This window comes from Streptomyces sp. NPDC104202 (assembly GCF_055584185.1).
The window spans coordinates 1-114058 of the sequence record NZ_JBVJMN010000012.1; the positions used below are offsets into that span (position 1 = coordinate 1).

Consider the following 114058-nt stretch of genomic DNA (forward strand, 5'->3'; position numbering starts at 1 on the left):
CCCCCCCCCCCCCCCCCCCCCCCCCCCCCCCCCCCCCCCCCCCCCCCCCCCCCCCCCCCCCCCCCCCCCCCCCCCCCCCCCCCCCCCCCCGACGCGCTCCCGCCGGGTCAGCCGGCCGGGGTGAGGGCGACGAGCTCGTCGACGGTGCGGGCCACGGTGCCGAAGAGGTCGGTGACCGTCGTGAGGGCGGCGGCCTGGAGGGCGTCGGACGGCAGGACGCCGCCGTCGGGGGCGGCCAGCGGGCGGGTGGCGGTGGCCTCGGCGACCACGGTGGGACGGTAGCCGCGGTGGAAGGCGCCCTGGGCGGTGAAGAGGACGCACATGTGCGTCATGAAGCCGGCGATGACGAGGTCGCCGTCGGCACCGAGGCCCTGGAGGGTCTCGTGGAGGTCGGTGGCGTGGAAGGCGTCGGGGAACTGCTTGACGACCACCTTCTCCCCCTCGACCGGGGCGACCTCGTCGCTGATGGCCCCGATGTCGGCCCGGATGTCGTAGGGGGTGCCCTCTCCCCCGTCGTTGACGACGTGCACGACGGGCGTCCCGGCGGCGCGGGCGGCCGCGAGCAGCCTGGCGCCCGCGGCGAGCGCCTCCTCGGCCCCGTCGAGGCGCATGACGCCGGAGCGGTAGGTGTTCTGGAAGTCGACCATGATCAGGGCCGATCCGGCCAGGCGCGGGAGGTCCTGGGGAAGGCCGATCACCTCGCGCAGGGTGGCGGAGGCGGTCGTGGTGGGGGCGGTCGAGGCGGTGGTGGTCACGGGGTTCCCTTTCGGCGGGTGGAGGCGAGGGGTGTTACACACGCTAACACATCTCGTAATCGATGATTACGAGAGAACGGGTGCGGCGCTCCCTTCGCGGCGAACCCCCAGGTCCGGGCTGTTAGCGCTGTTATCGTGGGGCCATGTCGACGGCCCGAGAACGCATCCTGGAAGCCACCGGAGAGCTGCTCGCCACCAAGGACGCCCTGGCCATCTCGACCCGCGCCATCTGCGACCGCGCCAAGGTCGGCATGCCCGAGATCTACCGCCAGTTCGGCGACAAGCAGGGGCTGCTCACGGCCGTGGCCGACGTCGGCTTCGAGCGCTTCCTCGCCGACAAGCGGCGCAACCCGCTCACCGACGATCCGGTGGCGGACCTCCGCACCGCCTGGGACAGCCACGTCGCGTTCGCGCTGCGCAACCCCCACCTCTACCGGCTGATGTTCACTCCGACGGGTGACGCCAAGCCGCGCGCGATCGACGAGGCCCGGGCGATCCTCCTCCAGGCCGTCGAGCGCTGCCGCGACGCCGGACGTCTGCGCACGGCCCCCGAACTCGCCGGCCAGACGATCCTCTCCGCCAACGTGGGCGTGTGCATGATGGCGCTCTCCTTCCCCGACCCGTTCGGGGATCCCGCCATCTCGTGGTCGGTGCGCGACGCTGTCATCGGCAAGGTCACCGGCGACGAGCGGGAGGACGCGCGGATCGGCACCGCGACCGTCCTCGCCCAGGCGCTCGTCGGCACCCTCACCGGCACCTCGCCCGCCGACGGCGCGGCCCTCGGCCGCCTCACGGACGCGCTGCGCCCGCCGGTCCGCCCGGACCCGCGGGCCTGACCCCGCCACCGACGGCACGAAGGGCCTCCCGGGAATCCCGGGAGGCCCTTCGTGGACGGGCCCGGCGCGCGGCCGGCCCGCCTCAGTAGGTCGTGGGCACGTAGCTGTAGCAGAAGCCCTTGCCGGCCCCGCCGCCGCTCCAGTCCGGGTCGCCCTCGAACATCAGCATGTCGCCGGTCCGCGGGCCCACGATGCCGTCGGCGGACAGGGAGCCGCCCGTGCCCTGCTGCACCTGGATCACGGCCTGACGGGTCTTCGGGCCCCAGATCCCGTCCTCGACGACCTTGGCGACACCCCAGTAGCGGCCGCGGTCGATCGCGTAGTTGATCAGGTGCTGCACGCACCGGACGGCGTTGGTGCCGTTCGGGTAGCCGTTGCCGATGTACGACGCGCCGGTCGACGCGCTCGCGCTGCCGCCCGTCACGGTCCCGGTGAGCAGGGCGGCGGCGGCCGCGACGAGGGCGGCCTGCGACGTGAGCTTCTTGAACAAGGCAGGTTCTCCTGGAGAGGTGGACGGAAGTGGTGCGGCCACCACTCTCCGCCGCCCCGGACCAGGGGTGCGACGGCTCCGCCGGGATGGGACGTCCCATCCCGCGGACACCCCCTCCGACCTGCGCGGAGGGACGCGTCCCAGGGTCATCCGGGGACGCGTGAGCCGACCCGCGGGAGGCTCCGGAGCCGAGCCGCCGGGGACGGCGGGGTCAGGTCTGGTTGACCGGGAGGACGTCGGGCGACAGCGCGCCGGCGCGGGCGGCGGCCGAGGTCATGCGGCGCCGGTGGTGGCGGCGGCAGAGGACCTCGTAACCGATCTCCTCCGAGGGCCGGTTGACGTCGCCGACCACGACCTGTTCGCCCTCGACGACCATCTCGCCGCCCACCGTGCGGGCGTTGTGCGTGGCGCGCGCGCCGCACCAGCAGAGGGCCTCGACCTGGAGCTGTTCGATCCGGTCCGCCAGCTCGATGAGCCGCTGCGAACCGGGGAAGAGCTTGGTCCGGAAGTCCGTGGTGATGCCGAACGCGAAGACGTCCATTCCCAGGTCGTCGACGATCCGGGCGAGCTGGTCGATCTGGTCCGGGGCGAGGAACTGCGCCTCGTCCACGATCACGTAGTCCGCCTTGCCGCCCTGGGAGAGCTGCCCGACGAGGTAGGCGTAGAGGTCCATGCCCTCGCCGGCCTCGACCGCCTCCGTCACCAGGCCGAGGCGGGAGGAGAGCTTGCCCTCGCCCGCCCGGTCGTCACGGGTGAAGATCACGCCCTGGAGCCCGCGGGCCGACCGGTTGTGGCCGATCTGGAGGGCCAGGGTGCTCTTCCCGCAATCCATCGTTCCGGAGAAGAAGACCAGCTCGGGCATGACGGGTCGGGGACCTTTCAGGTCGTGGGGGGTGAGGGGCGGGTAGGGGTGGCGGGGGGTCAGGAACGGACTTCGAGCAGCGGGACGAGCTGCTCCGCGGGGGTCATCGACCCGTGCATCCCGGCCATCGCGGACTCGTGGGGCTCGTTGACGGAGGCGGTGATCGCGACGTCGTCGTGGGCCGCGGCGACGACGTCGCCGATGCGCCCGTGGACGCGCGCGTCGATCTCGTCCCCGAACCAGCCGAGGGCGATGGCCTCGTCGCGGCCCGCGACCCAGAACTGCTCGCCGACGACCTCGCGCCAGCAGGTCAGGACGTCCGCCTCGGCGCCGGGCACCGCGTAGACGTGCCGCGCGCGGCCTTCGCCGCCGAGCAGGGCGACGCCGGCGCGCAGCTCCCAGTCCTCGTCGAAGTCGATGCGGTGCCGGTCGTCGAACGGGATGTCGACCATGCCGTGGTCCGCCGTGACGTACAGCGTCGAGCGGGGCGGCAGCTGCTCGGCGAGCCGCTGCACCAGCCGGTCGACGAACATCAGCTGGCCGCGCCAGGCGTCGGAGTCGATGCCGAAGCGGTGGCCCGCGCCGTCGAGTTCGCTGTAGTACGTGTACACCAGCGAACGGTCGCCGGCGGCGAGCTGCTCGGCGGCGAAGTCCACGCGCTCCTCGCCGGAGAGCCGCCCGTGGAACGTTCCGCCGCTGAGCGCGACCTTGGTCAGCGGGGTCTGCTCGAAGATCGGGGAGGAGACCTGGGCGGTGTGGATCCCGGCGTCGTGCGCGAGCTGGAAGACCGTCGGGTACGGCTGCCAGACGTGCGGCGGGGTCCACGGCTTCCAGCGCAGCTGGTTCATCAGCGCGCCGGTGTCGGGGTCGCGCACCGTGTAGCCGGGCAGGCCGTGCGTGCCGGGGTAGCGCCCGGTGCCGACCGAGGCCAGCGAGGTCGCGGTGGTGGCGGGGAACCCGGCGGTGATCGGGCGGCCCGTGCCGCCGCGCGAGGAGCCGAGCAGCGAGGTCAGGTAGGGCGCCTCGTCCGGGTGGGACCTGATCTGCTCCCAGCCGAGGCCGTCGATCAGGAAGACGCAGTTCCGGTCGGCCGGCGCCAGCTCCGCGATCCGCGGGGCGAAACCGGGCACGCCTTGGCCGGCGACGAGCGTCGGCAGCAGGTCGCCGAGCGAGCCGGAGGTGTACTCGGGCACCGGCGCGCTCGCGGGGGCGAGCGGGACCGGGTCGTCGGGCCAGCCGTGGGTCATGCCGGCGGGCTGCGCCATCAGCGGGTGGGCGCGGCGGTCGCCGCGATGGCTTCGGAGAGGGCCTGGGCGAAGGCGAGCGTCTGCCGGACGGTGTCCGGTCCGTCGCCGGCCTCGCTCACCCGCAGGCTCAGGTCGTCGGCGGTGGCGTTGCCCGTGTAGCCGTGGTCGGCGTCGCAGTTGGAGTCGCCGCAGGCGGCGGGCTCCAGGTCGATGCGGGAGACCGCGCCCCAGCCGATGGTGAGGACGACCTCGCGGGGCAGCGTGCCCGGCGTGTACGACTCCGGGTTGGCGACCACCCGGCTGACGACGACCGACGAGATCCGGTCGAGCTTCACGGACTCGGTGGACGTCGTGGCGTAGGGCGTCGGGGAGCTGGTGTCCGCGGCCTGCTCGTCGGTGTGGCTGACGATGAAGCGGTGCGGGGTCAGGACGAGGACGGTGACGTGGCGCCGGACCTCGTTCGCGTCGAACGTGGTCTCCTGGTGGACCACGTAGGACGCGACGGCCTCGCCGCCGACGGCGGCCTCCACCGCCTCGGCCACGAGTGCCGGGTAGTAGCCGCTGCGCTCGATCGCCGCGCGCAGCCCCTGGGTCGTCGTCCCGCTCTTTGCCATGGACTCCATCCTACGGGGCCGTGGGCCCCCTCCGGCCCCGTCAGTAACGGGGCAGGCTGCGCGGACCGAGGTCGGTCCGGGGCGCCGGAGGGGCCAGCCGGACGGTGGCGCCGAGGACGGAGAGCCCGCGCGGGGCGACCACCACCGGCTCCAGGGAGACGGCGACCACCTCGGGATGGTCGTCGACGAGCCGTGAGACCCGCAGCAGCAGCTCTTCGAGGGCCGGGGTGTCGACGGGTGCGGAGCCGCGCCAGCCGAAGAGCAGCGGCGCGGTCCTCAGCGAGCGGACGAGGTCGGCGACGTCCCGGTCGGTGGCCGGGACCAGCCGGTGGGCCGTGTCGCCGAGCAGTTCGGAGGGTGCGCCCGCGAGGCCGAAGGAGAGGACGGCGCCGACGGCGGGGTCGATCGCGGAGCGCACGACGGTGTCGACGCCCCGGGGCACCATCGCCTGGACGACGGGCTGGAGCTCCTCCGGCTTACCGAGGACCTCGGTGAGTTCGGCGTACGCGGTGCGGAGCTGTTCCTCGGAGGCGAGGTCCAGGCGGACGCCGCCGAGGTCGGGCCGGTGGCGCAGGTGCGGCGCCGTCGTCTTGAGGGCGACGGGGTAGCCGAGGCGCGCGGCGGCCGCGACGGCGGCGTCGGGGGTGGGCGCCGGCAGGGTCGGACGGACGGCGACGCCGTACCGCGCGAGCAGCTCCCCGGCCTCGTCGGTGCCGAGGGTCACACCCCGGGAGTCGGCGTCGTCGGCGTCCCTGTCGCCGAGCACGCGCGCGATGAGGGCGGCGGCGCCCGCCTCGTCGATGTCCTCGTACTCGGGAACCCGTCCGGGGTCGGCCGCCTGACGCCGCCACTGGCCGTACCGCACCGCCTCGGCCAGCGCCCGCACCGCCCGCTCGGCGGCGGGATAGGCGGGGATGGCGGCGGGCGCCGCGGGGGCCGGGGGCGCCTCCTCCGCTCCGGCGGGCCGAGCCGCACGGGTGGCGGCGTCGGCGCCGGCGGGCGGGGCCGTGTGAGGCACGTCGCCTCCGGGGCGCGCGGTGGAGGGGGCGGCGACGCCGGCCTCGGGGCGGGACCCGGTCGGGGTGTCCGCCGCGGCCGGGTCCGGCCGGCGGACGGCGGCGGGGGTCGTGCCGTCGCGGCCGGGAGGGGCGGGGCGCGTGCTCGTGGCGACCGCGAGGGCCTCGGCGAGCCCGCCCATCTCGACGTGGACCACGACGACGGGCTTGGTGGGCGCGGGGGCCGAGGCGACGGCCTCGCGGAGGGCGGCGGCGAGGACCTCGCCGTCGCCGAACTCGGTGGCGCCGTTCTCGCCGACCCAGGGGATCGCGGTGACGACGACCGCGTCGGACGTCTCGTCGGCGAGCGCCGCCGCCAGGGCGTCGCGGAAGTCCGCCGGCACCGCGCCCGTCGTGAGGTCGAGCGGGCGCAGCGGCCGCAGCCCCTCGGTCAGGCAGGCGTCGTAGGTGAGGAGGCCGAGCGACTCGGAGTTGCCGAGGATCGCGACGCGGGGCCCTGCGGGCAGCGGCTGGGCGGCGAGCAGGAGGCCGGCGTCGACGAGTTCGGTGACGGTGTCGACGCGGATGACGCCGGCCTGGCGAAGCAGCGCGGAGACGGTGGCGTGCGGGATGCGGGTGACCGGGACCCGGTGGCCGGGTGGGGCGCTGCCGCTGTGCCGGGCTCCCTTGACGACCACGACCGGCTTGACGGCGGCGGTGCGGCGGGCGAGCCGGGTGAACTTGCGGGGGTTGCCGATCGACTCCAGGTAGAGGAGGACGACGTCGGTTCCGGGGTCGTCGTACCAGTGCTGGAGGAAGTCGTTGCCCGAGACGTCGGCGCGGTTGCCGGCCGAGATGAAGGAGGAGAGGCCCGCGCCGCGGCGGTGGAGCCCGGCGAGGAGGGCGATGCCGATGGCGCCCGACTGCGTGAAGAGCCCGATGCGGCCGGCGGCCGGCATCTGGGGGGCGAGCGAGGCGTTGAGCCGGACGTCGGCGGCGGTGTTGATGATCCCGAAGGCGTTCGGGCCGATGATGCGCATCCCGTACGAGCGGGCCTGCCGGACGAGCCGGCGCTGGCGCTCCCGGCCCTCGGCCCCGCTCTCCGCGTATCCGGCGGAGAGGACGACGACGCCGCGGACGCCGTGCTCGCCGCAGTCGGCGACGGCCTCGGGGACGCGTTCGGCGGGGACGGCGACGATCGCCAGGTCCACCGGTTCCCCGATGGCGCCGACGGACGGGTGGGCGGGGACGCCGTCGAGCTCGGCGGGGCCGTCGGTGAGCGCGGCGTTCACCGCGTACACGCGGCCGCCGAAGCCGGCGCCGACCAGGTTGCGGAGGACGGTCCTGCCGACGCCGCCGGGGGCCCGTCCGGCGCCGACCACGGCGACGGAGCGGGGGTCGAGGAGCCGCTGGACGGAGCGCGCCTCCGCGCGCTGTTCCCGGGCGCGCTGGACGGCGAGGGAGCGGTCGGTGGGTTCGAGGTCGAGGTGGAGCCGTACGGAGCCGTCCTCGAAGCTGCGCTTCTGGGTGTAGCCGGCGTCCGTGAAGACCTTGATCATCTTGTTGTTGGCGGGGAGCACCTCGGCGGCGAAGCGCCGGATGTCCCGCTCGCGCGCCACGGCCGCGATGTGTTCGAGGAGGGCGGAGGCGACGCCGCGGCCCTGGTGGGCGTCCTGGACGAGGAAGGCGACCTCGGCCTCGTCGGCGGGGCGGGAGGCGGGCATCCCCCGGTCGTCGATGCGGTCGTAGCGGACGGTGGCGATGAACTCGCCGCCCACGGTCGCCGCGAGCCCCACCCGGTCCACGAAGTCGTGGTGGGTGAAGCGGTGGACGTCCTTGGCCGACAGGCGGGGGTAGGGGGCGAAGAAGCGGTAGTACTTCGACTCGTCCGAGACCTGCTCGTAGAAGCTGACGAGCCGCTCGGCGTCGTCGGCGGTGATGGGTCTGATGCGGGCGGTGCCGCCGTCGCGGAGGACCACGTCCGCTTCCCAGTGGTCGGGGTAGGCGTGCTCCGGCCGGGCCGGTCGTTCCGTCGCTTCCGACTGCTCCGACGCGCTGTGCATGGGGTCAGCCTACGGCCGCGACACCGGCGTGGCACCGCTCGCGCGGCGGGGGTGTGCCGTGCAAGGTAGGGAGGGCCGAAAGGCGGTCCGGTCCGGGCCGAAGGTCGGCGCGAGCACCACGCAGCACATGAGAGACTGGTCTAGACAACCCGCTTGAGACCCGAAGGGCAACACCATGGCTGAGCGCCGCGTCAACGTCGGCTGGGCCGAGGGCCTGCACGCCCGCCCCGCGTCCATCTTCGTCCGTGCCGCCACGGCGTCCGGCGTCCCGGTGACCATCGCCAAGGCCGACGGCTCCCCGGTGAACGCCGCGTCCATGCTCGCCGTGCTCGGCCTGGGCGCGCAGGGCGGCGAGGAGATCGTCCTGGCCTCCGACGCCGACGGCGCCGAGGTCGCGCTGGACCGTCTCGCGAAGCTGGTGGCCGAGGGCCTCGACGAGCTCCCCGAGACCGTCTGAGCCGCTTTCCCGCGGAATCCCGACCGGATTCCGCCCACGCAGAGCCGTGACCGCAGAAACAAAGGCGGTCACGGCTTTCGCTTTCCCGGGAGCCTTTATTTCGGGCAGCACGAACAGCGCCCGCCGAATTACTCTTCTTTGTATACGGCCACTGCGTTAATTCCGGACGCTCGCCGTGTTGACGACATGTTGCGAAACCCTCACACGGCCGCGCTCCCGTGTTTTCAGACGATGCAGCGGCAGGGTGCGCTCCGCGTGCAGCGCGGTCAGCGCCCTGGCCCGCTCGGCGTCGCCGCGCGCCACCGCGTCGACGATCGCGCCGTGCTCGGACCAGACCTCGACCGGCTGGGCGGGCTGGTCCACCGTGTACATCCAGGCGATCTTGTGGCGCAGCTGGGTGAGCAGCGCCGTCAGGGCCGGGCTGCCCGATGCCTGCGCGAGGGTCTCGTGGAACCAGCCCCCGAGCGAGCGCAGGTCCTCGCCCTGGCCGCGCCGGGCCCGCTCCTGGCCCAGCCTGACCAGGCCCCGCAACACTTGGGGGGGGGGGGGGGGGGGGGGTGGGCCCCCCCCCCCCCCCCCCAGCGGTTCCAGCAGCGACCGCATGTCGAGGAGGTCGGCCGCCTCCTGGTCCGTCGGCTCGGCGACGTGCGCGCCCGCGTGCCGGCGGGTGAGGACGAAGCCCTCGGACTCCAGGGTGCGCAGGGCCTCGCGGACCGGGACGCGGGAGACCCCGTACCGGCGGGCGAGCTGTTCCTCGGTCAGCCGACTGCCCCGCTCGTAGACACCGGAGACGATGTCGTCCCGGATCGCCGTGCATACCGACTGCGCGGGAATGCGCATGTCCGACCTCCGCCTTGGTCCGCGCGAGACAATTCGAGCGGCGCCTGTTCTGCGCCTGATCTTCGACTCTATTGCAGCGCGCCGGAATTTCCGATGCCCCGACGGAATTCTTGGCGAATGGACACCGCCACGGGCAGCGAAAAGCCCCGGCTCAGTACGAGCCGGGGCTTTTGCGACGCGCTGCGCGGGCGGTGCGGGTCAGACCGCGACGCCGCGGGCGCGGAGGTACGCGATCGGGTTGATGTCGGAGCCGTAGTCCGCGCCCGTGCGCGCCTCGAAGTGGAGGTGCGGGCCGGTGGAGTTGCCGGTCGAGCCGGAGACGCCGATCGGCTGGCCGGGCTCGACGGTCTGGCCGACGTGGACCCCGACGGAGGAGAGGTGCCCGTACTGGGTGAACGTGCCGTCGTTCATCTTGATGACGATGTTGTTGCCGTACGCGCCGCCCCAGCCGGCCTCGACGACGGTGCCGGAGCCGACGGAGACGACCTGCGTGCCGTAGGCCGCGTGGAAGTCGACGCCGGAGTGGCTGCCGGAGGACCAGAGCGAACCGCCGGTCTGGTAGCCGGTGGAGATGTAGGAGCCGGCGACGGGGAGCTGGAAGGAGGCCAGGCGGCGGCGCTCGGCCTCGCGGGCGGCGCGCTCACGCTCCAGCCGGATCTCCTTGGCGCGGGCCTCGGCCTTGCGCTTCGCCTCGGCCTTGGCCTTGGCCTGGGCGATGACCTCGACGGCCTCCCGCTCCTGGGCGGCGGCCTGGGCGTTGAGCCGGTCCACGAGGGAGTCCTCGGTGATCACCTGGGTGAGGCCGGTGTCCTCGGGGGAGCGGTTGTCCGTGTCGGCGGCGAGCGCCGGGGAGGCGAGGGTTCCGATGACGCCGGTGGTGGCGAGGGTCGCGACGCCTGCGATGCCCACGCCGCGGCGTGCCATCCGGCTCGGACCACGATGCTTCCCGGTGGCACGGGTGAACGCCATGAAGTGGCTGGTCCTTTCCTTCCTTCTCGCCTACCGGGTTAGCTGACGGGTTCGGAGCAGGAAGGTCTCCTACGGGCCCCTCCGTACGGGACGAAGGCGTCCGATTCACCCCAGGGACGTGTGGGTCCCCGGCTCCCCAGGCTCGCGCCTGACGGGGACTCGGCGATGACTGTCCGATGCCGCGGCTGCGGCACGTGCAACTGACGGACAGCCGCACCGACGCTATGCGGATCGTCTTTCAATCACCAACCGGACAGGCATTTTGTAAGACATGCCACAGGTCAAACGATCACCGGTGCTCCCAATACGGACAAACGGGAAGACCCCGACGAACCTGCCGTCGGGGTCCTCCCGTTGCCTCACGAGGGCCGGAATCAGCCCGTCACGACGGTCACTTCGCCGATGCCGAGCTCCCGCACCGGCTCCGCGATCTGCGCCGCGTCGCCCACCAGCACCGTCACGAGCCGGTCCACGGGGAAGGCGCTGACGACGGCCGCGGTCGCCTCGACCGTGCCCGTCTCCGCCAGCCGCGCGTACAACTGGGCCTGGTAGTCGTCCGGGAGGTGCTGCTCGACCTGGTCGGCGAGCGTCCCGGCGACGGAGGCGGCCGTCTCGTACTTCAGCGGCGCGACGCCCACCAGGTTCTGCACGGCGGTCTCCCGCTCCGCGTCCGTCAGCCCCTCGGCGGCGAGGGTGCGCAGCACCTGCCACAGGTCGGCGAGGGCCGGACCGGTGTTGGGGGTGTCGACGGAGCCGCTGATGGCGAGCATCGAGGCGCCGTCGCCCGCGGCGTTCGAGCGGAGCACCTGGCCGAAGGCCCGCACGCCGTACGTGTAGCCCTTCTCCTCGCGCAGGACCCGGTCGAGCCGCGAGGTGAGGGTGCCGCCGAGGCAGTACGAGCCGAGGACCTGGGCCGGCCAGACGCGGTCGTGCCGGTCGGGACCGACGCGGCCGGTGAGCAGCTGGGTCTGGACGGCGCCGGGACGGTCCACGATGACGACCCGTCCGGTGTCGTCGGCGGTGATCGGCGGCATCGGGAGCGGCTCGGCCGGCTCGCCGGTCCAGGCGCCCAGCGTGTCCGCGAGGACCTTGTCGAGGTCGACGCCGGTCAGGTCGCCGACGACGACCGCGGTGGCCGTGGCGGGCCGCACGTACGCCTCGAAGAAGGCGCGCACGGCGGCCGCGTCGATCGCGGCGACGGTCTCCTCGGTGCCCTGGCGGGGCCGGGACATCCGGGAGGCGGCCGGGAAGAGCTCCTTGGAGAGCTGCTTGGCGGCGCGGCGGCCCGGGTTGGCCGTCTCGTGCGGGATCTCGTCGAGCCGGTTGCGCACCAGGCGCTCGACCTCGGTCTCCAGGAACGCCGGGGCGATCAGGGCCTCGGCCAGCAGCCCCAGGGCCTTGGGCAGCCGGGAGGCGGGCACCTCCAGGGAGACCCGGACGCCCGGGTGGTCGGCGTGCGCGTCGAGCGTGGCGCCGCAGCGCTCCAGCTCGGCCGCGAACTCCTCCGCGCTGTGCTGGTCGGTGCCCTCCGAGAGCGCCCGCGCCATGATGGTGGCCACGCCGTCGAGACCGGCGGGCTCGGCGTCCAGCGGGGCCGGCAGGAAGATCTCCACCGCCACGACCTGCTGGCCGGGGCGGTGACTGGTCAGCAGCGTCAGGCCGTTGTCCAGGGTCGTCCGGTCCGGGGCGGGGAAGGCCCAGGGCCTGGCGACACCCGGCGCCGGCTGCGGGTGGAAGTCCATGCTGGTCAAAGACACGGCAGCGTCGGTCACTGGTCCGCTCCCTCTTCCTCGTCGCTGTCGCTCTCGTCGGCGGCCACCGGCTCGTAGACCAGGACCGCGCGGTTGTCCGGGCGCAGCTTGGCCGCGGCGACCGCCTGCACCTCCTCGGCGGTGACGGCCAGGACCCGGTCCACGGCCGTCAGGGCGAGCTGCGGGTCGCCGAACAGCACGGCGAACCGGCACAGTTCGTCGGCACGGCCCGCCACGGTGCCCAGCCGGTCCAGCCACTCGCGCTCCAACTGGGCCTGCGCGCGCTCCATCTCCTCGGGCGTCGGGCCCTCGGCCGCGAACCGCGCGAGCTCCTCATCGACGGCCGCCTCGATCTGCGGGACCTCGACGCCACCGGAGGTCTTCACGTCCAGCCAGCCCAGCGAGGGCGCGCCGGCCAGGCGCAGCAGGCCGAAGCCGGCGGCGACGGCCGTGCGGTCGCGGCGGACCAGCCGGTTGTGCAGGCGGGAGGACTCGCCGCCGCCCAGGACCGTCAGCGCCAGGTCGGCGGCGTCGCACTCGCGCGTGCCGTCGTGCGGCAGCCGGTAGGCGGCCATCAGCGCGCGGGCCGGGACCTCCTCCTCGACGACCTCGCGCAGCTGCTCGCCGATGACGTCCGGGAGGGAGCCGTCGCGCGGCGGCCGCTTGCCGTCGTGCTGCGGGATGGAGCCGAAGTACTTCTCGATCCAGGCGAGGGTCTGCTCCGGGTCGATGTCGCCGACGACGGACAGCACCGCGTTGTTCGGGGCGTAGTACGTGCGGAAGAAGTTCCGCGCGTCCTCCAGCGTCGCCGCGTCCAGGTCGGCCATGGAGCCGATCGGCGTGTGGTGGTAGGGGTGACCCTCCGGGTAGGCCAGCGCCGTGAGCTTCTCGAAGGCCGTGCCGTAGGGCACGTTGTCGTACCGCTGGCGGCGCTCGTTCTTGACGACGTCCCGCTGGTTCTCCATGGACTCGTCGTCCAGGGCGGCCAGCAGGGAGCCCATGCGGTCGGCCTCCAGCCAGAGCGCGAGCTCCAGCTGGTGGGTGGGCATGGTCTCGAAGTAGTTGGTGCGCTCGAAGCTCGTCGTGCCGTTGAGCGAACCGCCCGCGCCCTGCACCAGCTCGAAGTGACCGTTCCCGTGGACCTGCTTCGAGCCCTGGAACATCAGGTGCTCGAAGAGGTGGGCGAGGCCCGTGCGGCCCTCGACCTCGTGGCGCGAGCCGACGTCGTACCAGAGGCAGACCGCCGCGACCGGGGTCAGGTGGTCCTCCGACAGCACCACACGCAGGCCGTTCGCCAACCGGTGCTCGGTCGCTGTCAGGCCGCCGGAGCCGGCCTCGGCCGTGGCCGTGTGACCCATGGGCATGTACGTCCCTTCGATCGCGATGTGAAAAAGTCCTGCCACTGTATGCAAGCGCGCCGACACCTGGCGAAGTTCCCGCCCGGTCCTGATGTCCCTCTTCCGGGTCGCGGTCGGCGTTGTCGGTGGCACGGTCCACAATGGTCCGCGTCAGATCAACCTTGTTGGTGAAGGAGCCGCAGCCGCGATGGCCCGCCGCAGCACGAAGACACCGCCGCCGGACGACGCGTTCGAGGAGCGAATCCTCGACATCGACGTCGTCGACGAGATGCAGGGCTCCTTCCTCGAGTACGCGTACTCGGTGATCTACTCGCGCGCGCTCCCGGACGCCCGCGACGGGATGAAGCCCGTCCAGCGCCGCATCGTCTACCAGATGGGCGAGATGGGGCTGCGCCCCGACCGCGGCTTCGTGAAGTGCGCCCGCGTCGTCGGCGAGGTGATGGGCAAGCTCCACCCGCACGGCGACGCGTCGATCTACGACGCCATGGTCCGCATGGCGCAGCCGTTCTCCATGCGGCTCCCGCTGGTCGACGGCCACGGCAACTTCGGTTCCCTCGGCAACGACGACCCGCCGGCCGCCATGCGGTACACCGAGTCGCGGATGGCCCCGGCCGCGCTGCTCATGACCGAGTCCATCGACGAGGACACGGTCGACTTCGCGCCGAACTACGACGGGCAGGAGCAGGAGCCGGTCGCGCTCCCCGCCGCCTACCCGAACCTCCTGGTCAACGGCGCGTCCGGCATCGCGGTCGGCATGGCGACCAACATGCCGCCGCACAACCTCGGCGAGGTCATCGCGGCCGCCCGGCACCTGATCCGCCACCCGAGCGCCGACCTCGAGACCCTCATGCGGTTCGTGCCCGGCCCCGACCTGCCCACCGGCGGCCGGATCGTCGGCCTCTCCGGCATCAAGGACGCCTACGAGTCGGGCCGCGGCTCCTTCAAGATCCGCGCCACGGCGACCGTGGAGACGGTGACGGCCCGCCGCAAGGGCATCGTCGTGACCGAGCTGCCCTTCACGGTCGGTCCCGAGAAGGTCATCTCCAAGATCAAGGACCTGGTCGGTTCCAAGAAGCTCCAGGGCATCGCGGACGTCAAGGACCTCACCGACCGCAGCCACGGCCTGCGCCTCGTCATCGAGGTCAAGAACGGCTTCGTGCCCGAGGCCGTCCTGGAGCAGCTCTACAAGCTGACGCCGATGGAGGAGTCCTTCGGCATCAACAACGTGGCACTGGTCGACGGCCAGCCGCTCACCCTCGGCCTCAAGGAGCTCCTGGAGGTCTACCTCGACCACCGCTTCGAGGTCGTCCGGCGCCGCTCCGAGTTCCGCCGCACCAAGAAGAGCGACCGCCTCCACCTGGTGCTCGGCCTGCTCGTCGCGCTGCTCGACATCGACGAGGTCATCCGCCTCATCCGGGAGAGCGACAACTCCGCGCAGGCCAAGGAGCGCCTGATGGAGCGCTTCTCGCTGAGCGAGATCCAGACGCAGTACATCCTGGACACCCCGCTGCGCCGCCTCACCCGCTTCGACCGGCTGGAGCTGGAGACCGAGCGCGACCGGCTCAACGGCGAGATCGACGAGCTGACCGGCATCCTCGACTCCGACGCCGAGCTGCGCAAGCTCGTCTCGGCGGAGCTGGCCGCGGTCGCCAAGAAGTTCGCCACCGACCGCCGCACGGTCCTGCTGGAGTCCGCCGGCGCGCCCGTCGCGGCGGTGTCGCTCCAGGTCGCGGACGACCCCTGCCGGGTCCTGCTCTCCTCGACCGGCCTCCTCGCGCGCACGGCGAGGGCCGAGCTGCCCCCGGTCGACCCGGAGGGCGCCCGGGCCAAGCACGACGTCATCCTCTCCGCGGTGGCGGCCACCCAGCGCGGTGACGTCGGTGCGGTGACCTCGGCCGGCCGGCTGCTGCGGATCGCGGTGATCGACCTGCCGCAGCTCCCGGACACCGCGAGCGCCCCGAACCTGGCGGGCGGCGCGCCGCTCTCGGAGTTCCTGTCCCTGGAAGCCGACGAGACGGTGGTCTGCCTGACCACGCTCGACGAGTCCTCCCCCGGCCTCGCCCTCGGCACGCTCCAGGGCGTGGTGAAGCGCGTGGTGCCGGACTACCCGGCGAACAAGGACGAGCTGGAGGTCATCACCCTCAAGGACGGTGACCGGATCGTCGGCGCGACCGAACTGCGCACCGGCGAGGAGGACCTGGTCTTCATCACCTCCGACGCCCAGCTGCTGCGCTACCAGGCCGCGCAGGTCCGGCCCCAGGGCCGCCCCGCGGGCGGCATGGCCGGCATCAAGCTGACCGCCGGCGCCGAGGTGCTCTCCTTCACCGCGGTCGACCCGGCGGCGGACGCCGTCGTCTTCACCGTCGCGGGCTCCACGGGCACCCTGGACGATTCTGCGGCCACCTCGGCGAAGCTGACCCCCTTCGACCAGTACCCGCGCAAGGGCCGCGCCACCGGCGGCGTCCGCTGCCAGCGCTTCCTGAAGGGCGAGGACGTCCTGATCCTGGCCTGGGCGGGCGCCACCCCGGCACGCGCCGCCCAGAAGTCCGGCGCCCCGGTCACCCTGCCCGCACCGGACCCCCGCCGCGACGGCTCCGGCACCCCCCTCCCCCAGCCGGTCGACGTGGTGGCGAGCCCGGTCTCCTGACCGGACCGACGACGGGAAGAGACCCCGCGCGCAGGCCAACAGCCTGTCGCACGGGGTCTCTTCCCGTTCGGACGAAGCGAAGGCCCCGGGTCTCTCCGGACCTCCTCGAACGGGGTCTCCGTCTCGCAGGACCGGCGGACGGGCTTCCCGGCTGCCGGGTAGCCTCGGCCCGGTGACCGGCCGGGGGGCTGCTCCGGCACGTCTGACGCCCGAGTGAAGGATGGCCGCGTTGACGGACGAAGCATTCAGCATCGACAAGCGCCCGCTCCGTGATCTGCTCCGGCAGGTCGCGGAGGGCAGAGCGCAGCTCCCCGAGTTCCAGCGGGGCTGGGTGTGGCCCCATCCGAACATCACCGCGCTGCTCGCTTCCGTCTCGCAGGGGTTTCCGGTCGGCACGGTCATGACCCTGCAGTCCGGCGGGGACGTCCGGTTCAAGCACCGGCCGATCGAGGGGGCGGAGCCGCCCCCGGGCACCGAGCCGGAGACCCTCGTCCTCGACGGCCAGCAGCGTCTCACCTCGCTCTTCCAGTCGATCAAACTGGGGAAGCCGGTGGTGACCCAGGACCTGCGCAAGCACCGGGTGACCGGCTGGTTCTACGCCGACATGCGCGCGGTCCTGGACGGACAGACCGACCGCGAGGACGCGATCCGCTTCCTGCCGGAGGACAAGCTCGTGAAGACCTTCCGCGGCGAGGTGCTCCACGACTACTCGACCCGCGAGAAGGAGTACGAGGCCCACCTCTTCCCGCTGAACGCCGTCCTCGACCCGTACGACTGGCGGACGGGCTTCGAGGGGTACTGGTGGGACCGCGACAAGGAGAGCCTCCGTGTCTGGCGGCGGTTCGAGGAGGTCTTCGTCAGGAACTTCGACCGCTATCAGGTGCCCGTCATCTCCCTCGGCAAGAACACGGCGCGTCAGGCCGTCTGCCAGGTCTTCGAGAACGTCAACACCGGTGGCGTCTCCCTCACCGTCTTCGAGCTCCTCACCGCCACCTTCGCGGCGGACGAGTTCGACCTGCGGCGGCACTGGGAGGAGGAGGTCAAGGCGGCCTGGCAGGCGCCGGAGTACCGGATCATCAAGGACGCGTCGAACACCGACTTCCTCCAGTCGGTCACGCTGCTCGCCACGGCCGCCCGGCGTGACGAGGCCGTGGCACGCGGGGTGGCGGAGGATCGGCTCCCACGCATCGGCTGCAAGCGCAAGGACATGCTGGAGCTGCGCCTCGACGAGTACCGGCGCTTCGCGCCCCTGGTCGTCCAGGGGTTCAAGCGCGCGGCGAAGTTCCTGCACCAGCAGTTCGTCTTCGACACCAGGTTCCTGCCGTACGGCACCCAGCTCATCCCGCTCGCGGCGATCCTGGCGCTCGCGGGCGAGGACGCACAGAGCGCCGGGGCCCAGCACAAGCTCGCCCGCTGGTACTGGTGCGGGGTCTTCGGAGAGCTGTACGGCGGCTCGACCGAGACCCGGTTCAGCCACGACCTGCCGGACGTCGTCGGCTGGATCAGGGGCACCTCGGGCGAACCCCGCACGATCGAGGCCGCGGAGTTCGCGCCCAGCCGGCTCCTGACGCTGCGGACCCGCAACAGCGCCGCGTACAAGGGCATCTACGCCCTGCTGCTCAAGGCCGGCGCCATGGACTGGCGCACCGGCGAGAAGGCGGAGATCACCGGCTACTTCGACGAGTCGATCGACATCCACCACATCTTCCCGAAGGTGTGGTGCGAGGAGGCCGGCAAGGACCCCGGGCACTACAACTCCATCGTCAACAAGACCCCCCTGACCGCCCGTACCAACCGGATCATCGGAGGCAACGCCCCCTCCGACTACCTGGTCAAGCTCGCCAAGAGCGCGGAGTCGACGCCGGAGGTGGTCCACGGGCACATCCGGTCCCACCTCGTCACGCCGGAGCTGATGGCGCTCGACGACTTCCACGCCTTCTTCGCCGCCCGGAAGGCCGCTCTGCTCGCGCGGGTCGCCTCGGAAATGGGAAAAGTCATCGTGGACGACGGCACGGACGGCTCCGACCACGACGCGCTGGGTGCCGGGGAACTCGCGGACGCCCCCTGAGCCTCGTCGCGCTCGCGGCGGTCCGGTCAGGCGGGTTCCTCCTCCGTCCCCGGCACGTACCGCAGGACGCCCCACATCCCGGTCTCGTCGGGGGCGTCGTGCGGGCCGTCCACCTCGCAGGAGGCCAGTTCCTTGCGGAGGCCGGCCGCGTCGACGCCGGAGCCGATGAGGACGAGCTGGGTGAGCCGCTCCTCGCCCTCGGGCCAGGGCTCGGGGTAGAAGCGCAGGAAGCGGCCGACCGCGTGGACGGCGTAGCGGTTCGCCGGGTCGGCGGGCCCGAAGTCGACGAAGCCCTTGATGCGGTAGAGACCCTCGGGGCGGGCGTCGAGGAAGGCCATCAGCCGACGGGGGTGGAGCGGGGTGGCGGCGGTCAGGGACACGGTCTCGTACGACGCGTGGGGGTGGGCCCGCGGGTCGCCGCCGTCCTCCTCGCCGTAGAGGATGTCCTCGATCGACATCTGGCCCTCGATCTCCCCCTCGGGGACCACCCGGTCGAAGAGCAGCTCCGGGTCGATCCGCCCGTGCGCGGCGTCGACGATCACGGCCTTCCCGGCGAGCCCTCCCACCGCCTCGTGGACGGCGAGCAGCTCGGCCCCGGAGACGCGGTCGGTCTTGTTCACGACCACGAGGTCGGCGATCGTCAGGTGCCGGTCGGTCTCGGGGTGCCGTGCGCGGGTCGCGGAGAACTCGGCCGCGTCGACGACCTGGACGAGCCCGCCGTACACGATCCGCTCGTTCTCGCTGGCGAGGACCATCCGCACCAGCTCCTGGGGCTCGGCGAGCCCGCTCGCCTCGATCACGATCACGTCGAGGCGCGACTCGGGCCGGGTGAGGACCTCCAGGTACTCGTCGAGCTCGCTCGCGTCGACGGCGCAGCACAGGCAGCCGTTGCCGAGGGAGACGGTGGAGCCGACCTGCCCGGCGATTCTCATCGCGTCGATGCCGATGTCGCCGAAGTCGTTCACCATGACCCCGATACGGGTCCCCCGGGAGCTGCGCAGCAGATGGTTGAGCAGCGTGGTCTTCCCGGCGCCGAGAAACCCGGCCAGGACGACGACGGGGATCTGCTGCGTGGTCAAGGGAGGTGCCTCCGGTTCCTTCGGGTCCCACGGCCGTGGGGTTCTCCAGAATAGGTTTCCGCACGGACACCGGGTGCCGACGCCATTTCCGGTCGGGGTGCGTGGCGCCGTACCTTTTCCGGCATGCAGCCCGCACAGACCAGCCCTCCGCGCCCCGCGGCGCGCCGTCGGCGGTTCGGCTGGCCGCAGCGGGTGTTCTCGCAGGTCCTGCTGATGCAGCTGGCCATCGCGGCCGGAGTGACCGTCCTCGCGACGGGGCTCTTCCTGGCCCCGCTCAGCGCCCAGCTCGACGACCAGGCCATGCGGCAGGCCCTGGCCATCGCCGACACCACGGCCTCGCCGCGCGTCGCCCGCGACCTCACCGGGAGCGCGCCCTCCGCCCGGGGGCCGGTCCAGACGGAGGCCGAACGGATCCGGGTCGCGACGGGCGCCGAGTACGTCGTGGTCATGGACACCCGCGGGGTGCGCTGGTCGCACACCGACCCCTCCCGGATCGGCGGGCGCGTCTCCACGGACCCGAGCGACGTGCTCGCCGGACGCGAGGTGATGGAGATCGACGACGGCACCCTGGGCCGCTCGGCACGCGGCAAGGTGCCGCTGCGGGACGCGGACGGGCGGATCGTCGGCGCGGTGTCGGTCGGCATCGCGTACGACGGCGTCCGGGACCGGCTCCTCGCCGCGATCCCCGGGCTCCTCGCCTACGCCGGCGGCGCGCTCGCCGCGGGGGCACTGGCCGCGTACCTGATCTCCCGGCGCCTCCAGCGCCAGACCCACGACCTGGCCTTCTCCGACATCTCCGCGCTCCTCGCCGAGCGCGAGGCGATGCTGCACGGCATCCGCGAGGGCGTGGTGGCCCTGGACCGCAACGGCTCCGTACGGCTGCTGAACGACGAGGCCCAGCGGCTCCTCGGCCTCGGTCCGGAGGCCGCGGGCAGGCCGCTGGACGAGGTCCTCGGCGCGGGCCGCACGGCGGACGTCCTCGCGGGCCGGGTCTCCGGCGACGACCTGGTCACCGTCCGCGGGCACCGGGTGCTGATCGCCAACCGGATGCCGACGGACGACGGCGGCGCCGTCGCGACCCTGCGCGACCGCACCGAGCTGGAACACCTCGGGCGCGAGCTGGACTCGACCCGCGGCCTCATCGACGCCCTCCGCGCGCAGGACCACGAACACGCCAACCGGCTGCACACCCTCCTGGGCCTGCTGGAACTGGAGATGCACGAGGAGGCCGTCGCGTTCGTCACCGAGGTCGTCGGCGTACACCGGGCCACCGCCGAGCAGGTCACGGAGAAGATCCACGACCCGCTCCTCGCCGCCCTCCTCGTCGGCAAGGCCACCGTCGCCGCCGAGCGCGGGGTCTCGCTCCGCCTCGCGCCCGACTCGCTGCTCCCGGACCGGCTCGTCGACCCGCGGGAGCTGGTCACCGTGGTCGGCAACCTGGTCGACAACGCCCTCGACGCCGTCGCCGGCACCGCCGGCGCCCGGGTCGGCGTCAGCTTCGTGGCCGAGGGGCCCACGGTCGTCCTGCGGGTCGCGGACAGCGGGCCGGGCGTCCCCCCGGACCGCCGCGAATTGATCTTCACCGAGGGCTGGACCACGAAGGCCCTCCCCGCGCACGGCAGGCGGGGGCTGGGGCTCGCCCTGGTCCGGCGGCTCGCCGAACGCCGGGGCGGCACCGCCCGGGTGACCGACGGGCCCGACGGCGGCGCCGCGTTCACGGTCGTCCTCCCCGACGCCCTGGCCGAGGAGCCGGAGCGCGCCGCGCCCCTCCCGGGCCCCGCCGCGCCCCTCGCGTCCGGGCTCCCGGTCGCCGGACGCACGGGGCCGGAGACGGCGGAGGACGTCCGATGATCGACGTGCTCGTGGTCGACGACGATGTCCGGGTCGCGCGGATCAACGCCGCGTACGTCGCCAAGATGCCGGACTTCCGGGTCGTCGCCACCGCCCACTCCAGCGCCGAGGCCCTGGCCGCCCTGGACGGACACGCCGTGGACCTGGTCCTCCTGGACCACTACCTGCCCGACGAGAACGGCCTCGCCGCCGTCCGCGAACTACGCGCACGCGGCCACCAGTGCGACGTGATCATGGTGACGGCAGCCCGCGACGTGGCGACCGTGCAGGCCGCGATGCGCCACGGAGCCCTGCAGTACCTGGTGAAGCCGTTCAACTTCGCCGGACTGCGCGCCAAGCTGGAGGCGTACGCGACCCTCCGCCGCGCCCTGGAGGGCGGCGGGGAGGCCGAGCAGGCCGAGGTGGACCGGATCTTCGGCGTCCTCTCGGCCGGCGCCGTCGCCCCGGACCTGCCCAAGGGCCACTCCCCCACCACGGCCGAGCTGGTCCGGCAGGTCCTGCTCGCCGCCGACGGACCGCTCTCCGCCCAGGAGATCGCCGAGCGGTCCGGCGTCAGCCGCCAGACCGCACAGCGCTACCTCAAGCTCCTCGAACGCACCGGCCGCGTCCGCCTCTCCCTCCGGTACGGGGAGACCGGCCGCCCCGAGCACCGGTACGCCTGGACCTCCTCGCACCCCGCACCCTGAGGGACCGACCGGAGGCCCCCACTCTGAGGCCCTTGCCCAGCCGGACGTCGGACGCTGGGGGCCTGGAAGCCCGGAGCCGGGCTTCCAGGGGCCTCGGCCCCGCGTCAGACGGCTCCGGCGCCGGTGAGGGCCCGGACCTCCGTCTCGGCGTGCCGGGCCTCGTCGGGCGGCTCCGACGAGGTCACCGTGCCGATCCAGCCCGCGAGGAAGCCGAGCGGGATGGAGACCACACCCGGGTTCTGCAGCGGGAACAGATGGAAGTCGACGGCGGGGAAGAGCGCCTCCGGGCTGCCGGAGACGACGGGCGAGAACACGACGAGCAGCACCGCGGGGACCAGGCCGCCGTACACCGACCAGACCGCGCCCCGGGTGGTGAACCGCCGCCAGAAGAGCGAGAACAGCAGCACCGGCAGGTTGGCGGAGGCCGCGACCGCGAAGGCCAGGCCGACGAGGAAGGCGACGTTCAGGTCCCGGGCCAGCAGCCCGAGTCCGATCGCCACGGCGCCGATCACCGCGGCGGCCACCCGGGCGACGGCCACCTCGCTGTACGGCTTCGCGTGCCGGCGGCGCAGCGAGCTGTACAGGTCGTGGGCCACGGACGCCGAGGAGGCCAGGGTGATGCCGGCGACCACGGCGAGAATGGTCGCGAAGGCGACGGCGGCGACGATGGCGAAGAGCACCGTGCCACCCGTGGAGCCCGCTCCGCCGCCGAGGTCGAGGGCGAGCAGCGGCACGGCCGTGTTCCCCGACGCGTTGGAGGCGCGGACCGTCTCCGGCCCGATCAGGGCGGCCGCGCCGAAGCCGAGCACGATGGTCATCAGGTAGAAGCTGCCGATGAGACCGATCGACCAGACGACGGAGCGCCGGGCGGCCCGGGCGGTCGGGACCGTGTAGAAGCGCGACAGGATGTGCGGCAGTCCGGCGGTACCCAGGACGAGCGCGAGGCCGAGGCTGATGAAGTCGAGCCGGGAGGTCCAGTCGCCGCCGTAGCGCAGGCCCGGGGCGAGGAAGTCCATGCCGTGGCCGCTGCGGTGGGCAGCCGTGGCGAGCAGGCTGTTCACGTCTCCGTGGAAGCGGAAGAGGACGAGGACGGTCAGTGCGACGGTCCCCGACATGAGCAGCACCGCCTTGACGATCTGGATCCAGGTGGTGGCCCGCATGCCGCCGAGCGACACGTAGACCACCATCAGGGCCCCGACGCCGATCACCGTCCAGGAGCGGGCCGCCTCGCCGGTGCCGCCGAGCAGCAGCGCGACCAGGCTCCCGGCGCCGACCATCTGCGCCACGAGGTACAGCACGGAGACCGCCACCGAGGAGGTGCCGGCGGCGATCCGCACCGGCCGCTCGGCCATCCGCGCGGCGACCACGTCGGCCAGCGTGAACCGTCCGCAGTTGCGGACCAGTTCGGCGACCAGGAGCAGCACGACCAGCCAGGCGACGAGGAATCCGACGGAGTACAGCATGCCGTCGTAGCCGTAGAGCGCGATCAGCCCGGAGATGCCCAGGAAGGAGGCCGCGGACATGTAGTCGCCGGCGATCGCGAAGCCGTTCTCCAGGGGGGAGAACAGCCGGCCCCCGGCGTAGAACTCCTCGGCCGAACCGTGCCGGTTCCGGCTCACCCAGGTCGTGATCCCCAGCGTGACCGCGACGAAGGCGCTGAAGAGCAGGAGGGCCAGGGTCTGGTGGTCTCCGGTCACGACTGCACCGCCCCTCGGGTCATCTCCTGGGTGTCCCAGCGCAGTTCCAGCGCCGCCCTGTCCCTGCGCAGCCGCGCGTGCCGCGCGTAGGCCCAGGTCAGCAGGAAGGTGGTGAGGAACTGTCCGAGCCCCGCGACCATCGCCACGTTCACCGCGCCCGCGACGGGCCGGGCCATCAGCCCGGGCGCCGCGGTCGCCGCCACCACATAGGCGAGGTACCAGAGCAGGAACGCGAGAGCGGCCGGGAAGACGAACCGGCGGTACCGGCTGCGCACTTCCTGGAAGGCCGGGCTCCGCTGCACCTCCAGATAGATCTCCGCCGCGCTGGGGACTCGCTGCCGCGGCACCGTGTCGGCGGGACCGCCACCGGACAGCCCGGCCGGCTCCGTGCGCTCACCCCCGTCGGTACCGGTCGCCTCGTACCAGGGGTCGCCGACCGGCATCGCCGACGCGTCGCGCCCCTCCTGCTCGTCCACCTGCTCCACCGGTAACTCTCCTTGTCAGCGAACCTTTTCGGCCGCGTGCCCAAGGATGGACAGAGCGGGAACATCCCGGACTCTTCTCCCCCCTCACTTCACCCCATCAGGTGACTCTGCCTCCTGGCGCCCTGACCAGACCGTGCTGATATGCGTATCGCACGGCCTGGGCCCGGTCGCGTACGCCGGTCTTGGCGAAGAGATTGTTGATGTGCGTCTTCACCGTCGCCGTGGAGATCCGCAGCCGCCCGGCGATCTCCTGGTTGGACAGTCCGCCGGCGACGAGGACGAGCACCTCGGTCTCCCGATCCGTCAGCCCGGCGGCCTCCGGAGCCGTGGAGGCCGCCCCGTCGCCCCACCCCGCGGAACCTCCCGAGGCCCCCGGACTCCCGGAGCCGCCGGAGCCGCCCGAGACACCCCGGCCGCCGGGCGGAAACCGGTCGCGCGACTCGTCACCGGGCCCACCACCGTCGGCCGTCGCACCGCCGCGTCCGTCCGCTCCTGCCTCCTGCCGCTCCATCAGCTGCTCCAGCAGGCGCCGCTGCACGGAGGGCGACAGTCCGGCCCGTCCGTCGACGACGTCCCGCACGGCCCGTGCGATGTCCTCCCCGCCGGCGTCCTTGGTCAGGTATCCGCGCGCTCCGGCCCGCAGCGCCGGGAAGAGCGAGTCGTCGTCGGCGTAGGTCGTGAGCACGACGACCTCGGTCCTGGGAAACCGCTCGCGGATGCGTCGGGTGGCCTCGACACCGTCGCAGCGGGGCATCCGCAGGTCCATCAGCACCACGTCGGGCTCATGGATCCCGGTCAGCGTGATCGCCTCCTCGCCGTCCCGGGCCGATCCGACCACCTCGATCCCGGGCAGCAGCCCCAGCAGCATCACGATCCCCTCGCGCACGATGGCCTGGTCGTCGGCGACGACCACCCTGAGCACCCGTCGTTCCCCGGCTCCGGCCGAGCCCTCCGGGCCGCTCACGCCGGCACCCGCAGGCGCACGGTGAACCCCGGACCCTCCGGCCCCGCGTCCAGGCTCCCCCCGAGCAGTTCGGCCCGCTCCCGCATCCCGAGCAGCCCGTACCCGGAGCCGGAGGTGCCGAGTTCCCCACCGGACCGCGCGCCCGGCCCGGTGGCGCCCTCCGCTCCGGGCGGCCCGGAATCGCATATCTCCAGGGAGACCTCGTCCGTCCCGTAGGCGAACCGGATGCGCGTCCGGGCTCCGGGGGCGTGCTTGCGCACGTTGGTCAGGGCTTCCTGGGCGACCCGCCGCACCGCCTGGGACGCCTCGGCGGGCAGGTCCCGGCGCCGGCCGGTCACGGCGACCTCGGCCCGGTCCTCCCTCGCCAGTTCCCTCAGGTAGTCCTCGACGGGCGCCATGTCCCCGCGGAGCGCGGAGAGGGCGTGCCGGGTCTCGGCGAGCCCTTCCCTGGCCATGGAGCGGGCCGAGGTGACGAGCTTGAGGATCTCCGCCCGGTCGGCGCCCGCCTCGATCTTGAGCCGGGCGACCTCCAGGTGCACCATCTGGGCGGAGAGGCTGTGGGCGAGGACGTCGTGTATCTCGCGGGCGATCCTGGCGCGCTCGGCCAGCGCCGCCGAGGCGGCCTCGGCCTCTCTGGCCAGGCGCTCCTGGGCGAGGAGCTGGAACCCCGCACCACGGGCCTCGGCGTCCAGCCGGAGCGAGTACCCCGCGAGCAGGACGGCCGCGGTGGTGATGGCCGCCCCGAGGACGCCCGTCTCGTCGGCCTCGACGAAACCGGGCACCAGCACGGCCACCGTGGCGAGTCCCAGGGGGAGCGGCAGCCGCTGCATCGCCATGACGCAGACGACGATCCACATCACGGTCGCCGCTGCCGCCGCCCCGACGGCGTACCCCCCGAGGCCGCACAGCGCCATCGCCCCGAGGAGCCCCAGCGAGGCGGCCGTCCGGTGGTCGAGGGTCGTGTGGTGGAACGCCAGGGCGGCAGCCACGCAGAGCCCGAATCCGAGCGGGGGCACCACCGCGTACCCGCCGTCGAAGGCCCCCGACGTGTAGCACCCGGTCAGCACCCAGACGCTCAGGCCCGCGATCATGGTGTAGTCGAGGACCATGCGCCCCCGGGGCACCCCGACCCGCGTGAGCGCCTCACGCGAGGGCCAGGTGCGCCAGGCACCGACGCCTCCCGCACCGCTCTCCGTACGCCCCGGGTCGCGCTTTCCGTCCATGACCGTCCCCTCCGTCGTCTCGATGCTAGGGAGAGCCGACGGCCGTGTGATCGGTCCGTGGGTGGAGTCGTCGGACTCCACCCACGGGTGGAGCGATCAGGCGTCGATGCGCGAGCGGTCGAGCGTGGCCGCCGAGCCGGTGATGAACTCCTTGCGGGGCGCCACGTCGTTGCCCATGAGGAGGTCGAAGACCCCCTCCGCCGCGTCCAGGTCGCCGATGTTGATCCGGCGCAGGGTGCGGTGGCGCGGGTCCATCGTGGTCTCCGCGAGCTGGTCGGCGTCCATCTCGCCCAGACCCTTGTAGCGCTGGATGGAGTCCTTGTAGCGGACCCCCTTGCGCTGGAACTCCAGCAGCGTCTGGCGCAGCTCGTTGTCCGAGTACGTGTAGACGTACTTGTCCTGGCCCCGCTTGGGCTGGACGAGCTCGATCCGGTGCAGCGGCGGCACCGCGGCGAAGACCCGTCCGGCCTCCACCATGGGCCGCATGTAGCGCTGGAAGAGCGTGAGCAGCAGGCAGCGGATGTGGGCGCCGTCGACGTCGGCGTCGACGAGGAGGACGATCTTCCCGTACCGGGCGGCGTCGATGTCGAAGGTGCGGCCCGAGCCCGCCCCTATGACCTGGATGATCGCCCCGCACTCGGCGTTCTTCAGCATGTCCGAGACGGACGACTTCTGGACGTTGAGGATCTTGCCGCGGATCGGCAGAAGCGCCTGGAACTCGCTGTTCCGGGCGAGCTTGGCCGTGCCGAGGGCGGAGTCGCCCTCGACGATGAAGAGCTCGCTGCGCTCCACGTCGTCGCTGCGGCAGTCGGCCAGCTTCGCGGGCAGCGAGGAGGACTCCAGCGCGGTCTTCCTGCGCTGGGCCTCCTTGTGCTGGCGGGCCGCGATGCGGGTGCGGGCCGCAGCGACCGCCTTCTCCAGGACGGCGCGGGCCTGGGCCTTGTCGTCGCGCCGGGTGGAGGTGAGGAAGGTCTTGAGCTCCTTGGCGACCACGTTCGCCACGATGCGGCGGGCGGCGGACGTGCCGAGGACCTCCTTCGTCTGCCCCTCGAACTGCGGCTCGGCGAGGCGGACCGTGACGACGGCCGTGAGCCCCTCCAGGGCGTCGTCCTTGACGATGTCGTCCTCGGCGACGCGCAGCATCTTGGTCGAGCGCAGCACCTCGTTCACCGTCTTGGTGACGGCCGTCTCGAAGCCCGAGACGTGGGTGCCGCCCTTGGGGGTGGCGATGATGTTGACGAAGGACTTGACCGCGGTCTCGTAGCCCGTGCCCCAGCGCAGGGCGACGTCGACGGCGAGCTCGCGGGTGACCTCGGTCGGGGTCATGTGGCCCCGCTCGTCGAGGACCGGGACGGTCTCCTTGAAGGTGCCCTGGCCGGTGAGCCGCTGGATGTCGCAGACGGCCTTGTCCTGGGCGAGGTACTCGCAGAACTCGCTGATGCCGCCGTCGAAGCGGAAGGTCTCCTCGCTCTTGCCGACGCCCGCGAGGTCCCGCTCGTCGCGGACGACGATGGTCAGGCCGGGCACGAGGAAGGCGGTCTGGCGGGCACGCTGGTGCAGCGTCTCCAGGGAGAGCCTGGCGTCCTTGAGGAAGATCTGGCGGTCCGCCCAGTAGCGGACGCGGGTGCCCGTGCGGGCCTTGGGGACGCGCTTGCCCTTCTGCAGGCCGTTGCCCGGGTCGAAGGGGCTGTCGGGGCCCTGCTCGGTGAAGATGCCCGGCACGCCGCGGCGGAAGCTGATCGAGTGCGTGGCGCTGTTGCGGTCGACCTCGACGTCGAGGCGGGCCGACAGGGCGTTGACCACGGAGGCGCCGACGCCGTGCAGACCGCCGGAGGCGGCGTAGGACCCGCCTCCGAACTTTCCGCCGGCGTGCAGCTTGGTCATGACGACCTCGACGCCGGACAGGCCGGTCTTCGGCTCGACGTCGACGGGGATGCCGCGGCCGTTGTCACGGACCTCGACGGAGCCGTCGTCGTGGAGGATGACCTCGATGTGGTCGCAGTAGCCCCCGAGGGCCTCGTCGACCGAGTTGTCGATGATCTCCCAGATGCAGTGCATCAGGCCGCGGCTGTCGGTGGACCCGATGTACATACCGGGGCGCTTGCGAACCGCTTCGAGCCCTTCCAGTACGAGCAGGTGCCGCGCGGTGTAGTTGGAAGCGTCACGGTCTGCGGTCAGCAGCGCACTGGACGGCACGGACGATTCGGCGGTCACGCGGTTCGCTCCTCGCTGAATTTGAAATGTGGCCCCGTGGGGTAAGGCCCGGCGTCGGTCACCGGTTCAGAGGGTACCGATGCCTGGTAGAGCCGTTGTCACGCCACCCACCCGGATTCCTCATGCTAGTCCAGAGTCGCATGGATGTTCGATCCCTCGATGGGGTGACGCGAACATCACGTTCCCTTCCAGGCATGAACCATTTAGGCTCCGGGCACGTCCTCATGAACAACCGGCAACCACGCCGGGAGGACTGACCCACACAAGCAACGCGAAATCCGTAGAGCAACGCAATACGGCTCATTCGCCGCCAACCGGCAGCAGACAGCCACCTTGGGAAGAAGTTTCAAGGAAAAGCCACGAGCGGGAACGTTTCCGGCCTGGTTGGATGTTGACCCTGGTACGACAGCTCGTCGAGCTAGAGAAGAGGCGACGTGACTACTGTTCTGACCCCCGCGAGCCCCCTGACGGCCGCTGACCGTTGCGACCGCTGCGGCGCCCAGGCCTACCTGCGCGTCGTTCTGACCAGCGGAGGTGACTTGCTCTTCTGCGCCCACCACGGACGCAAGTTCGAGCCGGAACTCAAGAAGATCGCCGTTGAGATACAGGATGAGACGGACCGGCTCACGGACGTGCCGGCTCGCACGATGGGCGAAGACCACGCCTGACGCCATCCACGACGAGCTCAGGGCCGGTCGCTGACCCCGACCGGACGACGGGCGGCCACACCCGCACAAGGGGGGTGGCCGCCCGTTCTCGCACCCGCGCCCGCCAGCCCGGCACCCCCGGGCGGGGCGCGGGGCCGGAGGAAGCTCCCTGGGCCCGCCGCTCGGGCCTCCGGTCAGAAGTTCTCCGGCAGGACCGCTCCGACCCGGGTGTATACGCCGGGGTTCTCCGCCTGGCCGCAGCCGCTGCCCCAGGACACCAGTCCGACGAGCAGCCCCTTGGCCACGAGGGGGCCTCCACTGTCGCCCTGGCACGCGTCGCGGCCGCCCCGAGGGTCACCGGCGCACAGCATGGAGTCACCGCGGTAGCGGACGCCGAAGCCCGCCGGGTAGGCCCGCTCGCAGGACGTGTCGGGGAGCACCTGGACGCGCGCCGTCCGCAGCGTCGTGGCGTAGCTCCCGTTGCCCGTCGTGTCTCCCCAGCCGTAGACGTCCGCCTCGGTCCCCGGCGCGTACGCGGGATCCCCGGTCCGCGCGACGCCGATCACGTACGACTGCGGCAGCGGACTCGCCAGGGTCAGCACCGCGAGGTCCCCCGAGTTCGCGGTCGGGTCGTAGTCGGGGTTGACCCACGTGTCCGAGATCCGGACCTCCTGCCCGCCCTGGCCCCGCAACACGGCGCGGCCGGCGATCACGGAGAAGTCGCGCACCTCCCACGGCTCGCCGCCGAGCACCTCGCGGCCCAGGCAGTGGGCCGCCGTGAGCACCTTGGTCGGGGCGACGACCACGCCCCCGCAGAACTGGCCCGCTCGCGTACCCCCGAACCGGTCACGGCTCGACAGCGCCACCACCCAGGGCGCCTCCGTGATCTGAGCCGGACTGCCGCCCACCACGACGCTGTCGGCCGCCACGGGGGCGGCGGTGACGGCCTGCCCCGCGGCCACGGTGGCCAGGCCCAGGACGCCCGTCAACGCTCGGGCGAAGGAACCACGCATGGAGTCTCCTGACTCTCCGGTGATATCGGTTCACCCAGCGTCCAGCACAGCTCTCCGCCCTGCACGCGCACGAACCCGGAAGGGCCCGGCTCCCCTCGGGGAAACCGGGCCCTTCCGTGTACTGCTCTGTGCCTCGTGAGGATCAGTCGAGGTAGTCGCGCAGCACCTGCGAGCGCGACGGGTGGCGGAGCTTCGACATCGTCTTCGACTCGATCTGACGGATCCGCTCGCGCGTCACGCCGTAGACCTTGCCGATCTCGTCCAGCGTCTTCGGCTGGCCGTCGGTGAGGCCGAAGCGCATCGAGACGACACCCGCCTCGCGCTCGGAGAGCGTGTCGAGGACGGAGTGCAGCTGCTCCTGGAGGAGCGTGAAGCTCACCGCGTCGGCCGGGACGACCGCCTCGGAGTCCTCGATCAGGTCGCCGAACTCGCTGTCGCCGTCCTCACCCAGCGGGGTGTGGAGGGAGATCGGCTCACGGCCGTACTTCTGGACCTCGATGACCTTCTCGGGGGTCATGTCGAGTTCCTTGGCCAGCTCCTCCGGAGTGGGCTCGCGGCCCAGGTCCTGGAGCATCTGGCGCTGGACGCGGGCCAGCTTGTTGATGACCTCGACCATGTGCACGGGGATGCGGATGGTGCGGGCCTGGTCGGCCATGGCGCGGGTGATCGCCTGACGGATCCACCAGGTGGCGTACGTGGAGAACTTGTAGCCCTTGGTGTAGTCGAACTTCTCGACCGCGCGGATCAGACCCAGGTTGCCTTCCTGGATCAGGTCCAGGAAGAGCATGCCGCGGCCGGTGTAGCGCTTGGCCAGCGAGACCACCAGACGGAGGTTGGCCTCCAGGAGGTGGTTCTTGGCGCGGCGGCCGTCCTCGGCGATGATCTCCAGCTCGCGCTTGAGCTTGGGGGCGAGCTTGTCCGAGTTGGCGAGCTTGTCCTCGGCGAACAGGCCGGCCTCGATGCGCTTGGCGAGCTCGACCTCCTGCTCCGCGTTGAGCAGCGGGACCTTGCCGATCTGCTTGAGGTAGTCCTTGACCGGGTCGGCGGTGGCGCCGGCGACGGCCACCTGCTGTGCCGGAGCGTCGTCCTCGTCCTCGTCGGACAGGACGAAGCCCTTGCTCTCGCCCTCGGTCTCCTCTTCCTCGCCCTTGCCGGGGGCGACGTCCTCGAGGAGCTCCTCGCCCTCGGCGAGCTCGTCGGAGTCCTTCTTGGACGCGGTCTTCTTGGCCGCCGTCTTCTTGGCGACGGTCTTCTTGGCCACCGTCTTCTTGGCGGCGGTCTTCTTCGCCGCCGCCTTCGGGGCGGATCCGGCCTCGTCGGCCGGGTCGGTGCCCTCGGCCGAGGCGGCCGAGGCGGCCGAGACGGTGGTCTTCGTCACGGTCGTCCTGGCGGTGACGGTCTTGGTGGCGGTGCGCTTGGCCGGGCTCTTCGCAGCGACGCTCTTGCGGGCGCGCTTCGGCGACTCCGCTGCACTGACCATCAGCGTCACACCCTCTTCCTCGAGGATCTGATTGAGGCTGCGCAGAACATTCTTCCACTGGGTTGGCGGAATCTGGTCAGCCTCGAAGGCCCGACGCACGTCATCGCCGGCGATCTGCCCATCAGCCTTTCCCCGCTCGATGAGCGCCATCACAGACTCGGACTCGGCGATCTCCGGCGGGAGCGTACGGGATGTGCTGGCCGACACGAACAACCTCTCGGAACGATGGAAACGGCTTCCGGCCCCGCTCTGGATCGAGCTGGAGCCGACGACCGTCGACGGGGAATGTGCCGACGGCGCGGGTTGGGCCGGGGAACTGGACAGCGCCTCCGTCGGCTGCTGTATTCCTTCCTCGACCGTCACCTCTTAGGTCATCGCACGGCTCGGAGGAGTGTTACGCCCAATCTTCGTGGCCCGAGTCACACCTCATTTGCGGCGAAACACGCAGAGTGGTCGATCAGTGCACATTCGTACCGCCGGAACCCTGGCGCCGCCCGGGGAACCCGTGCGGGCTCCCGGGTGGCGCTCGGACCCGGCGGCACGCGTCGCGTGCGCCTCCGCGCTCCCGGCCACGGCCCGCGGATCAGTGTTCGCGGGGGGCGGGAACGCCGCTCACCTCGTGGTGGACGGTCAGCAGCTGCCGCATGGCCGTCTCCGCGCCGTGGGCGTCCCCCGTGGCCAGTGCGTCCACGATACGGGCGTGGTGCGCGAGGCAGGCCTCGCTCGGCCGGTCACAGCCCGTGACGGGACCGCCGGAGACCTGGAGCGCGGCGGAAACGATGCCAGCGAGGTGCTCCAGCATGCGGTTCCCGGCGAGCTGGATCAGCAGGGAGTGGAACTCGGTGTCGGCGCGGGAGAAGGTGATGCCGTCCCCCTGCGCGAACGCGTGGCCCATGATCTCGACCATGTCGGCGAGACGCTGCTGGACGTCCTCGCGGCCGTGCCCGGCGGCGAGGCGGGCGGCCAGGGGCTCGATCGTCCAGCGCAGCTCGTTCAGCTCGCGGCGCTGGTCGTCGCGCTGCGGGCCGAAGGCGCGCCACTCGATGATGTCGGGGTCGAGGAGGTTCCAGTCGCTGACGGGCCGCACCCGGGTGCCGACGTTCGGGCGGGCGCTGACGAGTCCCTTGGCCTCCAGCACGCGCAGCGACTCCCGGACGACGGTCCGCGAGACCTCGAACCGCTGACCGATCTCCTCGGGGACGAGCGGACGGTCGGCGCCGAGATCGCCGGAGACGATCATCTGACCGAGCTGCTGGACGAGCTGGCCGTGCAGCCCGCGCCCCCGGTTTCCGGCAGTCCTGCGACCCACCCGGCCCAGATCGGTGTCCACCCCCTCCCAGGAGGGCGGACCCACGCGGCCGGCGGCGGGCGCCTCCGCGTACGGGTAGCGGTCGAGATCGCCCGGGGCGCCGAGAGCGGAGTCGACGGGGCGGGCGGCGGTCATCATGGTGTGCGCAAGGGTACTCACGCATCCTTTGTCGGCGTTGCCCTCGTGACCCTTGAGGTCTTTGGTGAAAAGCACACGAAAGGGTGATCGGCACCCCCTACACAATTGACGATTATTCGGACATATTGCGCATATTTCAAGGAAGTTGACGGCGAAACGGAATCTTTTGATCCGCAAGCGGTCACCAACGAGCCCGTCGGCGAAGGCCCGTGAACACATAGGCGCAGAGCAACCCCGTCAACGTGAGCGTGAGCGCCACCCCAGCGGGCTGCCCGAGGACCCGCAGGCTCCCCGCCAGCAGGTGCTCCACCTCGGGGGACCAGTGGGGTCCGGCGAACTCTCTCAGCCGCGCGGGGAGTCCGGCGGCGGAGCGCACGTTCGGCCCCGTGAGTACCGTCTGCAGCAGCGGGACGAAGGCCACCGGTACGGCGAGCACCGCGGCGACCCCGGCCGCCGCCGCCCGGAACACCCCGGCGCCGAGCAGGCCGGCCCATGCGCATCCGACCAGCAGACCCAGCCAACTCGCCGACAATGTGGGCCAGTTCCTCGGTACGGGAATCAACTCGCCGCCGTAGAAGAGCCTCAGAACCGCCAGGTCGGCCAGCGCGACGAGCGCGCCGAGAGCGAGGGCCACGGTCGCCGCCACGGCGAGCTTCGCCAGCAGCAGGCCCGGCCTGCGGGGCACGGCGCCGCGCCCGGAGGTGAGGGCGGGGTAGCGGTACTCCTCCCCGAAGGAGAAGGCCCCGAGCAGCCCCGCGCCGAGCGCCGCGGGCGGCAACGGCGAGATCGCCGGCCAGGCCGCCACGACGGCGGGCAGCGCCGCGTGCCCGCCGCGGCCCAGGAGCAGGGCGAGGGTGACCGACACGAGCAGGACCGCCGCCAGCACGAGCGGTGTGCTCGGCACGCCCAGGAGCCGGCGGATCTCGTACCGGAGCGGGCGCAGCGGCGAACGGACCGGGCGGCGGGCCGTCCGGCGCCGCCGTCGGGCCACACCTGGGCCCTCGTGGCGTTCGGCCGCGTGCGCCGCCGCTCCGGTGGCGGGTCGGCCGCTGGTCTGCGCCCGTTGGTCGGCCTCGGCGGGATCAGGGAGGCCGCCGGGCCCGGGCGACGGGGGCGCGGATGCGGTGCCGGTGCGTCCGGAGGCGCGCGGCGCCGGGCCGGCGGCGCCGGTCTCCGCCGAGAGCCGGTGGATCGGTACGCCGTGCCGGAACGCCGTGTCGCCGACGGCGGCGCAGTCACTGCCGTAGACGGACAGGAGGTTGCCGTCCTCGGCGACCACCTCGACCGGGCGCCGGGCGGCCCTGGCCTCCTGGGCCACGACCGCGGCCAGCCGGGCGGCCTGGGGGGTGCGGACGGCGACCCGGGGGCGCAGCCGGGTGCGGGCGAACTCGGCGGCCTCCTGGTCGGCGACGAGGCGGCCGGCGGCCAGGGTGACGACACGGTCGGCGTTCCGTGCGGCGTCCTTGGGGTCGTCCGTGGTGTAGAGCACGGTTCCGCCGTCGGACGCGTGCGCGCGCAGGAACTCGTGCAGCCATGCATCCTCGGATGGGGAGAGCCGGGCGCCCGGCTGGTCGAGCAGCAGGGCGTGCGGCGCACCCAACAGGGCGGAGGCCAGACCGAGTCGGCGGTCCGCGCCGACCGGGAGCGTGCCGATGCGCCGGCGTTCGAGCCCGGTGAGACCCATGGTCCGCACCAGTTCCTCGGCTCGCGCGGCGGGCACTCCGGTGGCGGCGCAGAGCATCCGGAGCTGGCCGCGGAGCGTCCGGGAGGGATGTCCGGGGATGTCGCCGAGGAGCACGCCGACCTCGCGGGGCGGGTGGGCGATGCGGTGCAGGGGGCGGCCGCGGAAGTAGGTGACGCCCCGGCCCGGCTCGAGTTCGAGCATGAGCCGCAGGGCGGTGGTCTTGCCGGAGCCCGGGGGGCCGAGGAGGGCGGTCACGGAGCCTGGCCGGGCGTCGAAGGTGAGATCGTCCACGGCGGGCGGGCGATCACGGCGGGGCGTGCTGGTCAGTCCGATTGCCTGGAGCATCGCATCTCTCGCGGTAGGTGACACCGCTCCGCGGCAGGGCGGCGCTACCACAGCAAGATAACGCTACATTTCGGACTTTCCACGCAGGGTTGGGGTTCCGGGATGCCGGATGTCCGCGGCCGTCAGACCTCGGGGCGCAGCATCGGCGGGTTGAGGAGGGTCGCCCCTCCTGCCCTGAAGAGCTGGGCGGGGCGCCCGCCCTGACGGGTCGTGGTGCCGCCGGCCGGAACGAGGAACCCGGGCGTGCCGGTCACCTTCCGGTGGAAGTTGCGCGGGTCGAGGGCCACGCCCCAGACCGCCTCGTACACCCGGCGCAGCTCTCCGACGGTGAACTCCGGCGGGCAGAAGGCCGTGGCCAGCGAGGAGTACTCGATCTTCGAGCGGGCGCGTTCCACGCCGTCGGAGAGGATCCGGGCGTGATCGAAGGCGAGGGTTCCCGAGCCCTCGACGCCGCCGCCGGCCGCCGCGTCCTCGCCGAGCAGTTCCTCGACGGGGGCCCAGCGGGCGCTGTTGGCGTCGCCGCCGGCGCGCGGGGCGGGAAGGTCGGGGGCCAGGGCGAGGTGCGCGACGCTGACCACGCGCATGCGCGGGTCGCGGTCGGGCGCGCCGTAGGTCGCCAACTGCTCCAGGTGCGCCCCGTTGGTAGGCACCGGCTCCGGGGCAGCCGGGTCGTGGGCGCAGAGCCCCGTCTCCTCGACGAGCTCGCGCGCGGCCGCGGCACCGAGGTCCTCCTCCTCCCGGACGAAACCGCCGGGGAGCGCCCAACGGCCCTGGTACGGCGTCTCGCCCCGCCGTACGACCAGCGTGCAGAGCGCGTGACGCCGCACGGTGAGCACGACCAGATCGACAGTGACGGCGAAAGGCGGGAAGGCCGACGGGTCGTAGGGAGTCATGCCGCGATCATAGTCGTCTTCCTGACGATAAACACGCCCCGCGGAAGCATCGGGGACGACTTCCTCCCCTCGCCGTGAGGCTTCCGTCGTGTCTGCGCCCGGCATCCCGTCACACCCCCAGCTGAAGGCCCTCAGCGGCCTCCTCGACCATACCGAGCCCCAGCCTGCCGACCCGCACGGCGAAGGGCTCGCCTGCGACCACGAGTCCCGAGAACCGGATCCCTCCGAGCGGGGCCGACGGCAGCGGGTGCACCGAGACGGAGCCGCCCGGCACGTCGGGGCGGATGCCGGCGAGCGCGAGGAGCGCGTGGACCGCGCCCGCGGCCGCGGCCGCCGCGGGCCGGCAGGCGGCGGGATGGGGCACCGGGCGCCCGCCCGCCGTCCGCTGTTCCCCCGCGTACATCTCGGGGAGCCGGTGGGCGAAGGTCCCGGCCGCGTCCAGCAGTCCGCGCAGCAGTGCGGCCGCCTCCCGCTCGTGGCCGGCGGCGGCGAGACCGGCGACGGCGACGGCGGTCTCGTGCACCCGGACCGCCCCCGCGCGGTGACCGAAGGTGTTGTACCCGGGCTCCTTCGTACCGAGACCGCGCAGCCCCCAGCCGGAGTCGAGTGCCGGGGCCGCGAGCAGGCGCGCCACCTGCTCGGTGCGCGTCCGGTCGAGCAGCCCCTGCGCGTACCGCCCGCTGCCCAGGAGCCCCGTGTCGAGCAGGTGGGCCGCCCAGCCGCCCAGCTCGGGCCGGGTCCGGCCGTCGGCTGTGCGGGCGAGGGCCGGGCGGCCTCCCGTGCGGTCCTCGATCCAGAACTCGCGGCGGAAGCGCTCGCGCAGGCTCCGCGCGGCGTCGCGGAGCGCGTCCGCACCGGGTCTTCCGCAGCCGTCGAGCAGGTCGGCGCCGAGCAGGGCCGCCCGGTGCGCGTGGGCCTGGGTCTCGGCCCGCCAGGGTCCGGCGGGCCCCGGGTCCGGCACGCAGCCGGTGCCGGCGACGGCCCGGCGCAGCCAGCCGAGGCAGCGCTCCGCCACGGGGAGGAGTTCGTCCAGGTCCTTCGGGGGCAGTCCCCAGCGGCGGGCCTCGGCAAGGACGGCCGGGAAGGCGAGGGTGGCCTCGACGCCCGTGCAGCGGGGCGGGAGGTGGGGACCCGCGTCCCTGAGCGGTCCCGGGATGCGGCCGGAGTCGGGCCCGTCACCGGCGAGTTGGGTGCGGCCCAGGGCGCGCAGGGTGGTGGCGGCGAGCCGGGTCCCGAGCGGCAGGGCCATGCGGGCGGCCCAGAGGGCCTCGGCGGTGACCGGTCCGCAGCGCCACGGGACACCGGCGGCGAGGTGGACATCCGCGGGGTGCGCCGGGTCGCGCTGGAGGAGGGCCCGGAGGTCGTCGACGGAGGAGCGCAGCAGTTCCCCGGGGCGCGGGTCGTCCCCTTCGGCGCGGGCGTCGGAGAGCAGGTGTCCGCCGGGGCGGCCGGCGCCTGCGCCGGGCGGGCCGGCGGCTCGGCCGGGCGCCTCGGCGCGGACGCGGAGGTGGATCGTGAAGGTGGCACCGGGCGCCAGGTCCGTCTCCCAGCGCAGGACCCCCGCGGCCGCCAGGGAATCCGTCGGCGGCGGGTGCGCCGTGACGGCGGCGGCTCGCCCGTCGGGGGCCGTCCAGCGGAGCCCGGTGCCGTGGACGCTGGCGGCGAGTTCGGGGGCCGGCCGGCCCGACGCCACCGTGCCCAGGTCCGCGAGATCCGTGCCCAGGGCGATCTCGACGGGGAGCTTGAGGGGCCGGCCGGCGGCGCTGCGCAGGGTGATCCGCTCGGTGCCGTCGGCGGTCCGGGTGCGTTCGACGGCGAGGGCGGGATCGGGGCCCGGCTCCCCCGGCACCCGGAGGGCGCCGAGGAAGACCGCCTTGTCCGCGCCCGCCATGCGCCCCTGGAGGGCGACGGGCTCGCGTCCGGCCACGCGCAGGACGCACCGCGAGAGGAGCCGTCTTCCGGCGGTGTACACGCCCTCGGGTCCTTCGCCGGTGAGCTGGCCGTGCTCGGCGCAGACGGCGAGGGCGGGCAGGGCGACGCAGAGGAGGGCGCCGTGGACCGAGGGAAGCTCCGGAGGGCGCGCCGCACGCGGGAGGGCGATTCCTGCACCGAGCGTGTACCCGGACAGGGAGGTGTGAGCAGGCGGGGGCGGACCGGGCGGGCGGTGACCGGTCGAGTCAGCGGACGGGTGGCCGGGCGGGGGGCCGCTGGGGCGGCCGGGGGCCGGGGCGGAGCTGGGGGCCATGGCGGGTGCGGGGTGCTCTCTGTGCGAACCGGGCGGCCGGCGGGGTGTCGGCGGCACGGTTCGGACGACTCCGCCAGAGAGCTGAACGCGCTCGCGGGCGGCCGGGTCACGGTCCTCATCGACCGCTCCTGCTCCCGCGCCGGCCGCCCCGCTGCGGGGAGCCGTTCCCGGGCCTCGCCGTGGCGGGCCCACTGGGCCGCACTCCGGCCGAGGGGCCGCCGGGGCGCCGACCGGGCTTCCTGAGGCTCTGACGGGTGCCCTGGGGGCGTCCCGCCCGGGTCCGGATCCGTCGGGCGGCCCCCTGCTCGGCCTGCGCGGAGGCGAGCCGGGCGTCCCGTTCCGTCCTCAGGCAGGAGCGCAGGGACTCGGGGTCGATCCCCTCGTTGCACGCCTGGTGGAGCAGCCGGGCGAAGGTGTACTCGGGGTCGGCTTCGAGCGCGAGTCCCAGGGCGACACGGGCGGTCGGTTCGTCGCCGGTGGACCACGCTGCCCAGCCGGCGAGACTGAGGGGTGCGGCGGCGTGCTCCTGGTAGGGGGCGACACAGCGCCGGGCCAGTACGCGCCAGAGCCGCAGGGCGGCGGTGCCCTCCCAGCCCTCCATCCATTCGGCCGCACGGTCACGGGTGACACGGTCCTGGAGGCCGATGATCAGCGCGGCCGCCTCGTCGGTGCCGACGAGGGCGTCGTCGGCCGCGTCGCCCTGGGCGGTGGCGCCGGCGGGCCTCGTGGGCCGCGCCTGCCTGGTCGAGCCGTCCGGGAGGGCCGCGTTCTTCGGTGCGGCGAACCGGCGGAGGGTCTCGCGGGCGAGCCGCAGGGTCGTCTCGCGCACTTCCTCCCGTCCCTGGTCCTCCGCGCCTTCCAGGATGCGCGGGACGATGGCTGCGGCGGCCGCGTCGAGGGCGGCGCGCTGCTGCTCCTCCCCGGGCCTGCCGGCCGGCTTCAGCCTGGCCTCCATGTCCCGCAGGGAGCCGCGCACCTGCACTCCGGCGTAGGCGGCGGTCGCGGCCATCACCGACGTGCCGTTGAGGGCGAGGGGGGTGCCGTCCGGCGGGCAGCACCGGGCGTCGGGGCAGCAGTAGGAGAAGTAGAGCCCGTCGGAGATGCACAGGGCCTCGTAGACGGGGATGTCGAGGGCGCCGCAGGCGGTCCGGAGGCGCTGGGCGAACGGGCGCAGCCGTTCCATGACCCTGCGGCCGGTCTCGCCCGCTCCGGGGTCCTGGCAGAGGAAGACCACGATGCCGTCCGGCCGGGTGCCGCTGCGGCTGCCTCCCTCGACGAGGCATTCGGCCAGGTGGTCGGCGGTGGACGCCCATTCGCGGGGTGAGCCCGGGATCCCGAGCCTGACCCGGCCGCCGAAGCGGCCGTGCTCGCCGTGCAGGGCGACCAGGACGACGGAGTCGGTGGGGTGGAAGCCCAGCATGAAGGGCAGGGCGTCGGCCAGCTCCGCCGGGCCGCGCAGGGTGATCTGCTGGGTACGGGAGAGTCCGCTGGTTTCGTGGTGATTCGCGTTCATGGTCAGGACGGTCTCGTGATCTTCCGAAATCCGAAACCCCTGTGGATAACTCCCGAATCGGGGGATCCGTCGCTCTCGTGAGTTGTCCACAGGTTCGTCGGCTCATTCGCGCGATGTCCGAGGCATCGGGTTGCATGGAGGCATGACCCACGCAGACTCCCCGGAAGACCGCGCCGCCCTTCGGACCGCCGCCGACACCGTGCTCGCCCGTCTCGTCTCGGACCCGACGGGCCGGGCCAGACTGCGCGAGGACCAGTGGCGGGCCATCGAGGCCCTGGTCGCCGACCGGCGCCGGGCCCTGGTCGTGCAGCGGACCGGCTGGGGCAAGTCCGCCGTGTACTTCGTGGCGACGTCGCTGCTGCGCGAGCGCGGCAGCGGTCCGACCGTGATCGTCTCCCCGCTGCTGGCACTGATGCGCAACCAGGTGGAGGCGGCCGCCCGGGCGGGCATCCGCGCCCGGACGATCAACTCGTCGAACACGGAGGAGTGGGACACCGTCCAGGAGGAGGTGGCCGCCGGCGAGGTGGACGTGCTCCTGGTCAGCCCCGAGCGGCTCAACAACCCCGACTTCCGCGACCAGGTGCTCCCCCGGCTGGCGGCAGCCACAGGTCTGCTCGTGGTCGACGAGGCGCACTGCATCTCCGACTGGGGGCACGACTTCCGCCCCGACTACCGGCGCCTGCGCACGATGCTGGCCGACCTGCCGGCCGGCGTCCCGGTGCTGGCGACCACGGCGACGGCGAACGCGCGGGTGACGGCGGACGTCGCGGAGCAGCTGGGGACGGGGGCGGGCACGGACGCGCTGGTGCTGCGCGGTCCGCTCGACCGGGAGAGCCTGAGCCTGGGCGTGGTCAGGCTGCCCGACGCGGCCCACCGGCTGGCCTGGCTCGCCGACCACCTCGGCGAGCTGCCGGGGTCGGGGATCATCTACACGCTGACGGTCGCCGCCGCCGACGAGGTGACGGCCTATCTGCGCCAGTGCGGCCACACGGTGTCGTCGTACACCGGCCGGACGGAGAACGCGGACCGGCAGCAGGCCGAGGACGATCTCCAGGCCAACCGGGTCAAGGCCCTGGTGGCGACCTCGGCCCTCGGCATGGGCTTCGACAAGCCGGACCTGGGCTTCGTGGTCCACCTCGGGTCGCCGTCCTCGCCGATCGCCTACTACCAGCAGGTCGGCCGCGCGGGCCGAGGCGTGGAGCACGCGGAGGTGCTGCTGCTGCCCGGGCAGGAGGACGAGGCGATCTGGCGCTACTTCGCCTCGGTGGCGTTCCCGCCGGAGGAGCAGGTGCGGCGGACGATCGACGTCCTCGCGCAGGCGGGCAGGCCGCTCTCGCTGCCGGCCCTGGAGCCGCTGGTCGAGCTGCGCAGGACCCGGCTGGAGACGATGCTCAAGGTGCTCGACGTGGACGGCGCCGTGCGGCGGGTGAAGGGCGGCTGGGAGAGCACGGGACGCCCGTGGGTGTACGACACGGAGCGGTACGCGTGGGTGGCGCGTCAGCGCGAGGCCGAGCAGCAGGCGATGCGGGACTACGCGTCGTCCCCCGGGTGCCGGATGGAGTTCCTGAGGCGCCAGCTGGACGACGAGGAGGCCGCGCCGTGCGGCCGCTGCGACAACTGCGCGGGCAGCCGTTTCGACCCCAAGGTGTCGGACGCGGCTCTGGACGCGGCCAAGGGCGAGCTGGGGCGGCCCGGAGTCGAGGTCGAGCCCCGGAAGATGTGGCCGACCGGACTCGCCGCCGTCGGGGTCGACCTGAAGGGCCGGATCCCGGCCGGCGAGCAGGCGTTCGGCGGACGGGCCCTGGGGCGGCTGTCGGACATCGGCTGGGGCAACCGGCTGCGTCCGCTGCTGGCCGACGGCACCCCGGACGGGCCCGTGCCGGACGACGTCGTGCAGGCGGTGGTGCACGTGCTCGCCGACTGGGCGAAGGGGCCGGGTGGTTGGGCCTCCGGGGCACCGGACGCACCGGCCCGGCCGGCCGGGGTGGTCACCGTCGCCTCGCACCGCAAGCCGCGGCTGGTGGGTTCCCTCGGCGAGCGCATCGCCGAGATCGGCAGGATGCCGTTCCTGGGGGTCGTGGAGTACACCCCGGAGGCGGAGGAGCTCCGGCTCTCGCGGACGAACAGCGCCCAGCGGGTGGTCGGCCTCCAGCGGACCCTCACGGTTTCGGCCGACCTGGCGGAGCGGCTGGCCACTGCGGGAGGGCCCGTCCTGCTCGTTGACGACCTGTCGGACAGCGGCTGGACTCTCGCCGTGGCTGCCCGGCTCCTGCGACGAGCCGGAGCGGAAGGGGTGTTTCCGCTGGTGCTCGCCGTCCAGGGGTGAAACAGGAGAGCAAACAGGGAGTGAACAATGGGCAACTGGGCAGGGATATGAGTGTCATACCGACGCATTCCCGTCAGCGGCCTCAATTGCTCGTTGCCGCCCGCGCACGGGCCCGCAAGAATTGGGGCACCGCCCCACTCGGCCCGTCAGCGGTCCGGAAGGACTGTGCCGTGGTGCGCCCTCACCCGACCTTGCCCGCCTAGCGGGCGCGTATCCGAAGGGAGGACCGTGACCCTCGGATTCGCTCCGCCCACAGCCACCTCGCTCAGATCGCCGTCCGAATCCGCCAGCCGCCTCGCTCGGATACTCGAACCCGCCGAGTGGGCCGCGGCCGGAATCCCCTTGCTGCGCAACCCGCGTGAGGTCGTCAGCGGCCTGCACTCCCGTCACGCGCCCCGACCCGCGACGGCGGTCCTGGCGATCCTGGACCACGAGGAACGGCTCGCCGCCAGCGCCTCGTTCGTCCGGCGCTCCGTCCCCGCAGACGGCTGGGAGTTCCGCAACGCGCTGCTGGCGCATCTGCGGCGGGTCATCCCGCACGACCTCCGCAGACGGACCCCGGTCCGGACGGCCGTCCTGCTGTACTGCCGCGAGGGCGACGAGCGCTGGACGGAGGAGGACGGCGCCTGGATGTGGGGGCTCCGGGACGCCTGCACCCTCCACGGGCTCCGCTGCGGCGCGTACATCACGCTGACCCGCGGCGGCTGGCAGGTGCTCGGCGAGGGCCGGGGCGGCCGACGCCCGAGTTCCGACTCGGCTCCGCTGCCGCTGGGCGAGGGGCCGGCCGAACTGGGCCTGCTCACCCCGCGGACCGCGAGCGGGGCGACCGAACCGCTGCGCCGGGCCGCCGCGCGCTGAGCACGCGGACGGCACGACGGCCTTCGCCGGGCCGGATCCGGTCGGACCCGAACCGGTCGGACCCGAACTGGTCGGACCAGATCCGGCCTGACCCGATCCGGTCTGACCTGATCCGGTCGGTCGGTCGGTCGGTCGGTCGGTCGCCGGACTCTCCCGCCGGGGAGGTCCGCCCCGGTCCGGCACGGCGAAGGACGCGCCGGTCAGACGCCGGCGCCCGCTCCGAGGAGCGCGGTGACGCGCTGCGCGTCGCCGCAGACGACGAGCAGCACGCCGGCGCGCTGCATCGCCGAGGGCAGCGCACGGGCGGCCGTCTCGTCGTCACCGCCGTTGAGGGCGACGATCACCACGGGGCGGGCGGTGGCCCGCTCCACGGCGGAGGCGTCCGCGAAGAACACGTCGCTGCCGGAGTCCTGCTGGGCCCAGTAGGCGTCCTCGCCGAAGGACAGCTCGTGCGCCGCCCACGGGTGCTGGTCGCCGGTGGTGAGCACCAGGACCTCGCCGGGGGCCCGGCCGCTCTCCAGGAGCATGTCCAGGGCCTCTTCGGCGGCGTCGAGCGCGCCGTCGGCAGGGGCCGGGATCAGCTGAAGCTGCGGGGTGGATCGCTGGTCGGAACGATTCTCCGGCCGCTTGGCCGGAGCGGGACCGGGGCGCGGCGCCGGGGCCGCGGCACCGGCGGGGCCGGGGCCAGGGCGTCCGGGACGCGGAGTGGCCGCGGAACGCGGGCCGGGTACGGGACGAGGGGTCGACGCGGGGCGGCCGGCGGCCGCGGAGGCGCGGGGACCCTGGGCGCTCTCGTGAATCTGAGGCTCCTCGGAAGGAAGGGGTGGATGGAGGTCGAACACCGCTGCGCGGAGCACCGGCGGGTGGGCACGCATGTGCACCCCGGGCGCGTGAGGGGCCGCCCTGCGACGGGTCCCCGCGACCGGAAGATCAGAAGTCGAAGCCGAGTTGGCCCCCGCTCTCCAGCGCGGCCGCCTCTGCCGAGAGGCGGACCTTCTTGAGGTGTCGCCACTGGGGCAGCGCGTCCAGGTACGACCAGGAGAGTCGGTGGTGCGGGGTGGGCCCCAGCTCTTCGAGCGCCGCCTTGTGGACCGGGGAAGGGTAGCCCGCGTTGGCGTCGAAGCCGTAGGCCGCGTAGGCCTCGGCCTCCAGTTCCGCCATGACGGTGTCGCGCCGGACCTTGGCGATGACGGAGGCGGCGGCGACGGCGATGCAGGACTGGTCGCCCTTGATCACCGTACGGACCCGCCAGGGGCTGCCGAGGTAGTCGTGCTTGCCGTCGAGGATCACCGCGTCCGGGCGGACGGGGAGTCCTTCGAGCGCCCGGACGGCCGCGAGGCGGAGGGCGGCGGTCATCCCGAGGTCGTCGATCTCCTGGGGAGAGGCGTCGCCCAGCGCGTACGCCGTGACCCACTGCTCCAGTTCGGCGGCGAGCGCGGTACGGCGTCTGGGGGTGAGGAGCTTGGAGTCGGTGAGGCCTTCGGGGGCGCGACGCAGACCGGTGACGGCCGCGCACACCGTGACGGGGCCGGCCCACGCCCCGCGCCCGACTTCGTCGACTCCGGCGACGATCTTGGCGCCGCTGGTAGCGCGGAGCGATCGCTCGACAGTGTGGGTGGGAGGTTCGTACGGCATGGCGCCTGTCAGGTTACGCCGCCCGGTGCCGCGTGCGATACCCGGATTACCCCTGGACGCCCGGGAGGCCTTCGGGACGGGCGCCTGGAGGGCGGTCGACCGTCCCTCGCGGGCGGCCCGGGGGGACGGTTCCGGGCGGCCACGCACACGTCAGGCGCGCACCAGCGGCACCATGATCCGGTCGATCACGTCGGCGATCTCCTGGTCCGGCCATTCGCTTCCGTACACCTTGGAGCGGTACATCATCATCGCGGGGATCACGTCGAGGACCATGCCGTCGACCGCGTCGGGCCGCACCTCGCCCCGCGCGATTCCGCGCCGCAGCACGGTCGTGAAGAGTCGGACGGAGGGTTCGACGACTCCGGTGACGATCAGCTCGTGAAAGCGCTCCGCGGAGTCGGCGTCGCATTCGTGAAGCACGGCGCGCAGCGCGAAGCCGGGCTTGGAGTACATGGCGTCGCGGACCCGGAGGCAGAGTTCGTAGAGGTCCTCGCGCACGCCGCCGCGGTCCGGGGCGTCGTCGAGGGTGGGCAGTCCGGCCCGGAGGGCTTCGACGACGAGGTCCTCCTTCGAGGGCCAGCGGCGGTAGACCGCGGCCTTGCCGGTCTGCGCGCCGACCGCGACGCCCTCCATCGTCAGGCCCTTCCAGCCGACGCTGCCGAGCTGGTCGAGCGTCGCCTCCAGAATGGCCCGTTCGAGCACGGGACCGCGGCGTCGCGGCGACGCCCCTCCCGGCCGGGCGGCGGCCGCGGGGTGCGAAGTAACCATCAGGATCTCTCCGTTGTGGCGTTGCGGATCGTCGGCAGCGCACAGTGAACGGTTGCGTTCGCTGTGGGGGACTCACTACCGTGGGCGGACAGTGAACGGGTGCGTTCACTCATTCTTCCGTGGGGGATCCATAGTGACAACTTCTCCGCTGGACACCCAGACCAAGGACGGACCCGCTCGCGCCGGGGGCCGTCCGGGCGTCGCGCTCGCCGTGATCGCCGCCTGCCAGCTGATGGTCGTCCTCGACGCGACCATCGTGAACATCGCCCTGCCGCACATCCAGGACGCGCTCTCCTTCTCCACCACCGACCTGTCGTGGGTGCTCAGCGCCTACACCCTCACCTTCGGCGGCCTGCTGCTGCTCGGCGGCCGCGCGGGCGACATCCTGGGCCGCCGCCGGGTGTTCCTCGCCGGCATCCTGCTCTTCACCTTCGCCTCGCTGCTCGGCGGTTTCGCCCAGGAGCCCTGGCAGCTGCTCGCCGCGCGGGCGCTCCAGGGGGTGGGAGGCGCCATCGCCTCGCCCACCTCGCTCGCGCTCATCACCACGACGTTCGCCGAAGGCCCGGAGCGCAACCGGGCGTTCGGCGTGTTCGCCGCCGTCTCCGCGGGAGGCGGCGCCGTCGGTCTGCTGGCCGGCGGCATGCTGACCGAGTGGCTCGACTGGCGCTGGGTCCTGTTCGTCAACGTGCCCATCGGCCTGGCGATCGCCTTCCTCACCCCGCGCTACATCGCGGAGTCCGAGCGCCACCCGGGCCGCTTCGACATCGCGGGCGCCGCGACCTCGACGCTGGGCATGGCGGCGCTGGTGTACGGGTTCATCCGGGCGTCCGAGGAGGGCTGGAAGGACGAGGTGACGATCGGCTCCTTCGTGGCCGCGGTGGTCCTGCTCGTGGCCTTCGCGCTCGTGGAGTCGCGGGCGCGGGAGCCGATCACGCCGCTCAGGATGTTCGCGGACCGCAACCGCTCGGGCACGTACGTGATCATGCTCAGCCTGGCCGCCGCGATGTTCGGCATGTTCTTCTTCATCGTGCTGTGGGTGCAGGACGTCCTCGGCTACACCCCGATCCAGTCCGGGCTCGCCTTCCTTCCGGTGACGGTGGCGATCGCCCTCGGCGCCGGACTCGCGCAGCGCTTCCTCCCGGCCCTCGGCCCGAAGCCGTTCATGGTGGCCGGCTCGGCGATCACGGCCGCCGGTCTGTTCTGGCAGATGTTCATCACGCCGGAGAGCACCTACGCGGACGGCGTCCTCGGCCCGATGCTCCTCTTCGGCTTCGGCATGGGCCTCAACTTCGTGACCCTGACGCTGACGGCGGTCTCGGGGGTGGCCCAGCACGAGGCGGGAGCCGCGTCCGGCCTGCTCAACGCCACCCAGCAGGTCGGCGGCTCGCTCGGCCTGTCCATCCTCGTCACGGTCTTCGGCACGGCGAGCCGGGAGGAGGGCGCCCGCCAGGTGCCGGAATTCCTCGCCGCGTCGACGCCCGAGCAGAAGGCCGCGTTCGCGAAGACCAAGGAGTTGCCCGCGCCCTGGGGCCATGAGGTGCTGACCTCGGGCATCGCCTCCGCCTTCATGGCGGCCGCGGTGATGGCGCTGATCGCGCTGGTCACGGCGGTGCTGGTGATCCGTGTCCGCAAGAGCGACCTGGAGGCCCTCAGCGGCCGCGCGGAGGCGGCGGGACCGGTGGCCTGAGCGGCCGCCGACGGCCCTGCCGCCGCACTCGGCCGTCGGGCGGCGGTACGACCGTCGGGTCGGCCGCTCGACGACGGGAGCGGAGACGGGCCGCTCGACGACGAGGTCCCTCGCACCCCGGGCAGGGTGCGAGGGACCTCGTCGTGCGCCTTGCGTACGTCCGACGGACCCGCACGGCCGCCTCGGACGATCGCCGCAGACGGCCTGGGTCACCAGGCTGTCAGAGTCAGGGCCAGGCCGGTCGGGGTCAGGCGGTGGCGGCGTCCGGAACCCACTCCGGGAGCTCCTCGGTCTGCCGCAGCCAGTCGGCCGGCGGAGCGCCCGCCGCGGTGGCGGCCACCACTCCCCCGGCGATGGCACAGGTCGTGTCGACGTCGCCGCCGACCTGCGCGGTCGTCCAGAACACCCGTTCGAAGTCGCCGAGCCCCCGGGCCGCCGACCAGAGGGCGAACGGCACCGTGTCGTGGGCGCTCGTGCGGCGGCCGCTGCCGAGCACGGCGGCGACCGTACCCGCGTCGCCGTAGTCGAGCATGTCGCGGGCCCGCCGCAGTCCCGCTCCCACGGCACTGCGCGGGACGAGCGCGATGACGCCGTCGAGCAGGGCCTCGGGCGTGGGCGGTCCGGCGGGGTCGGCGGCGAGGGCCGCCGCGGCGGCGACGGCCATGGCGCCGACGACCGCCTCCCGGTGCTGGTGCGTCGTGTACGCGGAGATCTCCGCCTGGTGGGTCGCCTGCTCGGGGTCGTCCGCGTACCAGGCGCCGAGCGGGGCGATCCGCATGGCGGCGCCGTTGCCCCAGGAGCCCTGGCCCTTGAACAGGGCGGCCGCCAGCTCCCGCCAGTCCCCGCCCTCCCTGATGAGCCGGAGCATCCGGTTGACGGCCGGGCCGTAGCCGCGGTCGAAGTCGTGGTGGTGGGCGAAGGACAGGGCCAGGGCGTCCTGGTCGATCCTGTCGTGGTGCACGAGCACGGCCAGGACGGAGCAGGCCATCTCGGTGTCGTCGGTCCACTGCCAGGGGCCGGGAGGCAGCTCGCGCCGCTTCAGCAGGGGGTAGTGGGCGGGTACGAAGAACTGGGAGCCCAGGGCGTCTCCCACGGACAGCCCGCGCAGGCTGGCCAGGGCGCGTTCGAAGCGCCGGTCGAGTGAGGAGTCAGCGGTCATCGCCCTGCCACTCTATCCGGTGTGGCCGTACGGTTCCGGGGTACGCCAGCGCTCGAACGGCCGGTCCAGCCGGTACCTGCCGTCCTCGCCGAGCAGCAGGGTGCGGGTCTCGGCGTTGCCGGGGTTCGACAGCGACTCGAAGTCGGCGACCGTCCAGTGGAACCAGCGCATGCAGAACAGCCGCATCGTCAGCCCGTGGGTGACGAGCAGGACGTTCGGCGGATGGTCGGGCGCCTCGAAGCTGCGGTACAGGCTCTCCAGGAACGCCCCGACGCGGTCGTAGACGTCCGCGCCCGACTCGCCCTGCGCGAAGCGGTAGAAGAAGTGCCCGTACGCGTCCCGGTACGCCTTCTGCAGCCGCACGTCCTCGCGCTCCTGCCAGTTGCCCCAGTCCTGCTCCCGCAGCCGGGGCTCCTCCCGCACGCGGACCTGCCCCGGGGGCAGCCGGAAGGCCCGGAGGGTCTCGTGGGTGCGGCGGTACGGCGAGACGTAGACGCTGACCGGCTCGTCGCCGAAGAGCTTCCGGAGCCGCTCCCCCGTCTCCTCCGCCTGCCGCAGACCCGTCTCGGTGAGCCGCAGCGCATGGTCCGGCTCCCGTTCGTACACCGTGTCGTCGGCATTGCCCTCGGACTCTCCGTGTCGGACGAGGACGATGCGCCGCGGTCGTGCCATACCCCGACCCTAGATCGCGGGCCCCGGGCGGGCTCGGCCGGGCCCGCGCCCCGGACTCCATACGGTGTACGGGAGCCTCCGGCGCCCCGGGCCCGGCCGGCCGCCGGCCCGGTCCCGGCGAGGCGCCGGCCCTGGGTCGAACGGGGCCGGCGTCCCGGGGTCGAACCCGTCGCCGGCCCGGTCCCGGCGGGGTGCCGCCCCCAGGATCAGGCCGCCCGGCGTCCAGGATCACGCCGGCCGCGGCCTCGGCCTCAGACCGTCCAGGCGGGTTCGAGCTGCACCACGTCACCGGAGAGCGCCGCCACGTCGGCCGCCGTGCGGGCCCGCAGGCCGAGCCGCTCGATGCGTTCGGCGCGGTACTTGCCGTGCTCGGCGGCGGAGTGCCAGAGGGAGAAGACCAGGAACTCGCTGCCGGGCGCCTCGCCGAAGAGGCCCCGCAGCATGCCGGGGGATCCGGCCATCGCCGGGTTCCACACCTTCTCCTGCATGAGGGCGAAGTGCTCGGCACGGTCCTCGTGGACACGGCAGTGGGCCACGCGGGCCACGTCGGCGTCGTGGAAGCGCGGCTCGAACCCCGTCTTCACGTCGAAGCGGTGGTCGAACAGCTTGACCTGGACGTCCTTGAACGTGCCGGCCTGCGAGGCGGCCAGCCGGTCGTGCGACCGCGCCATGAAGGAGTCGTAGAAGGCCCGGCTCTCCCAGAACGCGAAGACGTGGACGACGTCCGGTCGAGCCCGGCTCCACCCGCCTCCCTGCCCCCGGAACCCCGGCTCACCGAGCAGCCCCGCCCATTTCCGCTGTCCCCGCTCGAACCCTCGACGGTCCACCACGGTGCAGCGAATCCACTTGACCAGCACCGCGCCATGGTACGGCGCGGACGACCGCCCCGGCAGACCCTCTCAGGGCCTGGACGGGTGCAGACGCTCCAGTCCCGCGCGCTCCCCGGCGTCCAGTTCGATCCCGAAATCCTTCTCCAGGGTGGTGATCAAGTCGTCCGTGGTCACCACCCGCTCCTCGGCGGTGCCGTCCGGCCGCACGGTCGAGAGGGTGTCGCGCACCAGGGCCCTGCGGGCGTCCGTCCCGGGCCGCTGGGCCACGACCTGGCCGAGGAAGCGCGACCGGGGGTGCGAGGAGCTGTAGTGGTTCAGGACGGTGAAGTCGCCGGGGTGGTAGGCCTGCGGCGCGAACGCGTACAGGTCGGCCCAGCCCTCGGGGCGCAGCGCGCGCAGGACGTGGACCCCCTCGTCCTCGACGCCGATCCCGAACGTCCAGCCGTCCTGCCGGACGCGTGCGCCGTCGCGCAGCGGCACCGGTTCGAGGGGCCCCTGCCAGCCGAACCCCACGTCGGCGAGCCATGGCTCGGCCTCCACGGTGACGACCAGCAGCGCGTGCGTGACCGGGGTCAGGTCAGGGCCCCGCGAGCGGTTGCGGGCCCCGCGGCCGGCCACGCTGAAACCGATCCGTTCGAGCGCCGCCGCGAGCAGGGAGTTCTGCTCGTAGCAGTAGCCGCCCCTGCGCCGGTCGACGAGCTTGGCCTGGAGGCTCTTGAGGTCCAGGGGCACCTCCCGGCCGAGGGCGACGTCGAGGTTCTCGAACGGCACGGTCAGGACGTGGGCCCGGTGAAGGGCCGTCAGGGTCGCCAGATCGGGACGTGGTTCCCCGTGGCGAGCCGCGTCGTAGCCGATTCGAGCCAGATATGCGTCGAGATCCAGCTCGTCACCACTCCACAAACCGCTCTCCCCCTCCACCGCCGGTCTCTCTGTCGTAGCCCCATGACACCATGAGCAATCAGCCCACGACCAAGGGCATTTCGAGGACTGGACGGTACGCGGCGAGGCGTGCGCGGGGGCGCACAGGAAGAGGGGACGCACCATGAGCGGACTGAACAAGGGAGTGGGCCGGGTCGATGTCACGCTCCGGTGGGACCCCGCTCCGGCCGGTGCGCCGGCCCACGACCTGGACCTCGTCGCCGGTGTCTTCTCGGCGGCCGACGCGCACGGGGCGCCGGTCTATCTGGTGCACTTCGGCAGCCGCTCCCCCGACGGCACGATCACGCTCCACCGCGACAGCCGTACGGGGCAGGGCTTCGGCGACGACGAGTCCATGACGCTGGAGCTGGACCGGCTGGCCCCGGAGTACGGGCGCGTGGTCGTGGGGGTGGCGATCCAGCAGAACGGCGGGCGCGTCGCCTTCGGCGGCATAGCGAACCCGGGCATACGGATCCGCGAGGGCTACGACGACCTCCTGGACCACGACTTCGCCGACGTGCCCGACGCCCGGTCGGCCACGGTCGTGGAGTTCACCCGCGAGGGGTCCGGCTGGTCGTACCGGTCGCTCAGCCGGGGCTTCGACGCCGACCCGCAGGAGTTCGCCACGCTGCTGGGCACCGCGCGCCCCTGACGCCTCCCCCGAAGCCCTTCGCGGCGGGGCGCCGGCCGACGGCCGGCGCTCCCCGGGATCAGGCGCGCGGACCGGCGGCCTCCGTCGACGGGTGGAGGGTGGTGGCACCGAGTGCGGCGGGGGTTCAGGCGCGGCAGCGCAGCATCTCCAGCGGCGGGTTGGCGAGGAGGTCCGCCCAGTACTCCGCCCCGAGCTCCTGCCGGCCGGCGTCGGACACCTCCAGCGGGACCCACGTCAGCTCGCTGAATCCGGCCGCCCGCAGGCAGTCCTCGTAGACCTCGCGGCGGGGGAGGGTGCTGACGATCGTCACCGGCGGGTCGAGCAGCGCCGTGGTCCGGACCCTGGGTCCCGCCTCGGCCTTCTCGCCGGTCAGTTCGGTGACGAAGCCGTACTTGGCCAACGACGGACCGCCGAAGTCGTAGTCGGGTGACTGCTGGAAGAGGAAGAGTTCGGCGCCGGGCGCCAGGTTCCGGTGGGCGTTGCGGCACATGCGCTCCATGGCCGCCGTGTCGTCGGCGTAGTTGAGCAGCTGCACCGCCACCCCGACGTCGAAGCGCCGCCCGAGGGGGCGCAGTTCGGCCGCGTCGCCGACCTCGTACCGCACACCCAGCGGTTCGCGCTCCTCCAGCGACCGGGCCACGGCGACCATCTCACCGGAGATGTCGATCCCGAGCACGTCGGCGGCGCCGCGCCGGCGGAACGCGCGGCTGTAGAAGCCGGTGCCGCACGCGAGGTCGAGCACCGACCTGCCGCGCACGTCTCCCACCATGGCCAGGAAGCTCGGCACCTCCCCGTACCGCACCACCGGCAGGGCCTTGAAGCCCTCGAACGCCTCACCGATCTCGTCATACTGCTGCACCGTCATCGTGCGGCCTCCCCTGTACGCCGTCGGTTCCACGGCCTCGGCTCGCGCCCCCGGATGCGCCCGGGGCGCGCCTCGGCCTCCGGCGGGTAGTCTCCCCGCCCCCTGACGCACCGTCGTACTGGCGGAAGCCACGAAGATCCGGGCCCGTCCCCGGCCGTGCGTACGGGCCGGGCGGCGCGGGCCGAACCCGGATTCCCCCTCCGGGCACGCCGAAGGGGACCGGCGCGAGGCCGGTCCCCTTCGTGGACCACGGGTCACTCCTCACGACGGACCGCGTCGTGGACGCGGCCGCCGGTCAGGTGGGTGTCAGCTGCAACCGCTGGTCGAGCCGCAGCCCTCGCAGATGTAGCAGGAGCCGGCGCGCTGCATCTTCGTCCCGCAGGAGAAGCAGAGCGGGGCGTCGGCGCTGATGCCGAGCTGCATCTCGACGAGCTCGGCCGAGGTGTGGGCCTGCTTGGGCGCCGGGATCTCGGTCTTCGGGACCGGGGTGACGACGGCCTTCAGCTCCTGGGCGCGGGGCGCGGACTGGGCCAGCGCCTCGACGTCGACCTCCTCCTCGGCCTGCTCGTACGAGCCGGTGTCCAGGTGGCGCTGGCGCTCCTCGGCCGAGTGGATGCCGAGGGCGGAGCGGGTCTCGAAGGGCAGGAAGTCCAGCGCCAGGCGGCGGAAGATGTAGTCGACGATCGACTGCGCCATCCGCACGTCCGGGTCGTCCGTCATGCCGGCCGGCTCGAAGCGCATGTTCGTGAACTTCGAGACGTACGTCTCCAGCGGGACGCCGTACTGCAGACCAACGGAGACGGCGATGGAGAAGGCGTCCATCATGCCGGCGAGGGTCGAACCCTGCTTGGACATCTTCAGGAAGACCTCGCCGAGACCGTCGTCCGGGTAGGAGTTGGCGGTCATGTAGCCCTCGGCGCCACCGACGGTGAAGGAGGTGGTGATCCCCGGGCGGCCCTTGGGCAGGCGCTTGCGGACCGGACGGTACTCGACGACCTTCTCGACGGCCTCGCGGATCGTCGCCTCGGACTTCGCGGTGACCTCGACCTTCTCCTCCTCCTTCTTCTTGGCGGAGAGGGGCTGGCCGACCTTGCAGTTGTCGCGGTAGATCGCGAGCGCCTTGACGCCCATCTTCCACGCCTCGAAGTAGACCTCCTCGACGTCCTCGACCGTGGCCGTCTCCGGCAGGTTCACGGTCTTGGAGAGGGCGCCGGAGATCCACGGCTGGATGGCGGCCATCATGCGGACGTGGCCCATCGCGGAGATGGAACGCTCGCCCATGGCGCAGTCGAAGACCTCGTAGTGCTCGGTCTTCAGGCCGGGGGCGTCGACGACGTTGCCGTGCTCGGCGATGTGGGCGACGATCGCCTCGATCTGCTCCTCCTGGTAACCCAGGCGGCGCAGGGCCTGCGGGACGGTGCCGTTGACGATCTGCATCGAGCCGCCGCCGACCAGCTTCTTGAACTTGACCAGGGCGAGGTCGGGCTCGAGGCCGGTGGTGTCGCAGGACATCGCGAGACCGATGGTGCCGGTCGGGGCGATGACCGAGGCCTGCGCGTTGCGGAAGCCGTTCTTGGCGCCGAGGCGGATGACGTCCTGCCATGCCTCCGTGGCGGCGGCCCAGATCGGCGAGTCGAGGTCGTCGAAGCGGACGGCCTTGGTGTTCTCGTCGGCGTGCTGGCCCATGACGCGCTGGTGCGGCTCGGCGTTGCGGGCGTAGCCGTCGTAGGCGCCGACGACCGCGGCGAGCTCGGCGGAGCGCTTGTACGAGGTGCCGGTCATCAGGGAGGTGATGGCACCGGCGAGGGCGCGGCCGCCGTCGGAGTCGTACGCGTGGCCGGTCGCCATCAGCAGGGCGCCGAGGTTGGCGTAGCCGATGCCGAGCTGGCGGTAGGCGCGGGTGTTCTCGCCGATCTTCTGGGTGGGGAAGTCGGCGAAGCAGATGGAGATGTCCATCGCGGTGATGACGAGCTCGACGACCTTGGCGAAGCGCTCGACGTCGAAGGACTGGTTGCCCTTGCCGTCGTCCTTGAGGAACTTCATCAGGTTCAGCGAGGCGAGGTTGCAGGACGTGTTGTCCAGGTGCATGTACTCGCTGCACGGGTTCGAGCCGTTGATGCGGCCGGACTCGGGGCAGGTGTGCCAGTGGTTGATCGTGTCGTCGTACTGGATGCCCGGGTCGGCACAGGCCCACGCGGCCTCGGCCATCTTGCGGAAGAGCGACTTGGCGTCGACCTCCTCGATGACCTCGCCGGTCATGCGGGAGGTGAGACCGAACTTCCCGCCGGACTCGACGGCCTTCATGAACGTGTCGTTCACGCGGACGGAGTTGTTGGCGTTCTGGTACTGGACGGACGTGATGTCGTCGCCGCCCAGGTCCATGTCGAAGCCCGCGTCGCGCAGGGCGCGGATCTTCTCCTCCTCCTTCACCTTGGTCTCGATGAAGTCCTCGATGTCGGGGTGGTCGACGTCGAGGATGACCATCTTGGCCGCGCGGCGGGTCGCGCCGCCCGACTTGATGGTTCCCGCGGAGGCGTCGGCGCCGCGCATGAAGGAGACCGGGCCGGAGGCGTTGCCGCCGGAGGAGAGGAGCTCCTTGGAGGAGCGGATGCGGGAGAGGTTCAGGCCGGCGCCGGAGCCGCCCTTGAAGATCATGCCCTCTTCCTTGTACCAGTCGAGGATCGACTCCATGGAGTCGTCGACGGACAGGATGAAGCAGGCGGAGACCTGCTGGGGCTGGGGGGTGCCGACGTTGAACCAGACCGGCGAGTTGAAGCTGAAGATCTGGTGCAGGAGGGCGTAGGCCAGCTCGTGCTCGAAGATCTCGGTGTCGGCGGGCGAGGCGAAGTAGCCGTACTCCTCGCCGGCCTTCGTGTAGGTCTTCACGATCCGGTCGATGAGCTGCTTGAGACCGGTCTCGCGCTGCGGGGTGCCGACGGCCCCGCGGAAGTACTTGCTGGTGACGATGTTGACCGCGTTCACCGACCAGAAGTCGGGGAACTCGACGCCACGCTGCTCGAAGTTGATCGAGCCGTCGCGCCAGTTGGTCATGACGACGTCACGACGCTCCCACGCCACCTCGTCGTACGGATGCACGCCGGGGGTGGTGTGGATGCGCTCGATGCGCAGGCCCTTGCTCGCCGACTTGGCTCCCTTGGTGCGGGAACCACGTGCCGGGCCGCTCGCCGTCTCTGTCATGCCGCCTCCCATATACGGGCAAAACACACTTTGGCGCCCAGATACTCCCAGGGCACCGTCTTCTGTACGTCGTTCTGTACTGCTGCCACGAGAACCTCGGGGGTCGCTCGGGGCACGTCTGCCGGGCCGCGCGGCGGCCGGTCGCCGGGCCTGGGGCGGCCCGGGCCGCCGATCTAGTCGGCGGCGGTGGCGGGAACAGGGACCTCGGGGGTCACACCGTTCCCGCTGGTCTCAGCGGGAGGCCGCACGCGGAGCTCCGCGATGGCGGCCTCGAAGTCTTCGAGGCTGTCGAAGGCCTTGTACACGGACGCGAAGCGCAGGTACGCGACCAGGTCGAGCTCCTGCAAGGGGCCGAGGATGGCCAGACCCACGTCGTGGGTGGTCAGCTCGGCGCTCCCGGTGGCGCGCACCGCCTCCTCGACCCACTGGCCGAGCTTGGCGAGGGCGTCCTCGGTGACGGGTCGCCCCTGGCACGCCTTGCGGACGCCGGAGATGACCTTGGTACGGCTGAAGGGCTCGGTGACGCCGGAGCGCTTGACCACCATGAGCGAGCACGTCTCCACCGTCGTGAAACGACGGGAGCAGTCGGGGCACTGGCGGCGGCGTCGGATCGACGTCCCGTCGTCGGTGGTGCGACTGTCGACGACACGGCTGTCGGGGTGCCTGCAGAAGGGGCAGTGCATGGTTCCGACCCTCCCTCACGGCACGACTGACGAGCCTCGCCGGCCCGTCGGGGCCCTTCGAAGCGACCACCAGCATAGGCGATGCGCGCATCCCCGGCAGACCGGGGACCACAACCCCTGGGTGGCCGGTGCCATCCAACCACTAGATCTTGGGTTGTGGGCGATTCCGCGCCCTGCGCGTGTCGCAACCCGTCCGCTGCCGGGATTCCGGCCCCGCGGATGCGACACTGGGAGGCGCGACGGAGGCCGCTGGACGCGGCGCCGCCACCGCGGCGACCCCTCAGGCCGTGACGTGAGTGTGCTCATACACCCCTATGCGTAGAGCCGTAAGGCAATCTGCGATTTTTCACTCGAACGTGTGTTTGGCGCAACCTTTCGAAAGCTACTACCGTTGTGCCAGCCAGGGAGACCATTCGAGAGGGGCCGACGACGTGACCACCACCGCAGACAGTGCCACCATCACCGCCCAGGACCGCTCCCAGGGCCGACTCGAGCCGGTGCACGCCATGAATGACACGGGCATGAACGGCGAGGAGCCCGGGCGACCCGCCCGTGCCCTCCCCGGACGACCTCCAGGCATCCGAGCCGACAGCTCCGGTCTCACCGACCGGCAGCGCAGGGTCATCGAAGTCATCCGCGACTCGGTCCAGCGCCGCGGCTACCCGCCGTCGATGCGCGAGATCGGCCAGGCGGTGGGCCTCTCCAGCACCTCCTCGGTCGCGCACCAGCTCATGGCACTGGAGCGCAAGGGCTTCCTCCGCCGCGACCCCCACCGCCCCCGGGCGTACGAGGTCCGCGGTTCGGACCAGCCCAGCACCCAGCCGACGGACACCACCGGCAAGCCCGCCGCGTCGTACGTCCCGCTGGTCGGCCGGATCGCGGCCGGCGGCCCGATCCTGGCGGAGGAGTCCGTCGAGGACGTCTTCCCGCTCCCCCGGCAGCTGGTCGGCGACGGCGAGCTCTTCGTCCTGAAGGTCGTCGGCGACTCGATGATCGAAGCCGCCATCTGCGACGGCGACTGGGTCACCGTCCGCCGCCAGCCCGTCGCGGAGAACGGCGACATCGTCGCCGCGATGCTCGACGGCGAGGCCACCGTCAAGCGCTTCAAGCGCGAGGACGGCCACGTCTGGCTCCTCCCGCACAACGCCGCCTACCAGCCCATCCCCGGCGACGAGGCCACCATCCTCGGCAAGGTCGTGGCGGTGCTCCGGCGGGTGTGACACACCGCGCCGGTTCTCTGGACCGGGCCCCGGGACCTACTGCGCCGGTCCCGGGGCCCTGCTCTGTGCGGAGCCCCGGGACCAGCAGAGGTCAGTCGGTCGCCGCCTTCGAGGCCGCGTCGATCGCCGCCAGGGACTTCCGCACCTGATTGCGGTCCGTGGTGTACCAGAAGTCGGGCAGCGAGGCCTTCAGATAACTGCCGTACCGGGCCGTGGCGAGCCGGGGGTCGAGCACGGCCACCACACCCCGGTCCCCCGTGGCGCGGACGAGACGGCCGGCGCCCTGCGCCATCAGCAGGGCGGCATGGGTCGCCGCGACGGCCATGAAGCCGTTGCCCCCGGCCTCCTCGACGGCCTTCTGGCGCGCGCTCATCAGCGGGTCGTCCGGCCGCGGGAAGGGGATCTTGTCCATGACCACCAGCTGACAGCTGGGCCCCGGGACGTCCACGCCCTGCCAGAGCGACAGCGTGCCGAAGAGACAGGTCTTCGGGTCGGCCGCGAAGTTCTTGATCAGTTCGCCCAGGGTGTCCTCGCCCTGGAGCAGGATCGGCAGCTCCGGGATGCGGGACCGCAGTTCCTCCGCCGCCTGCTGCGCGGCGCGCATGGAGGAGAACAGCCCGAGGGTCCGGCCGCCGGCCGCCTGGATCAGTTCGGTGAGCTCGTCGAGCATGTCGCCCCGCTCCCCGTCCCGCGCGGGGCGCGACAGGTGCTTGGCGACGTAGAGGATGCCCTGCCGCGGATAGTCGAACGGCGAACCGACGTCGATGCCCTTCCAGACGGGCAGGTCATCGCCCTTGGTCCCTTCCGGGGCGAGGCCGAGCGAGGCCCCCACCCCGTTGAAGTCGCCGCCGAGCTTCAGCGTCGCCGAGGCCAGGACCACGGACCGCTCGGTGAAGAGCTTCTCGCGGAGCAGGCCGGAGACGGTGAGCGGGGCGACCCGCAGCGACGCGCCGAAGCGGTCGTGCCGCTCGTACCAGACGACGTCGTACTCCGAGCCCTGGGTGATCCGCTCCGCCACGCCGTGGACGGTCTCCACCGAGGCCATCGCCTGCTTGCGCACCGCGTCCTCGTCCTGCACGGCCCGGTCGCGGGTGGAGCCGAGCGCCGAGATCACGGCACGGGCGGCGTCGCGCAGCGCCATCAGCGCGTACGCCAGGTCCTCCGGGATCTCCTCCAGACGCCCCGGCAGGGCCAGCTCCATGACGCGCTCGAAGCCCTCGGCCGCGGTCTGCAGCTGGTCGGCGACCTTCTCGTCGACCAGCTTCGCCGACCTGCGGACCGCCCGGTTGACCTGGCCCGGGGTGAGCTCCCCGGTCGCCACGCCGGTGACCCGGGAGACCAGCTCGTGGGCCTCGTCGACGATCAGCACCTCGTGCTGCGGGAGCACCGGGGCGCCCTCGATGGCGTCGATCGCCAGCAGCGCGTGGTTGGTGACGACGACGTCGGCGAGCTTGGCGCGCTCGCGCGCCGCCTCGGCGAAGCACTCCGGACCGTAGGCGCACTTGCTGGCGCCGAGGCACTCCCGCGAGGAGACCGACACCTGGGCCCACGCCTTGTCGGAGACGCCGGGCGTCAGGTCGTCCCGGTCCCCGGTCTCCGTCTCGTCGGACCAGTCCCGCAGCCGCAGCAGGTCCTGCCCCAGCTTGCTGCTGGGCGCGGCCGCCTCGAAGGGGTCGAAGAGGCCGTCCTCCTCCTCCTGCGGGACCCCTTCGTGGAGCCGGTGCAGGCAGAGGTAGTTCGACCGGCCCTTGAGCATGGCGAACTGGGGACGGCGGCGCAGCTGCGGGTGCAGCGCGTCGACCGTGCGCGGAAGGTCGCGCTCGACGAGCTGGCGCTGGAGCGCCAGGGTGGCCGTGGCCACCACGACCCGCTCCCCCTGGGCCAGGGCGGGCACCAGATAGCCGAGTGACTTTCCGGTGCCGGTGCCGGCCTGGACGAGGAGGTGGGAGTTGTCGTCGATGGCCTCGGCCACGGCCGTGGCCATGGTCACCTGGCCGGGCCGCTCCGTGCCGCCGACGGCGGAGACGGCTGCGTGGAGGAGGTCGGGGAGGGATGGCTTCGTCATAGCCCCTCCAGCCTACGGGTCACCACCGACAGCCCGGCCACGCGCGCGCCTCAGGCGAGCGGGTTGGGGACGGTGCCGTGGACGGCCGCGTGGGGGCGTTCGGGCCGGTCGCGGTAGCCGTCCAGGTGCAGACGGTTGCGGTTGAGACAGAGCCGCTCGATGCGCGGGGTGAGGAGATCGAAGAGCTCGAACCGTTCCTTCAGCTCGGGGAACCGTGCCTGGTGGCGCAGGATCTCCGCGCGGACGAGCGCCCAGAAGTCCGCTTCGGGCACTCCCAGTTGGTCCTCGCAGAGCGGCGCGAGGTAGCGGAGGACGCCGACGAAGAGCCCCGAATGGATGAACTGGACGAGGAAGTCGGGCTCCTCGGTGAGCAGGACGGCGCGGACGTCGTCCGGCATCGTCCCGTGCTCGGGCAGCGGCTGGGCGCTGACGTTCACGTCGTCGACGAAGTCCTTGATCGCGAGGCGGACGGGGACGTCGTCGCCGTCGTAGACCACGATGGCGTTCTCGCCGTGCGGGGAGAAGACCGTGCCGTAGCGGTAGAGGAAGTGCAGCAGCGGAGGCAGCAGCGCGCCGAAGAGGTGCCGGAGCCACACCGCGGGCTCCAGCCCCGAGCGCTCCACGAGTTCGGCGACGAACGCCCGGCCCTCCGGGTCCGTGTGGAGCAGGGACGCGAGGGTGCGGGCGCGCTCGCCCGGGGGCAGGCGCAGCGGCTCGCGCCAGATCGCGCCGAGCAGTTCCTTGTACTGGTACGGGACTTCCGGCAGCCGGTCGTACAGCGGGTGCTCGACGGTGACGGAGGCGACCTCGCCGAGGAGGACGACGCCGCACTCGTCGCGCAGGAACGGGTCGCCCTCGCGCAGTCCGTGGACCCAGGCGGTGACGGCGGGCGCGGCGAGGGTGCGCTCGGTGGGCAGTCCGCGCCAGACGAGGGTGTTGAGGACCGACAGGGGCAGCTTGACGGTGTGCCGGTCGGGGCGCGTGACGTTGAGGAAGGTGCGGACGGACTGCTGCGGGAGCCGGAGGTCGGTGTCGGCGGAGAGCGGGACGACGGTCCCGGCGGCGACGGCCGGTGCGTACAGCGGGAGCAGGATCTCGTCCCACTGCCAGGGGTGGACGGGCAGCAGGAGGTAGCCGTCGGGTTCGTGGCCGCGGGCGGTCAGTTCGGCGCGGAAGGCGGCGTGGACCTCGGGGTCCAGCTCCTGGGCGTAGAGACGGTCGGGGGTGTCGAGGCCGCAGACTCCCCGGTAGGCGGCGAGGCGGTTGCTGACGGCGATCCACGGCAGCCGGGTGGCGCGCCGGGCCTCGGGTGCCCAGCGTGCGGCGTCGGTGGCCGAGAAGCCGATGCGCCCCTTGTTGAGGACGAGCCAGGGGTGGCCGGTCTGGTGGCCTTCGAGCTCGGCGTACGGGAGGTCGGCGAGCCGGGCGGCGGGGAGGGCCGTGTGGTCGAGGCGCGTGTCCGCGGCGAGGGTGGCGGAGAGCTCGCGGATGAGGTGGCCGAGGGTGGCGCCGTCGAGCCGCAGGAGGCCGCGGGCGCGGACCAGGAAGTCGAGGGGGTCGGTCAGGGGCCGGCCCTCGTGGGTGATCGAGTCGGCGGCCACCCGCCAGCTGCCGTACGAGCCCCGGCGGGCGCGAAAGGCGAGCGTGGTGCCGTCGTCGAGCCGCAGGGTGTGGCCGTCGGGGGTGCCGTCCCCGGCGGGGACGGGCTCCACGATCTCCTCGTAGGCGAACTCTCCCAGGGCCTTGGCCAGCAGCCGGGAGGAGGCACGGGTCCAGGCGGCGGCGGTCAGCTCCGGCGGTGCGAGGAGCGCGGGTGCGGGGTCGGGCCCGGAGTGCGGTGTGGATGCGGGCGTCCGGCCGGCCGAGGGCGTCGGGGCGGGGGCCGGGGTGGGGGCTGCGGCCCGGGCGGGTGCTGCCGTCGGCGCCGGCTGCGGCACGGGAGCGGAATCGCGGGCGGTCGCGGCGTCCGGGGCCGTCGAGGGGGACGGGACGCGGGCGGGGTCCGGGGCGGGCGTCGTCGGGGCCGGGGCGGACGGGCTGGGCTGAGCGGAGTCGTGGGGTGCAGGGGACGTCGACACGAGGACTCCTCGGAGTGGGAACCGCTGTGGGCCGAGCGGTGTATGAAAGGTAGAGAGGTGATCACAGAACGTGACGGAGCGCGCGGTCACGGATCATGAGCGCCGCTCGCTTGTCGGGGAGGTCGACTTCCGCCGCGTAGCGGAAGCCGCCGCCGAGGAAGGCGGAGACGGAGGGGGTGTTGCGGATGTCCGGTTCGGCGACGACCCGGGTGCAGCGGGGACGGTGGTCGAGGACGAGGTCGGCGACGGCCCGAAGGAGCGTGGTGCCGACGCCGCGGCCGCGGTCGGTGACGCCTCCGATCAGCAGATGGATACCGGTGTCGTGGGGGCGCGCCGGGTAGTGGCGGGCGAGCGGGTCGAGGTCGGCTCGGTAGATCTCGAAGTAGCTCATGGGGGTGTCGTCGAGCAGGCCGAGGCAGGGGACGCTCCGGCCGTCGCCCTCCAGCTGGGTGCGGAGGTGCTCGGCGGTGACCGTCTCGTCCCCGGCGAGCTCCCAGAAGGCGGCGACGGCGGGGTCGTTCATCCAGCCCGTGAGGAGCGGCAGGTCCCGTTCGAGCCGGACGGGGGTGAGACGGAAGGAGCCGACCGGGGTCGTCGTCGGGGCCCAGTCGGCGACGGAGTCGAGCAGGTCGCCGTCGAGGAGGGCGACCAGGTCGTCGAGTCTCAGGTCGAGGGTGTCGTCCTCCGGCGGGTCGGCCGGTGGGCGGGTGGGTGACACGGAGTCGCTCTCCTCTCGGCGGTGTGATCGGGACGTCGGCGGTGGGCCGGCCCCCTGCGGGACCGGCGTCGTCACGGGGCGGAGTCGGGGGGAGCTCTCAGGTGCGGAGGGGGTTGGGGACGGTGACGTAGACGGACTGGGTGTCGACGGGGCCGACGAGTTCGTCCAGGCCGTGCAGCCGGGTGAGGAGGTTGGCCTTGCTGCGCAGGGTGGCGGCCTCGAGGAGCCGGTGCGGCAGCGGCGAGCCGAGGCCGGTGGCGGAGGCGAGGAAGCTGCGGAAGGCGGCGAGCAGGACCCGCTCGTCGGCGAGGCGCTGGGAGCCGAAGGCGCCGATCAGGCCCAGGACGTTGTTGATGCCGAGGTAGTAGGCGAAGCGTTCGTCGGTGACCTGGTCGGAGACGAAGGTGTCGCTGTCCGCGCCGATGCCGGGGAGGCGGCGCTCCAGCTCGCCGCGGTGGGACTCGCGGAAGTAGTAGCCCTGGTTGTCCCGGTAGCGGCCGCCGACCGGCCAGCCGTCCGGGTCCAGGAGGACCAGGGTGTTCTGCTGGTGGGCTTCGAGGGCGATGCCGGCGTGTCCGTCGAGCCAGAGGACGGGCCGGACGACCTGGTCGAGGTAACGCAGGAACCACTCGGCGGCGACGGCCGTGAGGGGGCGGCCGGTGCGGGCGGAGAGCCGGCCGACGACATCGGCGAGCCGGGAGCGCAGGGTGGTGCTGCCGGGCCAGGGACGGGGGGTGGTGAGGGAGGCGATGCAGACGGCGTCGTCGCCGGGGCCGAAGGGGTTGTGGCGGATCATCACGTCGAGTCCGGCGACGGGGGCGCCGTCCGGGCTGTCGACGGCGAGCCAGGCGGGGTCGCGGACGATGTCGAAGCCCGGGTGGGCGGCCTGCCACTCGTCGACCAGGCCGGTGCGGAGCAGCCGGTGGACCTCCACGCCGCGGTGGAGTTCCTTGCGGAGGTTCTCGCGGCGGGAGTTGGTGATGCGCAGGCCGAGGGAGAGCTTGAGCATCGCGCGGGCGCCGGGGCGGTGCACGGTGCGGACGGAGGAGGTGGGGTGCCAGGGGCTGCCGTGGAGGCCCAGGTCGTGGAGGAGTCCGGCGTCGAGGAGGGCGCGGACGTCGGGGCGGTGGAGGAGTTCGCGGGCCTGCCAGGGGTGCAGGGGCAGCGGAGCGGTGCCGGCGGGGAGGGCGAGGCCCTCGGCGAGTCCGGCGGCGAGCTGCTCCGCGGTGACGGGGCGGCCCTGTTCGGTCCAGGCGGAGTCGGAGGCCAGGAGGGAGGCGTCGACGGCCATCCAGTGGAGGGGGAAGGCGCCCTGGAGCTCGGGCGAGTAGAGCCGGGCCTCGGCCTCGGAGAGTCCCTCGCGGCTCTTGGGGGTGGGGTGGAGCGGGTGGCCGAGCAGCAGGGACTGTTCGGCGGCGAGGAAGAGGTCGGCGTCCGGGTGCGGCTGGGGCCGGTGGCGGCGCTCGGCGAGGAAGTCGGCGGTGCGGCGCGCGGAGTCGGCGACCCGGCCGACGAGTTCGGTGCCCTCGGGGCGGCCGGTCTCGCGGCTGAGCAGGGCGGCGACGGTGACGGCGTCGACGGTCGGCGCGGAGGCCGGGAGCCCTTCGAGGAGGGGGGCGCCGAAGCGGTGCCAGCCGGTGGGCGACCAGTAGCGGACGGGGACGAGGAGGGCGGTGCCGCTGGCGTCGAGGGGGATGCGCAGGCTCGCGGAGCCTGGGGCGGGGATGTCCTTCTCCCGGACCCAGCAGCGGAGGAGGTTCTCGATCGTGGCCGTGTCGGCGGCGCGCGCCGCGTCGGGGTCGTCCAGGGGGTCCGCGGCGGAGGCCGGGTGCGGGGTCCTGGTGTCGAAAGGGCCGGTGTGCTGGCGCGGGACGGTGGGTTCGTCCGCGGTGTCGCGGCCGGTGGCCGGGCAGGTGAGGTCCTCGAAGGAGAGGGGCGCCTCGGTGTCGGGAGCCGGGGAGGTGGGCGTGGGGTTCACGGGGCTTCCTTGGGGTGGGGCCGGGGCGGTCCGGGTCAGTGGGACGGTCCGGGGGCGGTCCGGGGGGCCGTGGCCCGGCGGGCGGCCGGCTGGTGGGGGATGTGGGCCCGTTCGGCCGCGGCCAGGGCGTCGGCGAAGCGGTCGAGGACGGCGGTGGCCTGCTCGTCGGTGAGGGTGAGCGGGGGCAGCAGCCGGACCACCGCGGAGTGGCGGCCGCCGAGTTCGACGATGAGGCCGCGGGCGAGGCACTCCTGCTGGACGGCGCGGGCGAGGGACGGGGCGGCGGGCGGGACGGTGTCGTCGGGACCGGCCCCGTCGGGGTCGACGAGCTCGACGCCGATCATCAGGCCGCGGCCGCGGACGTCGCCGACGCAGGGGTGGTCGGCGGCGAGGCCCCGGAGCCGGCCGAGGATGCGGGCGCCGAGGGTTCCGGCGCGCTCGGCGAGCCCGTTCTCGCGGACGTAGGCGAGGGTGGCGGTGCCGGCGGCCATGGCGAGCTGGTTGCCGCGGAAGGTGCCGGCGTGGGCACCGGGTTCCCAGGCGTCGAGGGCGGACCGGTAGACGATGACGGCGAGGGGGAGGGAGCCGCCGATGGCCTTGGAGAGGACCATGACGTCGGGCACGACGCCGCTGTGCTCGACGGCCCAGAAGGCGCCGGTGCGGCCGACGCCGGTCTGCACCTCGTCGACGACGAGCGGGATGGAGCGGTCGGCGGTGATCCGGCGCATCCGGCGCATCCAGTCGTCGGGGGCGGGGAAGACGCCGCCCTCGCCCTGGACGGCCTCGACGATCATCCCGGCGGGGGTGGTGACCCCGCTCTTGGGGTCGTCGAGGAGGCTCTCGGTCCAGTGGGCGGCCAGTTCGGCGCCGCGTTCGCCGCCGACGCCGAAGGGGCAGCGGTAGTGCTGGGGGTAGGGCAGGCGGGTGACGCTGACGTCGGCGGCGCCGCCGGAGGCGGACAGGGCTCCGGCGGTCATGCCGTGGTAGGCGCCGGTGAAGGCGAGGAGGCCCCGGCGGCCGGTGGCGGTGCGGACGAGTGTGAGGGCGGCCTCGACGGCGTCGGTGCCGGCGGGTCCGCAGAACTGGATGCGGGCGTCGTCGGCGAGTTCGCCGGGCAGGGTGGCGAACAGCTCGGAGGTGAAGGCGTCCTTGAGCGGGGTGGCGAGGTCGAGGACGTGGAGGGGCGCCCCCGAGTCGAGGACCTTGCGGATGGCCTCCAGGACCACGGGGTGGTTGTGGCCGAGGGCGAGCGTCCCGGCGCCGGAGAGGCAGTCGAGGTACCGGCGGCCGTCCGCGCCCTCGATGGTCAGGCCCCGGGCCCGTACCGGGACGATGGGCAGCGAGCGGGCGTAGGTGCGCGCGGCGGACTCGCGCTGCGACTGGCGGCGCAGGATGCCCTCGTATCCGCCCCCTTGGTCCGTCGGGACGTGCGTCCGGGCGGCCGGTGGTACGGCCGGAGCTGATTCGGTCACGGCCACGGCTCGTTGTCCTCCCGCGGTAACGGTTGCGTTGCACATCGGGACGTGAGGAGCCGCCCGCAAGGGCGGTCCTGAACGCCACCGTCGTGTCCCCCGTACGTACCAACGACGGGAACTGCCGGGGATCACGGGCCGGGGGCAAGTTCTTGGCGTGTCCCGGATCACGGCACGGCAACGACCGAACGGTGCGCGGAACCGCGGACGGGGCGCGTACCGTCCCCTCCGGCACCGGCATAGTGGGGGCCGTCGGTCGCGCCCGGGAGGGTCCGGCCGCTGAAGTACCACGCACATGTAGGACAAGTTGACGTAGTCCCAGGGGGATCACGAGATGCGATCGATGCGCACGCTGCTGACGGCGGCCTCCGCCGTCGCGGCGCTGACGTTCACCGCCACGGCCTGCGGGCCGAGCGAGGACAACGCGGGAGACAAGCCCAGCGCGCCCGCGAGCCCGAGCCCGGCCGACAAGATCAAGATTCCGGAGGACCTGAAGAAGCGTCTGAAGGAGCACGGGATCGACGTCGACAAGTGGCGCGGCGGCGAGTGGAGGAACTGGGACCGCGACAAGTGGCTGCGTGAGGCCAAGGACTTCGTCAACCCGATCATCGAGGACCTGTGGGACCCGGACCGGATGCGGGAGGCCGAGCGGCCCGACAAGCCGGTCGAGGAGGAGGACATCTCCGGTGACGAGGGTGTCACCGACCCCACTCCGAACCCGGTGCGGGCACGGGCCGTGGACGCCAAATACCACGACAACGCCCCCGAGTCGGGCAAGGTCTTCTTCGACGGCCCCGAGGGCTCGATGGTCTGCTCGGCCACGGTCGTGAAGGACCCGGCGCACCCCGGCAAGTCCAACATGGTGTGGACGGCCGGCCACTGCGTGCACAAGGGCAAGCAGGGCGGCTGGTACCGCAACATCGCCTTCGTCCCGTCGTACAACGACGCCGCGCGGGAGACGTCCGACCTGGAGAAGGCGACGCGCGAGCAGGTCGCGCCCTACGGCGTGTGGTGGGCCGACTGGGTCAAGACCTCCGACCAGTGGATCGCCCAGGGCGCTTCCACCGGCGGCGCGGGCGCTCCCTACGACTTCGCGGTCATCCAGGTGACCCCGGAGAAGGGTTCCTCGGGCAAGTCCCTGGAGGAGACCGTCGGATCGGCGCTCCCGGTGGAGTTCAACGCCCCGGCGGTGCCGAAGATCAAGAGCCTGACGGCGACCGGTTACCCGGCGGCGCCGCCGTACGACGGCCAGAAGATGTTCCAGTGCCAGGACAAGCCGGGCCGGCTGTCCCTGAAGGCCGAGCAGCCGACGATGTACCGCATCGGCTGCTCGATGACCGGCGGTTCGTCCGGTGGCGGCTGGGTCGCCACGGGCGCCGACGGCAAGCCGGCGCTGGTGTCGAACACCTCGATCGGCCCGTCGACGGCCGGCTGGCTCGCGGGTCCGCGCTTCGGACCGGAGGCCAAGGCGATCTTCGACGAGGTCAGCAAGAAGTACGCCGGCCGCTAGGCACGACAGGAGGCGGGGCCGTACGGTCCCGCCTCCGTCGCGTGTGCGCACGGCGGGCATACTGTGCACCGCTCATGACACGTCCATGGCAACACTCCATGGCGACACCAACGGGGAATTCCTTCATGCGCTCTGTACGACTCATACCGGCCGCCCTCGGCCTGGCGACGGCGCTCGCGCTGACCGCCACGGCCTGCGGTCCCACCGACACCCCGGCGGCCGACAAGCCCGCGGCCGGGGCGAGCAGCTCCGCGCCCGCCACCGGCGACGCCGGCACCGACCTCACCAAGGACCTCGCCGACAAGCTCAAGAAGCACGGCGTCGACCTGGACAAGTGGAAGGACGGCGAGTGGAAGAACTGGGACCAGGACACCTGGCTCCGTGAGGCCGAGGACTTCGTCAACCCGGTGATCGAGGGCCTCTGGGACCCCGCCCGCATGCAGTCGGCGAAGAGCCCGGACCAGACGATCACGGCGCAGGCCGGCACCGGCGGCAGCGACCCGACGCCCCGGCCGGTCACGGCGCAGCGCGAGAAGACGCCGTACCACCGCAACGCGGCCCCGGTCGGCAAGATCTTCTTCGACTCCCCGCAGGGCCACATGGTCTGCTCCGGCACGATCGTGAAGGACCCGCGCCGGCCCGGGAAGTCCAACATGGTCTGGACGGCGGGCCACTGCGTCCACGCCGGCAAGCGCGGCGGCTGGTACCGCAACATCACCTTCGTGCCCGCCTTCAACGACCTCGGCAAGTCGCCGGCGGCGCTGAACAACGCGCAGCCGCACGAGGTCTACCCCTACGGCCAGTTCTGGGCCGACTGGGCCGTGACCTCGGGCGAGTGGATCAACGCGGGCGGCACCAACCAGGCATGGCCGTACGACTACGCCGTGCTGCACGTCCAGCCGGAGCGGGGCGGCAAGTCGCTGGAGGAGACGGTCGGCGTCGCGCTGCCCGTGGACTTCTCCGCTCCGACGCCCGCGCAGTCCGGGACGGTGGGCGCCTGGGGGTACCCGGCGGCGCCGCCGTACAACGGCATGATCATGCACAAGTGCCTCGACCGGGCGACGCGGCTCACCACGGCTCCGGCCACGCCGACGATGTACCGGATCGGCTGCACGATGACCGGCGGCTCCTCGGGCGGCGGCTGGTTCCGCGTCCTGCCGAACGGCAAGACGGCGCTGGTGTCGAACACCTCGATCGGCCCGGCCGGCGGCAACGGCTGGCTCGCGGGTCCGCAGCTGGGCAAGGGCGCCAAGGCCGCCCACGACATGGTCAGCAAGAAGTTCGCCCGCTGACCCGGCCCGCCACGGTCCGACGGACCGCGCACCACGACGAAGGGCGCTGCCCCTCCCCCGACGGGGAGGGGCAGCGCCCTTCTGTACTGCGGTGGGTCAGTGCGCGGCGGGCACGAACGGCGCCAGCAGCGCCGCCAGCTCCTCGTGCACCCGGGCCTTGAGCAGAGTGCCCTCCGGGGTGTGCTCCTCGGACTCGACCTCGCCCTCGGCGTGCACCCGGGAGACGAGACCGCCCTGCGTGTACGGCACGAGGACTTCGAGCTCGACCTGCGGGCGGGGCAGTTCGGCGTCGATGAGGGCGAGCAGCTCCTCCATGCCCTGGCCCGAACGGGCCGAGACGACGAGGGAGTGCTTCTCCATCCGCAGCAGACGCTGGAGCACCAGCGGGTCGGCGGCGTCCGCCTTGTTGATGACGACGATCTCCGGCACGTTCACCGCGCCGACGTCGCGGAAGACCTCGCGCACGGCGGCCAGCTGCTCCTCCGGGGCGGGGTGCGAGCCGTCCACCACGTGCAGGATGAGGTCGGACTCGGCGACCTCCTCCATGGTGGAGCGGAACGCCTCGACCAGGTGGTGCGGCAGGTGCCGGACGAAGCCGACGGTGTCCGCGAGGGTGTAGACCCGCCCGGTCGGCGTCTCGGCCCGGCGCACGGTCGGGTCGAGGGTGGCGAACAGGGCGTTCTCCACGAGGACGCCCGCGCCGGTGAGCCGGTTGAGCAGGGAGGACTTGCCGGCGTTGGTGTATCCGGCGATGGCGACCGACGGGACCTTGTTGCGGCGGCGCTCCTGCCGCTTGATGTCGCGGCCGGTCTTCATGTCCGCGATCTCCCGGCGCATCTTCGCCATCTTCTCGCGGATGCGGCGCCGGTCGGTCTCGATCTTGGTCTCACCGGGACCACGCGTGGCCATGCCGCCACCGCCGCCGCCGCCCATCTGCCGGGAGAGCGACTGGCCCCAGCCCCGCAGGCGCGGCAGCATGTACTGCATCTGCGCGAGCGCGACCTGGGCCTTGCCCTCGCGGGACTTGGCGTGCTGGGCGAAGATGTCGAGGATGAGGGCGGTCCGGTCGACCACCTTCACCTTGACGACGTCTTCGAGGGCGATGAGCTGGCCGGGGCTGAGCTCGCCGTCGCAGACGACGGTGTCGGCACCGGTCTCGACCACGATGTCGCGCAGTTCGCGCGCCTTGCCCGAGCCGATGAAGGTGGCCGGGTCCGGCTTGTCGCGGCGCTGGATCACGCCGTCGAGCACGAGGGCGCCCGCGGTCTCGGCGAGGGCGGCGAGCTCCGCGAGGGAGTTCTCCGCGTCCTGCACCGTCCCCGAGGTCCACACACCGACCAGCACGACGCGCTCCAGGCGCAGCTGTCGGTACTCGACCTCGGTGACGTCCTCGAGCTCGGTGGAGAGGCCGGCGACACGGCGCAGGGCCGCGCGCTCGGAGCGGTCGAACTGGTCGCCGTCCCTCGCTCCGTCGATCTCGTGGCTCCAGGCGACGTCCTCTTCCATCAGGGCATCGGCCCGAAGGCTCTCGGTACGGCTCGTCTCCGCGAAGCTCTGCTCGTCCTGGGAAGGGGAAGAAGAGGAGGTCATTGGATCCTTACGTCGAATGAGGCGATGGGTCTGTGTCCGTGGCAACGCGTGGGGGCGCCGGAAGATTCCCGGAGCCGGCCGCGCCGCCGACCTGACGATGGTGGCACGGCCCGGCCGGGCCCGTCATCCCGGTTTCGCGGCGGTCGCCGGGCGGCTGCGCCAGTCGGCGTGTCCGGGCATGGGCGGGGTCTTCGCCGCGTACAGCCAGCCCCGGAAGAAGGCGGTGAGGTCGCGGCCGGCGACCTCACCGGCGAGGGCCGTGAAGTCGGCGGTGGTGGCGGTGCCGTCGCGGTGGTCGGCGACCCAGCGGCGTTCCAGGGCCCGGAAGGCGTCGGTGCCGATCTCCTGGCGGAGCGCGTAGAGGACGAGGGCGCTGCCGTCGTAGACGACGGGGCGGAAGAGACTGATCTTGTGGCCGGGCGAGGGCGGCTCGGGGGCGGCGGGCGGTCCGCCGTCGGCGCGCCAGGCGTCGGAGGCCGCGTAGGCCGCCTTCATCCGCTTCTCCAGGGGCTTGCCGGCGGTCTCCTCGGCGTAGAGGGCCTCGTACCAGCTGGCGTGGCCCTCGTTGAGCCAGAGGTCGGACCAGGCCCGGGGCGAGACGCTGTCGCCGAACCACTGGTGGGCCAGCTCGTGGACCATGATCGAGTCGACGTACCACTCCGGGTAGGCGGGCTCGGTGAAGAGGCCGCGCTCGAAGAGCGACAGGGTCTGCGTCTCCAGCTCGAAGCCCGTGTCGGCGTCGGCGACGAGCACCCCGTACGTCTCGAAGGGGTACGCGCCGACCTGCCGTTCCATCCACTCCAGGTGTCCGGGGGTCCGCCGGAGCCAGGGCTCCATGAGCGTCCGGTCCGCGGTGGGCACGACGTCGCGGACGGGCAGGCCGTGCGGTCCGTCGCGGTGCACGACGGTGGAGCGGCCGATGGAGACCTGGGCGAGCTCCGTGGCCATGGGGTGGCGGGTGCGGTAGGTCCAGGTGGTGGTGGCGCCGTGGTCGGCGCGGCCGGCGGGGAGCCCGTTGGCGACGACGGTGAGGTCGCTGGGGGCGGTGACCCGGAAGGTGAAGAACGCCTTGTCCGCCGGGTGGTCGTTGGAGGGGAAGACGCGGTGGGCGGCGTCGGCCTGGTTGGCCATGGCGAGGCCGTCGCCGGTCCGGACCCAGCCGCCGGTGTCGGCGGGGCCGGTCGGGTCGCTGGTGTGGGTCACGGTGATCTCGACCGTCTCGCCGGCGTCGACGGCGACGGCCGGGGTGACGACCAGGTCCTCGCCGCTGCCCTCGTACCGGGCCGGCAGCCCGTCCACGGTGACGGCGGAGACCGTGCCGTGGGTGAAGTCGAGGTTGAGGCGTTCGAGGTCGTCGGTGGCGACGGCGTCGATCGTGGTCACGGCGGCCAGCGGCCGGGTGTTCACCCCGGGGTAGGTGAGGTCCAGGTGGTACGCGAGGACGTCGTAACCGGGGTTGCCGAGGTGCGGGAAGAGCGGGTCGCCGATGCCGAGCGGGGTGGGCGCGGGCAGCGCGGCGGCGACCAGCCCGGCGGAGGCGGCGACCAGGACGGCGGAGCGGAGCCACCGCGCGCGGGGCAGGGGGGTTCGGACGAGCGGCATGGGCCAGGGCCTTTCCGGAGGACTGGCCCTACCGCTACCAGGGGATTCCCCGCCGTCCGGGGCGGCGCGCTCGCCCACCACCCGAAGGGGGTCACCCCGCCGGGTCCGGGCGCGTCAGGTCCGCCGCCGCCCCGGGGCGGCGCGGCGGGCACGGCTGACGTCGTACACCCCGGGCACGTCCCGCATGGCCCGCATGAGGGCCGGGAGTCCGGCGGCGTCGGGGAGGTGGAGCGTGTAGGTGTGGCGGACGCGCTGTTCGCTGGGCGGTTCGACGTTCGCCGCGACCACGGCGGCGCCGGCGGTGGCGATGGCCTCGGTGAGGTCGGCGAGCAGCCCGGGCCGTCCGAAGGACTCGGCGACGAGGGTGACCCGGCCCTGCGCGGTGTCGCCCCAGCGGACGGCGACGGGCGCGCGGCCGACCCGGCGCATGGCCTCGACGGCGGCGCAGCGCGCGCGGTGCACGGTGACCGAGCCGCCGCGGACCCGGAAGCCGGTGATCTCGTCGGGGGGCACGGGGGTGCAGCAGCCGGCGGGACGGACGGCGGCGGCCGCTTCGTCGCCCTCCAGGTCGGCGTGGAGCTCGGCGCCGGAGCTGCGGTCGGCCGTGACGCTGGCCTGGGGCCGGGGGGCGCCGGCGGCCGGGGGCGCGGCGGTCTCGGGGTGGGCCCGGAGCCAGCCGGTGATCGCGATCCGCGCGGCGGGGGTGCGGGCGTGGTCGAGCCACTCGGGCGACGGTCCGGAGACGGTGTCCGGCGGCCCCGAGGGGGCGCCGGAGGGCCCGGGGCGGGTGTCCTGGGCGAGGAGCAGCTGGACGGTGTCGCCGTCGCCGAGGACGGTGCCGAGCGGGGCGAGGCGGCCGTTGACGCGGGCGCCGAGACAGCCGTGGGCGGCCTCGCCGTGCCGTGCGTAGGCGGCGTCGACGCAGCTGGCCCCGGCGGGCAGGCTGATCGTGCCGGTGGCGCCGCCGTCGGCGCAGAAGACGGTGATCTCGTCGTCCTCGGCGAGGTCGGCGCGGAGCGAGGACCAGAAGGTGTCCGGGTCGGGCGCGGCCTGCTGCCAGTCGAGGAGCCGGGAGAGCCAGCCGGGGCGGGTGGGGTCGACGCGCTCGCCGTCCTCGGGGCGGGCGGCGGCGTCCTGCGGTTCGGCCGCCTCCTGGCCGACGTGCGGGTTGCCGAGGGCGACGACCCCGGCCTCCGCGACCTTGTGCATCCGGTGGGTGCGGATGAGGACCTCGGCGACGGCGCCGTCGGGGGCGGCGACCGCGGTGTGCAGGGACTGGTAGAGGTTGAACTTGGGAGCCGCGATGAAGTCCTTGAACTCGGAGATCACCGGGGTGAAGCAGGTGTGCAGCTCGCCGAGGACCCCGTAGCAGTCGGCGTCCTCGGAGACGAGGACGAGCAGCCGTCCGAAGTCGCAGCCGCGCAGCTCGCCACGCTTGAGGCGGACGCGGTGGACGGAGACGAAGTGGCGCGGGCGGACGAGGACTTCGGCGCCGATGCCGGCCTCGCGCAGGACGGCGGCGACCTGTCCGGCGACGGCGTCGAGGGCGTCGCCCGCCTGCGGGTTGCCGGCGATGACCGCGCGGGTGGTCTCGTACTCCTCGGGGTGGAGGATGGCGAAGACGAGGTCCTCCAGCTCGGTCTTCAGGGCCTGGACGCCGAGCCGCTCGGCGAGCGGGATGAGGACGTCCCGGGTGACCTTGGCGATGCGGGCCTGTTTCTCGGGGCGCATCACGCCGAGGGTGCGCATGTTGTGGAGACGGTCGGCGAGCTTGATCGACATGACCCGGACGTCGCTGCCGGTGGCGACGAGCATCTTGCGGAAGGTCTCGGGTTCGGCGGCGGCGCCGTAGTCGATCTTCTCCACCTTGGTGACGCCGTCGACGAGGTACGCGACCTCGTCGCCGAACTCCCGGCGGACCTGATCGAGGGTCACCTCGGTGTCCTCCACGGTGTCGTGAAGGAGGGAGGCGGTCAGGGTGGTGGTCTCCGCGCCGAGCTCGGCGAGGATGAGGGTCACCGCGAGCGGATGGGTGATGTACGGCTCGCCGCTCTTGCGGAACTGGCCGCGGTGCGAGGACTCGGCGAGGACGTACGCCCGGCGCAGCACGGAGAGGTCCGCGTCGGGGTGCTGGGCCCGGTGCGCCTCGGCGACGTGGCTGATGGCGTCGGGCAGCCGGTCACGGGGCGCCGGTCCCGCGGTGGCGCCGAGCAGGGCGGCGCGGCCGAGCCGCCGCAGGTCGATCCGGGCCCGGCCGCGTCTGCGGACGCTCGCGTCGGTGACGGCGGCGTCCGCCGGGCTCACGGGGTTGGTGGCCTCTGCGCTCATGGGGCACCTCCGGCGACATGGACCGGCGGTGGGCGGGCCAGGCGTGCCCGGGGGGCCGGTGCTTGATGCTACCGAGCCCACCACGTGGCGCAGTCGCGCTCTCGCCCAGCGTGAATCGGATCACCCATTCGAGCGACACATCAGTCGTTGACAGTTTCGAATCCGCCGGACGCCGACCACCACTCCGGGTCGAGGGTGCCCTCGGCGACGATGACGGCCGGACCGGTCATGTCGATCGCGCCGTCGGGGTGCTCGGTGATCAGCAGCGTCCCGCCGAGCACGTCGACGGTGTACGTGACGGGGGTGCCGGTCTCGGCGGGGTCGGTGCCGTCCCGGCGGGCGGTGGCGACGGCGACGGCGCAGGCGCCGGTCCCGCAGGAGCGGGTCTCGGCGGCGCCGCGCTCGTGGACGCGCATGGCGACGTGGCGGGGGCCGCGGTCGGCGACGAACTCGATGTTCACGCCGTCGGGGTAGACGGAGGCCGGCGCGTACGGCGGTTCGGTGAAGAGCGTCCCGGCGTGGTCGAGGTCCTCGACGAAGGCGACCGCGTGCGGGTTGCCCATGTTCACGTTCCGGGCGGGCCAGCTGCGGCCGTCGACGGTGACGGTGACCCCGGCCCCGGGCAGGACCGCGCGGCCCATGGAGACCGTGACGGAGCCGTCCTTGTCGAGGTGGACGCGCTTGATCCCGCCCCGGGTGGCGACGGCCACCTCGCCGGCGGTGACGTGACCGGCGTGCTCCAGGTACCGGGCGAAGACCCGGACGCCGTTGCCGCACATCTCGGCGACGGAGCCGTCGGCGTTGCGGTAGTCCATGAACCACTCGGCCTCGTCGGCCAGGTGGCGCGCCTCGGGGTGGGCGGCGCTGCGCACGACGTGCAGCAGTCCGTCGCCGCCGAGGCCGGCCCGGCGGTCGCAGAGCCGTGCGACGGCCGCCGGGGGCAGGTCGACGGCGTTCTCCGCGTCGGGGACGATCACGAAGTCGTTCTCGGTGCCGTGGCCCTTCAGGAACCTCAGGGCGGGGAGCTGCGGCGTCTGCGTGCTGGTCACGCGATCAACTGTACGGGGCCGGGCGGGGCGGACGCAGGCGGGGCGGCGGCGGCCCGGCGCGGCGGCATCGCTGCCGGGCGGGAGGCGGCACGGGCGCCGGGTGGGAGGCGCACGAGCCGACCGGGGGGAGCCCGAGCCGACCGGGGGGGGGGAGCCCGAGTCCGGGCGTCGGGTCGCGGGTCGGAACGGCCCTGGGGAAGGGCAGCGGAGCGGAAACGGACCTGGGGAGGGCAGGGGGGCGGAAACGGACCCGGGGAGGGGCAGCGGATCGGAACGGACCCGGGGAGGGGCAGCGGAGTGGAAACGGACCCGGGGTCAGCGGAGGCGGGCGACGCGCCAGACGGCGAGGGCGACGAGGGCCGCGATGGTCGTCGCGTAGAGCGCGAGGACGCGCCAGTCGGGACGCTCTCCCGAACCGCGCTGCGGCAGGCCCGGCCAGGTGTAGCCCACCTTGCGGGCGGCCATCATCCCCCAGCCGGCCGCGCAGGAGCTGATGAGCAGTCCGAGCATGGCGACGACGGCGCCGCCGTCGCCCGAACCGAAGGCGAGGGGGAACGCGAACATCAGCGAGCCGAGGGCGGCCAGGGCGACGATCGGGGCGATCTGCCAGATCCTCAGACGGCGCTGGGGACGGAGCTCGACCTCGACCTCGTCGGCGTCCACCTCGACGGCGGTGCCCACCGCGTCGTCGGGGCCGTCCGGGGTCAGACCCGGCGCCCCGAGCGGCGCGTCGTCCGTCGGGTGCCCCGGCACGTCACCGGCGGCGTCCGCCGTCGGGTCGTCCAGGGCCGCGTCGTGCTGTTCTCTGTCGCGAGGGCCGGCCTCCATCGCCACGCGCCCTCCCCACTCGGACTCCACTTGGTCGATCGATGCTCGATGATGGCACGCTCACGACCGCCGGAATGACGGGCAGGGCGTCCCGATGCCATCACGTGATCAGGCTGTAACCGCTCGTTCGACCAACGAGAGCGCCTCCCGCGGGAGTTCCCCGCGGTGCTCGGCGGCCCCGCTGAGCCAGTGGACCCGGGGGTCGCGGCGGAACCAGGAGTCCTGGCGGCGGGCGAAGCGCTTCGTCGCCCGGACGGTCTCGGCCCGCGCCTCGTCGTCGGTGCACTCCCCCGCCAGCGCGGCCAGGACCTGCTGATAGCCCAGGGCGCGCGAGGCGGTGCGCCCCTCGCGCAGACCGAGCGCCTCCAGGGCGCGCACCTCGTCGACGAGGCCGGCCTCCCACATCCGGTCCACGCGCGTGGTGATGCGCTCGTCCAGTTCGGGACGGGCCACGTCGACGCCGATCTGGACGGTGTCGTAGACGGAGTCGGGGCCGGGCAGGTTGGCGGTGAACGGCTTGCCGGTGATCTCGATCACCTCCAGGGCGCGGACGATCCGGCGGCCGTTGCTCGGCAGGATCACGCGGGCGGCGTCCGGGTCGGCGGCGGCGAGCCGGGCGTGCAGGAAGCCGGAGCCGCGCTCGTCGAGCTCGGCCTCCAGCCGGGCGCGGACGGCGGGGTCGGTGCCGGGGAACTCCAGGGCGTCGACGGCGCCCCGTACGTACAGTCCCGAGCCGCCGACGAGGACCGGGGTGCGGCCCTCGGCGAGCAGCCGGTCGATCTCGGCGCGGGCGAGCCGCTGGTACTCGGCGACGGAGGCGGCCTCGGTCACGTCCCAGATGTCGAGGAGGTGGTGCGGCACGCCGTCGCGCTCCTCCACCGTCAGTTTGGCGGTGCCGATGTCCATCCCCCGGTAGAGCTGCATCGAGTCGGCGTTGACGACCTCGCCGCCGAGCTGCTGGGCCAGGAAGACACCCAGATCGGACTTTCCGGCCGCTGTCGGACCGACGACGGCGATGACCCGCGGGGCGGGAGCTGCGCTTCTCACCGCCCCAGTCTCGCAAACCCCGGGGCCCGCCCCCGAACGAGCCGGGTGCCGGGCGCCGTCCGGGGTCCGCCGCCCGGGGCGTGGTTCCGGCCGTCGCTTCGCCGCGGAGCACGCCCGCCCGAGTACGCTGAGGAGTGCATAGGGGACTTTTGGCAATGTTTCGCCCGAGGGAGCAGGACGGGGCCGAGGTCTCACCGGGCGAGCCTGCGGCCGTCGCCGGGGTCGTGGGGCTCCCGGGACGGCGGTCCGCCGGGGCCGCCGCGGACGACGGGGCGGGTGAAGGCACCCGCCAGCAGGCTGGCCCCCGGGGTCCTGGGGGCAGGACACGGACGACGGGCCCTCCGGGGTCCGCGGAGGGAAGGTGCCGCATGGGTCTCCTGGATTCGCTGAAGGCCAGGATCGGGCCGGCCAAGGACAAGGTCGCGGACCTCGCGCAGCAGCACGGGGAGAAGATCGACCACGGCCTGGACAAGGCGGCGAAGCTGGTCGACGAGAAGACCAAGGGCAAGTACAGCGACAAGATCCAGACCGGTACGGGCAAGGCGAAGGACGCCATCGACCGGCTCGGCCACAAGGACGGCGGTCCGGACGGCGGCGCCGCGGACGGGGGCACCGCGGACGGGGGCCGGAGCGGCGGTCCGGGCACCGGCCCGGTCGGCGGGGGACCCGCCGGCGGATCCGGTGGACCGACCCCGCCGCCGACCGTCTGACGGCGGGCGGCCGGCCCGGCACGGGCGGCCGGTCCCGGGAAACGGCGGACGGCCACGGAGCAGCGCTCTCCGCGGCCGTCCGCCGTTTCCGTCGCCTGCGTCGCTTCCGCGGTTCCGCGCCCGTGTCCCCGGGCGGGGCTGCGCCGACGTGGCCGACCGGCCGTCAGGACCAGGCGGCGACGAAGTACCCCACGCCGTAGGGGGCGTCCTCGAAGAGGAGCCGGCCGTCGAGACCCGCGCCCTGGGCGGCGCCCGCGAGAACGTGCCAGGGGGCGCGGCCGGTCACCTGGAGCTCATGGGCCAGTTCGGTGTCGAGGGCGAGGAGCGCGGCGGTGTCGGCCGTGCCCAGCGCGCGGGCCGCCGCGGCGTCGAAGCCCTCCGCCCGCTCGTCCAGGTAGCCGGGTGCCTTGAGGGTCCGGCAGGCGCTGCCGTCCCCGAGCACGAGGAGGGCGACCCGCCCGGCGGAGTCGGCCAGCCCGCTGCCGAGCCCGGCGCAGACGTCGGGCGACGCGGCGCCGTCGACGCCCAGGCCCTCGATCGGCGCGTCGGCCCAGCCGGCCCGGCCGAGCAGCCAGGCGCCGACCGCGAGGGAGGCGGGCAGCGGGCGGCGGGCAGTCCCGTCGCGGTCGGCCTCCGGGGCCTCCCCGAGGCGTACGGACAGGTCGACGCCGAAGCCCGCGAAGGAGCCCGTCGAGCCGGCCGGGTGAACCCCGCGGCCGCCGTCGGGCGCCGCACCGACGACGTACAGGCGGTCCGGGCGCGCGGCGGCGAGCAGCCCGACGGCGTCGGCGCACGCCGCGCGCGCGGCGTCCAGCTCGGGGGCGGCTCCGGTCGCGACCTCGGGCACGAGGAGCGGCGGGCAGGGGCAGACGGCTGCGGCGACAAGCATGATCGGCAGCCTACTGCGCGCCTCCGTCGGCGCCGCCTCCCCGGCGCACCGCGGGGCCGGGGCGCGACGGCCGCGGGCCGAGGTGCCGGACGCCCTGGCGCCGGACGCCGGACGGCGGGGCCGCCCGGCGCCCGGGTGGGTCGGTGCGCGGGTGGGTGTCAGTGCCCGGCGCAGGCCGGGGCTTCGGCCGCCGGGAGCGGGGCGGGGGCGCCGATGGTGGGGAGGCCGAGGAGGACGCCGGCCGGCTTGGCGGCGGCCGCGGCGGTGCGCTTCTCCCAGGCGTCGCCGGCGCGGGTGCGGCGGACGGCGGCGACGGGGCCCTCGGCGAGGAGGTGGTGGGGGGCGGCGTAGGTGATCTCGACGGTCACCACGTCGCCGGGGCGGACGTCCTCGGCGGGCCTGGTGAAGTGGACCAGACGGTTGTCGGGGGCACGGCCGGAGAGGCGGTCGGTGGCGCCGTCCTTGCGGCCCTCGCCCTCGGCGACCATGACCTCCAGGGTGCGGCCGACCTGCTTCTTGTTCTCCTCCCAGGAGATCTCCTCCTGGAGGGCGACGAGCCGCAGGTAGCGCTCCTGCACGACCTCCTTGGGGATCTGGCCGTCCATGTCGGCGGCCGGGGTGCCGGGGCGCTTGGAGTACTGGAAGGTGAAGGCGTTCGCGAAGCGGGCCTCGCGAACGGCGTGCATGGTCTGCTCGAAGTCCTCCTCGGTCTCGCCGGGGAAGCCCACGATGATGTCGGTGGAGATGGCCGCGTGCGGGATGGAGGCGCGGACCTTCTCCAGGATCCCGAGGAAGCGCTCCTGCCGGTAGGAGCGGCGCATCGCGCGGAGGATCGTGTCCGAGCCGGACTGCATCGGCATGTGGAGCTGCGGCATGACGTTCGGCGTCTCGGCCATGGCGGCGATCACGTCGTCGGTGAAGTCGCGGGGGTGCGGCGAGGTGAAGCGGACGCGCTCCAGGCCCTCGATCTGCCCGCAGGCGCGGAGCAGCTTGGAGAAGGCCTCGCGGTCGCCGAGGTCGGAGCCGTAGGCGTTGACGTTCTGGCCGAGCAGGGTGATCTCGGAGACGCCCTCGGCGACGAGGGCCTCGATCTCGGCGAGGATGTCGCCGGGCCGGCGGTCCTCCTCCTTGCCGCGCAGGGCGGGGACGATGCAGAAGGTGCAGGTGTTGTTGCAGCCGACGGAGATCGAGACCCAGGCCGCGTAGGCGGACTCGCGGCGGGTCGGCAGCGTGGAGGGGAAGGCCTCCAGGGACTCGGCGATCTCGATCTGCGCCTCCTCCTGGACGCGGGCGCGCTCCAGCAGGACCGGCAGCTTGCCGATGTTGTGCGTGCCGAAGACCACGTCGACCCAGGGGGCCTTCTTGACGATGGTGTCGCGGTCCTTCTGGGCCAGGCAGCCGCCGACGGCGATCTGCATGCCGGGCCGGGTGGTCTTCATCGGGGCGAGGCGGCCGAGGTTGCCGTAGAGCTTGTTGTCGGCGTTCTCACGGACCGCGCAGGTGTTGAAGACGACGACGTCGGCGTCGCCGTCCGCGTCCTTGGGGGCGCGGACGTAGCCCGCCTCTTCCAGCAGACCGGAGAGTCGCTCGGAGTCGTGGACGTTCATCTGGCACCCGTAGGTGCGCACTTCGTAGGTCTTGGCTCCGTCAACGCTCACTGCGGTGCTCCGGTCGCTGCTGCTCGTCATGCGTCCAAGGGTAGGCGGTCCGCGGAGAGCCCCCGCCCCGCGCGCGTCCGCCGGGCGGTCAGGGGGTGCCGGAGGGGGCCGGCCGCGGCGGCGGGGCGAAGGGCCGGGGGTCCGTGGTGGGCGGCGGGCTCCAGGTGGGGCCGGGGTCCGGGGCGAAGGGGCCGGCCCGGTTCTGCAGGAGCAGCAGCGCGGTGAAGACCACGACGACGGTGATCACGATGAGGGCGAGGCCGACGGGGTTGGCCGGGTTGTACTCGTAGCGGTTGGTGCCCCAGCGGCTCTTCTTGAAGACGGGCTCGTCACCGTTCACCGGGCGCCGCCCTCCGGGGCCCGGAGGGGCCCGGGCCCGGTATCCGGTCGTTCCTGGTCATGGCTCCCCCTCGGCGCTGGTCCCGGTTCCCGGCCGACCCTAGGGGGTGTGTCCGGGGAGGCGCCCGCGGTTTTCCGCGGGGTGGCCGGAGGGGAAGCCGCGTACCGGCGGGGAGCCGGGATTCCTAGCGTCGGGAGTGCCGGGACGAGGGGTCCCGGCCCACCGTCCGCGCCGTCTGGAGGCCACCGTGCCGATCGCCCCGCTCCTCGCCCCCGCGTCCCCCGCCCTGACCGGGCAGCCCGCCGACGGCTTCGCCGGGTGGGCCGCCGGGCTCGTCGACACGATGGGCGGGCCGGGGGCCGGCCTCGCCATCGCGCTGGAGAACCTCTTCCCGCCGCTGCCCAGCGAGGTGATCCTGCCGCTCACCGGCTTCGCCGCCGGGCAGGGCGTGCTCAGCCTCGCGTCGGCGCTGCTGTGGACGACGCTCGGTTCGGTGGTGGGCGCGGTGGCGCTGTACCGGATCGGGGCGCTCTTCGGCCGGCAGCGGATGCACGCCCTGTGGGCACGGCTGCCGGTGGTGAAGGTCGCGGACCTGGAGCGGACCGAGCGGTGGTTCGCGCGCCACGGCACCAAGGCGGTGTTCCTCGGCCGGATGGTGCCGATCTTCCGCAGCCTGATCTCCGTCCCGGCCGGCGTCGAGCGGATGCCGATGCCCGTCTTCCTCATGCTGACGACGCTCGGCAGCCTCGTCTGGAACAGCGTGCTGGTGCTGGCCGGCTACTGGCTCGGGGACGGGTGGGACGTGGTCGAGGGGTACGTGGGCGTGGTGTCGAAGGCCGTCCTGGCGGCGGTCGTCGTGGCGCTGTGCGCCTTCCTCGCGGTACGGCTCCGGGGCCGCGGCCGCGCCCGGCACCGCCGCGCCTCGTGACGACCGCGGACCGACCGGCGGACCGTTCCGGGCACGGCCTAAGCTCGGGAGCCGTGGGGGATGACGAACGGGCCGGTGCGCGGGCCCACTTGAGGGTCGCGGGCGTCGTCCTGGGCTGCCCGAGCGCACTGTTCGACGCGGTGTACCTCCTGGTCGTCGGCGCCGCGCTCGGGCCTTTCCTGCTGTGGCCGCGGACCCGCCCGGACGCCCTGGCGATCCTGCTCGCGGGGGCCCGGCGGCCCGCGGCCCTGGAGCGGCGGCGCCGGACGTTCTTCTTCGGCGACCGGTTCCCGGAGCCGTACGAGGTGCCCGGTCCGCGGCTGCTGCGCTATCTGGCGGTCCGCGGCTGGACGGGGCTGGTGTGCGGGACCGTCCTGGCGCTCCTCGGCTTCGGCGGCGTCCTCGCCGTGCTGCTGGCCCGGGGCGCGGCCCGCGGGACGCTCGGCTGGCAGGAGCTGCTCACGCAGCTGCTGCTCGGCGGCGTCCTGCTCTTCCTGGACGTGCAGGGGCTGTACGCGCTGGCCGCGCTCGACGCCCGCCTCGCGCGGGAGTGCTTCGGGCCGTCCGAGCGCGAGCTGCTGCGGCGCCGCGTCGAGGAGCTGGCCGTCAGCCGGGCCGCGGTGGTGCGGGCCGTGGACGGCGAGCGCCGGCGCATCGAGCGCGATCTCCACGACGGCGTCCAGCAGCGGCTCGTGGCCCTGGCGATGCTGCTCGGCCGGGCCCGCCGGGGCCGGGAACGCGGGCAGGACGCCGAGCGGCTGGACGCGCTGCTGCGGCAGGCGCACGAGGAGGCCCGGGACGTCCTGGCCGAGGTGCGGGAGGTGGCCTGGCGGGTGTACCCGTCGGCGCTCGACTCCCTGGGGCTCCGGGAGGCGCTGGACGGGGTGGCGCGGCGCTGCTCCCTGCCGCTGCGCGTGCGGTGCGAGGTGGGCGACGAGCCGCTGCCCCGGCCGGTGGAGACGGCGGCCTACTTCGTGGTCTCCGAGGCCGTCACGAACGCCGCGAAGCACTCCTCGGCCTCGGCCGTGGAGGTCCGGGTGGCGCGGGAGGGCGCCCTCCTGACCGTGCGCGTCGAGGACGACGGCACGGGCGGCGCGGACCCGGCCGGCGGCGGGCTGACCGGGCTGCGCGGCCGGGTCGCCGCGCTCGACGGCGTCCTGCGCGTCGACAGCCCCCTCGGGGGACCCACCACTCTCGTCGCGGAGCTGCCGTGCGCCTGATCCTCGCCGAGGACTCGACCCTGCTGCGGGAGGGGCTGGTCCGGCTGCTCGCGGAGGAGGGCCACGAGGTCCTCCTGGCCCTGGGCGACGCGCGGACGCTGGTCGCCGAGGCGGAGGCGCGGCGGCCGGACGTCGTGGTCGCCGACATCCGGATGCCGCCGACCCACACCGACGAGGGGCTGCGGGCGGCGGTGGAGATCCGCGAGCGGCTCCCGGGGACGGGGGTGCTCGTCCTGTCGCAGTACGTCGAGCGGAGCTACGCGGCCCGGCTGCTCGCGCCCGGCGCGGAGCGCGTCGGCTATCTCCTGAAGGACCGGGTGGCCCAGGTCGACGAGTTCCTCGACGCGCTCGACCGGATCCACGAGGGCGGCGCGGCGATCGACCCGGAGGTCGTCCGGCAGCTGGTGGTCCGGGGCGACCGGGACGATCCGCTGGCCCGGCTCACCCCGCGCGAGCGCGAGGTCCTGGAGGTGCTGGCCCAGGGGTACACGAACGCGGCGATCGGGCGGCGGCTGCACCTCTCCCTCAGCACGGTGGAGAAGTACCTCAACTCCGTCTTCGAGAAGCTGGAGCTGGCCAGGACCGACGGCCACAGCCGCCGGATCCTGGCCGTGCTGCGCTGTCTGGAGGGGTGAGCGGCCGGGCGCCGCCCCGGAGCGGCGGTGCGGCTCAGCCGGCCCACTCGGCGAGGACCTGCGCCGTGTGCTCGCCGGGGAGCGGGGCGCGTCCGGGGAGGCCGGCGGGGGTGGCGCCGAAGCGGGAGGCGGGGGCGGGCTGGAGGGTGCCGCCGACGTCGACGAAGGCGCCGCGGGCGGCGAGCTGGTGATGTCCGGCCGCCTCGGCGGCGGTGAGGACGGGGGCCACCCCGGCGTCGACGGCGTCGAAGAGCTTGGCCCAGTGCTCGCGGTCACGGCTCTCGAAGCGGGCGGCGAGCCGGGCGCGCAGCGCGGGCCAGGCGGCCGGGTCGGCGCGGTCGGGGAGGTCCGCGGCGCCGGCGAGGCCCAGCTGGTCCAGGAGGTTGTCGTAGAGCCGCGGTTCGATGGCGGCCACCGCCAGGTACCCGCCGTCGGCGGCGCGGTAGAGGGAGTAGTGCGGGGCGTCGGTGACGGTGTGGTTGCCGGGCACCGCACGCCACTGGTGGACGAGGGTGGCGATGAGGGCGGCGCCGTCGGCGAGTGCGGTGTCGACGACCTGGCCGCGGCCGGTGCGCTCGCGTGCGTGGAGGGCGGCGAGCAGCCCGTGCACGTGGGCGTTGGCGCCGCCGGCGAAGCTGGAGAGGTACGCGGTGGGCGGCGGCACCGGGGCGCCGGTCTCCGGGTCGGTGTCCAGGGCGCCGGTCAGGGCGAGGACCGCCAGGTCGTGGGCGGCGCGCCCGGACCACTCCCCCTGCTGTCCCCAGCCGCTGATCCGTCCGTAGACCAGGCGGGGGTTGCGGGCGAGGGCCGCCTCCGGGCCGATGCCGAGGCGGTCGGCGACGCCGGGGCGGAACCCTTCGACGAGGATGTCGGCGTGCTCGGCGAGGGAGAGGGCGTGCTCCACGCCCTCGGGGCTCTTCAGGTCGAGGGCGACCGAACGGCGGCCGCGGGACAGGGGGTTCTCGGGCGCGCGCTCGCCGTCGGGGGCCGCGGGCGCCCGGTCGACGCGGACGACGTCGGCGCCGAGGTCGGCCAGGACGGTGCCGACGAACGCGGTGGGCGCCGAGCCCGCGCATTCCAGTACCCGTACTCCGGTCAGCGGTCCCGCCATGGCCAACTCCCTTGCGTGTGACGGTCGGTGATGTTCTCCACGGTAATTCGGCGCGTGGCGTCGGGAACTGCGGAATTCCGTAGCGCCCGCCCTTGGGGGCCGTTCGAGACTGACGGGAAAGCCGGGGGAATTCCCCCTTCTCCGATTCGGAAAGGCAGGACACATGTCCGTCGTCTACACCGCCGAGGTCGCCTCCACCGGAGACGGGCGCAACGGCGCCGTGCGCTCCTCCGACGGGCTCCTCGACCTTCCGCTGTCGAGCCCCAAGGCCGTGGGGGGCGCCGGCACCGCCACCAACCCCGAGCAGCTCTTCGCCGCCGGGTACGCCGCCTGCTTCCACAGCGCGCTGCGGGTCTCCGCGCGCGAGTCGAGGACCGCGCTCGCGGACGACACGGTCACCGCGGAGGTGGCCCTGCACAAGGAGGAGGACGGGTTCCGCCTGTCGGTGGTCCTCACCGTCGAACTGCCGGGAATCGACGCCGCCGAGGCGCGGAGGCTCGCGGACGCCGCGCACGGGCGGTGCCCGTACTCCAAGGCGATCCGCGGGAATGTCGAGGTCCGGGTGAACCTCGCCGCGTGAATCCGGCGTCCGCGGCTCCGGGGCGTGGAATGCGTCGCGCGGTCCGGTGAAAGGGGAAAGCCCCCGTGGTGGCCACCACGGGGGCTTTCCCTTTCCCCTTTCCGTTCCTCCTCGTCAGGGCTTCGCCGCCGCGGCGGCGGCGGCCGCGGCGGGGAGCGCCTCGACGACCCGGGCGAGGGCGCGGTCGTCGTGCGAGGCGGAGACGAACCACGCCTCGAAGGGCGAGGGCGGCAGATAGACGCCGCGGCGCAGGAGTGCGTGGAAGAAGGGCGTGTAGCGGTAGGACTCGGTGGCGCGGACGCCGTCGAAGTCGACCACCTCGTCCTCGGTGAAGAAGACCGAGAACATGGTCCCGGAGTACTGGAGCCGGTGGGCCACGCCCTCCTTGGCGAGGGCGGCGGAGACCTCGCGGCCGATGGTGTCGGAGACGTGGTCGAGCCGCTCGTACACCTCGGGGGTGGTGTGCCGGAGGGTGGCGAGTCCGGCGGCGGTGGCGACCGGGTTCCCGGAGAGGGTGCCCGCCTGGTAGACGGGGCCGGCCGGGGCGAGGTGGGCCATGACGTCCGCGCGGCCGCCGAAGGCCGCCGCGGGGAAGCCGCCGCCCATGACCTTGCCGAAGGTCAGCAGGTCGGGGGCGACGCCGTCCCGGCCGTACCAGCCGGAGCGGCTGGCCCGGAAGCCGGTCATCACCTCGTCGGAGATGAAGAGCGCGCCGTGGCGGGCGGTGATCTCCTTGAGGCCGGCGTTGAAGCCGGGCAGCGGCGGGACGGCGCCCATGTTGCCGGGGGCGGCCTCCGTGATGACGGCGGCGATCTCGCCGCCGATCTCGGCGAAGACCTTCTCGACCGCGGCCAGGTCGTTGTAGGGCAGGACGACGGTGTCGCTCGCCTGGGCGCCGGTGACGCCCGGGGTGTCGGGGAGCGCGAAGGTGGCGAGGCCGGAGCCGGCCGAGGCGAGCAGCGCGTCGACGTGGCCGTGGTAGCAGCCGGCGAACTTCACGATCTTGCCGCGGCCGGTGAAGCCGCGCGCCAGGCGGATCGCGGACATCGTGGCCTCGGTGCCGGAGCTGACGAGGCGGACCTGTTCGACGGGGCCGACGCGGCCGACGATCTCCTCGGCGAGCTCGACCTCGCCGGTGGACGGCGCCCCGAAGGAGGTGCCGTGCTCCAGGGCCCGGGTGACCGCCTCGACGACGGCCGGGTGGCGGTGGCCGAGGATCATCGGACCCCAGGAGCAGATGAGGTCGACGTACTCGTTGCCGTCGCTGTCGGTGAGGTACGGGCCCTGGGCCGAGGCCATGAAGGGCGGGGTGCCGCCGACGGCCCCGAAGGCGCGGACGGGCGAGTTGACCCCGCCGGGCGTGACCTTGCGGGCCCGCTCGAAGAGCGCCGTGCTGTTGGTGTCCGCGCGGCTCATCGGCCCGCCTCCTGAGCGTCGAAGCCGATCGCCGCGTCGAGGACGACGACGCCTTCCGGGAGGACCCGGACCGGGTTGAGGTCGAGCGCGAAGCCGGCCGGCCAGTCCTGGACGAGTGCGCCGACCTTGTGCAGCAGCTCCGCCGCGGCCGCCACGTCCACGGCGCCCGCGCCCCGGGCGCCGTGGAGGACCTTCGCGCCGCGCAGTCCGGCGAGGAGTTCGGCGCCTTGTCCGGGGGCGAGCGGCAGCAGCCGGTGGCCGACGTCGTCGAGGACCTCGGTGAGGATGCCGCCGAGACCGGCGGTGAGGACCGGGCCGAGGTCGGTGGTGTGGACGCCGACGATCAGCTCGACGCCTTCGCCGACGTGTTCCTCGACGAGGACCCGGCCGCCGAGCGCGGCGAGCCGGGCGAACGCCCCGGGCGCCGCCTCGGGGGTGACGCCGATCTCGACGCCGCCCGCCTCGGTCTTGTGGAGCAGGCCGGGGACGACGGCCTTGAGCACCGCCGTGCCGCCGACCTCGGTCACGGCGCGGGCCGCGTCCTCGGCGTCCTCGGCGACGCGGCCCCGGGGGACGGCGATGCCGGCCTCGGCGAGGAGCCGCTTGAGCGCGGGCTCGTCGGCGTCGGCGCCGGGTCCGGGGACGGTCCCGGGGCGCGGCGCGTCAGGGAGCGTACGGGGTCGGCTGACCTCCCAGAGGGCGGCGGCGGCGCGCAGGGCGCGGGCCGGCGTGGGGTACTCGGGGAGCCCGGCCTCGCGCAGGTCGCGGGGGGCGTCGGGGGCGAGGAAGTCGGCGCCGGTGCGGGCGACGAGGATGGGCTTTCCGCCCTTCTCGGCGGCCCGGGAGAGGGCGTTGACGGCCTTCTCCACGTCGGGGCCGGCCATCACGCAGAAGGCGGCGACGATGATGTCGACGGTGTCGTCGGCGATCAGGACGTCGAGGGAGCGGTCGAAGAGCGAGGGGTCGCTGAGGACCGTGGCGGTGATGTCGACGGGGTTGTCGATCGCCCCGAAGGCCGGGACTATCTCGGCCAGCGCCTCCTTGCTGCGCGGCTCCAGGGCGCTGAGCTCCAGGCCGTGCGCCTCGACGGCGTCGGCGGCGAGGATGCCGGAGCCGCCCGAGGTGGTGACGACGGCGACGCGGTTGCCCGCGGGCCGCCGCTCGGACTCGAAGGCCCGGGCGACGTCGAGGAGTTCGTCGATGTCGTCGACGCGGACGATGCCGAGGCCGCGCAGGGCGGCGTCCAGGACGCGGTCGTCGGTGGCGAGGGCGCCGGTGTGCGAGGCGGCGGCCCGGCCGCCCGCCTCCGTGCGGCCCGACTTGAGGAGGGCGACGGGCTTGCCGGAGGCGGCGAGTTCGCGCAGGGTCCCGATGTCCGGCGTGTCCTCCAGGTAGCCGAGGAGGCCCGTGACGTCGGGGACGGCGGCGAGTTCCCGGAGGACCTCCAGGGCGGTGACGTCGGCGTCGTTGCCGGTGCTGACCACCCAGCCGGGGCGCAGGCCCCGCTCCAGGGCGAGGCTGGCCGCGCCGAAGCCGAGGGCGCCGCTCTGGCTGACGAAGGCGAGGGTGCCGGGCTCGAAGGGCACGGACTCGGCGCCGAAGAGGGGGCTGAAGGTGGCGAGGACGCGGTTCTCGTAGCCGACGGCGCCGATGCAGTTGGGTCCGATGATCCTGAGCCCGCCGGCGCGGGCCTTGGCGACGACCTCGGCCTGGAGGCGGGCGCCCTCCTCGCCGGTCTCGGCGAAGCCCGACGAGGCGATCACGGCGAGCTTGACGCCGGCGGCCACGCAGTCGTCGACGGCGCCGGGGACCCGCTCGGCGGAGACCATGATCAGCGCCAGGTCGACGGGGCCGGGGGCGTCCTTGACGCTGGGGTACGCGGGGACGCCGAGGACCTCGGGCGAGCGCGGGTTGACCGGCAGGACGCGGCCCTTGTAGCCGTAGCGGAGGAGGTAGTCGAGCGGCTTGCGGCCCAGGGCGCCGGGGCGCTCGCTGGCGCCGATGACCGCGATGGATTCGGCTTCCCAGAGGGCCGAGATGTCACTCATGCGATGGCCTCGATCTTCTTCTCGTTCGTGTCGTTCGCGTCGTGCGGGTGGTGCGCGGGGTCACCGCCGTCGCCGTGGGACTCCGCGGCGGCGAAGAGGCGCGTGAAGGCGGCGATGTGGCGGGCTCCGTCCGGATCGGCTGCCAGTTCCCTGACCAGGACGGTCGGCTGGTGCAGCGCCTTGTCGACGATCCGCCGGACGCTGCGGCCGATCTCCTGGCGGGCCGCGCCGTCGAGGCCCTCCAGCCGGCGTGCGAGCCGGTCGAGTTCGGCGTCCGCGGCCTCGGTGGCGGCGGTGCGGAGGGCGGTGAGGACGGGTTTGGCCCCGGCGAGCCGCAGACCGGTGCGGAACTGCTCGACCTCGGCGTCGATCAGTGCGTGCGCGGCCTGCACGCTGGCCGTGGAGATCTCGTCCTCCTGGCCCTCCTCCGCGATCCGGCGCAGGTCGACGAAGGTGACGCCGGGCAGCCCGGCCGCGGTGGGGGCGATGTTGTGCGGGAGCGACAGGTCGAGCAGGAACAGCTCGCGGCCGTCCCGGGCGGCGAGCGCCTCCTCGATCTGCCGGGCGGTGACGAGGTGGCCCGTGGCGGCGGTGGCGCCGACCACCACGTCGACCTCGGTGAGCAGCCGGGGGATGTCCTCCAGGCCGTATCCCGTGCCGCCGGTGGTGTCGGCGAGGCGCTGCGCCTTGTCGGGGGTGCGGTTGGCGACGTGCACCCGGTCGAGGCCGGAGCGGCGCAGGGCGGCGACGACGACCCCGGCAAAGGCCCCGGCGCCGATGACGAGGGCGGTCTTGCCGTGGAGCGAGCCGACCTGACGCTCGAAGAAGGCGAGTCCGGCGGTGGCGAGGGAGCGGCCTGCTTCGTTGAGCCCGGTCTCGTTGCGGGCGCGCTTGCCGACCCGCAGGGCGGTCTGGACGGCCTTGGCGAGGACCCGGCCGGTCCGGTCGAGCCGCTGGGACCGCTCGAGGCCGAGCTTCACCTGGCCGAGGATCTGGTCCTCGCCGACGACGACGGACTCCAGCCCGGAGGCGACGGCGAAGAGGTGGCGGACCGCGCCGTCGGCGTGGTGGCTGTAGAGGTGGGGGGCGATCTCCTCGTGGTCGACCCCGGTGTGCTGGGCGAACAGCTCGCCCAGGTCGCCCAGTTCGCCGAGGTCGGAGGGGACGCCACGGGTCTCCGCGTAGATCTCCAGGCGGTTGCAGGTGGAGACGACGACGGCGGCGTCGATGCCGTCGACGGAGGTCACGTCGGAGACGAGGTCCTCGGCGGGCCGGTCGGTGCCGGCGAGTCTCTCCAGGAGGTCGAGCGGGGCGCTGGCGTGGCTGATGCCGAGGACCAGCATGGTGGCGGACGAGGTCACCGGGTCACCGGTCCAGGCTCTGGGCGAACTCGGAGGCCCAGTAGGTGATGATCTGCGTGGCGCCGGCCCGGTGGATGGAGGCGAGGGACTCGCGGACGACCTGGTCGCGGTCGATCCAGCCCTTGGCGGCGGCCGCCTCGACCATGGAGTACTCGCCGGAGACCTGGTAGGCGGCGACGGGGACCTGCACGTGGTCGGCGATGAGCCGGACGATGTCGAGGTAGGCGAGCGCGGGCTTCACCATGACGAGGTCGGCGCCCTCGGCGACGTCGAGGGAGACCTCGAGGAGGGACTCGCGGATGTTGCCGGGGAACTGCTGGTAGCCCTTGCGGTCGCCGCGCAGGGTGGACTCGACGGCGTCCCGGAAGGGTCCGTAGAAGTGCGAGGCGTACTTGGCGGAGTAGCCGAGGATGGCGACGGACTGGTGTCCGGCCTGGTCGAGGGCCTCGCGGATACGGCGGACCTGGCCGTCCATCATGCCGCTGGGGGCGACGATCTGGGCGCCGGCGTCGGCCTGGACGACGGCGGCGCGGGCGTACAGCTCGATGCTGGCGTCGTTGTCGACGTCGCCGTGGGCGTCGAGGACGCCGGTGTGGCCGTGGTCGGTGTACTCGTCGAGGTTGATGTCGCCGATGACGACGGTGGAGTCGCCGACCTCGGCGGTGACGTCGCGCAGGGCGACCTGGAGGATGCCGTCGGGGTCGACGGCGCCGGTGCCGGTGGGGTCCTTGTGCTCGGGGATGCCGAAGAGGATGAGGCCGCCGACGCCGTTGGCGACCGCTTCGGCGGCGGCCTTGCGGAGGGTGTCACGGGTGTGCTGGAAGACGCCCGGCATGGAGGGGATCTCCCGCGGCTCGGTGAGGCCCTCGCGGAGGAACAGGGGCTGGACGAGGTTGGCGGGGCCGACCCGGGTCTCGGCGGCGAAGCGGCGCAGCGCGGGGGTGCGGCGCAGCCGGCGGGGGCGGTAGTAGGGGGCGGCGGGGTCGGTGGCCGCGGTGTTGCGGCCGTAGGCGTCGTACGTCATGAGCGGGGCTCCTTCGAGGGGGTGGCGGCGTGCGGGCGCGCGTGCGGATGCGGGTGCGGGTCTCGGTGCGGGGACACGGCATCTCCTAGAGGGCCTCGCCGAGGAACACCTGCTCCAGGTGCTTGGCGACGGGCTCCTCGGGGCGGCTGAACCAGTAGCCGTGGCCGCTGCGCTGGAAGAGCTTCAGTTCGCCGAGCTGGACGAGGGTCTCGGCGAGCTTGACGGCGAGGCCGGCGGGGTCGATGACGGGCAGGCCGTGGAGTTCGTGGATGCCGAGGTGCCAGAGGATCTCGTTGGGGATGCCCTCGGCGGGGATGATGACCTCGGCGCCGGCGCGGGCGGCCCGCTCGGCGGCGGCCGAGTACACCTCGACGAACTCGTCGAAGTCGCCTTCGAGGGACCGGTGGACGGAGTCCCAGCCGCCGGGGACGACCTCGTAGGAGCTGAGCGAGGACTCCAGGCGGTAGTGGCGGATGTTGGCCCGGATGGGCTCCTCCAGCGGCGGCATGAAGCCGAGGACGCCGAAGCGCTGTCCGGTGAGCGCCGAGAGGAAGAAGGCGGTCTCGCCGTAGCCGAGGGTGGGGATGGAGGCGAGGTGGCGGGCGTCGCGGAGGCCGGGGTCCTGTCCGGCGGCGATCACCCAGGCGTCGTAGCCCTCCCGCTCCGCGACGAGCGCGGACTCGGAGAAGTGGCGGCTGAAGAGGACCTGGGCCGAGTGGTGGCCGACCAGGCCGAAGGGAGTGCGGTCGGGATAGGTGTCGGCGGGGAGGGTCTTGATGTCGACGGTGGTGCCGGGTGCGGCGATGGCGTCGAGGTGTTCCCGGTACCACTGGTCGAGCAGCGGGAGCCGTCCCTCAACGGTGTGCTTGTGAAACCAGATCCGCATGTGCGTCACCTTTCAGGGGTCGTGGTGCGACGTCGAGAAGTGAGGCCTTGAGCAGGTAGTCGGTGGCCGAGCGGGGGTCGGCGGCGGTACGCCGCAGGGCGGCGATCCGGGCGGGGAGGCCGCCGGGGTCGTCGAGTCCGGCGGTGCGTGCCTCGCTGCGCGGGATGACCGCGGACTCGACGACGTGGCGCCGGCGGTCCAGGGCCTCGTCGAGGAGCGTCGCGGCGGCGGTGTCGCCGCGCACGACGGCGGCGAGCGCCCGGCCGGTCTCCACCGCGTCGTGCAGTCCGCAGTTCATGTTCATGCCGCCGGCGGTGGAGGTGAGGTGGGCGGCGTCGCCGGCGAACAGCACCCGGCCGGCCCGGTAGCGGGGCAGCAGGAACCGCGCGAGCCGGTAGGTGTGCGCGTCGGTGACGCGCACGGACCGGCCGGCGGCGCCCGGCAGCGCCCGGGCGACGCGGGCCCGTACGGCGTCGGGGGCGAGCACCTCGTCGCGGTCGACGCCGCGCGGGACGCGGAAGATGAGCCGCCAGTGGTCGGGCATCCCGAGGACGCTGAAGGAGGCCCGCGGGTCGCGGACGTAGGCCAACGGCGCGAGTCCGGGGACCAGTTCGTCGAGCGGGGTGTCGGTGACCACGCGCAGCGCGTAGTCCGGGTACACCTCGGCCGTGCCGGGGAGCCCGGCGAGCTCCCGCAGCCGGCTGCGGCTGCCGTCGGCCGCGAGGACGTACGGGTGGCGGGTGCGGGTGACGCGTCCGGCCGCGTCCGCCGCGGTCAGCCGCACGCCGTCGCCGGTCTCCTCGGCGCCGGTGACCGACGTCCCGAACCGCAGCTCGGCGAGGCCGGTCGCGGCGAGTTCGGCGAGCAGCAGCGGGGTGAGCCGGGCCTGTTCGACGTGGAGCCGGTAGGGGTGGCCGGTGTGTCCGGCGAGCAGGGCGTAGTCCAGTTCGGCGTGGACGCCGCCGTCCAGGTCGCGCCACTGGAGGCGGTCGACGGTGCGGCCCTGGCGGCGCAGGGCTGGGGCGACGCCGAGTTCGTCGAGGAGGTCGAGGGTGGCGGGGTGGAAGGTGGAGGCGCGGGACGCGGTGGCCAGCTCCTCGCGTGCCTCGAAGAGGGTGACGGCCACCCCGGACCGGGCCAGGACGAGCGCGGCGGCCAGGCCCACCGGCCCGGCGCCGACGACGGCGACCGGCGGGAGGGTTCCGGGGCCGCCGCTCACGGCGTCGCCAGGGCGGCCCGGCCCGCGCCGGAGCCGGTCCGCTCGGCCAGCCGGCGCAGCAGCGGGTGGGCGTCCGGGCCCTGTGCCGGGAGGCCGAGGGTGTCCCGGGCCCACCAGGCGCTCGCCAGGTTGGAGGTGAGGAGGGTGTGTCCGCCGTCCCGGCCGAGGGCGGCCAGCGCGTCGAAGGTGAACATGCCGGTGCCGGTGAACAGCAGCGCCGCGTCCTCGGGGAGTTCGGCCTCCCGGACCTGGGCGACGAGTTCGTCGGTGGTCACGTCGTACGGGGAGAAGCGGGCGCCGGCGCGGATCTTGACGACCCGGTCGACGGTGAGGCCGGCGGCCTCCCAGTACGCCCGGGAGAGCTCGGTGAGCCAGGGCTCGTAGGGCGAGACGAGGACCAGCCGTTCGGCGCCGACGGCCCGCGCGGTGTCGAGGATGGCCAGGGCGGCGGACCGTACGGGTGCTCCCGCCCGCGCGGAGAGCTCCTCGCACAGGGCGCGGTCGCCGGCGGGGGTGAGGAGGTAGTGCGAGCCGGTGCAGGAGACGACGGCCGCGTCGAGGCGCAGTCCGCCGAAATTCCCCAGCACGCCGGGGAGCACGTCGTTGTACTTCTCCAGGCGGCCGCGCAGGTCCTTTCCCGGAAGGACCGGGAATCGCGAGGTGTACACGTTGAGTGCGGGGCTGACGAGGCCGGCGATCTCGGGTTCGGCGGCGGCGTTTCCCGAGGGAACCACCACACCGAGTCGCGGCGCCGAATGCAGGGCCATGAGGGTGTGTCTCCTCTCCGTCGTTGTCGATGACACGACCGTACGGCCGGATCCAGCCGTCGTTCGATACGGGATTCCGCACCCGCGCATCGGCCCCGGAAATGCGAAGGGCGCCGCATCCTGAAAGGGATGCGGCGCCGGACGCCGAGCTCCGGAAAAGCCGACGCGCAATCGACGGCGATATTCCGTGGGATATCCGCTGGGAATGCGGCGGCGAAGAGGCGGTGCGGGGCGGGCGACCGGGGGGTCAGTGCGCCCGGGCGGCCTCGGCGACGAACGCGTCGATCGTCGCTCGGCGGGTCAGACCGCCGTTCACCGCCCAGTTCCCCTCGGGGACCTCGTGGACGACGAGCCAGACGACGGTGTCGGGTCCGGTGGCCTCCCGCACCTGGCGGGTGACCTCGACGGAGAGGGCCTCGTTGCGCTCGGGGGTGAGGAAGCCCTCCAGCGGGGTGAGGACGACCAGGACGCCCGGCGGCGTGCCGGCTCCGGTGGTCGCGAGGCCCTTGGCGGCCTCCCGGACGTAGACCCAGGTGGCGGCGGCGAAGAACTCCGTGCGGGGCAGTTCCATGGCCGCCAGCACGGAGTCGGCGACCTGCTGCTGCAGGACCGCGGCGGCGGCTTCGGACAGGGTGCCCTCGGGAACGGTCAGCTCGACCAGCGGCATGGTGACTCCCAACGTGTGAGCGGGTGCGGGTGCGGTGCGGCCGCGGGCGCGGCGGCGGGATCAGCAGGCCAGCGCGGCTTCGAACCGGTCGATGGCAGCGGCCAGTTGGGCGCGCCGGCGGATGTCGAGCTTGCGGTAGATGCGGGTGATGTGCAGCTCCACGGCCCGGGTCGACACCGTGAAGGACTCCGCGATCTGCTTGTTGGTCAGGCCGTCGAGCATCATCGTGGCGATGCGGCGCTCGTGGGCGGTCAGCTCCTCACGGGCGCGTGACGACGAGAGCGGTGCGACGGGCGCCGGGACGCCCCCGCGTATTCGCTCGTGGGTCCCGGCGCCGCCGGTGGAGCGCTCCAGGCCGGCGAGCACGACGTGCCCCATGACCGCGTTCCATTCCCGGACCCTGAGTTCACCGATCACCTGCGCCTGCGCGTACGGGTCGGCGTACAGGACCCGTAAGAGCGTGCGGCGGTCCGGTGCCTCGCAGACGAGGAATTCGCCGGTGCCGTCCCGCCAGGGTCCGCCACCGAGCAGGATGCCGCGCGCGGCCATCCTTTTCCAGTAGGCCCGGTGCGCCTCTCCGAAACTCAACCGGTCCGCCTCATTGCCACGGAAAACGATTTCGACCACAAAAGCCACGTGCGACTCCCCCATAAAGGCCGTGTGTTTCCGCATCCGACGCTACCACCCGCCACCGGCCCGATGAATGAACACAATGTTGCGGCTGACGGGACCGTATCGAGGGGGTTCGGGGCATGCGGAGAACCGGGGTGCGGGGGATTCCGGAAGGCCCTGGGGTACACAGGGAATGGCGTCCGCCCGGCCGCCGGAAAACGGCCGGGTATCGCCTTGCGCTGCCGAATTCGGCCGGTTGTCAATCGGCCGCCGCGGCGGTGGGCACGGGGGCGGGCGCGGGAGCGGGGGCCGGCCGCGGCTTGCGCCGGAGCAGGCCCGTGGCGGCGAGCACGGCCACCGCACCGGCCCACACCGTCCAGCCGAGCGGCTCGCTCAGCACGACGGCGCCCAGGACCACGGCCACCGCGGTCATCAGATAGGTCACCGTGGAGGCGACCGTGGGCCCGTCCTTGATGATCAGCTCGAAGTTGAGGAGCGCCGCGAGGCCGGTGCAGACCACGCCGAGGACGAGGACCGAGACGACCGAGTCGGTGCGCCAGGTGATGCTCTGGAGGCCGAGGAAGGGGAACGCGACCAGGAGCAGCACGGTGGCCGCGCCGAGCTGTCCGCCGGCCAGCATCAGCGGCGGAATGCCCCTGCCCACCAGGAACCTGCCCATGTAGGCGAAGCTGGCGCCGAAGCTGATCGAGCCGAGGACGAAGCAGAGGATGCTCCAGCCGGTGCCGGCCGAGGCCGAGTTCCACGGGGAGGCGATGAGCGCGGTGCCGCCGAGGCCGAGGAGTACGCCGCCGGCCTTGAGGCCGGAGACCTTCTTCTCCTGGCCGAGCAGCAGGGCCGCCGCCAGGGTCCAGATCGGCGCGCTGCCGTTGACGACGGCGGCGACGCTGCTGGAGCCGTCGATCTCGCCCTCGGCGTACAGCGTCCAGGGCACCGCGTTGCCGAGCAGCGCGGCCACGGCCAGATGGCCCCAGACGGCCTTCTCCCGGGGCAGCCGGAGGCCCTTGGCGTAGCCGATGGCGAGGATGACGACGGCGCCGAGCGCGAGCCGGATGAGGACCATCTGCACGGGCGAGAAGCCGTACCCGGCGATCTTGATCCACAGGAAGACCGAGCCCCAGATCAGGCTCAGCGCGGCCAGCCGCGTGTACGTGGCTTTGGACATGGGTGTTTCCCGCTCTACGAGAAGAGAAGTGAGGGAGGAGGCGAAGGGGGACGCGCGCCCGGCGGTCCGCGGTACGGGAACGAGCCTCGCACCGGCGGCCGGGAGGGTCCAGCAACGGCTGGTGGACGGTACCGTCCACCAGCCGTGGCGAATCGGGGAAGGCGCCGCTCAGCCGGCGACGGCCGCCCTGGCGACCGTGCGGAGCGCGTCCAGGACGGCGGCGATCTCCGGGGAGTTCTGGCTCCCCTCGCGCACGGCCGCGAAGACCGTGCGCGAGGGGGCCTGCTCGCTGAACGCGCGGATCGTCACCTCGGGCCGCGGCGCCGGCTTGGCGAGACGCGGGACGAGGGCGACCCCGAGGCCGAGCCGCACCGCCGCGAGGGTGGCGTCCCAGTCGCCGATGGCGTGGGACGCCTGCGGGGTGAACCCGGCCGCCGTACACGCGGCGACGCCGATGTCGTGACACATGCCGGTGGTGGCGAAGATCCAGGTCTCGTCGGCGAGGTCGGCGAGCCGCAGGCTCGGGCCGTCGAGCAGCCGGTGCCCCGCCGGCAGGGCGATGTCGAAGGGGTCGGCACAGAGCGCGACCCGGTGGAACCGGCCGTCGAGCCGGCCGTCGTCGCCCGCGGGTCCCGGACTGCTCGTGGTGTCCGCGGAGATGACGACGTCGGTCTCCCCTCGGTGCAGCAGCGAGAAGCTCTCCGGCGGATCGACCTCGGCGAGCGAGGTCCGCAGCAGCGGCCGGGTCTCCCGGAGCCGCGCCACGGCGGGCAGGATGAGCGCCGACAGGGTCGTGGAGAAGCCCGCCACCGCCACCTCGCCGCGCTCGCCGCCCCGGTGGGCGGCGAGTTCCGCGCGCATCTGCTCGACCTGGGCGAAGACGGCGTCGGCGTGCCGGAGCACGATCCGTGCCGCGCCCGTGAGCCGCAGGCGGCGGCCGGACGGTTCGGTGAGCGGGACGCCCAGCTCCCTTCCCAGGGCGCTGATCTGCTGAGAGACGGCCTGCGGGGTGAGGTGGAGCGCCTGGGCGGCCGCGCTGACGGTGCCGCGCTCGCTGAGCTCCCTCAGCACGCGCAGCTTCCGCAGGTCCGGATCGCCCACGTCCCGCACCCCCTCCCGATCCCGCCGCTCGGTCATCGTACGCAGCCGGCGTCCACGTCGATGACCTCCTTGACCAGGGTCTCCAGCACGTCCAGGTCCCGCGCCGTGCGGCCGGCCTCGCGGCGGTCGCCCGGGTAGGTGGGATCGAGGACGACGGCCGTGGCACCGATGTCCTGGAGCAGTCCGAGGTCGTCGGCGATCTGCCCCGGGGTGCCCTCGCCGAGGAGCCGGCCGGGGCCCAGCGGCCGTGCGGTGACGCGGAGTTTGATGCGGGGCGCGACGGCGGGGACAGGGAGCTCCTGCTCCTCGGCGACCTGGCGCAGCGTGGGCAGTCCGACGCCGAGGAGCCAGTCGCCGGAGACGGACGTGGGGTGCCAGGCGTCGCCGAGCCGGACGGCCCGGCGCAGCGCTCCGTAGCTGTGTCCGCCGACCCAGACCGGGGGGCCGGGACGCTGCACGGGCAGCGGCCCGGTGTGCACCTCGCGGAAGGAGACGTGGGCGCCGTCGAAGGAGGCGACCTCGTGCGCCCAGCACGCCTTGATGGCGGCGAGGTACTCGTCGCTGATCGCCCCGCGCTTGCGGTAGGGCACGTCGAGGACGGCGAACTCCCGGGCGGCCCAGCCCGCCGCCGCGCCGAAGACGAGCCGGCCGTTGCTGAACCGGTCGATGTTGGCGGCGACCCGGGCGGTGTGCACGGGGTGGCGGTACGGCAGGATCGTCACGGTGGTGCCGAGACCGACGGTCCTGGTGACCCCGGCGAGCCAGGCGAGGGTCGCGAAGGGGTCGTAGAACGGGGCGGGGAAGAGGTGCTGCACGTCGGGGGTGAGGGCCACGTGGTCGGAGACCATGGCGTAGTGGTAGCCCATCGACTCGACCCGCAGCGCCCAGTCGGCGAGCGCGTCGGGGGTGGCCTCGGGCCCGTAGTTGGGCAGATTGACGCCGAACTTCATGGCGCGTTCCTTTCCAGGGGCTCGGCCGCGGTCGCGGCTCCGTCCCCGTCGGCGTGGTCCGTGGTGCGGTCGGCGCGCGGGGGGCCGGCTCCGGGGGCGCCGGCGCCGTCCGGAGGGGACGGTGCGCGCCGGGCGACCGCGCGGGCCACGGTGAGGTGGAGGAGGACTCCCGCGCACGCGACCCCGGCCGCGGGGAGCGGGAGCCAGCGGGCGTCGAGCCCGTGGGCGAGGGCGAGGCCGCCGAGCGCGGAGCCGGCGGCGCCGCCGAGGTAGGTGGCGGAGCTGTTGAGGCCGACGGCCGCGGCGCCCGCGGCGCTCCCGGCGGCGTCCTGGGCGAGCAGCCGGTGCTGCTGCGGCACGACGAACGCCCAGCCGACGGCGCCCCACAGGACCAGCGGCAGCAGGACCAGGCCGGGGACGGTGCCGGCCGCCGGGATCAGGGCCAGCGCGCCGCCGAGGGTGCCGAGCAGGGTGACGGCGAGGAGGGCGGGCCTTCCGGTGCGGTCGACGAGCGTCCCGGCGAGCAGGCTGCCGCAGACGCCGCCGAGGCCCCAGGCCCACAGGTAGGGGACGGCGTCGTGCACGTCGGCGACGCGGCGCAGGACCGGCTCCAGGTAGGTGTAGAGGCCGAGGCTGGCGACGGTCTGGGTGAAGGTGACGGCGACGACCACGGCGACCCGGGGCCGGGCGAGGGCGCCGAGCCGGGCCCGCAGCGAGGGCGCCGCGGCACCCTCGACCGAGGGGAGGGCCGTCGCGACGCCGAGCAGGGCGACCAGGCCGAGGCCGGTGACCAGCCAGAGGGCCGTGCGCCAGCCGGAGCCGGCCGCGACGAGCAGGCCGAGCGGGACGCCGAGGACGGTGCCCGCGCTCATCCCGCCGAGGACCAGCCCGAGGGCGCGGCCGCGGCGCTCGGGCGGGACGAGGGCGACGGCGGCGGTGGCCGCCGCCGGGGTGAAGAGTCCGGCTCCGGCGCCCGCGAGCGCCCGGGTGCCCAGGAGCTCGGCGTACGAACCGGCCAGCGCGCTCCCGGCGTTGGCGACGACGAAGACGACGAGGGCGGTCACGAGGAGCGCGCGGGTGCCCCGGCGGGCGAGCACGGCCGAGAAGAGCGGGGCGGCCAGCGCGTAACAGAGGGTGAAGGCGGTGACCGTCTGGCCCGCCAGGGAGACCGGGACGTCCAGCTCGTCGCCGATGGCGGGGAGCAGTCCGGCCATCGCGTAGGCGTCGGTCCCGACGGCGAAGGAGCCCAGCGCCAGCAGGGCCACGGCGCGCGTGCCGCCCATCACACCCCCTTGTCGTGCGTCCCCGTACGTCGTACGGAGCGGTCCTCGGGACGCTACTGACGGTGCGGGGCGCACGCAGCCCACAACGCGGAAGAGGGTTCGGAGTTCCGCAGCCTCCCGTCGCCGGTCCGCCGGAATCGGCCGGTCACCGGCCTACGGTGGATCTCTCCAGGAACCCCAGGAGGGAGTCCACCGTGCTCGACCTGTCCGTCATCAACGCGATGTTCCCGCCCGACCTTCCGGAACCGGCCGACTGGGAGCGGCGGTTCCGGCCGCGCGACCTGCCGGACGGCGCGGAGGTGACGCGCTTCGCCCCGAGCCCCACCGGACATCTGCACATCGGCGGCCTGTACACGGCGGCCGTGGCCCGGGCGCTGGCCCACCAGTCGGGCGGTGTGCACGTGCTGCGCGTCGAGGACACAGACCGCGCGCGCCACGTGGCCGGGGCGGCGGAGGAGTTCTCCCGGCTGCTCGGCGCCTTCGGTCTCGCGCCCGACGAGGGCGGCGTCGCCGGGGACGGGGAGTGGGGGCCGTACCTCCAGTCGGAGCGCCGCGACGTCTACCTGTCGCACGTGCGGGAGCTGCTGCGCCGCGACCGGGCCTATCCGTGCTTCTGCGGCAGGGAGCTGCTGGCCCGCAGCGGCGAGGAGCAGCGGGCCGGCCGGTCGCCGCTGGGCTACTACGGCCGCTGGGCGCCGTGCCGGACGCTCGCCCCCGCCGAGGCGGCGGGCCGGATCGCGGCCGGTGAGCCGTACGTGGTGCGGTTCCGCTGCCCGTACGAGTTCCCCGGCCGGGTGCGGTTCACGGACCGGATCCGTGCCTCCGTGACGATGCAGGACAACGGCAACGACATCGTGCTGCTGAAATCCTCGCAGGACGAACTGCCGCTGCCGACCTATCACTTCGCGCACGTGGTGGACGACCGACTGATGCGGGTGACGCTCGTGGTGCGCGGCGAGGAGTGGCTGTCCTCGACCCCGGTCCACCTCCAGCTGCACGCCGCGCTCGGCTTCGAGCCGCCCGCGTACGCGCACCTCGCCCCGCTGATGAAGGCCGAGGGCACCTCACGCCGCAAGCTCAGCAAGCGCAAGGACCCCGAGGCGTCGGTGGACTACTACCTGTCCGCGGGGTACCCGCCGGCCGCCGTCCAGCACTATCTGCGCGGTCTGGCCAACGCCCGGCTGATGGACGTGCCCACGGTCCGGGCGCTCGGCGCGACCGTCCGGCTGGACGGCATGCGTCCCTCGGGCCCGCTGCTCGACCTGCCCAGACTGCACTCGCTGAGCCGGGAGTTCATCGCCTCCCTGACGCCGGAGGAGGTGTACGCGCAGCTGCTGGCCTGGGCGCGGGAGTACGACCCGGAGCTCGCGGCCGTCCTCGTCCGCGAGGAGCCGCTGGCCCTGGCGGCGCTGGCGACGGGCCGCCCGGCGGGGGCGCCGGCCCGGAAGGACCTGGAACGCTGGTCGTGCTTCCGCGACAAGTACGGCTTCTTCTTCGCCGGCCTCTTCGGCGCCGCCCCGGCCGCCGGGGACGACCGGTACGGCGGTCTCGCCCCGGGACCGGTGCGGGCGATCGCCGCCGACTTCGCGGCCTTCGCCGCCGGCCCCGAGGTGCCCCCGGAGGTCTGGTACGCGGAGCTGGGGGCGCTCGCGGCGCGGCACGGCTTCGCCCCGGACACGGCGTCCTGGCGGCGGGAGCCGGAGCGCTGGGCGGGGCCGCCGCGGGTGGTGGCCAACGTGGTCCGGGTCGCCCTGACGGGGGCCGTCCGCAGCCCCGACCTGTTCGCGGTGGCCCGGGCCCTGGGCCGCGACGAGGTCGTGCGCCGCCTCACCGCCGTGGCGGGGTGAGGGAGCCCTCCCCTCGGCGTGGGCGGCCGAGGCCGGGGGCAGGGTGAGGACGGCGGCCCGCACGCGGGGTGGCGGCGTCCTCAGTGCGGTCGGGGGCGGGTCGAGGCGCCCGGTGGGGATGCCAGGGGCGGACAGGGGACGGTCCTCAAGATCACCGGGCGCCTTCCGACGCTAACCGCCGGAACCTCGGCGCCCCGGTACGACACACGGCGCGCGGCGCGGCGGCGGAGCCGCTCACCACTTCGGCGGAGCGCACGCGCGACCGCCGCGAAGGCCCTGCTCAGGGCCGTACGCGAGCCGACCCCCGCGGCCGCCGGTCCACCCCGGCCGCGGGGAGGCGCGGGCCGGACGGCCGACGCGAGGGGCCCGCACCCCCCGGGACGCCGCGCCTCGGCCGCCGGCGCCGAGGCGGCCGCTCTCGGCAGCGGCGTCATCTTCGCCGCGACGCCCCTGACGAACCGGTCCGGCTCCGCGTACCGACCGACCCCTGAGCGGCAGGTCCGGCCGCGCGCGCCGACCGGTTCCTGGACAACAGGCTCGGCTCGGGGCACCGACCGGTCCCTGAGCGGCGGGCACGGCTGCGCGTACCGACCGGTTCCTGGACCACAGGCCCGGCTCGGCGCACCGACCGGTCCCTGAGCGGCGGGCGCGGCTGCGCGTACCGACCGGTCCCGTGCCACCCGGGCGGGACCGCCCGAGGCCCCGGGCCCTCGCCGGTCCGGGGCCGCGGCGGCGACCGGCCACGGGCCGTCGGGGGCGGGGCCGTGACCGGCCGAGCCTGGCCAGAAGCGGCGGTGAGCTGGCAGGATCGCCCCCATGTTCGCCTCGCTCTCCCGTGCCGCCCGCCGCCGTGTCCTGGCGGTGTCGGCCGCGCTGCTCGCGGTGTGCGGGGTGCTGGTGTGGTGGCTGGTTCCCTTCGGACCGCCCACGCCGAGCGGAACCGTCACGTTCAGTACGGGTGTGCCCACCGGCGTGTACCAGCGGTACGGCAAGCTCCTCCGGCAGGCCCTGGCCCAGGACCTGCCCGAGGTGTCGATACGGCTCACGGACAGCGAGGGCTCGCAGCAGAACCTGGCCCGGGTGGCCTCGGGCGAGGCCGACTTCACCGTCGCCACGGCCGACGCGGTCGCCCAGTACCAGCGGGAGCGCAGGCCCGGCTTCGAGCGGCTGCGCGGCTGCGCCCGCCTCTACGACGACTACGTGCAGCTCGTCGTGCGCAAGGGCTCCTCGCTCCAGCGCGTCCAGGACCTGCGGGGCCTGCGGGTGGGCGTCGGCCAGGCCGGATCGGGCGTGCGGCTGATCGCCGACCGGGTGCTCGCGGCGGCGGGCATCGCCCCCGTCCGGGACATCGAGCCGGTCGCGGCCGGCATCGACACCATGCCCCGCCTCCTGGAGCGGGGCGAGCTCGACGCCTTCTTCTGGTCGGGCGGCCTGCCCACCGAGGCGGTCCAGAAGCTCTCCGAGCGGTTCCCGGTACGGCTCGTCCCGCTGGACGCGACCCTGGTCGACCGGCTGCACGACGTCGGCGAGTCGACCCGCCACTACCGGTCCGCGGTGATCCCGGCGGACGCGTACACCCGGGCGCAGGACGGCCGGCAGATCGAGACGCTGGCGGTGGCGAACCTCCTGGTCACCACCGACAAGGCCGACGCGGACCTGGTCGAGGGGTTCACGCGGACGGTGATCAGGAGCCGTGACCTCATCGGCAGCCAGGTCCACCCCGCCCAGCTCGTGGACCTCCGGACGGCCGTCTACACCGAGCCCCTCGCCCTGCACGAGGGCGCCCGGCGCTACTACCGCTCGGTGAAGCCCTGACCCGGGCGCTCGGGGCCGGTGCCGCGGTGCCGGTCGGCGGGGGCGTGCCGGGGCACGGTGACGGTCACGCGCAGACCGTGGGGCTCGTGCGGGGCGAAGGCGATCCCGCCGCCGCCCGCGGTCAGCAGGACCCGGGTGATGGAGAGGCCGAGGCCGGAGCCCTTGACGTTCTGGTGCCGTCCGGAGCGCCAGAAGCGGTCACCGACCCGGTCCAGCTCGTCCTCGGTGAGGCCGGGTCCCCGGTCGGCGACGACCACGTCGACGCTCCCCCCGTCCGCGGAGACCGCGACGGCGACCGTGACCTCCTCGCCGGCGGGGGTGAACTTGAGCGCGTTGTCGATCACCGCGTCGAGGGCGCTGGAGAGGGCCACCGGGTCCGCCCAGGCGGTGACGGCTGCGCACGAGCCCGAGAGCAGGACGCCCTTGTCCTCGGCGACCGGCCGCCAGGAGGCGACCCGCTCGCCGGCGAGCCCTCCGACGTCGGTGAGCCGGAGCTCCGCGGCGGCGTGCTCGGCGAGGGCGAGGTCGAGGAGGTCGTCGAGGACCTGCGAGAGGCGCTTGCCCTCGGTGCGGACGGAGGCGATCTCCTCGTTGCCCTCGGGGAGCTCCATGGCGAGCAGCTCGATCCGCAGGAGCAGGGCGGCCAGCGGGTTGCGCAGCTGGTGGGAGGCGTCGGCGACGAAGGCCCGCTGCTGTTCGAGGACCTCCTCGACGTTGTCGGCCATCTCGTTGAACGAGCGGGCCAGGCGCTGTAGTTCGGGCGGGCCGCCGGCCGCGGCGACCCGGGAGTTCATCCGTCCCGTGGCGATGTCGTGGGTGACGGAGTCGAGGACGCGGACCGGCCGCAGCACCCAGCCGGTGAGCCGGAAGGCGGCCCCGACCGCGACCAGCATGGCGGCCGCCTCACCGGCGAAGATCAGCAGCCAGCCGCGCAGGATGCGCAGCCGGAGCTGGCCGGTGGGCGAGTCGGTGACGACGACGGCGACGACGTCGCCGTCCCGGACCACCGGGGAGGCGACGATGAGGCGCGCGTGGCCCTGCCAGGGCCACACCTGGGGCGGGTCGTGGCTGCGCCGCCCGAGGAGCGCCTCGTTGAAGGCGCGCCTGCCCTCCCCGTCGTACGGGACGACCCACTCCTCCGGGGCGGCGGCCATGGCGCGGTTGTCGCGGTAGAAGATCCCGGCCCGGATGCCGTACACGTCGTGGTAGCTGAGGAGTTCGCCGCCGAGGGTGGCGCGCCGCTCGTCGGTGCCGGAACTGCTGGGGCTGACGAACTGGCCGAGGGCGGCGAAGCGGGCGGCGTCGTCGAGGCGGTCGACGACGACCCGCTGCTGCTCGGAGGCGGCGAGGCTGGCGGCGAGCGGGAAGCCGAGGGCGAGGAGCACACCGGCCATGAGGACGATGAGCAGCGGAAGGAGGCGGGTGCGCACGGGTGGGGGGTCCGGGGGTTACGCGGCGGGGGCGACGAGGCGGTAGCCGACGCCGCGCACGGTCTCGATCAGGGCGGGCATCCGCAGCTTGGAGCGCAGGGACGCGACGTGCACCTCCAGGGTGCGGCCGGTCCCCTCCCAGCTGGTGCGCCAGACCTCGCTGATGATCTGTTCGCGGCGGAAGACGACGCCGGGCCGCTGGGCGAGGAGCGCGAGGAGGTCGAACTCCTTGCGGGTCAGCGCGACGGCCTCGCCCTCGACGCTGACCCGGCGGGTGGGCAGCTCGATGGTGACGGCCCCGAGGCGCAGCTGGGTGTCGTCGGCGGCGCCGGCCGTCTCCTCGGGCCCGGCGTTGCGCCGGCTGACGGCGTGGATCCGGGCGAGGAGCTCGCCGGGGTCGTAGGGCTTGACGACGTAGTCGTCCGCGCCGAGGTTGAGTCCGTGGATCCGGGAGCGCACGTCGCCGCGGGCGGTCACCATGATCACCGGGGTGCTGGTGAGCTTCCGGATGCGCCCGCAGACCTGGTAGCCGTCCTGGTCGGGCAGGCCGAGGTCGAGCAGGATCACGCCGTACGACGGCCGGTCGCCCTGCGCGGTCGGCAGGACGGCCTGGAGCGCCTCCTCGCCGCTGCGGGCGTGGGTGACGGCGAACCCGTGCTTGGCGAGGATCGCGGAGAGGGCGGCGGCGACGTGGTCGTCGTCCTCGACGAGCAGCAGTCGCATGCGTACCTCCTCCGTGGTGATCTGTCGTCCGGCCGGTCTCTGTGTACCAGGTGGTACCAGGGCATGAACACCGAACACCGGTGCCACAGTCAAGTGTCCCCCGGTGACACCGCCGCATCCGTTATGCACCCGGTACGCCAGGGACGCCGACTTCACCCCCCGTGTCCGGTCGCGGCCGGATCGTTATCCTCAAGTTCCGCTCAGATGTGATGACGGTCGTCACATCGGGTCTCTAGTCTCCTCCCCAACCGAGGAGGACGGAGCAAGAGGCCGATGAGCGGAGAGTCTGTGTCCAAGGGTCCCGAGGACACCCCGCGCGCCGCGGACGACCTGGTCGTACTGTCCGGCGTGAACAAGCACTTCGGCGCACTGCATGTCCTCCAGGACATCGAGCTGACGATCACCCGCGGCGAGGTCGTCGTCGTCATCGGACCGTCCGGGTCGGGCAAGTCGACGCTGTGCCGCACGATCAACCGGCTGGAGACCGTCGACGCCGGCACCATCACCATCGACGGCAAGGCGCTGCCGCAGGAGGGCAAGGAGCTCGCCCGGCTGCGCGCGGACGTCGGCATGGTGTTCCAGTCGTTCAACCTGTTCGCGCACAAGACGGTGCTCGAGAACGTGATGCTGGGCCAGGTCAAGGTCCGCAAGACGGAGAAGAAGGCCGCCGAGACCAAGGCCCGCGCCCTGCTCGACCGGGTCGGCGTCGGCACGCAGGCGGACAAGTACCCGGCGCAGCTCTCCGGCGGCCAGCAGCAGCGCGTGGCGATCGCCCGCGCGCTGGCGATGGACCCGAAGGTGATGCTCTTCGACGAGCCGACCTCGGCGCTCGACCCCGAGATGATCAACGAGGTCCTGGAGGTCATGCAGCAGCTGGCCCGGGACGGCATGACGATGGTCGTCGTCACCCACGAGATGGGCTTCGCCCGCTCCGCCGCCAACCGGGTCGTCTTCATGGCCGACGGGAAGATCGTCGAGCAGGCGTCGCCGGAGGAGTTCTTCAGCAACCCGCGCAGCGACCGCGCCAAGGACTTCCTCTCCAAGATCCTTCACCACTGAGCGAGTTCGGACCTATTCTTCCCAACTCACTTCTAGACCAAGGGACATTCCTCGATGAAGCTTCGTCGCACCCCCGCCGCCGCCGCGGCCGCCGTCGTCCTCGCCCTGACCGCCACCGCCTGTGGCGGCGGCTCCGACTCGGGCAGCAACGGTGACAAGATCACCGTCGGCATCAAGTTCGACCAGCCGGGTCTGGGCCTGAAGACCCCGGACGGCACGTACGCCGGCTTCGACGTGGACGTCGCCCGCTACGTCGCCAAGGAGCTCGGCTACCCCGAGGACAAGATCAACTTCAAGCAGGCGCCGAGCGCCGAGCGCGAGAACCTGATCAAGAACGGTGACGTGAAGTTCGTCGTCGCCAGCTACTCGATCAACGACAAGCGCAAGAAGGAGGTCGACTTCGCCGGTCCGTACTTCCTGGCCCACCAGGACCTGCTCGTGCGCGCCGACGACACCTCCATCACCAAGGTCGAGGACCTCAACTCCAAGAAGCTCTGCTCGGTCACCGGCTCGACCTCCGCGCAGAACGTCAAGGAGAAGCTCGCCCCGAAGGCCGACCTCCAGCAGCTCGGCGGCTACTCCGAGTGCCTGACCGGCCTGGAGAACAAGGCCGTCGACGCCCTGACCACCGACGACTCCATCCTCGCGGGCTACGCCTCGCAGAAGGAGCACCAGGGCAAGTTCAAGCTCGCCGGTCTGCGGATGAGCGACGAGAAGTACGGCATCGGCGTCAAGAAGGGCGACGACGAGCTGCGCGGCAAGATCAACAAGGCGCTGGAGAAGATGGTCTCCGACGGCACCTGGGAGAAGCTCGTCAAGCAGCACTTCGGCCCCTCGGGCTACAAGTACGAGCCCGCGCCGAAGGTCGAGAACTGACCTCACCCGCCTGGCCCGTGACGGCCGCCCCGCTCGGGGGCGGCCGCCGCACCGGCACCGGCCGCCGCCCACGCGGCGGCCTCCACACCGACCGACCACCAGGGGAGAGCGCGGGGCATCGTGTTCGACTTTCTTGATTCCGGGCAGTACGACCTGCTCGGCGCCTTCTGGGTGACGGCGCAACTCGCCCTCTACTCGGCGATCGGCTCACTGGTCTGGGGCACCGCCCTGGTCGCCATGCGGGTCAGCCCGGTCCCGGTGATGCGCGGCTTCGCCACCGCCTACGTCAACATCGTCCGGAACACGCCGCTGACGGTCGTCCTCGTCGGCTGCCTGCTGGGCCTCAACCAGACCCTCGGCATCACCCTCGGCGCGGACCGCTCCGAGAACATCGGCTTCCGCCTCGCGGTCCTCGGCCTCGTCGCGTACACCGGCACCTTCGTCTGCGAGGCGCTCCGCTCGGGCATCAACACCGTCCCGTCCGGCCAGGCCGAGGCGGCCCGCGCACTGGGCATGTCCTTCACCCAGGTCCTGACGCTGGTGGTGCTCCCGCAGGCGTTCCGCGCCGCGGTGACCCCGCTCGCCAACGTCCTGATCGCCCTGACCAAGAACACGACCGTGGCGGCGGCGATCGGCGCCGCGGACGCGTCGCTCCTGATGAAGGAGATGCTCGAGAACGAGGCCGACGCGCTCTTCGCGGTCTTCGCCGTCTTCGCCTTCGGCTTCATCGTTCTCACCCTCCCCACCGGCCTCGTCCTGGGCTGGGCGGCCAAGCGACTGGCGGTGAAGCGATGAGTTCCGTCCTGTACGACACCCCCGGCCCGCGTGCCAAGCGGCGCAACGTCCTCTACACGATCGGGTTCCTGGCGGTCCTCGCCCTGGTGGCCTGGTGGGTGCTCTCCGCCCTGGCCGACAAGAACCAGCTGGCGGCCGAGAAGTGGAGCCCGTTCGTCACCGACGCCGAGGTCTGGACGACGTACCTCTTCCCCGGCCTGGTCGAGACCCTCAAGGCCGCGGCGCTCTCCATCGTCATCGCGCTGCCCCTCGGCGCCGCCCTCGGCATCGGCCGGCTCTCCGACCACCGCTGGGTCCGGGTCCCCGTCGGCGCGCTCGTCGAGTTCTTCCGCGCCATCCCGGTGCTGCTGCTCATGATGTTCGCCAGCACGGCGTACCGCGAGTTCACCACCGTCAGCTCCGACTTCCGCCCGCTGTACGCGGTCGTCACCGGCCTGGTCCTGTACAACGCCTCGGTCATCGCCGAGGTCGTCCGGGCCGGCGTCCTCTCGCTGCCCCGCGGCCAGGGCGACGCGGCCGTCGCGCTCGGCATGCGCAAGGGACAGACGATGGTGTACGTCCTGCTCCCGCAGGCCGTGACCGTGATGCTTCCCGCCCTGGTCAGCCAGCTCGTCGTGATCGTGAAGGACACCGCCCTCGGCGGCGCCCTGCTCGGCTTCGCCGAGCTCCTCAGCCAGAACCGGCAGATCACCGCCAACTACGGCGCCAACACGATCGCCACCCTCACGGTGATCGCGCTGATCTACATCGCCATCAACTTCGCCCTCACCAGCTTCGCGGGGCGGCTCGAACGGCGACTGCGGCGCGGCCGGAAGTCCGGCGCGCCGACCGTCCCGGCCCAGGCCGGAGCCCCCGACGTGAAGTCGGAGGCGGTCAGCGGCGCCTGACCCCGAAGGGGTCCGTGGGACAGCAGGGGTGGGCCGAACCGGTACCGACGCGATGTCGACCGCACCGCGCCCACCCCGTCGCTTGACGCAAGCACCCTCAGTGGGTTGCATACGGTCTGTGATCAACCACCGGGCTCGTGCCACACTCAGCTGTGCTGCCCCCATGACCGTCCGGCCTACAGGAGCCGCGCCGTGGACCCGGTGATCATCGTGGGCGCGGGGCCGGTCGGCCTCGCGCTCTCCCTCGCGCTCGCCGCGCAGGGCGTGCCCAGCATCGTCCTCGACGAGGGCCCGGGCAAGGACGAACCCCGCCCCGCCCGCAGCGTCCTGCTGCGCGCCGACATGGCCGCCATGGTCGAGCGCCTGGGCTGCGCCACCCTCCGTGACGAGGGGGTCCGCTGGGTCGGCTGGCGCAGCATGCGCCGCGGCCGGCTGGTCCGCCACCTCCCCCTCGACCTGGGACTCAGCGGTACGGAGGAGTGGTCCGAGGACCCCGACGCGCCCGCCGCGCCGGCCGCCCCGCTGCACATCCCCCAGCACGCCCTCGCCCGCGGCCTGCGGGACGCCATCGGCCGCGAGAAGCTGATCCGGCTCGTCACCGACGCCCGGCTGGACACCATCGAGCAGGACGGCGACGGCGTCACCGCCCACACCCGCGGCCCCGACGGCACCTGGTGGCGCGGCAGCCACCTGGTCGGATGCGACGGCGCCCGCTCGACCGTGCGCAAGCTGCTCGGCATCCGCTTCCCCGGGCGCACGGCGGTGGAGCGGCACGCGGTCGCCGCCCTGCGCACCGAACTCCCCTGGCCCGGCGAGGCCCTGATGCACCGTCAACCTCCGTGGCGAGGAGCTCCGGAGGAGATCACCGCGCGCCCGCTGCCCGACGGGGTGTGGCGCATCGACTGGCTGCTGCCGCCCCGCGGGGACCTGGTCACCCCCGACGCGCTGGTCGCCCGGATCCGCGAGACCCTCGCGGGCTGGTGCGACGGCGTGACCCCGCCGTATGAGCTCATCGACACCGGGGTCCACACCCTGCACCACCGGCTCGCCCGCCGCTGGCGCGTCGACCGGGTCCTGCTCGCCGGGGACGCGGCGCACCTGCTCGGGGCGGTCGGCACCCAGAGCCTCGACGAGGGCTTCCGGGACGTCGACAACCTCGCCTGGAAACTCGCCCTGACCTGGCACCGCAACGCCTCCGACCGGCTGCTCGACAGCTACCAGAGCGAGCGGCGGACGGCCGTCGCCTCCCGGCTCCGCGCCGCCGACCAGTCGCTGCCGGCGCTCCGCGGCGGCGGGGGCCTGCGGACGTACCTCCCCGGGGCGACGCGCGGCCACGACGCCCTGCTCACCGAGGGCCACGTGGGCCGCGGGCCGCTCGGCGCGCCCCCGGCGTACCCCCACTCCCCCCTCGCGCCCGCGCACACCGACGGGCTGGCGCCGGTCGGCACCCCGCCGGGCGCCCCCGTCGAGGACGTCCGCGTGACCGCCCCGGACGGCACGACCGTACGACTCCGCGACCGCCTCGGCCGGGGCCGGCAGCTGGTCGTGCTGGTGGCCCCCGGCACCGGCGTGTGGGACCGGCGCCACTGGCAGACCGCGGGCGTCATGCCCCGGCTGGAGGAGGCGGTCCGCGCCCTCCCGGTGAAGGCCGAGGTCCTGGTGACCGAGGCCTACCCCGGCGCCCCGGCCCACGCCGTCCTGCTCGTGCGTCCCGACGGCCACCTCGCGGCCTCGTTCTCCGGTGTCCTCCCCGAGGAGCTGTACGCGGCGGCCGACGCCGTACGCGGGGGCTCCCCGGCCGACCAGGAGCCCGCCGAGGTGTCCGTCGCGGCCGACCGTACGGCGGACATGCATTGATTCCCGCGGGCGCGCGTGGTGTACTCCGGAACGTGACCGACACCTATGCGCGCCTGTGGCGGAGGGTCCACATGGACCTCGTCCGCTACGCGGGCTGCGTGTGTCGCCCTTCCTCCTGACCTCGCCCCTTCCTCGCGCGCGCCCCGCCGCGGACGTCCGTCCGCGGCGCCGTGAGCCGTCGCGCGCTCTTCGCGAACCCCAGGACGGTCACCCGTGTCCCTGTACGCCTCCGCACCCGCGTCCTCCTCCTCGCCTCCGCCCGCCGCGCCTCCCGCGGACGGCCCGGCCGACGCCCGGGTCCCGGCCCCGGCCGGCGCTCCCCACGCGTCGGCCGCCGCGTCCCCCTCCGGCCCCACGGCCGCCGAGCTCCTCGACTTCGTGCGGCGCACGGCCGCCGACGACGCGCTCGTCGACTCGCTTCCGCTCGACCCCGAGGGCCGCACCTGGGTGCGGCTCGACGGCCCCGGCGGCAGCGAGGCGTGGCTCATCGGCTGGCCACCCGGCACCGGGACCGGCTGGCACGACCACGCCGAGTCGCAGGGCGCCTTCGCCACCGCGCGCGGCACGCTGACCGAGAACGCCCTGGCGGTGCGGCTGCCGGCGAGCGGCTGGAAGACCCTCGAACTGGCGGACGACCTCGACCGCTCCCGCCGGCTGGCGGAGGGCACGGGCCGGGCCTTCGGCCGCCACCACGTGCACGAGGTGCTCAACGAGTCCCGCGACACCCACGCCGTCTCGGTGCACGCCTACTACCCGCCGCTCCCCCTGATCCGGCGGTTCAGCCGGACCGGCGCGGTGCTGCGTCTGGAGCAGGTCGAACGTCCGGAGGACTGGCAGTGAGCGACGAAGCGGTCGGCGAGGAGACAGCACCGGTGAACGGGACGTCACTGGAGGACCCGGCGGGGAGCGGCCCGGCCGCGGGCGACTCGGCGGTGCACGCCCCGACGGTGGGCGACACGTCGGTGGGCAACGCGTCGGTGGGCAACACGTCGGGGAACGGGACGGCGGTGGGCGCGGCGGCCGCGGGCGGCGGCCGCGTCGGCATCGACGAGCTTCTGGAGCGGGTCAGGGCCGGTATCGAGCGGATCGAGCCCCGTGCCGCCCACGAGGCGTACGAGGCGGGGGACGCGCTCCTGGTGGACACCCGTTACGCGGCCCTGCGAGAGCGGGACGGCCTCATCCCGGGCGCGCTCGTCGTGGAGCGCAACGAACTGGAGTGGCGCCTCGACCCGCTGGGCAGCCACCGCGCGGCCGAGGCGGACAGCCACGACCTCCGGGTCGTCGTCCTCTGCAACGAGGGCTACGCCTCCTCCCTCGCGGCCGAGTCCCTGCGCAGACTGGGCCTGCACCGCGCGACCGACCTCATCGGCGGATTCCAGGCGTGGAAGGCGGCGGGCCTCCCGGTCCTGCTGCCGGCTGCCCGCGCCTGACACGGCACCCGACGCCTGGCCGAGTCCTTCCGACTCCCCCCCGGAGGTCAGAAGGACTCGTCCAGCCCGTCCGTGTCCTCGCCCTCGGCCTCCAGCGCCTGGCGGACGACGCGGAGGGCCATGCCCTCGGGGTAGCCCTTGCGGGCGAGCATCCCGGCGAGCCGGCGCAGCCGCCGGTCGCGCTCCAGGCCGCGGGTGGCGCGCAGCTTGCGGGCGACGAGCTCGCGCGCCGTGGCCTCCTCCTGCTCGGAGTCCAGCTGTCCCACCGCCTCCTGGATGAGGGTCGGCTCGACTCCCTTGGTACGCAGCTCCCGGGCGAGGGCCCGGCGGGCCAGGCCCCGGCCGTGGTGGCGGGACTCCACCCAGGCGCCCGCGAACGCCGCGTCGTCGATCAGTCCGACGTCCTCGAAGCGGGAGAGGATCTCCTCCGCCACGTCGTCGGGGATCTCCCGCTTGCGCAGCGCGTCGGCGAGCTGCTTGCGCGTGCGGGGGGTCCCGGTGAGCAGGCGCAGGCAGATCGCCCGCGCCCGCTCAGCCGGATCCTGGGGTGACAGCTCCTTCTCGGCCCTCGACGAGTCGGGGCTGTCACCCGGCCATTCGGTGCGACCGGTCACCGGTTCAGCTCTTGACCGCGGTGGCCTTGGTCGCCTTCGCGGTCTTGGTCGCAGGTGCCGGGACGGTCTTGGCGTCGTCCGTGCCGGCCGCGTCCGCGGCAGCCGCCGGGTCCGCCGCCGCCTCGGTCTTCGCGGCGTCGGGACGGACGCCGACGCCCAGCTTCTCCTTGATCTTCTTCTCGATCTCGTCGGCGAGGTCGGGGTTGTCCTTCAGGAAGTTGCGGGCGTTCTCCTTGCCCTGGCCGAGCTGGTCGCCCTCGTACGTGTACCAGGCGCCGGCCTTGCGCACGAAGCCGTGCTCCACGCCCATGTCGATGAGACCGCCCTCGCGGCTGATGCCCTGGCCGTAGAGGATGTCGAACTCGGCCTGCTTGAAGGGCGGCGCGACCTTGTTCTTGACGACCTTGACGCGGGTGCGGTTGCCGACCGCGTCCGTGCCGTCCTTGAGGGTCTCGATGCGGCGGATGTCGAGACGCACCGACGCGTAGAACTTCAGCGCGCGGCCACCGGTCGTGGTCTCCGGCGAGCCGAACATGACGCCGATCTTCTCGCGGAGCTGGTTGATGAAGATCGCGGTGGTCTTGGACTGGTTGAGCGCGCTGGTGATCTTCCGGAGCGCCTGGCTCATCAGGCGGGCCTGCAGACCCACGTGCGAGTCACCCATCTCGCCCTCGATCTCCGCACGCGGGACGAGCGCGGCGACGGAGTCGATGACGATCAGGTCGAGGGCGCCGGAGCGGACCAGCATGTCGACGATCTCGAGGGCCTGCTCGCCGTTGTCCGGCTGGGACAGGATGAGGTTGTCGATGTCGACGCCGAGCTTCTTGGCGTACTCGGGGTCGAGGGCGTGCTCCGCGTCGACGAAGGCGACCTGGCCGCCGGCCTTCTGCGCGTTCGCCACGGCGTGCAGGGTCAGGGTCGTCTTGCCGGAGGACTCCGGGCCGTAGATCTCCACGACACGGCCGCGCGGCAGGCCGCCGACGCCGAGCGCGATGTCGAGCGCGGTCGACCCGGTGGAGATCACCTCGATCGGCTCCTGGGTACGGTCGCCCATGCGCATCACGGCGCCCTTGCCGAATTGGCGTTCAATCTGTGCGAGCGCGGCGTCGAGCGCCTTCTCGCGGTCGGTTCCTGCCATGGGTTCCACCCGGTTTGCTTGAGTCGATCGCTTCATGTGAAAGACGCTAACCCCTGCCACTGACAATGGGCCCCGGCGTCCCCTCCGACCTGTGGACAACGCGTCGACAACCCCGTGATTCCAAGGGCCGGACCTCCATCAGAATGGATGTTCGATTTCAGTGTCAAGCGCGCCACGCAGACCCGACGGCTCCCGTCCGACGGCGCGCCCGGCCCGTCGGCCGCCGCCCCGGCTCCCCCGGCGGCCCCGGCGCACCCCCGTCACCCCGCGACGCCCACGAGCCACTCCAGCGCCTCCGGGCCGCCCCGCAGCACCGAGATGTGCCCGTCCCCCGGGCCCGGCCGCAGGGTGGCCGAGGGGCACCGCTCCGCGAGCCAGCGGCCGTGCGACGCCGGGACGACCCGGTCCTCGTCGCCGTGCAGCAGCAGCACCGGCGCGGTGATCCCGGCGGGGTCGAAGCCCCAGGGGGCGACGTACGCCAGGTCGTCGTCCACGAGGCCGCCGGGACCGGCGGCGACGGCCGGGCCGACGACCTCGTCGAACCAGGACCACG

The 114058-nt window shown here is 73.5% G+C and carries 95 protein-coding genes and 1 riboswitch (1 of these 96 cut by a window edge); of the genes, 29 read left to right on the forward strand and 66 right to left on the reverse strand.

Annotated features, from left to right (window positions below; genetic code table 11):
• Nucleotides 1-107 precede the first annotated feature (107 nt).
• Nucleotides 108-755 carry an isochorismatase family protein gene (locus tag ACZ60W_RS10975; protein ID WP_469755035.1) on the reverse strand — a complete coding sequence of 216 codons (648 nt, stop codon included), beginning with the start codon at nucleotides 753-755 and terminating at the stop codon, nucleotides 108-110.
• A gap of 143 nt (nucleotides 756-898) precedes the next feature.
• Here ACZ60W_RS10975 and ACZ60W_RS10980 point away from each other — a divergent pair, with 143 nt between their 5' ends.
• Nucleotides 899-1591 carry a TetR/AcrR family transcriptional regulator gene (locus ACZ60W_RS10980; protein ID WP_469755036.1) on the forward strand — a complete coding sequence of 231 codons (693 nt, stop codon included), beginning with the start codon at nucleotides 899-901 and terminating at the stop codon, nucleotides 1589-1591.
• 82 nt (nucleotides 1592-1673) lie between these two features.
• On the opposite strand, the gene ACZ60W_RS10985 is transcribed toward ACZ60W_RS10980, so the two are convergent.
• From ACZ60W_RS10985 to ACZ60W_RS11005, 5 genes are all read right to left on the reverse strand, one after another.
• Nucleotides 1674-2081 carry a peptidoglycan-binding domain-containing protein gene (locus tag ACZ60W_RS10985; protein ID WP_469755037.1) on the reverse strand — a complete coding sequence of 136 codons (408 nt, stop codon included), beginning with the start codon at nucleotides 2079-2081 and terminating at the stop codon, nucleotides 1674-1676.
• Between the two features lie 211 nt (nucleotides 2082-2292).
• Nucleotides 2293-2943, reverse strand: a complete 651-nt coding sequence (locus ACZ60W_RS10990) for a thymidine kinase (protein ID WP_366305553.1) — start codon at nucleotides 2941-2943, stop codon at nucleotides 2293-2295.
• Nucleotides 2944-3002: 59 nt separating this feature from the next.
• Complete coding sequence (locus tag ACZ60W_RS10995; RefSeq protein ID WP_469755038.1) at nucleotides 3003-4208, reverse strand: alkaline phosphatase family protein; 1206 nt, start codon at nucleotides 4206-4208, stop codon at nucleotides 3003-3005.
• Entirely contained in the window at nucleotides 4208-4804 is a 597-nt protein-coding gene (locus tag ACZ60W_RS11000; RefSeq protein ID WP_366305555.1) for a DUF5998 family protein, read from the reverse strand. Before ACZ60W_RS11000 ends, ACZ60W_RS10995 begins: the two co-directional genes overlap by 1 nt.
• Nucleotides 4805-4844: 40 nt before the next feature.
• Nucleotides 4845-7862 (reverse strand): bifunctional acetate--CoA ligase family protein/GNAT family N-acetyltransferase, encoded by a 3018-nt coding sequence (locus ACZ60W_RS11005; RefSeq protein WP_469755039.1) that lies wholly within the window; start codon nucleotides 7860-7862, stop codon nucleotides 4845-4847.
• Nucleotides 7863-8037: 175 nt separating this feature from the next.
• On the opposite strand from ACZ60W_RS11005, the gene ACZ60W_RS11010 reads away from it, so the two are divergent.
• The gene (locus ACZ60W_RS11010) at nucleotides 8038-8319 is read left to right on the forward strand and encodes an HPr family phosphocarrier protein (RefSeq protein ID WP_469755040.1); all 282 of its coding nucleotides are present in this window, start codon (nucleotides 8038-8040) and stop codon (nucleotides 8317-8319) included.
• A gap of 156 nt (nucleotides 8320-8475) precedes the next feature.
• On the opposite strand, the gene ACZ60W_RS11015 is transcribed toward ACZ60W_RS11010, so the two are convergent.
• The 4 genes from ACZ60W_RS11015 to ACZ60W_RS11030 form a co-directional block, all read right to left on the reverse strand.
• On the reverse strand, nucleotides 8476-9159 hold the full coding sequence (locus ACZ60W_RS11015) for a GntR family transcriptional regulator (protein ID WP_469755041.1): 684 nt from the start codon (nucleotides 9157-9159) through the stop codon (nucleotides 8476-8478).
• 198 nt (nucleotides 9160-9357) lie between these two features.
• Complete coding sequence (locus ACZ60W_RS11020; RefSeq protein WP_469755042.1) at nucleotides 9358-10128, reverse strand: M23 family metallopeptidase; 771 nt, start codon at nucleotides 10126-10128, stop codon at nucleotides 9358-9360.
• Nucleotides 10129-10141: 13 nt separating this feature from the next.
• Nucleotides 10142-10303, reverse strand: a riboswitch (cyclic di-AMP (ydaO/yuaA leader).
• 199 nt (nucleotides 10304-10502) lie between these two features.
• Nucleotides 10503-11900, reverse strand: a complete 1398-nt coding sequence (locus ACZ60W_RS11025; protein ID WP_469755043.1) for a M16 family metallopeptidase — start codon at nucleotides 11898-11900, stop codon at nucleotides 10503-10505.
• A complete protein-coding gene (locus tag ACZ60W_RS11030; RefSeq protein WP_469755142.1) occupies nucleotides 11897-13237 on the reverse strand; it encodes a M16 family metallopeptidase in 1341 nt (446 codons plus the stop codon). The genes ACZ60W_RS11025 and ACZ60W_RS11030 overlap by 4 nt, the downstream gene beginning before the upstream one ends.
• A gap of 187 nt (nucleotides 13238-13424) precedes the next feature.
• Here ACZ60W_RS11030 and ACZ60W_RS11035 point away from each other — a divergent pair, with 187 nt between their 5' ends.
• Nucleotides 13425-15884 (forward strand): DNA gyrase/topoisomerase IV subunit A, encoded by a 2460-nt coding sequence (locus ACZ60W_RS11035; protein ID WP_469755044.1) that lies wholly within the window; start codon nucleotides 13425-13427, stop codon nucleotides 15882-15884.
• Nucleotides 15885-16113: 229 nt separating this feature from the next.
• A complete protein-coding gene (locus ACZ60W_RS11040) occupies nucleotides 16114-17952 on the forward strand; it encodes a GmrSD restriction endonuclease domain-containing protein (RefSeq protein WP_469755045.1) in 1839 nt (612 codons plus the stop codon).
• Between the two features lie 26 nt (nucleotides 17953-17978).
• Here the strand turns inward: ACZ60W_RS11040 and ACZ60W_RS11045 are convergent, their stop codons facing one another.
• Nucleotides 17979-19031, reverse strand: a complete 1053-nt coding sequence (locus ACZ60W_RS11045; RefSeq protein ID WP_469755046.1) for a CobW family GTP-binding protein — start codon at nucleotides 19029-19031, stop codon at nucleotides 17979-17981.
• Between the two features lie 123 nt (nucleotides 19032-19154).
• On the opposite strand from ACZ60W_RS11045, the gene ACZ60W_RS11050 reads away from it, so the two are divergent.
• Together ACZ60W_RS11050 and ACZ60W_RS11055 are read left to right on the forward strand one after the other, a co-directional pair.
• Nucleotides 19155-20882, forward strand: a complete 1728-nt coding sequence (locus ACZ60W_RS11050) for a sensor histidine kinase (protein WP_469755047.1) — start codon at nucleotides 19155-19157, stop codon at nucleotides 20880-20882.
• Nucleotides 20879-21568 (forward strand): DUF7342 family protein, encoded by a 690-nt coding sequence (locus ACZ60W_RS11055; protein WP_469755048.1) that lies wholly within the window; start codon nucleotides 20879-20881, stop codon nucleotides 21566-21568. Before ACZ60W_RS11050 ends, ACZ60W_RS11055 begins: the two co-directional genes overlap by 4 nt.
• 104 nt (nucleotides 21569-21672) lie before the next feature.
• Here the strand turns inward: ACZ60W_RS11055 and ACZ60W_RS11060 are convergent, their stop codons facing one another.
• From ACZ60W_RS11060 to ACZ60W_RS11080, 5 genes are all read right to left on the reverse strand, one after another.
• Nucleotides 21673-23265: a solute symporter family protein gene (locus tag ACZ60W_RS11060; protein ID WP_469755049.1), complete on the reverse strand. Its 1593-nt coding sequence runs from the start codon at nucleotides 23263-23265 to the stop codon at nucleotides 21673-21675.
• Nucleotides 23262-23750, reverse strand: a complete 489-nt coding sequence (locus ACZ60W_RS11065; RefSeq protein ID WP_469755050.1) for a DUF485 domain-containing protein — start codon at nucleotides 23748-23750, stop codon at nucleotides 23262-23264. Before ACZ60W_RS11065 ends, ACZ60W_RS11060 begins: the two co-directional genes overlap by 4 nt.
• Before the next feature lie 97 nt (nucleotides 23751-23847).
• On the reverse strand, nucleotides 23848-24714 hold the full coding sequence (locus ACZ60W_RS11070; protein WP_469755051.1) for a response regulator: 867 nt from the start codon (nucleotides 24712-24714) through the stop codon (nucleotides 23848-23850).
• Nucleotides 24711-25937 carry a sensor histidine kinase gene (locus ACZ60W_RS11075; protein ID WP_469755052.1) on the reverse strand — a complete coding sequence of 409 codons (1227 nt, stop codon included), beginning with the start codon at nucleotides 25935-25937 and terminating at the stop codon, nucleotides 24711-24713. The genes ACZ60W_RS11070 and ACZ60W_RS11075 overlap by 4 nt, the downstream gene beginning before the upstream one ends.
• Before the next feature lie 96 nt (nucleotides 25938-26033).
• Entirely contained in the window at nucleotides 26034-28151 is a 2118-nt protein-coding gene (locus tag ACZ60W_RS11080; protein ID WP_469755053.1) for a DNA gyrase/topoisomerase IV subunit B, read from the reverse strand.
• A 434-nt stretch (nucleotides 28152-28585) separates the two neighbouring features.
• Between ACZ60W_RS11080 and ACZ60W_RS11085 the strand changes: the two genes are divergently transcribed.
• Nucleotides 28586-28819 carry a DUF7455 domain-containing protein gene (locus ACZ60W_RS11085; protein WP_030687247.1) on the forward strand — a complete coding sequence of 78 codons (234 nt, stop codon included), beginning with the start codon at nucleotides 28586-28588 and terminating at the stop codon, nucleotides 28817-28819.
• 173 nt (nucleotides 28820-28992) lie between these two features.
• On the opposite strand, the gene ACZ60W_RS11090 is transcribed toward ACZ60W_RS11085, so the two are convergent.
• From ACZ60W_RS11090 to ACZ60W_RS11120, 7 genes are all read right to left on the reverse strand, one after another.
• On the reverse strand, nucleotides 28993-29811 hold the full coding sequence (locus ACZ60W_RS11090; protein WP_469755054.1) for a serine protease: 819 nt from the start codon (nucleotides 29809-29811) through the stop codon (nucleotides 28993-28995).
• A 142-nt stretch (nucleotides 29812-29953) separates the two neighbouring features.
• On the reverse strand, nucleotides 29954-31498 hold the full coding sequence (locus tag ACZ60W_RS11095; protein ID WP_469755055.1) for an RNA polymerase sigma factor: 1545 nt from the start codon (nucleotides 31496-31498) through the stop codon (nucleotides 29954-29956).
• Between the two features lie 376 nt (nucleotides 31499-31874).
• Nucleotides 31875-32759: a FadR/GntR family transcriptional regulator gene (locus tag ACZ60W_RS11100; RefSeq protein ID WP_469755056.1), complete on the reverse strand. Its 885-nt coding sequence runs from the start codon at nucleotides 32757-32759 to the stop codon at nucleotides 31875-31877.
• Between the two features lie 160 nt (nucleotides 32760-32919).
• Nucleotides 32920-34767, reverse strand: a complete 1848-nt coding sequence (locus ACZ60W_RS11105) for an ATP-binding cassette domain-containing protein (RefSeq protein ID WP_469755057.1) — start codon at nucleotides 34765-34767, stop codon at nucleotides 32920-32922.
• A 122-nt stretch (nucleotides 34768-34889) separates the two neighbouring features.
• Nucleotides 34890-35660: an NUDIX hydrolase gene (locus ACZ60W_RS11110; RefSeq protein ID WP_469755058.1), complete on the reverse strand. Its 771-nt coding sequence runs from the start codon at nucleotides 35658-35660 to the stop codon at nucleotides 34890-34892.
• A gap of 109 nt (nucleotides 35661-35769) precedes the next feature.
• Entirely contained in the window at nucleotides 35770-37905 is a 2136-nt protein-coding gene (locus tag ACZ60W_RS11115) for a glycogen debranching N-terminal domain-containing protein (RefSeq protein ID WP_469755059.1), read from the reverse strand.
• A 115-nt stretch (nucleotides 37906-38020) separates the two neighbouring features.
• Entirely contained in the window at nucleotides 38021-39418 is a 1398-nt protein-coding gene (locus ACZ60W_RS11120) for a DUF4192 domain-containing protein (RefSeq protein ID WP_469755060.1), read from the reverse strand.
• Between the two features lie 142 nt (nucleotides 39419-39560).
• Between ACZ60W_RS11120 and ACZ60W_RS11125 the strand changes: the two genes are divergently transcribed.
• Together ACZ60W_RS11125 and ACZ60W_RS11130 are read left to right on the forward strand one after the other, a co-directional pair.
• A complete protein-coding gene (locus tag ACZ60W_RS11125) occupies nucleotides 39561-41744 on the forward strand; it encodes a RecQ family ATP-dependent DNA helicase (protein ID WP_469755061.1) in 2184 nt (727 codons plus the stop codon).
• Nucleotides 41745-41972: 228 nt separating this feature from the next.
• Entirely contained in the window at nucleotides 41973-42602 is a 630-nt protein-coding gene (locus tag ACZ60W_RS11130; protein ID WP_469755062.1) for a hypothetical protein, read from the forward strand.
• Nucleotides 42603-42802: 200 nt separating this feature from the next.
• Here the strand turns inward: ACZ60W_RS11130 and ACZ60W_RS11135 are convergent, their stop codons facing one another.
• From ACZ60W_RS11135 to ACZ60W_RS11145, 3 genes are all read right to left on the reverse strand, one after another.
• The gene (locus tag ACZ60W_RS11135; RefSeq protein ID WP_469755063.1) at nucleotides 42803-43477 is read right to left on the reverse strand and encodes a hypothetical protein; all 675 of its coding nucleotides are present in this window, start codon (nucleotides 43475-43477) and stop codon (nucleotides 42803-42805) included.
• Between the two features lie 55 nt (nucleotides 43478-43532).
• The gene (locus tag ACZ60W_RS11140) at nucleotides 43533-44237 is read right to left on the reverse strand and encodes a ribonuclease HII (RefSeq protein WP_469755064.1); all 705 of its coding nucleotides are present in this window, start codon (nucleotides 44235-44237) and stop codon (nucleotides 43533-43535) included.
• A gap of 150 nt (nucleotides 44238-44387) precedes the next feature.
• The gene (locus tag ACZ60W_RS11145) at nucleotides 44388-45005 is read right to left on the reverse strand and encodes a TetR/AcrR family transcriptional regulator (RefSeq protein ID WP_469755065.1); all 618 of its coding nucleotides are present in this window, start codon (nucleotides 45003-45005) and stop codon (nucleotides 44388-44390) included.
• A gap of 133 nt (nucleotides 45006-45138) precedes the next feature.
• Between ACZ60W_RS11145 and ACZ60W_RS11150 the strand changes: the two genes are divergently transcribed.
• Nucleotides 45139-46692, forward strand: coding sequence for an MFS transporter (locus ACZ60W_RS11150; RefSeq protein WP_469755066.1), 1554 nt, complete (start codon nucleotides 45139-45141; stop codon nucleotides 46690-46692).
• Between the two features lie 247 nt (nucleotides 46693-46939).
• On the opposite strand, the gene ACZ60W_RS11155 is transcribed toward ACZ60W_RS11150, so the two are convergent.
• From ACZ60W_RS11155 to ACZ60W_RS11170, 4 genes are all read right to left on the reverse strand, one after another.
• The gene (locus ACZ60W_RS11155; RefSeq protein ID WP_469755067.1) at nucleotides 46940-47851 is read right to left on the reverse strand and encodes an ADP-ribosylglycohydrolase family protein; all 912 of its coding nucleotides are present in this window, start codon (nucleotides 47849-47851) and stop codon (nucleotides 46940-46942) included.
• A gap of 12 nt (nucleotides 47852-47863) precedes the next feature.
• Nucleotides 47864-48523: a histidine phosphatase family protein gene (locus tag ACZ60W_RS11160; RefSeq protein WP_469755068.1), complete on the reverse strand. Its 660-nt coding sequence runs from the start codon at nucleotides 48521-48523 to the stop codon at nucleotides 47864-47866.
• A 251-nt stretch (nucleotides 48524-48774) separates the two neighbouring features.
• Nucleotides 48775-49380, reverse strand: a complete 606-nt coding sequence (locus tag ACZ60W_RS11165; RefSeq protein ID WP_469755069.1) for a YdbC family protein — start codon at nucleotides 49378-49380, stop codon at nucleotides 48775-48777.
• A 42-nt stretch (nucleotides 49381-49422) separates the two neighbouring features.
• Complete coding sequence (locus tag ACZ60W_RS11170) at nucleotides 49423-50271, reverse strand: arylamine N-acetyltransferase family protein (protein WP_469755070.1); 849 nt, start codon at nucleotides 50269-50271, stop codon at nucleotides 49423-49425.
• A 124-nt stretch (nucleotides 50272-50395) separates the two neighbouring features.
• Here ACZ60W_RS11170 and ACZ60W_RS11175 point away from each other — a divergent pair, with 124 nt between their 5' ends.
• On the forward strand, nucleotides 50396-50923 hold the full coding sequence (locus ACZ60W_RS11175; protein WP_469755071.1) for a TerD family protein: 528 nt from the start codon (nucleotides 50396-50398) through the stop codon (nucleotides 50921-50923).
• A 124-nt stretch (nucleotides 50924-51047) separates the two neighbouring features.
• Here ACZ60W_RS11175 and ACZ60W_RS11180 read toward each other — a convergent pair whose 3' ends face one another.
• From ACZ60W_RS11180 to nrdR, 3 genes are all read right to left on the reverse strand, one after another.
• Nucleotides 51048-51788: a class I SAM-dependent methyltransferase gene (locus ACZ60W_RS11180; RefSeq protein WP_469755072.1), complete on the reverse strand. Its 741-nt coding sequence runs from the start codon at nucleotides 51786-51788 to the stop codon at nucleotides 51048-51050.
• 306 nt (nucleotides 51789-52094) lie between these two features.
• A complete protein-coding gene (locus tag ACZ60W_RS11185) occupies nucleotides 52095-54986 on the reverse strand; it encodes a vitamin B12-dependent ribonucleotide reductase (RefSeq protein WP_469755073.1) in 2892 nt (963 codons plus the stop codon).
• A 173-nt stretch (nucleotides 54987-55159) separates the two neighbouring features.
• Nucleotides 55160-55669, reverse strand: coding sequence for a transcriptional regulator NrdR (nrdR, locus tag ACZ60W_RS11190; protein WP_469755074.1), 510 nt, complete (start codon nucleotides 55667-55669; stop codon nucleotides 55160-55162).
• Between the two features lie 431 nt (nucleotides 55670-56100).
• Between nrdR and lexA the strand changes: the two genes are divergently transcribed.
• A complete protein-coding gene (gene lexA / locus ACZ60W_RS11195) occupies nucleotides 56101-56889 on the forward strand; it encodes a transcriptional repressor LexA (protein WP_469755075.1) in 789 nt (262 codons plus the stop codon).
• Nucleotides 56890-56980: 91 nt separating this feature from the next.
• Here lexA and ACZ60W_RS11200 read toward each other — a convergent pair whose 3' ends face one another.
• The 5 genes from ACZ60W_RS11200 to ACZ60W_RS11220 all read right to left on the reverse strand — a co-directional run bounded on the left by ACZ60W_RS11200 (nucleotide 56981) and on the right by ACZ60W_RS11220 (nucleotide 65206).
• Nucleotides 56981-58954 carry an ATP-dependent DNA helicase gene (locus ACZ60W_RS11200; protein WP_469755076.1) on the reverse strand — a complete coding sequence of 658 codons (1974 nt, stop codon included), beginning with the start codon at nucleotides 58952-58954 and terminating at the stop codon, nucleotides 56981-56983.
• Between the two features lie 50 nt (nucleotides 58955-59004).
• Nucleotides 59005-60744: an IucA/IucC family protein gene (locus ACZ60W_RS11205; RefSeq protein WP_469755143.1), complete on the reverse strand. Its 1740-nt coding sequence runs from the start codon at nucleotides 60742-60744 to the stop codon at nucleotides 59005-59007.
• A gap of 349 nt (nucleotides 60745-61093) precedes the next feature.
• A complete protein-coding gene (locus ACZ60W_RS11210; RefSeq protein WP_469755077.1) occupies nucleotides 61094-61750 on the reverse strand; it encodes a GNAT family N-acetyltransferase in 657 nt (218 codons plus the stop codon).
• A 97-nt stretch (nucleotides 61751-61847) separates the two neighbouring features.
• A complete protein-coding gene (locus ACZ60W_RS11215; protein ID WP_469755078.1) occupies nucleotides 61848-63728 on the reverse strand; it encodes an IucA/IucC family protein in 1881 nt (626 codons plus the stop codon).
• A gap of 35 nt (nucleotides 63729-63763) precedes the next feature.
• Entirely contained in the window at nucleotides 63764-65206 is a 1443-nt protein-coding gene (locus tag ACZ60W_RS11220; RefSeq protein WP_469755079.1) for a diaminobutyrate--2-oxoglutarate transaminase family protein, read from the reverse strand.
• A 328-nt stretch (nucleotides 65207-65534) separates the two neighbouring features.
• On the opposite strand from ACZ60W_RS11220, the gene ACZ60W_RS11225 reads away from it, so the two are divergent.
• Nucleotides 65535-66710, forward strand: a complete 1176-nt coding sequence (locus tag ACZ60W_RS11225; protein ID WP_469755080.1) for a trypsin-like serine peptidase — start codon at nucleotides 65535-65537, stop codon at nucleotides 66708-66710.
• Nucleotides 66711-66835: 125 nt separating this feature from the next.
• Nucleotides 66836-68002: a trypsin-like serine peptidase gene (locus ACZ60W_RS11230; protein WP_469755081.1), complete on the forward strand. Its 1167-nt coding sequence runs from the start codon at nucleotides 66836-66838 to the stop codon at nucleotides 68000-68002.
• Between the two features lie 96 nt (nucleotides 68003-68098).
• Here the strand turns inward: ACZ60W_RS11230 and hflX are convergent, their stop codons facing one another.
• The 6 genes from hflX to miaA all read right to left on the reverse strand — a co-directional run bounded on the left by hflX (nucleotide 68099) and on the right by miaA (nucleotide 76446).
• Nucleotides 68099-69592 carry a GTPase HflX gene (gene hflX, locus ACZ60W_RS11235; protein WP_469755082.1) on the reverse strand — a complete coding sequence of 498 codons (1494 nt, stop codon included), beginning with the start codon at nucleotides 69590-69592 and terminating at the stop codon, nucleotides 68099-68101.
• Between the two features lie 123 nt (nucleotides 69593-69715).
• A complete protein-coding gene (locus ACZ60W_RS11240; protein ID WP_469755083.1) occupies nucleotides 69716-71194 on the reverse strand; it encodes a M1 family metallopeptidase in 1479 nt (492 codons plus the stop codon).
• Nucleotides 71195-71308: 114 nt separating this feature from the next.
• Nucleotides 71309-73522 carry a RelA/SpoT family protein gene (locus tag ACZ60W_RS11245; RefSeq protein WP_469755084.1) on the reverse strand — a complete coding sequence of 738 codons (2214 nt, stop codon included), beginning with the start codon at nucleotides 73520-73522 and terminating at the stop codon, nucleotides 71309-71311.
• 140 nt (nucleotides 73523-73662) lie between these two features.
• The gene (gene dapF, locus ACZ60W_RS11250) at nucleotides 73663-74571 is read right to left on the reverse strand and encodes a diaminopimelate epimerase (RefSeq protein WP_469755085.1); all 909 of its coding nucleotides are present in this window, start codon (nucleotides 74569-74571) and stop codon (nucleotides 73663-73665) included.
• A gap of 315 nt (nucleotides 74572-74886) precedes the next feature.
• On the reverse strand, nucleotides 74887-75399 hold the full coding sequence (locus ACZ60W_RS11255; RefSeq protein WP_469755144.1) for a hypothetical protein: 513 nt from the start codon (nucleotides 75397-75399) through the stop codon (nucleotides 74887-74889).
• 108 nt (nucleotides 75400-75507) lie between these two features.
• On the reverse strand, nucleotides 75508-76446 hold the full coding sequence (miaA, locus tag ACZ60W_RS11260) for a tRNA (adenosine(37)-N6)-dimethylallyltransferase MiaA (RefSeq protein WP_469755086.1): 939 nt from the start codon (nucleotides 76444-76446) through the stop codon (nucleotides 75508-75510).
• A 368-nt stretch (nucleotides 76447-76814) separates the two neighbouring features.
• On the opposite strand from miaA, the gene ACZ60W_RS11265 reads away from it, so the two are divergent.
• Nucleotides 76815-77156, forward strand: coding sequence for an antitoxin (locus ACZ60W_RS11265; protein ID WP_469755087.1), 342 nt, complete (start codon nucleotides 76815-76817; stop codon nucleotides 77154-77156).
• Nucleotides 77157-77319: 163 nt separating this feature from the next.
• On the opposite strand, the gene ACZ60W_RS11270 is transcribed toward ACZ60W_RS11265, so the two are convergent.
• The 3 genes from ACZ60W_RS11270 to ACZ60W_RS11280 all read right to left on the reverse strand — a co-directional run bounded on the left by ACZ60W_RS11270 (nucleotide 77320) and on the right by ACZ60W_RS11280 (nucleotide 80043).
• Nucleotides 77320-78045 (reverse strand): class III extradiol dioxygenase subunit B-like domain-containing protein, encoded by a 726-nt coding sequence (locus ACZ60W_RS11270; protein ID WP_469755088.1) that lies wholly within the window; start codon nucleotides 78043-78045, stop codon nucleotides 77320-77322.
• 158 nt (nucleotides 78046-78203) lie between these two features.
• Nucleotides 78204-79733, reverse strand: coding sequence for a tRNA (N6-isopentenyl adenosine(37)-C2)-methylthiotransferase MiaB (gene miaB, locus ACZ60W_RS11275; RefSeq protein ID WP_469755089.1), 1530 nt, complete (start codon nucleotides 79731-79733; stop codon nucleotides 78204-78206).
• Nucleotides 79734-79791: 58 nt separating this feature from the next.
• On the reverse strand, nucleotides 79792-80043 hold the full coding sequence (locus ACZ60W_RS11280) for a hypothetical protein (protein WP_469755090.1): 252 nt from the start codon (nucleotides 80041-80043) through the stop codon (nucleotides 79792-79794).
• Between the two features lie 247 nt (nucleotides 80044-80290).
• Here ACZ60W_RS11280 and ACZ60W_RS11285 point away from each other — a divergent pair, with 247 nt between their 5' ends.
• The 3 genes from ACZ60W_RS11285 to ACZ60W_RS11295 are packed head-to-tail and all read left to right on the forward strand — an operon-like array spanning nucleotide 80291 to nucleotide 82826.
• Nucleotides 80291-80971, forward strand: coding sequence for a DedA family protein (locus ACZ60W_RS11285; protein ID WP_469755091.1), 681 nt, complete (start codon nucleotides 80291-80293; stop codon nucleotides 80969-80971).
• 53 nt (nucleotides 80972-81024) lie between these two features.
• Nucleotides 81025-82191, forward strand: coding sequence for a sensor histidine kinase (locus ACZ60W_RS11290; RefSeq protein ID WP_469755092.1), 1167 nt, complete (start codon nucleotides 81025-81027; stop codon nucleotides 82189-82191).
• Entirely contained in the window at nucleotides 82182-82826 is a 645-nt protein-coding gene (locus ACZ60W_RS11295) for a response regulator transcription factor (protein ID WP_469755093.1), read from the forward strand. Before ACZ60W_RS11290 ends, ACZ60W_RS11295 begins: the two co-directional genes overlap by 10 nt.
• 34 nt (nucleotides 82827-82860) lie before the next feature.
• Here the strand turns inward: ACZ60W_RS11295 and ACZ60W_RS11300 are convergent, their stop codons facing one another.
• Complete coding sequence (locus tag ACZ60W_RS11300; RefSeq protein ID WP_469755094.1) at nucleotides 82861-83937, reverse strand: CaiB/BaiF CoA transferase family protein; 1077 nt, start codon at nucleotides 83935-83937, stop codon at nucleotides 82861-82863.
• A gap of 163 nt (nucleotides 83938-84100) precedes the next feature.
• Here ACZ60W_RS11300 and ACZ60W_RS11305 point away from each other — a divergent pair, with 163 nt between their 5' ends.
• On the forward strand, nucleotides 84101-84517 hold the full coding sequence (locus tag ACZ60W_RS11305; protein WP_469755095.1) for an organic hydroperoxide resistance protein: 417 nt from the start codon (nucleotides 84101-84103) through the stop codon (nucleotides 84515-84517).
• A 114-nt stretch (nucleotides 84518-84631) separates the two neighbouring features.
• Here the strand turns inward: ACZ60W_RS11305 and hemL are convergent, their stop codons facing one another.
• The 13 genes from hemL to ACZ60W_RS11370 form a co-directional block, all read right to left on the reverse strand.
• A complete protein-coding gene (gene hemL, locus ACZ60W_RS11310) occupies nucleotides 84632-85933 on the reverse strand; it encodes a glutamate-1-semialdehyde 2,1-aminomutase (RefSeq protein WP_469755096.1) in 1302 nt (433 codons plus the stop codon).
• Nucleotides 85930-87981 (reverse strand): acetate--CoA ligase family protein, encoded by a 2052-nt coding sequence (locus ACZ60W_RS11315; RefSeq protein ID WP_469755097.1) that lies wholly within the window; start codon nucleotides 87979-87981, stop codon nucleotides 85930-85932. The genes hemL and ACZ60W_RS11315 overlap by 4 nt, the downstream gene beginning before the upstream one ends.
• Complete coding sequence (gene hemA / locus ACZ60W_RS11320; protein ID WP_469755098.1) at nucleotides 87978-89342, reverse strand: glutamyl-tRNA reductase; 1365 nt, start codon at nucleotides 89340-89342, stop codon at nucleotides 87978-87980. The genes ACZ60W_RS11315 and hemA overlap by 4 nt, the downstream gene beginning before the upstream one ends.
• Nucleotides 89343-89346: 4 nt before the next feature.
• Nucleotides 89347-90366 carry a porphobilinogen synthase gene (gene hemB, locus ACZ60W_RS11325; RefSeq protein ID WP_469755099.1) on the reverse strand — a complete coding sequence of 340 codons (1020 nt, stop codon included), beginning with the start codon at nucleotides 90364-90366 and terminating at the stop codon, nucleotides 89347-89349.
• Nucleotides 90367-90451: 85 nt separating this feature from the next.
• Nucleotides 90452-91252, reverse strand: a complete 801-nt coding sequence (locus ACZ60W_RS11330; protein WP_017237779.1) for an aspartate/glutamate racemase family protein — start codon at nucleotides 91250-91252, stop codon at nucleotides 90452-90454.
• On the reverse strand, nucleotides 91221-92471 hold the full coding sequence (locus tag ACZ60W_RS11335; protein ID WP_469755100.1) for an FAD-dependent oxidoreductase: 1251 nt from the start codon (nucleotides 92469-92471) through the stop codon (nucleotides 91221-91223). The genes ACZ60W_RS11330 and ACZ60W_RS11335 overlap by 32 nt, the downstream gene beginning before the upstream one ends.
• Nucleotides 92468-93238 carry a maleate cis-trans isomerase family protein gene (locus ACZ60W_RS11340; RefSeq protein WP_469755101.1) on the reverse strand — a complete coding sequence of 257 codons (771 nt, stop codon included), beginning with the start codon at nucleotides 93236-93238 and terminating at the stop codon, nucleotides 92468-92470. The genes ACZ60W_RS11335 and ACZ60W_RS11340 overlap by 4 nt, the downstream gene beginning before the upstream one ends.
• Nucleotides 93239-93485: 247 nt before the next feature.
• Nucleotides 93486-93905, reverse strand: coding sequence for a tautomerase family protein (locus ACZ60W_RS11345; protein ID WP_469755102.1), 420 nt, complete (start codon nucleotides 93903-93905; stop codon nucleotides 93486-93488).
• Nucleotides 93906-93965: 60 nt separating this feature from the next.
• Entirely contained in the window at nucleotides 93966-94493 is a 528-nt protein-coding gene (locus ACZ60W_RS11350; protein ID WP_469755103.1) for a LuxR C-terminal-related transcriptional regulator, read from the reverse strand.
• 283 nt (nucleotides 94494-94776) lie between these two features.
• Nucleotides 94777-95700: a DMT family transporter gene (locus ACZ60W_RS11355; protein ID WP_469755104.1), complete on the reverse strand. Its 924-nt coding sequence runs from the start codon at nucleotides 95698-95700 to the stop codon at nucleotides 94777-94779.
• Between the two features lie 168 nt (nucleotides 95701-95868).
• Nucleotides 95869-96837 (reverse strand): LysR family transcriptional regulator, encoded by a 969-nt coding sequence (locus ACZ60W_RS11360; RefSeq protein ID WP_469755105.1) that lies wholly within the window; start codon nucleotides 96835-96837, stop codon nucleotides 95869-95871.
• Nucleotides 96834-97751: a TIGR03619 family F420-dependent LLM class oxidoreductase gene (locus ACZ60W_RS11365; protein ID WP_469755106.1), complete on the reverse strand. Its 918-nt coding sequence runs from the start codon at nucleotides 97749-97751 to the stop codon at nucleotides 96834-96836. The genes ACZ60W_RS11360 and ACZ60W_RS11365 overlap by 4 nt, the downstream gene beginning before the upstream one ends.
• Nucleotides 97748-99034: an MFS transporter gene (locus tag ACZ60W_RS11370; protein WP_469755107.1), complete on the reverse strand. Its 1287-nt coding sequence runs from the start codon at nucleotides 99032-99034 to the stop codon at nucleotides 97748-97750. The genes ACZ60W_RS11365 and ACZ60W_RS11370 overlap by 4 nt, the downstream gene beginning before the upstream one ends.
• Nucleotides 99035-99228: 194 nt before the next feature.
• On the opposite strand from ACZ60W_RS11370, the gene ACZ60W_RS11375 reads away from it, so the two are divergent.
• The gene (locus ACZ60W_RS11375) at nucleotides 99229-100881 is read left to right on the forward strand and encodes a glutamate--tRNA ligase (RefSeq protein WP_469755108.1); all 1653 of its coding nucleotides are present in this window, start codon (nucleotides 99229-99231) and stop codon (nucleotides 100879-100881) included.
• 816 nt (nucleotides 100882-101697) lie between these two features.
• Complete coding sequence (locus ACZ60W_RS11380; RefSeq protein ID WP_469755109.1) at nucleotides 101698-102696, forward strand: TAXI family TRAP transporter solute-binding subunit; 999 nt, start codon at nucleotides 101698-101700, stop codon at nucleotides 102694-102696.
• On the opposite strand, the gene ACZ60W_RS11385 is transcribed toward ACZ60W_RS11380, so the two are convergent.
• Together ACZ60W_RS11385 and ACZ60W_RS11390 are read right to left on the reverse strand one after the other, a co-directional pair.
• Nucleotides 102675-104126: a sensor histidine kinase gene (locus ACZ60W_RS11385; protein ID WP_469755110.1), complete on the reverse strand. Its 1452-nt coding sequence runs from the start codon at nucleotides 104124-104126 to the stop codon at nucleotides 102675-102677. The genes ACZ60W_RS11380 and ACZ60W_RS11385 overlap by 22 nt on opposite strands.
• A gap of 18 nt (nucleotides 104127-104144) precedes the next feature.
• Nucleotides 104145-104849: a response regulator transcription factor gene (locus tag ACZ60W_RS11390; protein ID WP_469755111.1), complete on the reverse strand. Its 705-nt coding sequence runs from the start codon at nucleotides 104847-104849 to the stop codon at nucleotides 104145-104147.
• Nucleotides 104850-105122: 273 nt separating this feature from the next.
• Here ACZ60W_RS11390 and ACZ60W_RS11395 point away from each other — a divergent pair, with 273 nt between their 5' ends.
• The 8 genes from ACZ60W_RS11395 (at nucleotide 105123) to ACZ60W_RS11430 (ending at nucleotide 111753) form a co-directional block, all read left to right on the forward strand.
• Nucleotides 105123-105908: an amino acid ABC transporter ATP-binding protein gene (locus tag ACZ60W_RS11395; RefSeq protein WP_469755112.1), complete on the forward strand. Its 786-nt coding sequence runs from the start codon at nucleotides 105123-105125 to the stop codon at nucleotides 105906-105908.
• Nucleotides 105909-105962: 54 nt separating this feature from the next.
• Complete coding sequence (locus ACZ60W_RS11400) at nucleotides 105963-106784, forward strand: glutamate ABC transporter substrate-binding protein (RefSeq protein ID WP_469755113.1); 822 nt, start codon at nucleotides 105963-105965, stop codon at nucleotides 106782-106784.
• Between the two features lie 120 nt (nucleotides 106785-106904).
• Entirely contained in the window at nucleotides 106905-107579 is a 675-nt protein-coding gene (locus ACZ60W_RS11405) for an amino acid ABC transporter permease (RefSeq protein ID WP_469755114.1), read from the forward strand.
• Nucleotides 107576-108466, forward strand: a complete 891-nt coding sequence (locus tag ACZ60W_RS11410) for an amino acid ABC transporter permease (protein ID WP_469755115.1) — start codon at nucleotides 107576-107578, stop codon at nucleotides 108464-108466. The genes ACZ60W_RS11405 and ACZ60W_RS11410 overlap by 4 nt, the downstream gene beginning before the upstream one ends.
• Before the next feature lie 192 nt (nucleotides 108467-108658).
• Nucleotides 108659-110323 carry an FAD-dependent monooxygenase gene (locus ACZ60W_RS11415; protein WP_469755116.1) on the forward strand — a complete coding sequence of 555 codons (1665 nt, stop codon included), beginning with the start codon at nucleotides 108659-108661 and terminating at the stop codon, nucleotides 110321-110323.
• A 32-nt stretch (nucleotides 110324-110355) separates the two neighbouring features.
• On the forward strand, nucleotides 110356-110442 hold the full coding sequence (locus tag ACZ60W_RS11420) for a putative leader peptide (RefSeq protein ID WP_366305777.1): 87 nt from the start codon (nucleotides 110356-110358) through the stop codon (nucleotides 110440-110442).
• Nucleotides 110443-110542: 100 nt separating this feature from the next.
• The gene (locus ACZ60W_RS11425) at nucleotides 110543-111163 is read left to right on the forward strand and encodes a cupin domain-containing protein (RefSeq protein WP_469755145.1); all 621 of its coding nucleotides are present in this window, start codon (nucleotides 110543-110545) and stop codon (nucleotides 111161-111163) included.
• A gap of 167 nt (nucleotides 111164-111330) precedes the next feature.
• Entirely contained in the window at nucleotides 111331-111753 is a 423-nt protein-coding gene (locus ACZ60W_RS11430) for a rhodanese-like domain-containing protein (protein WP_469755146.1), read from the forward strand.
• A gap of 47 nt (nucleotides 111754-111800) precedes the next feature.
• On the opposite strand, the gene recX is transcribed toward ACZ60W_RS11430, so the two are convergent.
• The 3 genes from recX to ACZ60W_RS11445 form a co-directional block, all read right to left on the reverse strand.
• Nucleotides 111801-112367 carry a recombination regulator RecX gene (recX, locus tag ACZ60W_RS11435; protein WP_469755117.1) on the reverse strand — a complete coding sequence of 189 codons (567 nt, stop codon included), beginning with the start codon at nucleotides 112365-112367 and terminating at the stop codon, nucleotides 111801-111803.
• Nucleotides 112368-112371: 4 nt separating this feature from the next.
• Nucleotides 112372-113505: a recombinase RecA gene (recA, locus tag ACZ60W_RS11440; protein WP_469755118.1), complete on the reverse strand. Its 1134-nt coding sequence runs from the start codon at nucleotides 113503-113505 to the stop codon at nucleotides 112372-112374.
• 260 nt (nucleotides 113506-113765) lie between these two features.
• Nucleotides 113766-114058, reverse strand: the 3' end of a protein-coding gene (locus tag ACZ60W_RS11445; protein WP_469755119.1) for an alpha/beta fold hydrolase. Its footprint extends 529 nt past the window's final position; the window shows 293 of its 822 coding nt (coding positions 530-822); the start codon falls outside the window, past its right edge — the gene reads right to left on this strand; its stop codon occupies nucleotides 113766-113768.

Excerpts from the sequence above, each read along its gene's own strand:
- ACZ60W_RS10980 (WP_469755036.1), top strand. The coding sequence starts at position 899 with ATGTCGACGGCCCGAGAACGCATCCTGGAAGCCACCGGAGAGCTGCTC.
- ACZ60W_RS10990 (WP_366305553.1), bottom strand. The coding sequence starts at position 2,943 with ATGCCCGAGCTGGTCTTCTTCTCCGGAACGATGGATTGCGGGAAGAGC.
- ACZ60W_RS10995 (WP_469755038.1), bottom strand. The coding sequence starts at position 4,208 with ATGGCGCAGCCCGCCGGCATGACCCACGGCTGGCCCGACGACCCGGTC.
- ACZ60W_RS11000 (WP_366305555.1), bottom strand. The coding sequence starts at position 4,804 with ATGGCAAAGAGCGGGACGACGACCCAGGGGCTGCGCGCGGCGATCGAG.
- ACZ60W_RS11005 (WP_469755039.1), bottom strand. The coding sequence starts at position 7,862 with ATGCACAGCGCGTCGGAGCAGTCGGAAGCGACGGAACGACCGGCCCGG.
- ACZ60W_RS11010 (WP_469755040.1), top strand. The coding sequence starts at position 8,038 with ATGGCTGAGCGCCGCGTCAACGTCGGCTGGGCCGAGGGCCTGCACGCC.
- ACZ60W_RS11015 (WP_469755041.1), bottom strand. The coding sequence starts at position 9,159 with ATGCGCATTCCCGCGCAGTCGGTATGCACGGCGATCCGGGACGACATC.
- ACZ60W_RS11020 (WP_469755042.1), bottom strand. The coding sequence starts at position 10,128 with ATGGCGTTCACCCGTGCCACCGGGAAGCATCGTGGTCCGAGCCGGATG.
- ACZ60W_RS11030 (WP_469755142.1), bottom strand. The coding sequence starts at position 13,237 with ATGGGTCACACGGCCACGGCCGAGGCCGGCTCCGGCGGCCTGACAGCG.
- ACZ60W_RS11035 (WP_469755044.1), top strand. The coding sequence starts at position 13,425 with ATGGCCCGCCGCAGCACGAAGACACCGCCGCCGGACGACGCGTTCGAG.
- ACZ60W_RS11050 (WP_469755047.1), top strand. The coding sequence starts at position 19,155 with ATGCAGCCCGCACAGACCAGCCCTCCGCGCCCCGCGGCGCGCCGTCGG.
- ACZ60W_RS11055 (WP_469755048.1), top strand. The coding sequence starts at position 20,879 with ATGATCGACGTGCTCGTGGTCGACGACGATGTCCGGGTCGCGCGGATC.
- ACZ60W_RS11075 (WP_469755052.1), bottom strand. The coding sequence starts at position 25,937 with ATGGACGGAAAGCGCGACCCGGGGCGTACGGAGAGCGGTGCGGGAGGC.
- ACZ60W_RS11090 (WP_469755054.1), bottom strand. The coding sequence starts at position 29,811 with ATGCGTGGTTCCTTCGCCCGAGCGTTGACGGGCGTCCTGGGCCTGGCC.
- ACZ60W_RS11105 (WP_469755057.1), bottom strand. The coding sequence starts at position 34,767 with ATGCTCCAGGCAATCGGACTGACCAGCACGCCCCGCCGTGATCGCCCG.
- ACZ60W_RS11110 (WP_469755058.1), bottom strand. The coding sequence starts at position 35,660 with ATGACTCCCTACGACCCGTCGGCCTTCCCGCCTTTCGCCGTCACTGTC.
- ACZ60W_RS11115 (WP_469755059.1), bottom strand. The coding sequence starts at position 37,905 with ATGGCCCCCAGCTCCGCCCCGGCCCCCGGCCGCCCCAGCGGCCCCCCG.
- ACZ60W_RS11120 (WP_469755060.1), bottom strand. The coding sequence starts at position 39,418 with ATGAACGCGAATCACCACGAAACCAGCGGACTCTCCCGTACCCAGCAG.
- ACZ60W_RS11125 (WP_469755061.1), top strand. The coding sequence starts at position 39,561 with ATGACCCACGCAGACTCCCCGGAAGACCGCGCCGCCCTTCGGACCGCC.
- ACZ60W_RS11135 (WP_469755063.1), bottom strand. The coding sequence starts at position 43,477 with ATGCGTGCCCACCCGCCGGTGCTCCGCGCAGCGGTGTTCGACCTCCAT.
- ACZ60W_RS11140 (WP_469755064.1), bottom strand. The coding sequence starts at position 44,237 with ATGCCGTACGAACCTCCCACCCACACTGTCGAGCGATCGCTCCGCGCT.
- ACZ60W_RS11145 (WP_469755065.1), bottom strand. The coding sequence starts at position 45,005 with ATGGTTACTTCGCACCCCGCGGCCGCCGCCCGGCCGGGAGGGGCGTCG.
- ACZ60W_RS11155 (WP_469755067.1), bottom strand. The coding sequence starts at position 47,851 with ATGACCGCTGACTCCTCACTCGACCGGCGCTTCGAACGCGCCCTGGCC.
- ACZ60W_RS11160 (WP_469755068.1), bottom strand. The coding sequence starts at position 48,523 with ATGGCACGACCGCGGCGCATCGTCCTCGTCCGACACGGAGAGTCCGAG.
- ACZ60W_RS11175 (WP_469755071.1), top strand. The coding sequence starts at position 50,396 with ATGAGCGGACTGAACAAGGGAGTGGGCCGGGTCGATGTCACGCTCCGG.
- ACZ60W_RS11180 (WP_469755072.1), bottom strand. The coding sequence starts at position 51,788 with ATGACGGTGCAGCAGTATGACGAGATCGGTGAGGCGTTCGAGGGCTTC.
- ACZ60W_RS11185 (WP_469755073.1), bottom strand. The coding sequence starts at position 54,986 with ATGACAGAGACGGCGAGCGGCCCGGCACGTGGTTCCCGCACCAAGGGA.
- nrdR (WP_469755074.1), bottom strand. The coding sequence starts at position 55,669 with ATGCACTGCCCCTTCTGCAGGCACCCCGACAGCCGTGTCGTCGACAGT.
- ACZ60W_RS11200 (WP_469755076.1), bottom strand. The coding sequence starts at position 58,954 with ATGACGAAGCCATCCCTCCCCGACCTCCTCCACGCAGCCGTCTCCGCC.
- ACZ60W_RS11225 (WP_469755080.1), top strand. The coding sequence starts at position 65,535 with ATGCGATCGATGCGCACGCTGCTGACGGCGGCCTCCGCCGTCGCGGCG.
- ACZ60W_RS11230 (WP_469755081.1), top strand. The coding sequence starts at position 66,836 with ATGCGCTCTGTACGACTCATACCGGCCGCCCTCGGCCTGGCGACGGCG.
- hflX (WP_469755082.1), bottom strand. The coding sequence starts at position 69,592 with ATGACCTCCTCTTCTTCCCCTTCCCAGGACGAGCAGAGCTTCGCGGAG.
- ACZ60W_RS11240 (WP_469755083.1), bottom strand. The coding sequence starts at position 71,194 with ATGCCGCTCGTCCGAACCCCCCTGCCCCGCGCGCGGTGGCTCCGCTCC.
- ACZ60W_RS11245 (WP_469755084.1), bottom strand. The coding sequence starts at position 73,522 with ATGAGCGCAGAGGCCACCAACCCCGTGAGCCCGGCGGACGCCGCCGTC.
- ACZ60W_RS11255 (WP_469755144.1), bottom strand. The coding sequence starts at position 75,399 with ATGGAGGCCGGCCCTCGCGACAGAGAACAGCACGACGCGGCCCTGGAC.
- ACZ60W_RS11265 (WP_469755087.1), top strand. The coding sequence starts at position 76,815 with ATGGGTCTCCTGGATTCGCTGAAGGCCAGGATCGGGCCGGCCAAGGAC.
- ACZ60W_RS11270 (WP_469755088.1), bottom strand. The coding sequence starts at position 78,045 with ATGCTTGTCGCCGCAGCCGTCTGCCCCTGCCCGCCGCTCCTCGTGCCC.
- miaB (WP_469755089.1), bottom strand. The coding sequence starts at position 79,733 with ATGACGAGCAGCAGCGACCGGAGCACCGCAGTGAGCGTTGACGGAGCC.
- ACZ60W_RS11300 (WP_469755094.1), bottom strand. The coding sequence starts at position 83,937 with ATGGCGGGACCGCTGACCGGAGTACGGGTACTGGAATGCGCGGGCTCG.
- ACZ60W_RS11305 (WP_469755095.1), top strand. The coding sequence starts at position 84,101 with ATGTCCGTCGTCTACACCGCCGAGGTCGCCTCCACCGGAGACGGGCGC.
- hemL (WP_469755096.1), bottom strand. The coding sequence starts at position 85,933 with ATGAGCCGCGCGGACACCAACAGCACGGCGCTCTTCGAGCGGGCCCGC.
- ACZ60W_RS11315 (WP_469755097.1), bottom strand. The coding sequence starts at position 87,981 with ATGAGTGACATCTCGGCCCTCTGGGAAGCCGAATCCATCGCGGTCATC.
- hemB (WP_469755099.1), bottom strand. The coding sequence starts at position 90,366 with ATGACGTACGACGCCTACGGCCGCAACACCGCGGCCACCGACCCCGCC.
- ACZ60W_RS11330 (WP_017237779.1), bottom strand. The coding sequence starts at position 91,252 with ATGCGGATCTGGTTTCACAAGCACACCGTTGAGGGACGGCTCCCGCTG.
- ACZ60W_RS11340 (WP_469755101.1), bottom strand. The coding sequence starts at position 93,238 with ATGGCCCTGCATTCGGCGCCGCGACTCGGTGTGGTGGTTCCCTCGGGA.
- ACZ60W_RS11345 (WP_469755102.1), bottom strand. The coding sequence starts at position 93,905 with ATGCCGCTGGTCGAGCTGACCGTTCCCGAGGGCACCCTGTCCGAAGCC.
- ACZ60W_RS11355 (WP_469755104.1), bottom strand. The coding sequence starts at position 95,700 with ATGTCCAAAGCCACGTACACGCGGCTGGCCGCGCTGAGCCTGATCTGG.
- ACZ60W_RS11360 (WP_469755105.1), bottom strand. The coding sequence starts at position 96,837 with ATGACCGAGCGGCGGGATCGGGAGGGGGTGCGGGACGTGGGCGATCCG.
- ACZ60W_RS11365 (WP_469755106.1), bottom strand. The coding sequence starts at position 97,751 with ATGAAGTTCGGCGTCAATCTGCCCAACTACGGGCCCGAGGCCACCCCC.
- ACZ60W_RS11370 (WP_469755107.1), bottom strand. The coding sequence starts at position 99,034 with ATGGGCGGCACGCGCGCCGTGGCCCTGCTGGCGCTGGGCTCCTTCGCC.
- ACZ60W_RS11380 (WP_469755109.1), top strand. The coding sequence starts at position 101,698 with ATGTTCGCCTCGCTCTCCCGTGCCGCCCGCCGCCGTGTCCTGGCGGTG.
- ACZ60W_RS11390 (WP_469755111.1), bottom strand. The coding sequence starts at position 104,849 with ATGCGACTGCTGCTCGTCGAGGACGACGACCACGTCGCCGCCGCCCTC.
- ACZ60W_RS11395 (WP_469755112.1), top strand. The coding sequence starts at position 105,123 with ATGAGCGGAGAGTCTGTGTCCAAGGGTCCCGAGGACACCCCGCGCGCC.
- ACZ60W_RS11400 (WP_469755113.1), top strand. The coding sequence starts at position 105,963 with ATGAAGCTTCGTCGCACCCCCGCCGCCGCCGCGGCCGCCGTCGTCCTC.
- ACZ60W_RS11410 (WP_469755115.1), top strand. The coding sequence starts at position 107,576 with ATGAGTTCCGTCCTGTACGACACCCCCGGCCCGCGTGCCAAGCGGCGC.
- recA (WP_469755118.1), bottom strand. The coding sequence starts at position 113,505 with ATGGCAGGAACCGACCGCGAGAAGGCGCTCGACGCCGCGCTCGCACAG.